Annotated in this window: 95 protein-coding genes (1 of these 95 only partly in view); 41 read left to right on the plus strand and 54 right to left on the minus strand. The window is 71.6% G+C overall.

The features are described from left to right. Window positions 1-28: 28 nt before the first annotated feature. Window positions 29-2,323 (plus strand): substrate-binding domain-containing protein, encoded by a 2,295-nt coding sequence (locus WME83_RS39405; RefSeq protein ID WP_437314849.1) that lies wholly within the window; start codon window positions 29-31, stop codon window positions 2,321-2,323. 45 nt (window positions 2,324-2,368) lie between these two features. On the opposite strand, the gene WME83_RS39410 is transcribed toward WME83_RS39405, so the two are convergent. The 3 genes from WME83_RS39410 to WME83_RS39420 all read right to left on the minus strand — a co-directional run bounded on the left by WME83_RS39410 (window position 2,369) and on the right by WME83_RS39420 (window position 6,296). Then, on the minus strand, window positions 2,369-2,554 hold the full coding sequence (locus tag WME83_RS39410; RefSeq protein ID WP_437314850.1) for a hypothetical protein: 186 nt from the start codon (window positions 2,552-2,554) through the stop codon (window positions 2,369-2,371). A gap of 238 nt (window positions 2,555-2,792) precedes the next feature. Then, entirely contained in the window at window positions 2,793-5,264 is a 2,472-nt protein-coding gene (locus WME83_RS39415) for a hypothetical protein (RefSeq protein WP_437314851.1), read from the minus strand. A gap of 648 nt (window positions 5,265-5,912) precedes the next feature. Beyond that, window positions 5,913-6,296 carry an SgcJ/EcaC family oxidoreductase gene (locus WME83_RS39420; protein WP_437314852.1) on the minus strand — a complete coding sequence of 128 codons (384 nt, stop codon included), beginning with the start codon at window positions 6,294-6,296 and terminating at the stop codon, window positions 5,913-5,915. 223 nt (window positions 6,297-6,519) lie between these two features. On the opposite strand from WME83_RS39420, the gene WME83_RS39425 reads away from it, so the two are divergent. Beyond that, complete coding sequence (locus WME83_RS39425; protein ID WP_437314853.1) at window positions 6,520-8,046, plus strand: hypothetical protein; 1,527 nt, start codon at window positions 6,520-6,522, stop codon at window positions 8,044-8,046. Between the two features lie 132 nt (window positions 8,047-8,178). On the opposite strand, the gene WME83_RS39430 is transcribed toward WME83_RS39425, so the two are convergent. After that, a complete protein-coding gene (locus WME83_RS39430) occupies window positions 8,179-9,462 on the minus strand; it encodes a serine hydrolase domain-containing protein (protein ID WP_437314854.1) in 1,284 nt (427 codons plus the stop codon). 335 nt (window positions 9,463-9,797) lie between these two features. On the opposite strand from WME83_RS39430, the gene WME83_RS39435 reads away from it, so the two are divergent. Continuing rightward, the gene (locus tag WME83_RS39435; protein WP_437314855.1) at window positions 9,798-11,492 is read left to right on the plus strand and encodes a sigma 54-interacting transcriptional regulator; all 1,695 of its coding nucleotides are present in this window, start codon (window positions 9,798-9,800) and stop codon (window positions 11,490-11,492) included. 4 nt (window positions 11,493-11,496) lie between these two features. Here WME83_RS39435 and WME83_RS39440 read toward each other — a convergent pair whose 3' ends face one another. The 4 genes from WME83_RS39440 to WME83_RS39455 all read right to left on the minus strand — a co-directional run bounded on the left by WME83_RS39440 (window position 11,497) and on the right by WME83_RS39455 (window position 19,047). Beyond that, window positions 11,497-14,331, minus strand: coding sequence for a serine/threonine-protein kinase (locus WME83_RS39440; RefSeq protein WP_437314856.1), 2,835 nt, complete (start codon window positions 14,329-14,331; stop codon window positions 11,497-11,499). Between the two features lie 201 nt (window positions 14,332-14,532). Next, window positions 14,533-16,515: a galactose oxidase-like domain-containing protein gene (locus WME83_RS39445; RefSeq protein WP_437314857.1), complete on the minus strand. Its 1,983-nt coding sequence runs from the start codon at window positions 16,513-16,515 to the stop codon at window positions 14,533-14,535. 148 nt (window positions 16,516-16,663) lie between these two features. Continuing rightward, entirely contained in the window at window positions 16,664-17,698 is a 1,035-nt protein-coding gene (locus tag WME83_RS39450) for a DUF6268 family outer membrane beta-barrel protein (RefSeq protein WP_437314858.1), read from the minus strand. Further along, complete coding sequence (locus WME83_RS39455) at window positions 17,695-19,047, minus strand: alpha/beta hydrolase family protein (RefSeq protein WP_437314859.1); 1,353 nt, start codon at window positions 19,045-19,047, stop codon at window positions 17,695-17,697. Before WME83_RS39455 ends, WME83_RS39450 begins: the two co-directional genes overlap by 4 nt. Before the next feature lie 100 nt (window positions 19,048-19,147). On the opposite strand from WME83_RS39455, the gene WME83_RS39460 reads away from it, so the two are divergent. Next, the gene (locus WME83_RS39460; RefSeq protein WP_437314860.1) at window positions 19,148-19,795 is read left to right on the plus strand and encodes a TetR/AcrR family transcriptional regulator; all 648 of its coding nucleotides are present in this window, start codon (window positions 19,148-19,150) and stop codon (window positions 19,793-19,795) included. 88 nt (window positions 19,796-19,883) lie between these two features. On the opposite strand, the gene WME83_RS39465 is transcribed toward WME83_RS39460, so the two are convergent. The 5 genes from WME83_RS39465 to WME83_RS39485 form a co-directional block, all read right to left on the minus strand. Then, complete coding sequence (locus WME83_RS39465) at window positions 19,884-20,618, minus strand: ferritin-like domain-containing protein (RefSeq protein ID WP_437314861.1); 735 nt, start codon at window positions 20,616-20,618, stop codon at window positions 19,884-19,886. Next, window positions 20,615-21,256, minus strand: coding sequence for a hypothetical protein (locus tag WME83_RS39470; RefSeq protein WP_437314862.1), 642 nt, complete (start codon window positions 21,254-21,256; stop codon window positions 20,615-20,617). Before WME83_RS39470 ends, WME83_RS39465 begins: the two co-directional genes overlap by 4 nt. 494 nt (window positions 21,257-21,750) lie before the next feature. Further along, entirely contained in the window at window positions 21,751-22,401 is a 651-nt protein-coding gene (locus tag WME83_RS39475) for a TetR/AcrR family transcriptional regulator (RefSeq protein ID WP_437314863.1), read from the minus strand. A 417-nt stretch (window positions 22,402-22,818) separates the two neighbouring features. Beyond that, entirely contained in the window at window positions 22,819-23,739 is a 921-nt protein-coding gene (locus WME83_RS39480; protein WP_437314864.1) for a transposase, read from the minus strand. 370 nt (window positions 23,740-24,109) lie between these two features. Beyond that, window positions 24,110-25,042 carry an AraC family transcriptional regulator gene (locus WME83_RS39485; protein WP_437314865.1) on the minus strand — a complete coding sequence of 311 codons (933 nt, stop codon included), beginning with the start codon at window positions 25,040-25,042 and terminating at the stop codon, window positions 24,110-24,112. Between the two features lie 92 nt (window positions 25,043-25,134). On the opposite strand from WME83_RS39485, the gene WME83_RS39490 reads away from it, so the two are divergent. Beyond that, window positions 25,135-26,016 carry an NAD-dependent epimerase/dehydratase family protein gene (locus tag WME83_RS39490; RefSeq protein ID WP_437314866.1) on the plus strand — a complete coding sequence of 294 codons (882 nt, stop codon included), beginning with the start codon at window positions 25,135-25,137 and terminating at the stop codon, window positions 26,014-26,016. Window positions 26,017-26,088: 72 nt separating this feature from the next. On the opposite strand, the gene WME83_RS39495 is transcribed toward WME83_RS39490, so the two are convergent. From WME83_RS39495 to WME83_RS39545, 11 genes are all read right to left on the minus strand, one after another. After that, window positions 26,089-26,475: a VOC family protein gene (locus WME83_RS39495; protein WP_437314867.1), complete on the minus strand. Its 387-nt coding sequence runs from the start codon at window positions 26,473-26,475 to the stop codon at window positions 26,089-26,091. A gap of 54 nt (window positions 26,476-26,529) precedes the next feature. Beyond that, window positions 26,530-26,904 carry a helix-turn-helix transcriptional regulator gene (locus WME83_RS39500; protein ID WP_437314868.1) on the minus strand — a complete coding sequence of 125 codons (375 nt, stop codon included), beginning with the start codon at window positions 26,902-26,904 and terminating at the stop codon, window positions 26,530-26,532. 826 nt (window positions 26,905-27,730) lie between these two features. Further along, entirely contained in the window at window positions 27,731-28,543 is an 813-nt protein-coding gene (locus WME83_RS39505) for a DsbA family protein (RefSeq protein ID WP_437314869.1), read from the minus strand. Between the two features lie 143 nt (window positions 28,544-28,686). Then, window positions 28,687-29,343 (minus strand): zf-HC2 domain-containing protein, encoded by a 657-nt coding sequence (locus WME83_RS39510; RefSeq protein ID WP_437314870.1) that lies wholly within the window; start codon window positions 29,341-29,343, stop codon window positions 28,687-28,689. Next, window positions 29,340-29,963: an RNA polymerase sigma factor gene (locus WME83_RS39515; protein WP_437314871.1), complete on the minus strand. Its 624-nt coding sequence runs from the start codon at window positions 29,961-29,963 to the stop codon at window positions 29,340-29,342. Before WME83_RS39515 ends, WME83_RS39510 begins: the two co-directional genes overlap by 4 nt. A 369-nt stretch (window positions 29,964-30,332) precedes the next feature. Next, window positions 30,333-30,758: an STAS/SEC14 domain-containing protein gene (locus tag WME83_RS39520; RefSeq protein ID WP_437314872.1), complete on the minus strand. Its 426-nt coding sequence runs from the start codon at window positions 30,756-30,758 to the stop codon at window positions 30,333-30,335. Between the two features lie 272 nt (window positions 30,759-31,030). Beyond that, the gene (locus tag WME83_RS39525; protein WP_437314873.1) at window positions 31,031-31,921 is read right to left on the minus strand and encodes a putative glycoside hydrolase; all 891 of its coding nucleotides are present in this window, start codon (window positions 31,919-31,921) and stop codon (window positions 31,031-31,033) included. A gap of 269 nt (window positions 31,922-32,190) precedes the next feature. Then, on the minus strand, window positions 32,191-33,357 hold the full coding sequence (locus WME83_RS39530; protein WP_437314874.1) for an ABC transporter permease: 1,167 nt from the start codon (window positions 33,355-33,357) through the stop codon (window positions 32,191-32,193). Between the two features lie 52 nt (window positions 33,358-33,409). Beyond that, window positions 33,410-34,576 (minus strand): ABC transporter permease, encoded by a 1,167-nt coding sequence (locus tag WME83_RS39535; RefSeq protein ID WP_437314875.1) that lies wholly within the window; start codon window positions 34,574-34,576, stop codon window positions 33,410-33,412. Continuing rightward, window positions 34,573-35,271: an ABC transporter ATP-binding protein gene (locus WME83_RS39540; protein WP_437314876.1), complete on the minus strand. Its 699-nt coding sequence runs from the start codon at window positions 35,269-35,271 to the stop codon at window positions 34,573-34,575. Before WME83_RS39540 ends, WME83_RS39535 begins: the two co-directional genes overlap by 4 nt. Continuing rightward, a complete protein-coding gene (locus tag WME83_RS39545; protein WP_437314877.1) occupies window positions 35,268-36,497 on the minus strand; it encodes an efflux RND transporter periplasmic adaptor subunit in 1,230 nt (409 codons plus the stop codon). Before WME83_RS39545 ends, WME83_RS39540 begins: the two co-directional genes overlap by 4 nt. A 348-nt stretch (window positions 36,498-36,845) precedes the next feature. Between WME83_RS39545 and WME83_RS39550 the strand changes: the two genes are divergently transcribed. The 3 genes from WME83_RS39550 (at window position 36,846) to WME83_RS39560 (ending at window position 40,085) form a co-directional block, all read left to right on the plus strand. Then, window positions 36,846-37,655: a hypothetical protein gene (locus WME83_RS39550; RefSeq protein ID WP_437314878.1), complete on the plus strand. Its 810-nt coding sequence runs from the start codon at window positions 36,846-36,848 to the stop codon at window positions 37,653-37,655. A gap of 113 nt (window positions 37,656-37,768) precedes the next feature. Beyond that, window positions 37,769-38,998, plus strand: a complete 1,230-nt coding sequence (locus tag WME83_RS39555; protein ID WP_437314879.1) for a methyltransferase domain-containing protein — start codon at window positions 37,769-37,771, stop codon at window positions 38,996-38,998. 13 nt (window positions 38,999-39,011) lie between these two features. Further along, window positions 39,012-40,085 (plus strand): NAD-dependent epimerase/dehydratase family protein, encoded by a 1,074-nt coding sequence (locus tag WME83_RS39560; protein WP_437314880.1) that lies wholly within the window; start codon window positions 39,012-39,014, stop codon window positions 40,083-40,085. A 2-nt stretch (window positions 40,086-40,087) separates the two neighbouring features. Here the strand turns inward: WME83_RS39560 and WME83_RS39565 are convergent, their stop codons facing one another. Together WME83_RS39565 and WME83_RS39570 are read right to left on the minus strand one after the other, a co-directional pair. After that, entirely contained in the window at window positions 40,088-41,134 is a 1,047-nt protein-coding gene (locus WME83_RS39565; RefSeq protein ID WP_437314881.1) for a Kelch repeat-containing protein, read from the minus strand. Between the two features lie 51 nt (window positions 41,135-41,185). After that, window positions 41,186-41,848, minus strand: a complete 663-nt coding sequence (locus tag WME83_RS39570) for a hypothetical protein (protein ID WP_437314882.1) — start codon at window positions 41,846-41,848, stop codon at window positions 41,186-41,188. 341 nt (window positions 41,849-42,189) lie between these two features. Here WME83_RS39570 and WME83_RS39575 point away from each other — a divergent pair, with 341 nt between their 5' ends. Continuing rightward, window positions 42,190-42,924 (plus strand): TVP38/TMEM64 family protein, encoded by a 735-nt coding sequence (locus WME83_RS39575; RefSeq protein ID WP_437314883.1) that lies wholly within the window; start codon window positions 42,190-42,192, stop codon window positions 42,922-42,924. Window positions 42,925-43,222: 298 nt separating this feature from the next. Here WME83_RS39575 and WME83_RS39580 read toward each other — a convergent pair whose 3' ends face one another. Both WME83_RS39580 and WME83_RS39585 read right to left on the minus strand, forming a co-directional pair. Beyond that, entirely contained in the window at window positions 43,223-43,510 is a 288-nt protein-coding gene (locus tag WME83_RS39580) for a hypothetical protein (RefSeq protein ID WP_437314884.1), read from the minus strand. Window positions 43,511-43,542: 32 nt separating this feature from the next. After that, entirely contained in the window at window positions 43,543-43,887 is a 345-nt protein-coding gene (locus WME83_RS39585) for a DUF4288 domain-containing protein (RefSeq protein WP_437314885.1), read from the minus strand. 198 nt (window positions 43,888-44,085) lie between these two features. Here WME83_RS39585 and WME83_RS39590 point away from each other — a divergent pair, with 198 nt between their 5' ends. Continuing rightward, complete coding sequence (locus WME83_RS39590) at window positions 44,086-44,289, plus strand: hypothetical protein (protein WP_437314886.1); 204 nt, start codon at window positions 44,086-44,088, stop codon at window positions 44,287-44,289. Window positions 44,290-44,853: 564 nt separating this feature from the next. After that, window positions 44,854-46,719, plus strand: coding sequence for a hypothetical protein (locus tag WME83_RS39595; protein WP_437314887.1), 1,866 nt, complete (start codon window positions 44,854-44,856; stop codon window positions 46,717-46,719). A gap of 91 nt (window positions 46,720-46,810) precedes the next feature. Here WME83_RS39595 and WME83_RS39600 read toward each other — a convergent pair whose 3' ends face one another. From WME83_RS39600 to WME83_RS39610, 3 genes are all read right to left on the minus strand, one after another. After that, entirely contained in the window at window positions 46,811-48,103 is a 1,293-nt protein-coding gene (locus WME83_RS39600) for a hypothetical protein (RefSeq protein WP_437314888.1), read from the minus strand. Window positions 48,104-48,560: 457 nt separating this feature from the next. Continuing rightward, a complete protein-coding gene (locus WME83_RS39605; protein ID WP_437314889.1) occupies window positions 48,561-50,000 on the minus strand; it encodes a serine hydrolase domain-containing protein in 1,440 nt (479 codons plus the stop codon). A gap of 50 nt (window positions 50,001-50,050) precedes the next feature. Further along, on the minus strand, window positions 50,051-51,361 hold the full coding sequence (locus tag WME83_RS39610; RefSeq protein WP_437314890.1) for a hypothetical protein: 1,311 nt from the start codon (window positions 51,359-51,361) through the stop codon (window positions 50,051-50,053). A 24-nt stretch (window positions 51,362-51,385) separates the two neighbouring features. On the opposite strand from WME83_RS39610, the gene WME83_RS39615 reads away from it, so the two are divergent. Further along, on the plus strand, window positions 51,386-51,550 hold the full coding sequence (locus tag WME83_RS39615) for a hypothetical protein (protein WP_437314891.1): 165 nt from the start codon (window positions 51,386-51,388) through the stop codon (window positions 51,548-51,550). Here the strand turns inward: WME83_RS39615 and WME83_RS39620 are convergent. The 3 genes from WME83_RS39620 to WME83_RS39630 all read right to left on the minus strand — a co-directional run bounded on the left by WME83_RS39620 (window position 51,544) and on the right by WME83_RS39630 (window position 54,948). Continuing rightward, window positions 51,544-52,182, minus strand: a complete 639-nt coding sequence (locus WME83_RS39620) for a hypothetical protein (protein WP_437314892.1) — start codon at window positions 52,180-52,182, stop codon at window positions 51,544-51,546. The two genes, WME83_RS39615 and WME83_RS39620, sit on opposite strands and share 7 nt — an antisense overlap. After that, window positions 52,172-53,632, minus strand: coding sequence for a hypothetical protein (locus WME83_RS39625; RefSeq protein WP_437314893.1), 1,461 nt, complete (start codon window positions 53,630-53,632; stop codon window positions 52,172-52,174). The genes WME83_RS39620 and WME83_RS39625 overlap by 11 nt, the downstream gene beginning before the upstream one ends. Window positions 53,633-53,814: 182 nt before the next feature. After that, window positions 53,815-54,948, minus strand: a complete 1,134-nt coding sequence (locus WME83_RS39630) for an AraC family transcriptional regulator ligand-binding domain-containing protein (protein ID WP_437314894.1) — start codon at window positions 54,946-54,948, stop codon at window positions 53,815-53,817. 736 nt (window positions 54,949-55,684) lie between these two features. Here WME83_RS39630 and WME83_RS39635 point away from each other — a divergent pair. Next, the gene (locus tag WME83_RS39635; protein ID WP_437314895.1) at window positions 55,685-56,512 is read left to right on the plus strand and encodes a hypothetical protein; all 828 of its coding nucleotides are present in this window, start codon (window positions 55,685-55,687) and stop codon (window positions 56,510-56,512) included. 15 nt (window positions 56,513-56,527) lie between these two features. After that, entirely contained in the window at window positions 56,528-57,862 is a 1,335-nt protein-coding gene (locus WME83_RS39640) for a PAS domain-containing protein (protein ID WP_437314896.1), read from the plus strand. A 53-nt stretch (window positions 57,863-57,915) separates the two neighbouring features. Here the strand turns inward: WME83_RS39640 and WME83_RS39645 are convergent, their stop codons facing one another. Continuing rightward, window positions 57,916-58,869 (minus strand): matrixin family metalloprotease, encoded by a 954-nt coding sequence (locus WME83_RS39645; protein ID WP_437314897.1) that lies wholly within the window; start codon window positions 58,867-58,869, stop codon window positions 57,916-57,918. 121 nt (window positions 58,870-58,990) lie between these two features. Between WME83_RS39645 and WME83_RS39650 the strand changes: the two genes are divergently transcribed. Then, the gene (locus tag WME83_RS39650) at window positions 58,991-59,638 is read left to right on the plus strand and encodes a Mut7-C RNAse domain-containing protein (protein ID WP_437314898.1); all 648 of its coding nucleotides are present in this window, start codon (window positions 58,991-58,993) and stop codon (window positions 59,636-59,638) included. Window positions 59,639-59,835: 197 nt separating this feature from the next. Further along, window positions 59,836-60,261, plus strand: coding sequence for a hypothetical protein (locus tag WME83_RS39655; protein ID WP_437314899.1), 426 nt, complete (start codon window positions 59,836-59,838; stop codon window positions 60,259-60,261). Window positions 60,262-60,357: 96 nt separating this feature from the next. Here WME83_RS39655 and WME83_RS39660 read toward each other — a convergent pair whose 3' ends face one another. Then, window positions 60,358-60,783: a hypothetical protein gene (locus tag WME83_RS39660; protein ID WP_437314900.1), complete on the minus strand. Its 426-nt coding sequence runs from the start codon at window positions 60,781-60,783 to the stop codon at window positions 60,358-60,360. Between the two features lie 1,046 nt (window positions 60,784-61,829). Here WME83_RS39660 and WME83_RS39665 point away from each other — a divergent pair. From WME83_RS39665 to WME83_RS39675, 3 genes are all read left to right on the plus strand, one after another. Beyond that, complete coding sequence (locus tag WME83_RS39665; protein ID WP_437314901.1) at window positions 61,830-62,909, plus strand: STAS domain-containing protein; 1,080 nt, start codon at window positions 61,830-61,832, stop codon at window positions 62,907-62,909. Window positions 62,910-63,088: 179 nt separating this feature from the next. Continuing rightward, window positions 63,089-63,583: a cupin domain-containing protein gene (locus WME83_RS39670; RefSeq protein WP_437314902.1), complete on the plus strand. Its 495-nt coding sequence runs from the start codon at window positions 63,089-63,091 to the stop codon at window positions 63,581-63,583. Between the two features lie 191 nt (window positions 63,584-63,774). Next, window positions 63,775-64,365, plus strand: coding sequence for a hypothetical protein (locus WME83_RS39675; RefSeq protein ID WP_437314903.1), 591 nt, complete (start codon window positions 63,775-63,777; stop codon window positions 64,363-64,365). A 100-nt stretch (window positions 64,366-64,465) separates the two neighbouring features. Here the strand turns inward: WME83_RS39675 and WME83_RS39680 are convergent, their stop codons facing one another. From WME83_RS39680 to WME83_RS39690, 3 genes are all read right to left on the minus strand, one after another. Then, window positions 64,466-65,407 carry a hypothetical protein gene (locus WME83_RS39680; protein ID WP_437314904.1) on the minus strand — a complete coding sequence of 314 codons (942 nt, stop codon included), beginning with the start codon at window positions 65,405-65,407 and terminating at the stop codon, window positions 64,466-64,468. Window positions 65,408-65,720: 313 nt separating this feature from the next. Then, a complete protein-coding gene (locus WME83_RS39685; RefSeq protein WP_437314905.1) occupies window positions 65,721-66,647 on the minus strand; it encodes a hypothetical protein in 927 nt (308 codons plus the stop codon). 13 nt (window positions 66,648-66,660) lie between these two features. Then, window positions 66,661-67,122: a hypothetical protein gene (locus WME83_RS39690; RefSeq protein WP_437314906.1), complete on the minus strand. Its 462-nt coding sequence runs from the start codon at window positions 67,120-67,122 to the stop codon at window positions 66,661-66,663. Between the two features lie 404 nt (window positions 67,123-67,526). On the opposite strand from WME83_RS39690, the gene WME83_RS39695 reads away from it, so the two are divergent. Then, a complete protein-coding gene (locus WME83_RS39695; RefSeq protein ID WP_437314907.1) occupies window positions 67,527-69,053 on the plus strand; it encodes a protein kinase domain-containing protein in 1,527 nt (508 codons plus the stop codon). Window positions 69,054-69,082: 29 nt separating this feature from the next. Here the strand turns inward: WME83_RS39695 and WME83_RS39700 are convergent, their stop codons facing one another. From WME83_RS39700 to WME83_RS39715, 4 genes are all read right to left on the minus strand, one after another. After that, window positions 69,083-69,889: an ABC transporter permease gene (locus WME83_RS39700; RefSeq protein ID WP_437314908.1), complete on the minus strand. Its 807-nt coding sequence runs from the start codon at window positions 69,887-69,889 to the stop codon at window positions 69,083-69,085. 20 nt (window positions 69,890-69,909) lie between these two features. Then, the gene (locus tag WME83_RS39705; RefSeq protein ID WP_437314909.1) at window positions 69,910-70,719 is read right to left on the minus strand and encodes an ABC transporter permease; all 810 of its coding nucleotides are present in this window, start codon (window positions 70,717-70,719) and stop codon (window positions 69,910-69,912) included. Beyond that, window positions 70,716-71,705: an ABC transporter ATP-binding protein gene (locus tag WME83_RS39710; protein ID WP_437314910.1), complete on the minus strand. Its 990-nt coding sequence runs from the start codon at window positions 71,703-71,705 to the stop codon at window positions 70,716-70,718. Before WME83_RS39710 ends, WME83_RS39705 begins: the two co-directional genes overlap by 4 nt. 87 nt (window positions 71,706-71,792) lie before the next feature. Further along, window positions 71,793-73,166, minus strand: a complete 1,374-nt coding sequence (locus WME83_RS39715) for a trypsin-like serine peptidase (protein ID WP_437314911.1) — start codon at window positions 73,164-73,166, stop codon at window positions 71,793-71,795. 305 nt (window positions 73,167-73,471) lie between these two features. Here WME83_RS39715 and WME83_RS39720 point away from each other — a divergent pair, with 305 nt between their 5' ends. Together WME83_RS39720 and WME83_RS39725 are read left to right on the plus strand one after the other, a co-directional pair. Then, a complete protein-coding gene (locus tag WME83_RS39720) occupies window positions 73,472-74,470 on the plus strand; it encodes a phosphotransferase family protein (protein ID WP_437314912.1) in 999 nt (332 codons plus the stop codon). Window positions 74,471-74,923: 453 nt separating this feature from the next. Next, the gene (locus WME83_RS39725; RefSeq protein ID WP_437314913.1) at window positions 74,924-76,576 is read left to right on the plus strand and encodes a hypothetical protein; all 1,653 of its coding nucleotides are present in this window, start codon (window positions 74,924-74,926) and stop codon (window positions 76,574-76,576) included. Window positions 76,577-76,651: 75 nt separating this feature from the next. Here WME83_RS39725 and WME83_RS39730 read toward each other — a convergent pair whose 3' ends face one another. Both WME83_RS39730 and WME83_RS39735 read right to left on the minus strand, forming a co-directional pair. Then, complete coding sequence (locus WME83_RS39730; RefSeq protein ID WP_437314914.1) at window positions 76,652-79,594, minus strand: glycosyltransferase; 2,943 nt, start codon at window positions 79,592-79,594, stop codon at window positions 76,652-76,654. Between the two features lie 20 nt (window positions 79,595-79,614). Then, window positions 79,615-81,069 (minus strand): formylglycine-generating enzyme family protein, encoded by a 1,455-nt coding sequence (locus WME83_RS39735; protein WP_437314915.1) that lies wholly within the window; start codon window positions 81,067-81,069, stop codon window positions 79,615-79,617. 711 nt (window positions 81,070-81,780) lie between these two features. Between WME83_RS39735 and WME83_RS39740 the strand changes: the two genes are divergently transcribed. Both WME83_RS39740 and WME83_RS39745 read left to right on the plus strand, forming a co-directional pair. Then, window positions 81,781-82,302: a hypothetical protein gene (locus WME83_RS39740; RefSeq protein ID WP_437314916.1), complete on the plus strand. Its 522-nt coding sequence runs from the start codon at window positions 81,781-81,783 to the stop codon at window positions 82,300-82,302. A 151-nt stretch (window positions 82,303-82,453) separates the two neighbouring features. Next, window positions 82,454-83,716: a hypothetical protein gene (locus tag WME83_RS39745; RefSeq protein WP_437314917.1), complete on the plus strand. Its 1,263-nt coding sequence runs from the start codon at window positions 82,454-82,456 to the stop codon at window positions 83,714-83,716. 91 nt (window positions 83,717-83,807) lie between these two features. Here WME83_RS39745 and WME83_RS39750 read toward each other — a convergent pair whose 3' ends face one another. Next, window positions 83,808-84,632 carry a tetratricopeptide repeat protein gene (locus tag WME83_RS39750; protein ID WP_437314918.1) on the minus strand — a complete coding sequence of 275 codons (825 nt, stop codon included), beginning with the start codon at window positions 84,630-84,632 and terminating at the stop codon, window positions 83,808-83,810. Window positions 84,633-85,021: 389 nt separating this feature from the next. On the opposite strand from WME83_RS39750, the gene WME83_RS39755 reads away from it, so the two are divergent. The 3 genes from WME83_RS39755 (at window position 85,022) to WME83_RS39765 (ending at window position 89,935) form a co-directional block, all read left to right on the plus strand. Beyond that, window positions 85,022-86,344 carry an STAS domain-containing protein gene (locus WME83_RS39755; RefSeq protein ID WP_437314919.1) on the plus strand — a complete coding sequence of 441 codons (1,323 nt, stop codon included), beginning with the start codon at window positions 85,022-85,024 and terminating at the stop codon, window positions 86,342-86,344. A gap of 249 nt (window positions 86,345-86,593) precedes the next feature. Further along, entirely contained in the window at window positions 86,594-88,117 is a 1,524-nt protein-coding gene (locus WME83_RS39760) for a lamin tail domain-containing protein (protein ID WP_437314920.1), read from the plus strand. A gap of 246 nt (window positions 88,118-88,363) precedes the next feature. Next, a complete protein-coding gene (locus WME83_RS39765; RefSeq protein ID WP_437314921.1) occupies window positions 88,364-89,935 on the plus strand; it encodes a glycoside hydrolase family 30 protein in 1,572 nt (523 codons plus the stop codon). 39 nt (window positions 89,936-89,974) lie between these two features. Here the strand turns inward: WME83_RS39765 and WME83_RS39770 are convergent, their stop codons facing one another. Further along, entirely contained in the window at window positions 89,975-90,646 is a 672-nt protein-coding gene (locus tag WME83_RS39770) for a TlpA family protein disulfide reductase (RefSeq protein ID WP_437314922.1), read from the minus strand. A gap of 141 nt (window positions 90,647-90,787) precedes the next feature. Between WME83_RS39770 and WME83_RS39775 the strand changes: the two genes are divergently transcribed. After that, entirely contained in the window at window positions 90,788-94,735 is a 3,948-nt protein-coding gene (locus WME83_RS39775) for a serine/threonine-protein kinase (protein ID WP_437314923.1), read from the plus strand. A 94-nt stretch (window positions 94,736-94,829) separates the two neighbouring features. On the opposite strand, the gene pssA is transcribed toward WME83_RS39775, so the two are convergent. Both pssA and WME83_RS39785 read right to left on the minus strand, forming a co-directional pair. Further along, window positions 94,830-95,759 (minus strand): CDP-diacylglycerol--serine O-phosphatidyltransferase, encoded by a 930-nt coding sequence (gene pssA, locus WME83_RS39780; protein ID WP_437314924.1) that lies wholly within the window; start codon window positions 95,757-95,759, stop codon window positions 94,830-94,832. A 177-nt stretch (window positions 95,760-95,936) separates the two neighbouring features. After that, window positions 95,937-96,293 (minus strand): antibiotic biosynthesis monooxygenase family protein, encoded by a 357-nt coding sequence (locus tag WME83_RS39785; protein ID WP_061629153.1) that lies wholly within the window; start codon window positions 96,291-96,293, stop codon window positions 95,937-95,939. A gap of 251 nt (window positions 96,294-96,544) precedes the next feature. On the opposite strand from WME83_RS39785, the gene WME83_RS39790 reads away from it, so the two are divergent. The 10 genes from WME83_RS39790 to WME83_RS39835 all read left to right on the plus strand — a co-directional run bounded on the left by WME83_RS39790 (window position 96,545) and on the right by WME83_RS39835 (window position 108,175). Next, a complete protein-coding gene (locus WME83_RS39790) occupies window positions 96,545-97,111 on the plus strand; it encodes a DUF1003 domain-containing protein (RefSeq protein ID WP_437314925.1) in 567 nt (188 codons plus the stop codon). Between the two features lie 436 nt (window positions 97,112-97,547). Then, on the plus strand, window positions 97,548-98,666 hold the full coding sequence (locus WME83_RS39795) for an NAD-dependent epimerase/dehydratase family protein (protein WP_437314926.1): 1,119 nt from the start codon (window positions 97,548-97,550) through the stop codon (window positions 98,664-98,666). Further along, window positions 98,663-99,781, plus strand: coding sequence for an SDR family NAD(P)-dependent oxidoreductase (locus WME83_RS39800; RefSeq protein WP_437314927.1), 1,119 nt, complete (start codon window positions 98,663-98,665; stop codon window positions 99,779-99,781). The genes WME83_RS39795 and WME83_RS39800 overlap by 4 nt, the downstream gene beginning before the upstream one ends. Further along, window positions 99,778-101,079: a TIGR04295 family B12-binding domain-containing radical SAM protein gene (locus WME83_RS39805; RefSeq protein ID WP_437314928.1), complete on the plus strand. Its 1,302-nt coding sequence runs from the start codon at window positions 99,778-99,780 to the stop codon at window positions 101,077-101,079. Before WME83_RS39800 ends, WME83_RS39805 begins: the two co-directional genes overlap by 4 nt. Further along, window positions 101,072-102,250: a glycosyltransferase family 4 protein gene (locus WME83_RS39810; RefSeq protein WP_437314929.1), complete on the plus strand. Its 1,179-nt coding sequence runs from the start codon at window positions 101,072-101,074 to the stop codon at window positions 102,248-102,250. The genes WME83_RS39805 and WME83_RS39810 overlap by 8 nt, the downstream gene beginning before the upstream one ends. A 3-nt stretch (window positions 102,251-102,253) precedes the next feature. Next, window positions 102,254-103,390, plus strand: coding sequence for a CgeB family protein (locus WME83_RS39815; protein ID WP_437314930.1), 1,137 nt, complete (start codon window positions 102,254-102,256; stop codon window positions 103,388-103,390). Beyond that, entirely contained in the window at window positions 103,387-104,532 is a 1,146-nt protein-coding gene (locus WME83_RS39820; RefSeq protein WP_437314931.1) for a CgeB family protein, read from the plus strand. Before WME83_RS39815 ends, WME83_RS39820 begins: the two co-directional genes overlap by 4 nt. After that, window positions 104,529-105,638, plus strand: a complete 1,110-nt coding sequence (locus WME83_RS39825; protein ID WP_437314932.1) for a CgeB family protein — start codon at window positions 104,529-104,531, stop codon at window positions 105,636-105,638. The genes WME83_RS39820 and WME83_RS39825 overlap by 4 nt, the downstream gene beginning before the upstream one ends. Before the next feature lie 138 nt (window positions 105,639-105,776). After that, entirely contained in the window at window positions 105,777-106,787 is a 1,011-nt protein-coding gene (locus tag WME83_RS39830) for a UDP-glucuronic acid decarboxylase family protein (protein WP_437314933.1), read from the plus strand. A gap of 74 nt (window positions 106,788-106,861) precedes the next feature. Next, window positions 106,862-108,175, plus strand: coding sequence for an inositol-3-phosphate synthase (locus WME83_RS39835; protein WP_437314934.1), 1,314 nt, complete (start codon window positions 106,862-106,864; stop codon window positions 108,173-108,175). Window positions 108,176-108,275: 100 nt separating this feature from the next. Here WME83_RS39835 and WME83_RS39840 read toward each other — a convergent pair whose 3' ends face one another. Further along, window positions 108,276-108,743: a hypothetical protein gene (locus WME83_RS39840; RefSeq protein ID WP_437314935.1), complete on the minus strand. Its 468-nt coding sequence runs from the start codon at window positions 108,741-108,743 to the stop codon at window positions 108,276-108,278. 219 nt (window positions 108,744-108,962) lie between these two features. Then, window positions 108,963-109,568, minus strand: coding sequence for a hypothetical protein (locus WME83_RS39845; RefSeq protein ID WP_437314936.1), 606 nt, complete (start codon window positions 109,566-109,568; stop codon window positions 108,963-108,965). A gap of 562 nt (window positions 109,569-110,130) precedes the next feature. Here WME83_RS39845 and WME83_RS39850 point away from each other — a divergent pair. Beyond that, window positions 110,131-111,084: a bifunctional helix-turn-helix transcriptional regulator/GNAT family N-acetyltransferase gene (locus WME83_RS39850; protein ID WP_437314937.1), complete on the plus strand. Its 954-nt coding sequence runs from the start codon at window positions 110,131-110,133 to the stop codon at window positions 111,082-111,084. An 81-nt stretch (window positions 111,085-111,165) separates the two neighbouring features. On the opposite strand, the gene WME83_RS39855 is transcribed toward WME83_RS39850, so the two are convergent. After that, on the minus strand, window positions 111,166-111,777 hold the full coding sequence (locus WME83_RS39855; protein WP_437314938.1) for a GNAT family N-acetyltransferase: 612 nt from the start codon (window positions 111,775-111,777) through the stop codon (window positions 111,166-111,168). A 145-nt stretch (window positions 111,778-111,922) separates the two neighbouring features. Next, window positions 111,923-112,567 carry a YdeI/OmpD-associated family protein gene (locus tag WME83_RS39860; protein WP_437314939.1) on the minus strand — a complete coding sequence of 215 codons (645 nt, stop codon included), beginning with the start codon at window positions 112,565-112,567 and terminating at the stop codon, window positions 111,923-111,925. Between WME83_RS39860 and WME83_RS39865 the strand changes: the two genes are divergently transcribed. Further along, a complete protein-coding gene (locus tag WME83_RS39865; protein WP_437314940.1) occupies window positions 112,566-112,727 on the plus strand; it encodes a hypothetical protein in 162 nt (53 codons plus the stop codon). The two genes, WME83_RS39860 and WME83_RS39865, sit on opposite strands and share 2 nt — an antisense overlap. Before the next feature lie 129 nt (window positions 112,728-112,856). After that, window positions 112,857-113,873 (plus strand): formylglycine-generating enzyme family protein, encoded by a 1,017-nt coding sequence (locus WME83_RS39870; protein ID WP_437314941.1) that lies wholly within the window; start codon window positions 112,857-112,859, stop codon window positions 113,871-113,873. Window positions 113,874-114,033: 160 nt separating this feature from the next. Here the strand turns inward: WME83_RS39870 and WME83_RS39875 are convergent, their stop codons facing one another. After that, window positions 114,034-114,304 carry the 3' portion of an SIMPL domain-containing protein gene (locus WME83_RS39875; RefSeq protein ID WP_437314942.1) on the minus strand. Its footprint extends 425 nt past the window's final position, so 271 of the gene's 696 nt are visible here — the last part of the coding sequence; its start codon lies beyond the right edge, outside the window; its stop codon occupies window positions 114,034-114,036.

Genomic DNA, 114,304 nt, shown 5'->3' on the forward strand with positions numbered 1-114,304 from the left:
TGCGGCGGTGAGCAGGGAGAGCGGGGCGATGGTTCAAGCTAGCCGGAGCAGTGACGTCGAGTCGCCGGAGCCGTCGGGCAGCCAACCTGGCGGCTCGGACCAGGGAGACGGCGCGGCCGGACGACGGGCCATGGGAGACGAGGCCGGTCGCTCGATGCGCGATCCGGGCCGCCCCGCAGCGCCACCCCTCCGCGGAGCGGGTGTCCATGGAACGCGCCATGCATACACCATCGGCGTTATCACCCCCTATCTCGACGGCTCGTTCTGGAACCCTGTCCTGAAGGGCATCCACGAGGCAGCGCGGCAGCGCGGTTGTCGGACGCTGGTGTTGCGCGGCACGCCCGCCACGCTCCAGGCCCCGTCGCTCGCCAGAGAGCAGGTGGACGGGTGGATCGTCGTCATCGGGGTGAGCGGCATCGAGCAGCTCGCTGCCGAGCGGGTCCCGCTCGTCGTCGTCGGCACCCATGTCCACCAGGGCAACTGCCCGTCGGTGATCCCGGACAACCGCAGCGGGATCCGGAGCGCGGTGCGCCATCTGATCGAGCACGGGCACCGGCGCATCGCGTTCGTTGGCTGCTTCCACGAATCCGACGTGGTCGTTCGCTTCGAAGGCTACAGAGAGACGCTCGCGGAGGCGGGGATACCGTTCGATCCCGAGCTGGTCATCCGGAGCGACGACAACTGGTATACCGGCGGCGAGAACGCCGCTCCGGAGCTCCTAGCGAAGCGGCACGCGTGCACGGCGGCGGTCTTCGGGACGGACAAGAACGCGCTCGGGATGATGCCCTTGTTGAAGGCGGCGGGCGTCCGTATCCCGGAGGACATGGCGATCGTCGGCTTCGACGACGTGCCGGACGCGCAAGCGATGGACCCGCCGCTGACCACGGTGCGCCAGCGGTTCGAGATGATGGGGAGCGCCGCGTGCAATCTCGTCGTGTCGATGCTCGCCGGCCAGACCGCCCCGCCCGATATCGTGCTCACGCCGACCACCTTGATCCAGCGGCTCTCGTGCGGATGCAACGTGATCCAGAGCCTCCTCGACGAGGACGCGTCGTCCGGGGAGGACGAGGGCGGCGACCTGGACCGGCGGATGGTCGAGCTGCTCCTCGCGCCCCAGCGCCTCGCGCCCGATACGTCGCCCACCGCCGTATGGCCAGGGGTCGCCCTGGTGCTCGCGGGGTATTCCGCGGCGATCGACGGCACCGCGCCCCCGCCGGCGAAGGAGCTGGAGCGCGCTTACCAGCAGGCGATCGGCATCACCCCGGATATCGGCACCTTGATGGCGATCGTCCGCCTGCTCCGCCTGTCCTACGAGCGGCGCCGCGAGCGGCTGGGTGGAGACGCGGGGTCCGCGCAGCGGGTCGAAGCGTTCCTGGACAGCGTGCACCTCTCGATCGCCCGGGCTCGGCTCACGGTGGAGACGGACGCCGTCGCGCAGCTCGGGATGCTCGTGAGGTCCAATTACGAGGTGGGCCTGTCGCTGCTCAGCGGCTCTCAGCAGGAATCCCTCTCGCTCTCCTGGCTCGCGAAGACGCCCGCGATCTGGGGCTGCCTCGCGCTCCGGGAGGGCGCGACGACGCTCGCCGTCGCCGGCGCCTACAGCCGCGACGGCAGCGCGACGCCCCCGCTCGGCAGCCGCTATCGGCTGGAGGCGTTTCCGCCTGCGGAGCTGCTGCCCCCCTCGGCCGCGAGCGGCGCGCTCATGATGCTCCTCCTGCCGATCCGCACCGTCCAGCACGACTGGGGGATCCTGGCGCTCCTGGGGCCGACCCTCCGCGAGCTGACCGGCGACGAGGGCACGGTCGGGATCTGGGCGTCGCAGCTCGCCGCGGCCCTCGAGCGCAACGAGCTCGTCCAGTCGCTCTCGGCGAAGAACGAGGAGCTGCAGGCCGCCTACGCGACCGAGCGCACGCTCTCGGACGCGGTCCGCGAGCTCGGCTGCCCGCTCATCCCGCTCCTGCCCGGGGTGCTGCTCGTGCCGCTGGTCGGCGCGATCGACCGGGACCGCGCCCTTCAGGTGCTCACGGCCGTGACCGAGGGCGTGGGCCGGCACGAGGCGCGGTTCGTGCTGCTCGACATCACCGGCGTGCCGGCCGTGGACGCGCAGGTCGCCCACGCGCTCGGCCAGACGAGCCGCGCGGTCGCGCTGCTCGGCGCGCGCGTCATCCTGGTCGGCATGCGACCCGAGATCGCCAGGAGCCTCGTGGACGTGGAGCTCGGCGATCTATCGACGCACTCGTCCTTGGCGGGAGTCCTGCACGAGCTGACGACAGGCGGCCTCCGCCCGGCCGGCGCGCGGCGCCGCGCGGCGCGCATCGCCTGATCGCCGGGGCCAGGCGCGGCGAGGGCCCTCGGGCGGGCCTCGGGCTCAGGCGATGATCTTGCGGAGGAGCTCCACGTGGTAGAACTCACGGACGAGGCGGAGCTGGCGCTGCTCGCTGAATGCGAAGTTGCCGATCCCCTCGATGGCAACGTGCTCGCCCTTCGTGGTCCGCAGGTCCAGCGACCAGCGCACCGCGCTCTCGTCCCGGCAGGCCATGCTCGATCTGCGCATCACCAGGATCCCGGGCTCTGCGTCGCAGACGCGCTTCAGAGCGGCAGGTCGCGGCGGTCGGCCTCATCAGCAACGACACCGCCGATGCGAACGCTGTCCTCAGCCCGTGATTCAGATCGTGCTCGAGTGCGAGATGACTTCTCCTGCGACCCGCTGCGCGTGGCGATCCCGAGCCTCAGCTCAGGCTCCGCCGCGTGGATGCGCTCCCGGCAGCACCATCCGCAACGGGGCAACCGGGTTATTCTGGCCGCCGACGCACGTAGATCCGAACGGTCTGGTTCTCCTCACTTCCGCGTCCGGGCACCAAGGTCAGCTCCGGATCGACTTGCCACTTGTCCGATGGCTTCGAACCGGGATCTCGCCGCGAACAGGGCTTACCCGGCCCGCACAGCACGTTGCGTAGCTTTTCGGCGACCGTCCACGCGCGAAGCAGGGCGAGCGCTGCGTTCCCGTCGTTCGGCGCAGCGGCTCCGCATGCATCGCTGCCGCTGCCCGGCCATTTGATGTCTTGATCGTCAATGCGCAGCTGGCCGTTCGGTCCGAAGCAAGTTCGGCTGCCGGATGTGCAAGTGGGTACGGAGGCGATGCGGGCGGCATCCGCGAGAGCGGTGCAAGGGAGCTTCGCAGACGAGGCGAAGCCCTCCACGCGAACGGAAAAGCGTAGCTGCGGGCGCTCTTTTGCGACACGATCGAGGGCACTGGCAATATAATCAAGCACCCCGTTTAGATCGTCAACTTGATCCCTCTCACTACTAGGCGTACCCGAATCCGAAGACAGGCGGAACTTGCCGGTCGCAAACAGGCCGCGGTTCTTCGATGCGCCAGCAAGCTCAATGGCACCGATCGCATTGCCGATGGTCCGGTCCACGCACCATGCGCGGATGCCGCGCGCGCGGATCATCGGATTCTCATGCAGGACGCTGCACATTGCGTTCACGGTCTGCGCATCGAGGAACGTGCCCTGCGTGCGCTCGATTGCTTCTATAACGTCTTTATTGCTCTCGAGAATTGGCTTCTGCATCTCAGCGATGGCCTCGATCTGCCTCGCGAGTCCGGTGGTGTCGATCGACGCGGTGCTTCGTGCCTCAAGGCGAACCAACACGGCCATCGTCACTTCACTCGCGATGCGCATGTCGATAGCATGGGAATCGGCTCTCGACTTTGTGGCGCCTTCTCCGACCGTTTCGCCCGCATTGGAAGCCGGAGGATACTCGGGCTCGAGCGCGGCGCGCAGCAGGTCCGGGCGGCGAAGCAACTCCTCATAAAAGGCCATCTGTGCTTCTTCGGACAGCCGCATCGGCGGCGGATTGGCCTCGGCGCCGTGTGCCACCTGATGGGACAGCTCCATGGTCCACTCGGTCACGGCCGCGGCATGAAGCAGCCCGAGCTGAAATGGCGACGCGGGGGGAGATACGGGCTGTGAACGCGCCCCGTGCTCCGCGCCGGGTGCGGCGGTGTCGGCACGTACCTGCGCCGTCTGTGCGGTGTTCAGCGGCTTGGTCCCCGACGCCCGCTTGCCGAGTCCTTTCACGATCCCCGTGTAGAGGGCGTCCATCTGGAGGAGTCCCCGGTCCGGCACCGGATTGAGAAGCAGCGCGCTGCAAGCCTCCTGCAGAATCGACTCGGGCGAGATACGCAGCTTGCTCAGGAGATCGGCTCCGGCCTCGCCTGCCTTCGCGATGCCTTCCTCGAGCAAATCATTCACGGCGTTGCCGCCGAAGAGGCTGCCTACGGTGATGGCGCCATAAAGCTTGTCGTCGAGGCGATCGAGCCGGTAATTCAAGTCCGTGAGCGCGGAGCGGAGGCCGCGGAAGGCGAATCGCGCCGCCAGCCGCCCCTCGCGCTGCGCCAAGAGCTCGAGGAACTCGGTGCGCTTGCCCGCGCTCAGCATCTGTGCCGCGGCAGCGCCGTTCGCGAGGAACCTCACGTGCTGGCGGTAACGCCCAATCAGGGAGTCAAGGAGATGACCATCGGTAGGCGCCACGAAGGCGACCCGGGCATTCGAAGCTGCGGCCTCCAGCGCGCGCAGCTCGCCACGAGCCTGGCCCTCCAGGCGGGGGAGCTCGATAATCGCCGTAAAGCATCGGCCGGGGGTCCCGGTGGACCGAGGCGCCGCGCATGCTTCCAACTCCTTGAGCAAACGGTCGACGGCGCTCTTGTAATCCTTCTCGCGCGCGTCGCGGGACTCGAGCGAGATCGCGCCGTACGCGCCCACAGACTCCGCCACCGTCTTCGCCGCTGCAAACGACTTGACGAGCGTCTCTTTCAGACGAAGCGCGCGCAGCACGAGCCGTTGCCGCGCCAGAAGCGCGTCGTTCACTTTGCCCACGTCGGAGCCCCACGGGCATGCCGTTGGATCGTCAAGGCATTTAGCCGTCGGTTCCTTCTGAAGGAGCTCCTCCAGGCGCTCGGTGTAGCGCATCTCCACGAACTCCGGGGTCCACGATGCTCTGGGTCCGATCGCATCTCCGACGAGCGCAGCCATGTCCTCCTCCAAGTCGCTCTCGACCTTGACGAGCGCGGGGGTCGGATCGCCGAGCAGCATTCGCACCCGAGCGGAGACATCGTGCTCGACATCGAGCAGCGAGCCAGGGGCCGCGGTCCCGGCTCCTCCCTGTGAGCCGTCGGCCAGCACGCCGGGCAGATGCTCCGAGCAGAGTGCCACAGTTTGCGACGACCTCTCGAAGGCCTTCGCAGCAATGCCTGTCATTGAATGACATGCGGCTACAGCAGCGAGGACAAACAACAGGGCCGAGGACGCCGCTCCGTTACGCATGGCCGGGACAGCTCTCCGTTGAAATGGCTTAGAGGAGAAAAGAAAAACCCAATGCTTCGGATGCGTCAAGCCGTAACTGCACGACCTGCCCCGGGTCGGGAGACTGTTGCTAGCTGCGAGCAGACCGCCGAAAACCAACGTTATATCAGGAACTTGTCCACGCAGCGAACGGGCCGCCCTCACGCTACAGCCAGAGGGAGCTCGTCCGGAGCGGCCCGGCTTCGCCCCCGCGGGGCGATGCAGAAGCTTACCGGCGCGCGGCATGCCGGCGCACATCGTCCTTGGCGAGGCTGCGCTTCCGGCGCCGCCTCGCGGCCCAGGCACGGCGCCTTTGCACCTGAGCTCCGCCCGCCGACCGAGCCTTGCTCGTCCGCGATCCTCGCTCCCTCGCGTTCTGCCCCGCTCCCCCCTGCCCCAGGGCCGGTGTCGTGTCCGCCCGCTCCGCGAGGGCCGCTCCCGTACCAGATTGCCGGTACACCAGTCAGCTATGGCCTGTGCACCACGGCACGACGCGGCGCAGGTTGAGATCGCGCTGAACGTCGCGCCGGACGTGTCACCGAGGGCCCCCGGCAGGGCTCGGGATCAGGCGATGATCTTGCGGAGGAGCTCCACGTCGTAGAACTCGCGGACGAGGCGGAGCTGGCGCTGCTCGCTGAATGCGAAGTTGCCGATCCCCTCGATGGCGACGTGATCGCCCTTCCTCGTCCGCAGGTCCAGCGACCAGCGCACCGCGCTCTCGTCGCCGCAGGCCATGATCTCGCGGACGTGCACGCTCGCGCGCTCGATCTTCGGCTTGGCCGCGCGGAGGAAGGCAATGATGGCCTCCCGCCCACGGAGCGGCGGGGTGCCCACGGGATCCTCGAGGACCCCTTCGGGCGCGAAGAGGGCCGCGAAGGCCTCCTCGGTGTCGTTGAAGGCGGTGTGAAAATAACGCTCCACGAACTGACGAACCTCGGCCTCTGTCATCGGCTCAGGGTACCGAGCCGCGGCGCGCGCGCATAGGACCGCGGGACGCGAGCATGACGATGGCGCGCCTGTGTTTGTCTGCCCGAGGGCTTGCGGAAGCGGGGAGCGTCATCCATGAGCTTGCGCTGCGGGTCACCGCGCCCACAGCGCTCCTGTCTGCAGGGCGCGCGGGTTGAGGCCCGATCCCGTGTGAAGCGAATTTTCTTGTGGGGAGGTACAGCGCATGAACCAGCAAGCTCGACGCGCGTTCTCGGCATGGCTCGCGGCAGCCTCGGTGGGCCTGGCGGGGGCGGCCCATGCCGACGTGACGGTCTCGGGGGATGTGGTGCCTGCCGCTCCGAGCGACCCCTGGGACCTCGGGCCGAATCCGCTCGTGATCGGCGGCGCGAGCACCACCCCGGCGCCGACCTCGGGCGAGGTGATCGTCAGCCGCCGCGGGACGTTGATCAGCGCCGGCGCCACCGTGGCGGCGGCGGCCGGCTCGGGGGGGACGGTCCAGGTCGTCGGCTACGGATCGCGGTGGATCAACAACGGGCAACTCGTGCTCTCGCTCCGCACCGAGTCGCGCGGATCGCTCCTCGTGCAGCGGGGCGCGCAGGTGACCACCTACGATCTCACGCTCGGCGGGGGCGGCTACCTGGCCGAAGGATACGTGCTCGTCGAGGGATACGACGCCTCCCTCAAGTGCACGAGCGCGAACATCGGTCACGCGGAGGGGATCAGCCGCGTCGAGATCAAGCAGGGAGGGAGCTTCTTCTCGAACAACGCCTACATCGCGACGTGCCCGGTCTGCGAGGGCCAGGTGACCGTCACCGGCTCCGCGACGAGGTGGGTCAACACCGGGGTGTTCAACCTGGGCGCGAACGGCCACGGGATGCTGCTCGTCGAGCAGGGGGCCCAGGTCTTCACCGTGGGCGCGCGGATCGAGACCTACGCCTCCTCGCCGCTCTACGCGTCGAGCTCGGCGATCGTGAGGGGCTGGGGCGCCACCTGGACCAACGAGGGGCTCCTGCGCGTCGGGCGCGTGGGCTACGGCGAGCTCACGGTCGGCGCTTATGGGAGCCTCGTGACGGAAGACACGGAGATCCGCTCCGAGTTCGGCGGAGGGTTCGTCCGGGTGAACGAGCCCTACGCGTCCTGGCGCAACAGCGGCGACGTGACGATCTTCGCGTCGTGGGCGACGTCCCCGTCGCTCCTCATCGAGCGGCGGGGCCAGGTCAGCATCGGCGGCCTCCTCCGGACTGCGCCGCTCCGCGAGGGCGCTGAGCCCGGTCCGGGCCCCGTGGTGCGCCTCGTGCGCGGGGAGCTCGACGCGGGCGCCATCGAGGTCCAGGAGGGCGACTTCGACTTCGCCGGCGGCCGCCTGAGCACCGGCAGCTTCGTGGGCGATCTCGTCAACGCGCAGGCCGGCGAGCTCTCCGTGGGAGAGGCAACCCCGTCGACGGACGTGGCCGGCGATTACAGCCAGGGCCCGAGCGCCGCGCTGCGCATCGCCGTCGCGGGCCCGGGCGCTGCGCCGCTCCTGGAGGTGGACGGGGACGTGAGCCTCGGTGGCCTTTTGGAGGTCGTCCCGGCCGACGACGCCGTGTCGTTCCAGGCCGGCGACACGATCGCCCTGCTCGGCTGGAGCGGCGAGCTCACAGGCACCTTCGCGGAGGTGAGCATCGCTCTGCCGCTCGCGCCCGGGCTCGCCTGGGACACCTCTGCGCTGTACACGACCGGGGAGATCACCGCCGTGGCTGCGCCCTGAACCGGCGGCGCAGCCGACTCCACCCCATCGGCGACAGCGGCCCACACCGGGCGCGAGCGGCGCCGCTCCGCGCGTGAGCCGCCGCCCCGCCCGCCCCGTTCACGCCCTCACCGGGAGAGCCCGCGCCCCCCCTCACTCGTCGACGACCGCCTGGATCACCCCGTCGAAGAACTCCCCGGTCCCGACCGCGTCGAGCATCCGGCTCCACCCGGTCTCGTCGAACGGGTTCGGCAACCCGTGGTTGGTGAGCAGGATCCCGAACAGCTCGCGGCTGCGGTCGATCCACATGAAGGTCCCCGCGCCGCCCGCCTTCCCGTAAGAGCCCCTCGAGAGGCGCATCCCACCGCTGGAGAAGCGGCGCGTCGCCAGCTCCCAGCCATAGCCCTTGGGCGTCGACAGCAGGTTGGACAGCGGGGACACATCGGTCTCCGCCGCCGAGACCTCGGGCGTCTGGTTGCTCACCATCGCCGCGGCGACCTGGCGGCTCAGGATGCGGACGCCGCCGTACCTGCCGCCATTCAGGATCATCTGGCAGAAGACCGCCATGTCGATCGCCGTCGAGAAGGCGCCGTCGCAGCCGACGACGCCGCCGAGCGCATAATCCTGCTCGTCCTGCACCTCGCCGCGGACCACCCGGCCCCGGATCTCGGAATAGCCCGTGGCCGCGGTCCGCGGGATCAGCGCCGCCGGCGGGTTGAACGTCGTGTCGCGCATGCCGAGCGGGCCCCAGATGCGCTCCTTCGCGAAGGTGTCGAGATCCACGCCCGCGGCGACCTCGATCACCCGCCCGAGGAGCCGGTAGGTGAGATCGCTGTAGAGCACCTGCGTGCCGGGCAGGTACTCGAGCGGCGACTCGGCCATCCGCCGCCAGACGCTCTCGTCGTCCGGATCCTCCAGGAACGCGGCGTCCATCGGCAGGCCGGCCGCGTACCGCAGCATGTCCCGCACGGTGATGCGGCGCTTGCCGTTGGCCGCGAACCCCGGCACGAAGTCGGCGACCCGATCGTGCAGCCGCAGGACGCCGTCCTGCACGAGGAGCAGCGCCGACGTGGCCGTCGCCAGGACCTTCGTGATCGAGAGCAGGTCGAACAGCGTGTCGAGCGTGACCGGCTCGTGCGCGCCGCGGACCCGGGTGCCGAACGCCCGGTGCCCCACGATCCTCCCCTGCCGCGCGATCAGGGCGACCGCGCCCGGGAAGAGGCCGTCGTTCACGCGGCGCTGGATTCTCGCGAAGACGTCCTCGATGCGCTCCGAGCTCAGGCCCACGCTCTCGGGCCGCCCAGGGACGAGCCTGTCGTAGACCGGCGCATGCATCGGCGCGTGCGCCTCGGCCACCCGGGCCGACAGGACCGATGGCGCGAACGCAGCCACCGCCGCCGTGCGGCCCAGCCCCTGGAGAAGACGCCTGCGATTCAAAGATCCATGCTCAGTGCACATGATCGCTCCTGATCCGTAGGGTGGCGAACCGCGATCCGTGGGGGCCAAGCCGCGCCGCTGCAGAGGCCGCTCGGAGGCGCTCTGCGCGCTGTGGGATCGAGGTCGCCATCGCCGCTCGCAGCGGTCGCCAGGCGTGGAGCAGGACGCGTGCCGGACGGCGAACCCAGCAATTTGCGGCGGAGGCGTCCGTTCGCTCCGGCGACCGGCGCGCGGGTCGTGCATCCGCCTGCACGATCCGAACGATCTGCACGGGTTTGCATGATTCGTGCAGATCTTCGTGCAGACCGATGCGCGGCCCCGCGTAGGATGTGCTCGTGGACGAAGGCTTTCCCGGCGGCGATGCGCGGGGCTCCTGCACGACCCTCCGGCTCGCGATCGTGGCGGGCAGCACGATCGCCTTCGCCCCGCTGCCGCCCCGCGGCTGCGTCGTCCTCGGCCGCGACGAGGGGTGCGACGTGCGCATCGAGGACCGCTCGGTCTCGCGGCGGCACGCCGTCCTCCACGTGGGCCCCCCGCTCCGGATCGAGGATCTCGGGAGCGCCAACGGCACCTTCGTCGGCGAGCAGCAGCTCCCGGGGCTGACGGCGCGGACCCACCGGCTGCGGCGCCTGTCGCGGGACAGCGCCGAGATCGGCATCGGCGAGCGCTTCAACCTCGGCGCGACGACCATCGTCGTCGGCCGCGCGCCCGCGGAGGCCGCCGCGGCGCCCGACTGCTGCGCGCCCGCGGACGTCGTGGTGCGGGCCCCGGCCATGCTGGCGCTGTACGAGCAGGCCGCCCGCGCCGCGCGGAGCCTCATCAGCGTGCTCATCCTCGGCGAGACCGGGGTGGGCAAGGAGGTGCTCGCCCGGACCCTCCACGCGCGCTCGCCGCGGGCCAGCGGCCCCTACGTCGAGCTGAACTGCGCCGCGCTGCCGCCGTCGCTCCTCGAGAGCGAGCTCTTCGGCCACGAGAAGAGCGCCTTCACGGGCGCCAGCCAGGCGCGCCCGGGCCTCCTCGAGTCGGCCCACGGCGGAACGCTCTTCCTGGACGAGATCGGCGAGCTGCCGCTCGCCTTCCAGGCGAAGCTGCTCCGCGTGCTCGAGGACCGGAAGGTGCTCCGCATCGGAGGCCGCACGCCCCGGCGGATCGACCTCCGCTTCGTGGCGGCGACCAACCGCGATCTCGAGGCGGAGGTCGCGCGCGGCGCCTTCCGGCAGGACCTCTACTTCCGGCTGAACGGCATCTCGCTGGTCGTCCCGCCGCTGCGCGAGCGCGTCGCCGAGATCGGCCCGCTCGCCGACAGGTTCCTCGAGGAGGCGTGCCGGCAGCTGGAGCAGCGCAGCGCGCCCCGCCTCTCGCCGGAGGCGCTCGCCGTCCTCGAGGCGTACGCCTGGCCGGGGAACGTGCGCGAGCTGCGCAACGTGATCGAGCGCGCGGCGGTCCTGTGCGCGGGGGATTCGGTCCAGCCCGCCGATCTGCCGCCGCACCTGACGAGCGGCGGCGCGGGCCCGCTCAGCGGCTCCGCGCCCCCGCTGAGCGGACCGGCGCCGCTGAGCGGACCGGCGCCGCTGAGCGGACCGGCGCCGCTGAGCGGACCGGCGCCGCTGAGCGGACCGGCGCCGCTGAGCAGCGCCGCGCCGCCGTCGAGGGGCTCCACGCCGCCGCCGGCTCCCCCGGCGCCGCCGTCGAGGGGCTCCACGCCGCCGCCGAGGGGCTCCACGCCGCCGCCGGCTCCCCCGGCGCCGCCGGCCGGGGACGCCGCCCGGGCGCGCGGGGGGCCGCCGGGCGAGGGCGCCGACGCCGCCGGGCCTCCCGCGGAGCCTCCGACGCCGACGCCGCACTCCGAGGAGATGGAGAGGCTGCGGCTCGAGATGAGGGCCGTCGATCGCCAGCGCGTCCTGGAGGCGCTCGAGCAGTCCGCCGGCAACCAGACGCGCGCCGCGAAGCTCCTCGGCATCTCGCTGCGCACGCTGATCAACCGCATCGACGCGTACGGCATCCCGCGGCCGCGGAAGCGGTCGCCCTGAGCGCTCACGAGCTGGACGAGAGGGCGGCGCCGCCCTTGCGGAGCGTGCTCGTCGCCCCCTCGCGGATCCCGCGGAGCGCCGCCTCGACGTCCCGCTCGGCGCCCAGCGCGAGCCCCCGCTCCGCCAGCGCGCTCGCCGCGGCCGAGTCGCTCCCGGCGAGCGCCTGCTCGGCCGCGTGCAGGTAGAACTCCACGGCGAGCCGCGGCTCGCCGCCCCGCTCGAAGTGCTCGGCGAGCACCTTGGCGTCGTGCTCCCCCGCCTGGAGGAGCCACTCGGCCGCGAGCCGGTGGCCGAGCGCGCGATCGTGGTCCGGGAGCATCGCGTAGCAGCCGTCGCGGATGAGCGCGTGCCGGAACGCGTACTCCTCCTGGTCCGAGAAGCGGCTCTGCTCGCGCCGCTCGAGGAGCTCGCGCTGGAGCATCCAGGGGAGCCAGTCCACCGCGAGGGTCGAGCCGCCGGCGTCGCCCAGGAGGGCGAGCGCCCCCTGCTTCCAGAACGTCTCGCCGAAGACGCTCGCCGCCCGGAGCAGCCGCCTCGCCTCCGGGGGGATCGCCTCGAGCCGCGCCTCCACCATGCCCAGGATCGTCTCCGGCAGCCGGTCCGCGCGCCCCTCCGCGACCGCCCGGATGAGCTCCTCGAGATAGAAGGCGTTGCCGCTCGCGCGCTCGACGAGGCGCGCGACCTCCGCGGGCGGGAGGCCGTCGCCGAGCATCTGCCGCACGAGCTCCTCGGCGGCGCGGCGCGGGAGCGCGCCGAGCGTCATCTCGTGGACCTCGCTGCCCTCCCAGAGGATGGGGAAGACCTTGCGCACCTCGACGCGCGCCAGGTAGAGCACCGCGAACGGGCGGTCGCGGAGCTCCCGGAGCACCCGCGCGATGAGCTTGAGCGACGCCGCGTCGCCCCACTGGATGTCCTCGAGCACGAGCAGGTACGGCCCCGCCGCGCACGCCGCCTCCATGAAGTCGAGGTAGGCGAGCGGGATCTGGTCGGCCATCAGGGCCGGGCTCAGCCGCGCCTCCTGGAACCTCGGGTCGGCCTCGCTCGGGAACGGCGTGCCCACGATCTCGCCGAGGAAGGCGGCGATCCGCGTCCTGTCGCTCGGCCCGAGCGCCGGGGCGCGCGCGACCAGCGAGAGGAGCCGCTCGCGCTGCGCCGGCGCGGGCTCGCCCCCGGTGATCCCGGCCGCGCCCCGGAGCGCGGAGCCGAGCAGCGAGAACGGCGACCCCGCGCTCAGCGAGTCGCCGCGGCCGACCGCGATGGTGATCTCGGGGTGCCGCTCCCGCACGGCCTCGATGAGCTCGTAGCGCAGGCGGGATTTGCCGATCCCGGGCGGCCCGGTGATCAGGATGGCGCGGGGCTCGGGCCCGCTGAAGCTGTCCTCCAGGAGCTCGCGCAGGTTCCGGAGCTCCCGGTCGCGGCCGACGTAGGGGCTCGGCTTGCCGAGGAGCGTCCGCGCCGACCGGCCGACCTCCCGCTCCTGCAGCAGGAAGAACGTGCCGGACCGCTCCGCCTCGATCTCGAAGCGCGCGTCGAGCAGCGCCCGGGTGACGTCGTCGATCCGCACGGGATCGGGCTTCCGTTCCGGACGCGCCCGCGCCTCGAGCTCGGCGAGGGCGAGGAGCGCGGCCGCGCGGTCCATGACGGGCCCGACCGGGAGGCTGCCGGTGTGCTCGGCGCGGCCGGTCGCGAGCACGACCGAGGCGTCGGGCAAGATCTGTCCGAGCTTCAGGGCGCACCGGGCCGCGCGCGCGGCCTGCTCGACCGCGTCGCCCACGCCGGTGATCGAGAGCACGATCGTCCCGTCGGCGAGCGCGTCCACGCGCGCGCCGAACGGCTGGGCGCTCGTGTGGAGCTTGCGCGTGAGGTCTCCCGGCATGGCGGCGACGAGGGTGCTGGCCGAGCCGTCGCACGAGGCCGGGTGCAGCTCCTTCGCGGCCACCATCGAGAGCAGCCGGAGCTCGCCCGTGGTGATCGCCTCGTACAGCACGGGCGGCGCGGCCAGGCCGCTGCTCGGGTCGCGCTCGAGGGCGTCGAGCGCCTCGAGCACGGCCGAGCCGTCGCGCGGCCGCTGCTCCGGGTCCTTCGCGAGCATGCGGGCGACGAAGTCGTCGAGCTCCTGCGGCAGCTCGGGGCGGAGGTGCCGCACGCGCGGCGGGTCTTCCATGAGGAGCTTGGCGAGGAGGGCCATCACGTGCTGGCCCTGGAACGCCGGCCTGCCCGTGAGGCACTCGAAGACCACGGCGCCGAGCGAGAAGATGTCGGCCCGCGCGTCGAGGCGGTCGCGGTCGCCGGTGGCCTGCTCGGGGGCCATGTAGCCCGGCGTTCCCATGACCGAGCCGGTGCGCGTCAGCGCGCCGAGGGTGCGCTTCGTCCGGGCGATGCCGAAGTCGAGCACCTTGAGGCCGGCGACCTCGCCGCCGACGAGCAGGAGGTTGCCCGGCTTGATGTCGCGGTGGACGATGCCCCGCGCGTGCGCCGCCCCGAGCGCCTCGGCGGTCGCGCGGAGCACCGCGAGGCTCTCCTCGAGGTCGAGCTTCTGCCGGGCGAGGCGCTGCGCGAGGCTCTCGCCGTCGAGCCACTCCATGGCGAGGTACGGCACCTCGTCGGGGGTGATGCCGTGGGCCACGTGGCGGACGATCCTCGGGTGATCGAGCTCGGCGAGGATGCGGGCCTCGTGCTCGAAGCGATGGGCGGCGCTCCGGTCGGGCTGGCCGAGGAGCTTCAGCGCGACCGGCGCCCCCGTTGTTCGATCGACGGCGCGGTAGATCGTCCCCATCCCGCCGGAGGCCGCGACGCGCTCGATCTCGAAGCGGCTGTCGATGACCTCTCCCGGGCGCATGAGGCGGAGGATGCACCGGGGTCGAGCCGCCATCAACGGTCCGGCGCCGGGGGCGCCTGGTGTGCGCCTCGCCCCCACGCCGCAGCGTCGCGAGGAGAGGAGAGGAACCACAGCGGACCGAGATCTTCTGTGTTCTCTCTCGCCCGCGCCCCGGCGCGGCTCCGGCGCGCTCGCGGCGGATGAGCCCGCGCGGCGCGGGGCTCACTCCCCGACGCGGACGCGCTTCGCCTCGCTGGGCACGCCGCGATCGTCGAGCACGAACAGGAGGTAGTTGCCTCCGGGCGCCGTGGCGCCGCTCGCCGGCGCGTGGACCTTGAGGTTGCACCTGCTGGTCCTGTCGAACGACAGCTTCACGTACCGGTTGCCCCACGACCAGTTGTGCGTGACCGGATCGGTGCGAAGGATCGCCACCGAGCCCGCGCTCCTGCACGGCGCGTCGAGCTTGACCTCGAAGCTCCTCCGGTAGGAGATCTCCTCGGGGGCCCGCTCGATGACCGGCCTCGAGCCCATGAACATGTAGGCCGGCTTGTAGACCTGCAGGACGGGGACGCCCAGCGTGTCGTCCTCCGGCGCCAGATCCACGCGGTTGCCGCCCATGGAGTAGACGCTGCCGTCCGGCGCGAGCTGCAAGGTCGAGTGATCGTGCCTCGGGACGGTGGTCCTGGCGACCGTCTCGATGTGACCCGAGTCCGGGTCGAAGAGCTGGTATTCGAGCGTGCTGACCCGCTCGCCGCCGGGGGGGCCGCCGCGGCCGCCGACGATGAGCACCCGGCCGTTCGGCAGGACGACCGCGTTGTTCTGCGTGGCCGGCCGGACGAGCTCGCCCTGCCGCCTCCACCTGGGGCGCCGCTCGGAGAAGTCGATCATCTCCACGGCCGCGACGTCGTCTCCGTTCCCGGCGTCGCCGCCGAAGAGCGCGATACGCTGCGACAGGGGCTGTCCGTCATCGTCGAGCTCGAACATCGCCGCGCTGGCGCCGCTCTCGTGGGCGAAGTCGGCCCTGTCGACGAGCCGCCAGTGCCGCTCTCCGGGCTCGCCGCGGCGCCGGTCGGCGAGCGCCGCGCGCACGTCGAGGAAGTAGGTGTTGCCGTTGTACTGGAACGGATCGTACGGCCGGAGGTCCGTCGGGAGCGGCGGCTGGACCTCGGCGACGACGGCCACCTTCCAGTCATGCTTGTGCCGGCCCGTCTGCACGACGAAGGAGCGCGGGTACATCGGCAGGAGCTTCCTCGCGTTCTCGAGCGCGACGGTCCTGTCCGTCAAGGGATCGTAGATCTCCGGGACGACCTGCCGCACCTTGGTCGCGGGCGCCTCGTCGGGCCCGACGCTGCTATCCTGATCGGAGCCGGACAGGAGGAGGACCTTGCCGTCGGGGAGCGTCACGGCGGTCGGATACCAGCGCTGGTACCGCATGTCGGACGGCGCGGGAGGGTCGGTGTTCCGCTCATCGAGGGCGTTTGGATGGAGCTCCGGGAAGCGGAAGTTCGGGTCGACGTCGTAAGCCGCCTTCACCGGCGCGGGCGTCCTGTGGACCCACGTCTCGGTGAGCGGATCGAAGATGTTGAGCTTGCGGGTCCCCTGGTTGCCCGATTTATCGTGGCCGCCCACGACGAGCCAGCGCCCGTCCGTCAGCGTCGTGTTCCCCCCGCAGAAGAGGTTGTAGCCGAGCCCGGCCGACGATCCGCGGTCGTAGAACGCGCCGGCGTTCATGGCGAAATCGGCGTCGTCGAGCTCGCGGACGTCGTACTTGCCCCGGTTGGCGAACGCGTCCGGATGCGTGAGGTCGAAGACGAGGGTGTTCTCGCGGGCGATGTCGTCCTTGATGCGGCTCAGGACGCTGCGTTCCAGGGTGTCGCTGAAGCGAAACCCGCCATAGACGATCTGCCGGAACGACTCCTTGAGCTCCCCGATGGGCTCGACGGTCGGGTCCGCCAGGTCGGTCCCCCTGTACTCGGACGGACGCATCCAGAACAGGATCTTGGGACGGCCCAGCGGGTCCCAGAAGAAGCCGGCGTGGACAGCGTCCTTGTGAAACGGGATGAGCGGGCCGAGCGCGCCGGCCTCGGAGGACGCGCCGGCCTCGGAGGGCGCCTCCTGGACGTCCTCGAGCCCGTCCACGCCCGCGCAGCCGCTCCCGACGCTCAACAGGACACAAAGCAACGGACCTTGTTTCGACGAGGTCATGAGTCTCCCCCTTGAAGCGCACGATGGATAGCCGCGCGCGCTGGTACAAAGAGGAATCGTGATGCGAAGAATCGGAGCTGCAACGCAAATGTGGTTTCCCGGGAGGCGGGCTCCGGGACAGAGGCGATCGTCGGTGACGGGCCGCGCCTCAGCTCTTCGGGATACGCCACGTCGCGCCGGCGCGGAAGAAGAGCACGTCCGGGATGCTCTGCCCCTCTCCGGGGATGCCGTCGTCGTCGGCGTTCATCGGCTCGAAGCGACGGAATAGGCTGTGGCCCGCCTGGGCGGTCAGCCACACCGTCCCGAAGGCGCGCACGCCGAGCGTCACGCCCGCGGTCGCGACCGAGTAGGCGATGTGATCGACGCACCGCTCGGGCCGCGCCACCCGCTCATCCGGCTCGGTCGCCGGGTCGTCGGCCGGCTGGGCGGCGCAGGGCCACGCGCCCGCGACGCGCGCGTCGCGCACCGCGTAGGCGTTCCCCGCCAGGTCCGCGCGCAGGCCGAGCTCGACGCGATCCGAGAACAGGAGCTTCGCCGTCGCGAAGCCAGGGAGGAAGGCCTCGAGGCGGAAGTACGGCGTCGGTGTCCAGTCGACGTAGGCGGCTGGCAGCGGGAGGAACGTGCCGAAGCTGAACGACGCGAGCGCGCCGCCCCCGAGCACGAGCTGCTCCGAGAGCGTGCGGGTCACGAGCCCGAGCGCGCTGATGCGGGCGAGCCCGCCGTCGAAGCCCTCGAAATCGCCCGCGAGCCCCGGCGCGACGCGCAGCGAGAGCGACCAGTCGCTTGGGAGGAGCTGGACGAACAGCACGGAGACATCGACGGAGTGAAAGGCCCGGAGCTGGTCGAAGCCGGGCAAGGCGTCGGCGTAGGAGACCGCTTCGACGTGGTAGACCGCCCCCGGGATCAGGAACGTCTTCTCCCCGAGGGGGAGGGGCACGTTGACGCTCGCCTCGTACGACGTGACCTGCGCCCGCGTCGGGCGTGGGTCCTCGAGCGCGACGCCCGGCATGTACTGCGCGCTCAGGTCCGCGAGATCGGGGAGCTGGGCCCACGCAGCGCCCGGCGCGAGGACCCAGAGGAGCGCCGCGAAGGCGAGGAGCCGCGCGGTCCGCGTGATCCGGCGGGAGGCGCCTCCCTGAGGCTGCGCCGCGGAGCGCGCGGCGGCACGATGGGCGGGCCTCATCGCGTCACCCGCTCGTCGAGCCAGTCGAAGAGCCGCGCCTGGGCCAGGAGCTGGTTGCCGCCCTGGCAATGCACCTGCGACGCCGTGCTCGCGTCGAACATCATCATGTGCTTCGGGCACGTGAGCGCGCCGTAGAGGCGCTCCGACTCGCCCGGAGATGCGTCCTCGGCGCTGCCCTCCATGATCAGCGTCTCGCAGCGAATGTTGGCGACGCCGACGCTGTTGTCGTACTTGCCGAGCTCGTCGAGCGCCTGGTGCGGCGTCGAGACACCGTGCTTCCATGTCACGTCGTTGAAATACCAGCGCGCGTCAGGCAGCGCGAGCGACGCGGCGTCGATGGCGCGGTCGAAGGCCGCGGGCCCGCGCCTGTGCAGCTCGAGCAGGCCGGGGATCGAGGCGAAGTGGCGCATCATCGCGTCGCGCCAGCTGACGACGCCCGGATTGGCGACGAGGGCGCGCAGGCGGCGCTCGCGCGAGGCCGCGCGAGGCGCGAGGTAGCCGCCGAACGAGAGGCCCATCAGCACGAGGTTCCCCGCGTCGAGCCGCTCGTCGCGCTCGGCGAAGTCGAGCACGCGGCCCACGGGGACCTCCCAGTCGGGTCGGAACGGGTGCCCGTGGAGGCGCAGCGAGGCGCCCTGGCCCGGGCCGTGGAACGAGAGGACGTGGTAGCCCCGCTGGAGCGCGCCGTCGATGACCCACATCGTATCCTCGGGCCAGGCGTGGAGGCCCTGCTGCAGCACGATGGCGGGCGCGCGCGCGACGCCGGGCGCGTAATGGACGCGCCCGTAGAGCACCCCGCCCTCGTAGGGGATGTCGACTTGCCGCGAGTCGTAGCCCCGCATGCGGAGCGCCCGCCCGTGCAGGTCGAGCCCCGCGACCGTCGCCTCGACGAGGCGAGGATCGGCGCGATCCGCGTAGCGCATCAGCCCCGCCCGGTAGTACGCGCCCGCGCGGAGGAAATGCGACGCCGCGCTCCGCGTATGGCCGCGGGCCTCCGCCTCCTCGCCGTAGGCTCGCACGCGCTTCGCGGTGGCGAGCCACTGCTCGAACCACGAGCGCTCGTCGCCCGGGCGGATGCGCGTCGCCGTGTCGAGCACCTCGCCGACGTCGGTCAGGCCCATCGACGAGAGGCCGAGCCAGAACACGACCTGCGCGTCCATCACCGGCTGGCCGATGAACTTGTAGCGGTGCCAGACGCCCGCCGCCTGGCCCTGCCCGAGCACGTCGTCGCCGTGGAACCGGGCGGACGCGACCTCCTTGTCGAGCCCACGGCGGCCCGACGCGTAGCCGAGCGCGGCCGCGCTGCCCGCGACCGCCGTGTGGGTGAGGAACCTCCGCCGGTCGATCATCGATGCATCTCCGGCTCCTTACAAAACAAACGATTGAAACACATGTTTAAATCATTGACATCCGCGCGGAGCGTTGTCAAGGTGTGTTTCAAACAAGCGTATGAGCGACCGAGACCCCCCTGCCCACGCGGACGATCCACGCCAGCGGCTCGTGGTCGCCGCGATCGACCAGATCGAGAAGCACGGCGTCGGGCAGGCGACGGTGCGGAGGATCGCGGCGGCGGCGGAGGTGAACATCGCCGCGGTGAACTACTACTTCCGGTCGAAGGAGGCGCTGCTCGCGACGGCGCTCGAGGTGTCGATTCGCAACATGCTCGAGCACACCGAGGAGTTCCTCGGCCGGATGCCCGACGAGCCGATGGAGGCGCTCAGCGGGCTGCTCGGCTACCTCCTCGAGGGCTGCCTGCGCTTCCCGAACCTGAGCCGGGCCCACCTGCACGACGCGTTTCACGCCGACGACTACGGCGGTCCTTTCCCGACGCTCTTCGCGCCGGTGGTCGTGCGCTTGCGCGATCTCGTCCGGGCGGCGGTGCCTGGGCTGGAGGAGCGGGCGGCGGCGCGCCGCGTGGTGGCCGCGCTCTCGGCGGTGCTGTTCCCGGGGTTCTTCGCGGGGCTCTACGAGGGGCTGAGCGCGCTCGGCTCGCCGGCCGACCGCCTCACCTACGCGCGCGAGCTGGCGCGGCAGACCCTGGCGCCCGCGGAGACCGAGGCGCCCGCGGCCCGCGGCAAGCGGCCGAAGCGCGGGTGATCCGGCGAGGGTCACCCGAGCGGCCCGGCGGGCCGGGTCCCGGCGACGAGGGAGAGCGTTCCGGCGGCGCGCGCGAGCGCGGGGCAGATCAGCAATCGAAGTAGCGACGGAGCCCGGGGCGGATGACCTCCTCGATGGTCTCGTCGAGCAACACGCGCGCGTTCAGGCCGCTGCACAGCCCGAGCTGCTCGCCTCGCGGCGGAGCGTCGTGAGGTGGCAAGTGCGCGTGCTCGTGCTGCACGAGGTGCCGGAACGCGACGGGGAAGTAGCGCTCGACCGCGGCCCGCTCCGCCGCGGAGAGCTCCGGCGCGACCTGCTCGAGCAGGCGCCAGCCGAAGCGGGCGTGCCCGACCTCGTCGGCATAGATGCGCGTCAGCAGCTCGAGCAGCGGCCCAGGCGGCATCTCCAGCCGCTCGGCGCCGATCAGGGCCACGGCCACGGTCTCGCTCATGCAGCAAATGTGGATCACGTTGCGGAGCACGGCGGCGCGGGGGGGCGCGTCGCGGTGCAGGGGGAACTCCGGGCGCTCCGGGACGCTCGCGGTCGCGGCCCCGCCGAGGGCCTCCACCACGGCGCCGCAGAGGATCCCGTGGCGGCGCTCCTCGGCGGCGAAGCCCCGGCACGCGGCGGTGAGCTCCGGCGGGAAACCCGCCTCGGCGAGCTGACGCGCGAGCGCCTCGAACACCGCCGACGACGCGTGCTCGTTCACCATCCGCGCGCGCCAGGTGCGGATCGCCGAGGGGAACAGCGCCGCCGGATACCCGCTCACGTCGAAGGCCCGCGCGCGCGCCTCGCCGCGGAGATCGAGCTGCGAGGCGTTCATGCGACCTCCAGCGGGGCGTCGGCGTCGAGCGCCGGCGGGACCGGGGGGCCCCACGGCGTGCAGAACGCCTGGGAATAGAGCTCCTGCTCGGGCGCGACCACGTTGCCGAAGCAGCAGACGCCGCGGACCGGCTCGGCCTCCCCGTACGAGATGGCGCCGGCGCCGACGCCCACGATCAACGCCGTGCAGCAGTTCACGAAGGAGGCGTCCTCCGCGAGGGCGGCCAGCTCCTGCTCGGAGAGGACCGCCCCGCGGTCGGGCGCGCGCTCTGCCGTGTAGCCGAGGCAGCAATCGAGCTCCGCGCGAGGGCGGGCCTCCGCGTCGTCGAGGCTCGCCGGCTCGGCGCACGCGAGCTCGGGGGGCTCCGGTTGGGCGGCCTCGGAGCAGTCCGGATCGCCTTCCGCGGGCGTGCAGCCGGGCGCGGGCTCCTCCGCCGTCGGCGCTGCCCCGCCGTCGCCGGCGTCCTCTCCGGCCGGAGCCGCGTCGTCGGGCGCGTCCGGCGACTCCGGTGCTTCCGGCGCGAGGTGCTCGTCGGGATCCAGATCCGATGATTGCCCGCCGGCGGTGACATGCCCGCCGCAGCCGACCGAGGCGCCATAGGCCAGCGCTCCCAGCGCGACCCTCGCCGCTGCACGCAATGCTGCCCGTCTCGTCTCCTCACGCATACAGTTCGCCTCCACGAAAGGTGGTACGCGCAGCGGAGTGCCTCCGCTGCGGTACGAGCCGCTCGCGCGGCCCGCGTGGATCAGCGTATGTGCGCGGGACAGCGAAGAGAATCTGTATTTTTGACACAGGATTGAATCGGGAATCCGAACAATGGAGCCGCGATCCCTGCCGGCGCGGCGCGCACGAGGGCGCGGGCATCGCCGCGCGGCTGCCGGCGTGAACGCGACGGCCGCTGATGCTCGGAGGGGTGTTCTCGCGCGCTTCGAGCGTCATCGCGGCGCCGGGATGGCGGCGTGGAGCTCCCTCCGGGGGCGCCTCGCCGAGGACGGACACGTCGCCGTCGTTTAGCCGGTGAGCACCTTTGGCGCGAGCAGGGGCGCTGGCCTGCTCTGCGGTGCTTCGCGAGGCGCACGATACGCGTGCATCGAACCCTCGCGTTCCTGGTCCGTCGAGCCAGCGCCGTGGATCACGTCGTGGGGGTGAACGGGGCCCGCCACAGCCCGACGAGGGCGTCCACCAGCCCGACCGCGGCGGCCTCCCACGTCGCTCGCGGCGTGGCGGTGCCCGCTTGCAGCGCCCGCTCGCGCTCGGCGCACATGTGCACGATGAGCTGCCGGCTCATGTCGCCGCGCTCCGCGCGCACCTCCTCCGGGAGGACCGGCATGAGCCGGATCAGCCCTTCGATGGTCTCCTGCATCGACGTCGAGGCGACCGTCTCGTCGATCACGATGCGGCGGAAGGCGGGGTCGGTCGTCGCCTGGGCGATGAAGCGCGCATACCAGCTCGGGCTGCCCAGCGAGGCGAGGTGCTCGGTGAGCGGCCGCACCAGGCACCCGATCCAGTCGCGCAGGTCGGACGAGCCCTTGATCGACGCCAGCATCTCCGCGCGCCGTCGCTCGATGGCCGGGGCATGGCGGCGGACGATGGCGAGCACGAGGTCGGCCTTGGTGCCGAAGTGATAGCCGACCGCAAAGTTGTTCGCCTGCCCTGCGGCCTCGCTCACCTGACGGTTCGAGACCGCCGCTACCCCCTGCTCGGCGAAGAGCCGCTCCGCGGTGGCGACGATGAGCTCGCGGGTTTCGTTCCCGTGCGCTTGCCTGACCCTCGAGCTGGACATGATCGCCAGCATACCAGAAGGCGGGACCGACCCGACCCGGGTTGACCCGCGACCCGCGGGATCGACCCGACCCGGGTTGACCCGCGCATCAGCGGGACCGACCCGCGTTGACCCGACCCGGGTTGGCCAATCGACCCGACCCGGGTTGGCCATCAAATCGACTCAGGTCGGCGAATCGGGGGCGGCCCGGATCACGGCGCAACGTGGCCCGACCGGGGTTGACCCGTGCAATGTGACCCGACCCGGGTTGACGATCGCGGCGCTGGTCCAACGCAGGTTGCGGCGACCTGTGGCCGGTCGTCCGAGCCGGGTTGCCAGTCGCGCCGCGACACGGCGACGACTCGCGTCGCCACACGACCATGCTGGGCGGCCCAATCCAGGTTGCGGCAGCTCCCCGCGCGCGCACGCGCACCGCGTCTATGCCGAGAGCACGAGGTCCTGCACCATGACACCGTGAAACACGCGCATCCACCACGTCCCCGCCGGGAATGCGACGCTGCGCATACCGGCGCGCCAGCGTTCGAGCGCCGCGCGGTACGACGCGCGAAACGCCCGCACAGCAGCGCCAGCACTTCGCCAAGCATCGCCCTGCTCGCGGCCGACCGCAAACGTAGGATTGCATTCGCGCAGCGCCTCAAAGCTCGTAGCACGCGCGTAGGGGGAGACCTCACTGACTCGCTCGGCGCCCAGGAAGCGACGCCCCTGCCGCAGCAGCTCCGCGTGAGCCTGTGCTTCCTGTCGCTCGATCTCGGCGGCGACCTCTTGGCGGAAGGCCTCCGCGCCGTCCTGTTCAATGGCCGGCGGCAGCGGGAGCGAGAGCGTAATTTCCTCAGGCCACTGAGGGTTTTCCGGGTCGAGATACGCAGAGGGGCGCGCGGCGCGCAGCACGCCGCTACCGAGCGCATCCATATCCACCTTGGCGCCCGGCCACTCACGCGCATGTCGGACGAGGCCAGCAGCCACGGGATTTGCCAGTATATACGCGATCTTCTCCACTACGGCCGCACGCGTGAGCAGCCGTACCACGCTCGGGGCCTCATGGTCCCACACCGGTCCTTCCCATGTGCGGAGCACCTTCGTGCCGAGCGCTACGATGCGATGGAAGAACTGCAGGAAGCGCGGCAAGACGCCCGCCACGTCGGTCACGATCAAGTGCAGATGTGTCGACATCGCGCAGAGCGCGTGGACCTGAAGGCCATAGCGCCGCGCGGATACCGCCAGGGCGTAAATCAGGAGCTGAGTGATCGCCGCGTCGGGGCGGAAGAGCAGATGTCGACGCAGGACGCGACGGGTGATCATGTACGTGGCGCCGGGAGTGATCTCGCGGGGCTGGCTCATGGTGAGCGTGCACTAACAAACACTATACCAATGGTTCCCGCGAGTGATTTCAAGGAGTTATCTCAGCCCCGTGGGTGGCGGCGCCATGGTGCCGTCCGTGTCCGCCATCCTGATTGATCCTGGCTGCGACTATCTCTGCCGTGCTTGCTACTTCAACCTGGGCCGGATCCAACCTGGGTCCCGGGCCGGGTCCAACCCGGGTCGGGTTGCTGGCTCTCGGGCCGGGTCCAACCCGGGTCGGATTGCCCGATTGCCCCGCGGGCCGGGTCCAACCCGGGTCGGGTTGCTGGCTCTCGGGCCGGGTCCAACCTGGGTCGGGTCATCGCTCAACCCGGGCCGGGTCCAACCCGGGTCGGGTTGCTGGGTCGGATTATTGCTGTGCGGATCCGATTGCCCGATAGGCTCCCGGGGGAACCCCGACCTCTCGACGAAACGCGACGCTGAAGGCCGCCTGGTCCCGGTAGCCCACGGACGACGCCACCTCGGCGAGGGCGAGCTCGGGTTGCTCCCGCAGCTTCTCCTTCGCAAGCTCCATGCGCCAGCGCATCAGGTGCCGGAGAGGGCTCTCCCCCACCTGCTCGCGAAATGCATGAGCGAAACCGGAGCGGCTCATGCCTGCCTGCCGCGCGAGCGACGCCACGGTCCACATGCGCTCCGGGGCCAGGTAGAGCGCGTCCAGAGCACGGGCGACGCGCTCGTCCGCGAGCGCGGCGCGAAAGGAGCCAGGAGGCGCGGGGCGCTCGAGCTCCGCGCGAATCGCCTGCAGCAGGAGCAGCTCCGCGAAGCGCGCGGCCATCACCGGTGCGCCAGGTCGCCGGACGTGCACCTCGTCGCGGATGCCGTCCAGGAGCCGGCCGAGACCGGGCACCGGCTCCCGGGCGCCGCCGTCGAGGAGCACCACCGAGGGCAGCGCGCGCAGCAGCAGCGACCTTCCGGCGCCGACGAGGCTCATGGCGGCGCAGAGCACCACCGTCGTCGCGCCGTCGCCGCCGAGCCGGCGCCGCACCGTCTGCACACCCGGCGCAGGAGGCGCGAGCCAGCGCCCCTCGTCCTCGACCGGTGCCCCGGGTCGGTGCCGGAGGCAGTGGGGAACGCCGTGCGGCAAGAGCAGCAGGTCGCCCCGACCCACGTGAATCTCTCGGCCATCCAGCTCCAGCCACATCTCGCCTTCGAGCAGGTGGTGGAGCAAGACGAGCTCTCGCCGGCCGACGCGGGCCCCCCAGGGGGCTCCGAGCTCGACGCGGCCGAAGAGGCTGGCCTCGATGCGCACGTGGCGGAGCAGCGCGGTGAGGACATCCGGCATTGGACGATCGCAAAAGGGACGTGGACTCTACCACATGGATGACCCGCGGGGCGTCCGCCAGGCTTCGACCACCAACCCCCAAGGAGCCAGACATGGACATCTTCATCACGGGCGCGAGCGGATTCATCGGTTCGGCGGTCGCCCGCGCCCTGGTCACGCGCGGACATCGCGTTCGCGGGCTGGCGCGCAGCGACGCGTCGGCGGCGAGGGTCCGCGCCTGCGGAGCGGATCCGGTGCGGGGCGATCTCTACCAGCTGGACCTGCTCGCGCGCGAGGCGGCGGCCGGCGACGGCGTGGTGCACACCGCGGCCACGGCCGGAGAGGATCGCGCCGCCACGGACGCTGCGGCGGTCACCGCGATGCTTGCGGCCATGAGCGGCGGCGTCTTCGTCACGACCACCGGGGCGCCGATGGCTCGATCCTCGCGGGTGCCCGTGCCGGAGGACGATACGGTCAACCCCGGTGGGCCGCTCGAGTGGCTGGTGGCGGCCGAGTCGCGCGTGCTCGGCGCGGCGGGGCTCCGCGGTCTCGTCGTGCGGCCTCCGATGGTCTACGGCGATGGCGCAGGCCCGGTGGCGGGCCTGGTGAACGCCGCGCGCGCAGCGGGGGTGGCGCGCTACATCGACGACGGCACGAACCGCTGGTCCACCGTCCATGTGCGGGATCTGGCGGTGGCCTACGCCATGCTGCTGGAGTCGGACGCGACGGGCGTGTTCCATGCCGCCGACGCGTCGCCCGAGCCGATGGCGACCCTCTTCTCGGCGATCGGCGATGTCGCCAGGGTGCCTGTGGGCTCGTGGAGCCTCGCCGAGGCCCGGGCCGCGCACGGGCTCATGGCAGGCTTCCTGGCCATGGACGCCGCCCTCGATGCGGCGAAGCTGCGCCGCCTCGGCTGGACGCCGCGGGTGGGAGAGGCGCTCGGAGGGATCTGCGGCGCGCTGCGCAACCCGGCGCAGGGGTACGGAGCCTCGTGAACCGCGCTCCAGGGCAGCGGCGGCGGACCGCGAGCTCTGCTGCTGGAGCGCCCGCAGAGCGGCGCTCGCTCGCTAGAGCGGCTGATAGAGCTGGATCAGGTTCCCGCAAGTGTCCGAGAACACCGCGATCATGACTGGGCCCATCGGGGTGGGCTCCTGCGTGAACGCGACCTGGCGCTCCTTGAGGCGCGCGAACTCGGCTCGGAGGTCGGTCACCTCGAACGCGGTGAGCGGGATGCCCTGCGCGAACATCGCCTGCTGGAACGTCTTCGCCGCCGGGTTGGCGTTCGGCTCCAGCACGAGCTCGACGTCGTCGGGGCCCTCCGGCGAGACCACGGTGATCCATCGATACTCCCCGACAGGGAAGTCGTTCTTCTTCTTGAAGCCGAGCACCTCGGTGTAGAACTTCAGCGCTCGGTCCTGGTCCTCGACCATGATGCTGTTGAGCTTGATCTTCATCGTTTGCCTCGCTGAGCTGACGGTTCTGGGCCGACTTTGCCAGGGCCGCCGGGCTCAGGCTTCTCGAAAACTGCGAAACGCCTCCGGCGGCAGGCGGCCCATCAGGCTGAGGCACCCCGGGACGAGCTCCCACGGGAGCTTCCCCGGCACCTGGACCATCGCGCGCAGCCGCCGCTGGTACGCCGAAGGCGGCATGCCGATGCGCTGCGCGAACAGAGCGCTGAAGCTGCCGAGGCTGGAGAATCCTACCTCCATGCACACGTCGGTCACGGAGTGCCGCCCGGCGGCCAGGAGCTGCTTGGCCAGGTCGAGGCGCTGCCGGATGCGATACTGGTGCGGGGTCACGCCGAACACGGCCTCGAACTGCCGGATGAAGTGATAAGGAGAGATCGCCACCTCGCGGGCCACGTCCTCGACCGACAGCTTCACGTCGTGCACCTCGGAAAGCAGGTCGCGTGCCCGACAGAGATTCCTCAGTGCGTCGTGTCCCAGCAGCATCGCCAGCGTCCACGATAGGCTGCGGTGGCGGCGGGCACAAGCGGTGCAGCCCGACCTGGGCTGGCGCAGGCGAGACCTGCCCTGTGCGAGAACCACCCTGGGTCGGCCCATGCCACCTGAATCGGGTCGCCACGCCACAGAGTCGCACGCTCTGTAGGTGGCGGAGTGGCGGGGGAGGTGGCGACCGCCAGGTGTCCGCCGCGTCCGCTGTTGTGGTTGTTATCTTGGTTACTTCGGCCGAGGTTGCTTGCCAATTCAACCCGCGGCCACCTGGCCATCTCAACCCTGGCCACCTCAACCCGGGTCGGGTGGCGCTGCCTCAACCCGGGTCGGGTGGCGATGCCTCAACCCGGGTCGGGTGGCGCTGCCTCAACCCGGGTCGGGTGGCGCTGCCTCAACCCGGGTCGGGCCGCTCGCCGCCTCAACCCGGGTCAGGTCGCTGCCTGGTCAGGTCGCTGCCTGGTCAGGTCGCTCCGCCTCAACCCGGGTCAGGTCGCTCCGCCCAGCGCCCGCTCCTCGGTCAGCCACAGCGACGCCGGCAGACATCGCTTGAGGGGGCGGACGTCGATTGCGCGGCGGACGGAGGTACGCGTCTCGCGGCTGCTGCGCGAGATCAACTGCGGCGCCGGTGGCGCCCCGGCGGCGGGCGGCGCGCGTGGCTGAGAATGGTGCTACATCGCCGGAATCATTCGAAGATATGCCGAGACACATGGCGCTTCGCACCGTCGGCGCTTCGGTCGCCGGTCGCGCGCTCTCCTCAGCGCGCGGCGAGGGCCTGGTCGATCGCATCGCGGAGGACCTCCGCGGGCTGCGCGCCGATGATGCGGCGCCCGTTCACGAAGATCGTCGGTGTGCCCCGGAGACCGAGCCGGGTCGCCTCCGCGTCGTCGGCCGCGACGGCGGCGTCGAGCGCGCTGGAGCGCACATCGCGCTGGAAGCGGGCGAGGTCGAGGCCGAGCCTGGACGCGACGCGCTCCAGCGAGACGTCGTCGAGCGCGCCGTGTGACGCGAAGAGCGCGTCGTGGAACTCCCAGAACCTGCCTTGCTCGTGGGCGGCGAGCGACGCCCTCGCTGCCGCGCGCGCCCGCGCGTGAATCGGCAGCGGACGGTGCTTGTAGGCGACACGGAGCTTGCCCTGGTACTCGGCCTCGAGCTCTCTGAGGGTCCGCGACGCCTTTGCGCAGAAGAGACATTCGAAGTCCGAGAAGATCACGACCGTCACCGGTGCGTCCTCCGGGCCGCGCGCGGGCGCGGCGCCGATTGCCACCGCCTCGACCGGCAGCTGCTCCGGGGGCTCCGCGCCGGCGCTGTGCGCGTCGCAGTCGCAGGACCGGCCCGGGTCGTCGCAGCCCGCGGCCGCGGGGGCGCGCTCCTCCGCAGCGGGCGCGGGGGCGCGCTCCTCCGCAGCGGGCGCGGGGGCGCGCTCCTCCGCAGCGGGCGCGGGGGCGCGCGCCGCCGGGGCACGCTCGCCTCGAGGGAGCGGTTGGCTCTCGGTGTCCCCGCGCGCCTCGGCGCACGCAGGCGCGGAGACGACTGCGGCAAGGAGCGCGAGCACAGCGACACGGGACATCTGGATGGACAGGCATCGAATCGAGCGGATCATCGTGGTTCCTCCTCGGCCGCGCGGCACGGCGCTGCCGGCGCCGCGGCGCGGCGCCCGCTCCCCCGCGGGCCTCACCAGCGCTGTGGCCCGCCAACGTCGCGAGTTACGTGCTACGGCGCGCTGCCCGCCTCGCCGCCCGGAGCCGCGCGATCAGGGGCGACGCGCTCGGCCGCGGCCTCCTCCATCGACGATAGGGCGGGCACACACCCGTCGCAGACGCTCTCGTCGCAGAGGGGCGAGTTTGCGATCACATCGTCCTCGAGCGGCTCCGCGGCGCGCGCTTCAGACGCGCGCACGGCCTCGTCGGTCCGCGCCGGCGGGGGGTCAGCCACCGCCTCGACGGGCGGCGGCCCGGCAGGGCGCGGCTGCGCCGCGACGGCGGCGAGCGCCAGCGCGACGGCCGCGGCCATCGCACGCATCCCCCATGGGGCCGATGCCGACACCGCCCGGCGCCCGCCGGGGCCGTGGCGGACCGGCGGGCCGCGGCGGGCCGGCACGCCGGCGTCCGCGTTCGCCCACGGCGCCGCGTCCTCGACCGCGCGCGCGGGCGTGCCCTCGGCGGCGCGCGCGAGCACCGCGTCGAGCAAGGGCGGCCCGGGGAGCGCCGCCGCGCGCGCTGTGAACAGCCGTTGCTCGGCGCGGAGCCAGCGGAGCTCGGCCGCGCAGCGGCGGCACGCTTCGATGTGCGCGGCGACGCGCTGCGCCTCGGCCGGGTCGAGCGTGCCGTCGGCGTACGCCTCCACCGCCTCGATCGGGCACGCGTTCATCGCTGGCCTCCTTCGTAACGCGCCAGCGCCGCGCGCAGCACCTGCCGGGCGCGGTGGATCTCGACCTTGGTCTTGGGCACGCTCCACTCCATCAGGCGCGCGATGTCCTCGTAGCAGAGGCCGTGGTCGAGCCGGAGCAGCAGCGCCGCGCGGCGGTCCTCGGTGAGCTGCGCGAGCGCGCCTTGCACCACGCCGATGGCTTCCCGGCCGAGCAGATCGTCCTCGGGCGACGGCAGGGCGCTGCCGCCCTCGCCGCGCACTTCCCACGGCTCGAGCGGCGCGTCGTCCACGACCCGCCGCCGGCGCACGCGCGCCCTGCGGAACTCCAGGGACACGTGCCGGGCGATGCCGAAGAGCCACGGCGCTGGGCGTTCGACGGCCTGCAGCGTGTGCAGACGCCGGTAGGCGCGGACGAAGGTCTCCTGCGTCGCGTCCGCCGCGGCGGCGCTGTCCCCGAGGAGGTCGCAGAGGAACCGGTGCACGCCCCGAGCGTGCGCGGCGTAGAGCTCCGCGAGCGTGCGCCGGGTCGCGGCGCAGGCGCGCAGCTCCGTGAGCTGGTCGGCCGGAGCGCTGCGCTCGTCGAGCGCAAGCGCCGTCGCGGCGGGCCACACGTCAGGCATGGATGCCACGCAGCCACTGTGGCCGGGTCTGGCCGGAGGTTACAACAGGCCCTCGACGAAGATGGGGCGCGGGGGCGCGGGGGCGCGGGGGCGCCGTGCTGACCCGACCCGGGTTGACCCCGCGGTCTGCGCCGTGCCCCGACCCGGCTGACCCGACCGACCCGGGTTGACCGCGCGGTCTGCCCCGACCCGGGGTGCTGACCCGACCGACCCGGGTTGACCCCGCGAACCGCTCCGCCGCTCAACCTGAGCCAAGTCGCTGGATCAACCTGGGTCGGATCACTCCGGCCGGGTTGCCGTTTACCGCAACCCGGGTCCGGTTGCCGCGGCTCCGGCGTGGGAGGTCGCGCGGCCAGGCCGGGGGCCGCGTCAGACGGCCGGACGGCGCTTGCCTCGGAGCGCGTCGCGCTGCGCGAGCAGCCACGCGCGCGCCTCGCTCTCCGAGTCGAAGAACTCCAGCGGATAGGGCCGCCCCGTCAGGAGCTGTACGCCCTTCGTGACGAGCGTCACGACGACGCGCACGGAGAAGCTCGCTCCGACGGCCGCGGCCGCATCGAGGCGCGCGGTCCGCATCTCTTCCGCAGCCATCTTGCGGGCCAGCGCCGGGATGACGCCGGCGCGGCGGAGATCGCCGAGAACCAAGACCTCACGACCGCCCTCCACCGTGCGCCGTAATGCGGCCATCATCGCCCGCATCATGTCTTCCGACATATCGCCATGGAGCGCGATGTACAGGATGCCGTCAGGCCCCTCGTGGAGATCGAGGCGTGCTCCCTTGGCGTCGACGTCGCTCATCACCCGCATCTTAGCTCGTCTGGCATCTGACCCGACCCGGGTTGACCCCGCGCGCGGCTCAACCCGGGTCGGGCTGCCCCTCGCCTCAACCCGGGTCGGGCTGCCCCCCGCCTCAACCCGGGTCGGGTTGCCTCCCCTCGCCTCAACCCGGGTCGGGCTGCCCCCCGCCTCAACCCGGGTCGGGTTGCCGCGACCCGGGTCCGGCTGCCCCCGGCTCAACCCGGGTCGGGCTGCCCCCCCTCGGCTCAACCCGGGTCGGGCTGCCTCCCGCCTCAACCCGGGTCGGGCTGCTCCCCTGGCAGGAACGCGCTCTCCTCATACTCGCTGCGGGCATTCCACGCCGCGTAGCCAGCGCAGCCGGCGTCCTCGATCGCCCGGATCTGCTCCCGGACATGCCACGGCGTATATTTGTACCGCCGCATCGGACGCGAGCTGTCCAGGTCGAACGCCTGCACCCAGCTGCGCAGCAGCGCGATCCGCCCCGGCAGATCGGCCACCCTGCGCCAGCCGGCCGACAGCGACGCGTGGACGGTCTCGTACGGGTGATGGGCAGGGTTCGCGAGCCCGAAGCTGCCGGGCCCCCAGTGCGACGGGTACGGCATCGGCATCACGTAATCGAAGAGCTCCACCGCATCCTCCAGCCGCTGGCCCACGCCGTCCTGCGGCCCGAGGAGCGTGATCCCGAACAGATCCGCCGAGATCGGCCGCGACGCCGCGTCGCCGACCTCCGCGCGAAGGAACTCGAAGAAAGCGCGGATCGTCGGCGCCCTCTCCTCGACCGGCGTCCGCGACCGCGGCTCGCGCGCCGCGCCATAGCGCACGTAATCGTAATTGACCTCGTCGAAACCGACCTCGAACGCACGGAGCGAGATCTCCGCGATCTCTCGCCATCGCTCCTCCGAACCTGGATCGTACCAGCCCCGCGGACCTCCCTTGAACGCGACGAGCCGGGCGATGAGGTAGATCCCGGCGTCGCGAAGGGCTCCCAGCCTGGCCCTGGTGGCCTCGTCGCGATCCAGGAGGAGCGCTCCTCCATCCGACCGGACATCGATGACCAGGGAGTTCAGCTCCGTCCGCTGTACCAGGGAGGAGAGCCGATTCATCCGGTCCGCGCTCCTCCCTGCCGCGAAGCTCACGTAAATCGCCTTGGTGACCGTGGGCATGCCGTTCCCCCCGGGCGAACGTAGAGCACGCCGCCGGCCACCCGCACACGAGCCCCCTCGCCCAAGTCACCGTTCCCGGCCGACACACATCGCCCTCGCCGCCCCCTTCGGCCCTCTCCCGCTCTCCCCTCCCCTCCTCGCAACGCAGCCACGCGTCGCCGCGCTCAGGTCGCCAGGAAAGAATGCTCCTGCACCTACGCCAGGATCGTCTCGCGGCCTGGAATCCCGGCCACTCCCCGAGCCCTCCCGCCGCCCGGGTCGCGCCCGAGCTACCCCCGCATGGCCTGGATCGGGCTGATCCGCGCCGCGCGCAGCGCCGGGAAGAAGCCGCCGAGAACGCCCATGATCACGGCGAGCAGCACCGACGCGATCAGGATCCCCGGCGTCGGCTCGAACGTGAACACGATCTCCGAGAAGCTCGCGAAATTGATCGTCGAGAACCGCACGAACCTCATCCCGAGCGCGGCGAGCACGCCGAGCGCCCCGCCGACCAGCGCAAGGAGCACCGACTCGATCAGGAACGACGTGAGGATGCTCAGCCGCGAGAAGCCGAGCGCCCGCAGCGTGCCTATCTCGCGCTGCCGGTTGGCGATCGACGCGTGCATCGTGATCATCGCGCCGATCATCGCGCCGATCGAGAAGAACACCGCGATGAGCACGCCCATCCCCTTGATGAACATGCTCGTCCCCTCGGACTGCTTCTCGTAATACTCGCTCTCGCGCATCACCTCGAGCCCGAGGTTCCGGTTCTGCTCGATCGACGCCTCGAACGCGTCGAACTTGCTCTCCGAGGCGAGCCGCGCGCGCACCGACGACACGCTCCCCTCCCGGCCGAACGCCGCGCGCGCCGTGTGCAGATCGGCCCAGACCTCGGACTCCGACGAGGAGCCGCCGTCCGAGAACACCCCCACCACCTTCACCGGCCGGTTCTTGCGGAGATCGAACGACTCGCCGATCGACAGGCCCTTGAAGCGGCGGTAGATCGCCTGCCCCACGATCACCTCGTCCGTGCCCGGCTGCGCCGGCCGGCCCTCGATGATCTTCACCTGCGAGCGGAACGCGAGCACGTCGTCGGGCACGCCGCGCACCTGGACGTTCGAGACGCCGTCCGTGCCGAGCTTGTCGAGGAGGATCACCGCCACGACCTCCGCCGCCCCGTCCGGCTTGCCGTCCTGCCGCTTCGCCACCTCGGCGCTCGCCAGGATCAAGCCGATCTGCTGCTCCTCGACGCTGCTCGCCATCTCGACGTCCGACCCCTTCCGGATCACGATCGCGACGTCGCTCCGCGCCGTGCGCCCGAGCGTGCGCTCCACGCTGTTCGCGAGCATGAGCACCGAGGCGAACACGAACACCACGAGGCCGAGCCCCGCCGCCGTCGCGACGGTCGTCGTCTTGCGCACCACCAGATTCCGAACGTTGTAAGCGACGGGGATCATCAGCGCTCTCTCCCGCTTTCAGGTGTCCTGGACAGGCTCCGACGTCGATCGCTCACGCCACGCGCCGGAGCGCGTCGGTGACCGAGAGCTTCGAGGCTTGGTGCGCCGGCAGGAGCGACGCGATCAGCGACAGCCCCATCGAGAGCAGCACCGCCATCACCATCGTCAAAGGCTCGATCCGGAAATAAGGGAACATGCCGCCCATGTTCTCCTCCAGCCACCGGCCCATCCCGAGCTCGATGATCGGATAGGCGATCGCGAGCCCCACGAGCCCCGCCAGCAGCCCGATGGTCGCCGCCTCCCCGATGATGAAGATCCGCACGTGCTTCGGCTCGAACCCGAGCGCCCGCAGCACGCCGTACTCGCGCGTCCGCTCCCGCACGCCCATCGCGATCGTGTTGCCGAGGATCATCATCATGATGAGGAGGATGATGACGGACACCACGTTCAGCGCCGTCAGCACGGCCGACATCATCGCCATGAACGACAGGTTCATCGCCCGCTCGCTCATCGTCGCCGTCTGGACGTCCTTCTCATCGAAGATCTTGTCGATCGCCGCGCTGATCTCCGCGCTCCGCGACGGATCCGCGATCCGCGCGGCCATCCAGCCGATCTGGTCGCGATCCCGCTCGGGGATCGACTCGTTCAGGTAATCGTAATGGAAGATGAACTGCGACCGGTCGATCGACTTGCGCGTCGCCGTGTAGATCCCCGACACGTTGAACTGCCACGGGCCGGGGTAGATCGACCCCTCCAGCGTCACCGTGTCGCCCACCTTCACGCCGAGCCGCGTGGCGAGGACGTCGCCCACGATGGCGCCCTTGCGATCGGCCTGCCATCGCTCCATGTCCGCCGGCGAGACCACCATCTCGTCGTAGACCTTGAAGAAGGTCGCCGACTCGACCGCCATCGAGCCGAAAAAATTGGTCGCGTCGCGCGGGTCCTTGCCGCCGAACCAGTTCATGAACGTCCCCTCCGTCACGCCGGGGACCTCGCGGAGCGTGGTCATGTAGCGCTTCGGCAGCGGGAGGATGAACGAGATCTTGTGCCGCGTCGCGATCCGGTCCTTCGCGGCGTAGTCGGCGGCGACGGTCCACGCCGTCAGCACCGTCCGGAGGAGCACGAACGCGAGCACCGCCACCGCCGCGCCGATCACGGTCAGCAGCGTCCTGAACTTGTTCCGGAGGACGTTCCTGGCGGCGACGGAGACGAGGTTCATGACAGGTTCCCCTTGTCGAGCCGGCGCGTCACCGTGGCGCGCTCGGCGGCCTGCGGATCGTGCGTGACCATCAGGATCGTCTTCTTGAACTCCTTGTTGAGCTTCTCCAGGAGCGTCAGGATCTCGTCGGCGCTCTTCCGATCGAGATCGCCGGTCGGCTCGTCCGCCACGATGATCGTCGGGTCGTTCACGATCGCCCGCGCGATCGCCACCCGCTGCTCCTGGCCGCCGGAGAGCTGCCGCGGATAATGGCCCATCCGCTCCTCCAGCCCGACCACGCGCAGCGCCGTCTGCGCGCGCTTCCGCCGCTCGGACGCCGAGAGATCCGTGAGCAGGAGCGGCAGCTCGACGTTCTCGACCGCAGTGAGGACCGGCATCAGGTTGTACGCCTGGAAGATGAACCCCATCGTCCTCGACCGGAAGCGCGCCAGCTCGCCGTCGCTCATCCGCGTGAGCTCCTGCCCCGCCACGCGCGCCGTGCCGCGCGTCGGGCGATCGAGCCCGGCGATGAGGTTCAGGAGCGTCGACTTGCCCGAGCCCGAGGGACCCATCAGCGCCTCGTACGACCCCTCCGGGATATCGAGCGTGATGTCGTCGAGCACCACGATCGGCTCCTTGTCGCGGAAATAGGTCTTGCCGACCCCTTGCAGCTCGACAATGGGCTTCGGCTTCCCGTCGCGATACCCCTCGGTCATTCGCTCCCCTTTCCCTTCTCCTTGATCTTCTGGCCGTCCGCGAGGTCGGCGGGCGGCCTGACCACGAGGCGCGTCCCCGGGGCCGGGCCGTCGAGCAGCTCCAGCCCCCCCGGCGCCGGCCCACCCACCCGGATCGGCGCCATCCTCGTCTGGCCCTGGTCGACAACGAACACCACCTTGGCGCCGGCCCGCTCGACCACCGCGGCCTCCGGGACGACCCGCTTCGGCGGCTCCTTCATCGCCTCCTCGGACAGCGCCTCCGCGAGGAAGCTCACCCGCGCGCTCATCTCCGGCAGCGCCTCCTTCGCCTCCCCGACGAACTTCACCTTGACCGGGATGGTCGCCTTGGCGCGGTTCACCCGCTTGCCGATCTCCAGCGTCGTGCACCGGTGGCGCTTCGACGGATAAGCGTCGAGGACGACCTCGCACGGCTTGCCGGGCTCGATGAGGTAAAGGCGCGTCTCCGGGACGTCGGTCTCGACGACGAGCGACGTGAAGTCGGCGATCTCGACGAGGCGCGGCAGCTCGAGGCCGACGACCTCCCCGACCTCCGGCGGCTTCGTCATGATCGTGCCGCTGATCGGCGCGACGATCTTCCGCTCGGCCAGCGTGACCCGGAGGCTCTCGACGTCGGCCGCGGCGGCCTTGACCTCGGCGTCGGCCGCCGCCGCCGACTGCGCGAGGGCGTTCATGCGCGCGGTCAGGTCCTCCATCGAGGCGCGGCCGGTCACCTGGCGCTCGACCAGCGCCCGCTCCCGAGCGACCTGCTGCTCCACCTCGGCGATGCTCGCCCGGGAAGCGGCGGCGCGCGCCCGCGCCGCGGCGACCTTGGCCTGGGCCGCGGCGACGAGGCTCTTCTGGTCGGCGTCCTCGAGCTCCACGAGCGGATCGCCCGCCTTCACCACGTCGCCTTCCTTCACGAACACCCGGGCGATGCGGCCCGGGATCCTGACCCCGACCCGGGAGACGACCTGCGGGACCACATACCCGGTCGACGTCACCGAGATCGAGGCCTGCGCGGGCGAGACCAGCGCGACCTCGGTGGTGGCGACCTCGGTCTTGAAGATCGCGCTCTGCGCCCTCGGCGCGACGAACAGGGCGGCGCCGGCGACCGCCGCGAGCGCGAGCACGGCGACGAGGGCGGTGCGGAGCGGGCTCCGCCGATCGGGATCGACGTCCCGCCGGATCCGGAGCGATGCGAGATCCGAGCTGAGCTGGTCGGACACGGCGCCTCCTTATCACGCTTCGGGCGTGGCGTTTATATTCTAACGTTAATTCCTGACGGGCGGCGCCAGCCGCTCCCGACACGCGCCCGCAGCGCCACGCCGCGGCCGGCTCGGCGCCTCCCTTGCGGGCCGGCGCCCTGCGCCGTGGCAATCTGCACGTCCCGACTACAATGCATCGCGCGGCGCCCGACGCGAGGGGGCGCGCGAGGTAGGATCGCGGCATGACGATCGCCGGCAGGAGCGAGTGCGCGGACAGGACGGAGTGCCGGTGGGGAGCGCCGGCCCGGGCCGGCCTCGAGGAGCGGCGCCGCCGCGGCCGTCCGGTGCGGCGCCGGGAGGAGGACTCGAGTGGTCGATGACGCGGGCTGCGCGGCCCTGCTGGAGGAGCCGAGGGAGCAGCTCGCCGAGATGCTGCTCCTCGCGGCGCACGTGCTCACCGAGGCGATGGAGACCCCGCGGGTGTGTGAGGCGCTCTACGTCATGGCCCACGTCCCCGCGACCGAGGACCCGCTCCTCCGCGGGGCGGTCGCGCTCTGGGAGAGGCTCGCCCGCGCGCCGAAGATCGTCGTCTGCGCGGACGGCCCCGCGTCCGGCTTCACCGGCGGCGCGGCGTGGCGCCGCAAGCTCCGCGATGTGATGGGCGTCCCGAGCAGCGCCGTCGTCCTCGTCGGTGGAGCGCAGTACCAGAGCGCGGACGGAAAGCCGGCGCTCAACTCGGCCACCGAGGCGCCCCCGGTGGTCCGGTGGTGTCGCGAGAACGGCGTGGCACACCTCACGGTCGTCGCCCACCACTTCCATATCCTCCGCTCGTACCTCGGCTTCATCACGGCCGCGCGCGAGACGCCGGGCCTGCAGGTCTCCCCCTACGCCGTCGCGGCCCTCTCCCGCGACGCGCGACACACGCACTCCCAGGGGACGCTCACCAGCACCTTGCCCGAGCTCGTCGAGAGCGAGATCGCGAAGTGCTTCGCGTACAGGAACCTCGTCCGGCCCGGCGAGGCGCGGGCGATCACGATGGCCCGTTACGCCGAATGCGCCGAAGAGCGCGCCAACCGAGGGGCTGAAGAGCGCGCTGAGCCAGGCGCTGAAGAGCTCGCGGAACGAGGGGCTGAAGAGCGCGCTGAGCCAGGCGCTGAAAGGCGCTCTGCGGTTGAATGAGCGCGGCTGTCCCCGGCGCCGTCAAGACGCCGCCGGACGCCGTGCGCGCCGGTGCGCCGCAACGCTCGTTAGTATGGCTACCTAACTATCGACCGTGGTACCATGAAGGGCTCATGTTGACGGAAAAGCACGGCTGTCGCCTCTGCAAGGGCGCTCACCTGGAGCCGTTCCTCGATCTCGGCGAGCAGCCGCCGGCGAACGCGTTCCTCCGCGAGGAGGCGTTCGCCGCCGAGCGCCGCTTCCCGCTCACGGTCGCGCGCTGCGCCGACTGCGGGTTCGTGCAGCTCCGGCACGCGGTGGATCCGGACCTCCTCTTCCGGGACTACGTCTACGTCTCCTCCACCTCGCCGTCGTTCGTGCGCCACTTCGAGCGGTACGCCCGGGCGATGGACGAGCGGCTCGGGCTCTCCGGCGCCGTCACGCTCGACATCGGCAGCAACGACGGTGTCCTCGTGAAGCCGCTCCGCGCCCTCGGCGCCGAGGCGTACGGGGTGGATCCGGCCGCCGCCATCGCCGGCCGGGCGACCGAGCACGGCGCGCCGACCGCCGTCGGGTACTTCACCGAGGCGTTCGCGAGGGAGTTCGCCGACGAGCGAGGGAAGGCGAAGCTCATCACGGCCAACAACGTCTTCGCGCACATCGACGATCTCGACGACGTCGCGCGCGGCGTGAAGGCGCTCCTCCGGGACGACGGCCTCTTCGTCGTCGAGGCGCCGTACCTCGTCGACTTCCTCGAGCAGCGGCTCTTCGACACCGTCTACCACGAGCACCTGTCGTATCTCTCGGTCGCGCCGCTCGTCCCGTTCTTCGCGCGGTTCGGGCTCGCGCTCGTGGACGTCGGGCACGAGCCGGTCCACGGCGGGTCGCTCCGCCTCTTCGTCGCCCACGCCGGCGCGCGCGCCGTGGGGGCCGCCGTCGCCGAGCGCGTCGCGCGCGAGCAGGCCGCTGGCCTGCACGAGATGGCGACGTTCCGGCGGTTCGCCGGCGAGGTCGAGGAGAACCGGCGCGCGCTGGTCGAGCTGCTCTCCTCGCTCCGCCGGGCGGGCAAGCGCGTCGCCGGGTACGGCGCGCCGGCCAAGGGCAATACGCTCCTCAACCACTTCGGCATCGGCCCGGAGACGCTCGAGTACATCGTCGACGACAACCCGCTCAAGCAAGGCCTCTACACGCCGGGGATGCACATCCCCGTGGTCTCCGCCCGCGAGATCGAGCGGCGGCGGCCGGACTATCTCCTCCTCCTCGCCTGGAACTTCGCGCGGCCGGTGATGGAAGGCCAGCGCGCGTTCGCGGAAAGCGGGGGCAAGTACATCGTGCCGGTTCCAACTCCGACCGTCATCGGGTAAGGGAACGAGCGACATGGATCGGCTCATCGAGGACGAGCTGCGGAGCCTCTCGGGCATGCTCGGCGACGTCGCGCTCCGGTTCGAGGGGAAGACGGTGCTCATCACCGGCGCGGCCGGGTTCATCGGGGGCTACATCGTCGGCGTCCTCCAGGAGCTCAACCGCGGCCGGTTCCGCCGGCCCGCGCAGATCGTCGCGCTCGACAACCTCATCACCGGGACGAAGGAGAGCGGCTTCTTCGACCTCGGCGACCCGAACCTCGTCTTCGAGACGCACGACGTGACGAAGCCGTACCTGCGCGACATCAGGCCCGACTTCATCCTGCACGGCGCCGGCATCGCGTCTCCGGTGTACTACGCCAGGTACCCGCTCGAGACCATCACCGTGGCGGTCGACGGCATCCGCAACGTCCTCGATCTCGCGCGCCGCACGCGCCCCGAGGCGGTGCTGTATTTCAGCTCGAGCGAGATCTACGGCGATCCGGATCCCGCGTTCATCCCCACGCCGGAGGACTACCCCGGGCGCGTCTCGCCCACGGGGCTCCGCGCCTGCTACGACGAGTCGAAGCGCCTCGGCGAGACCCTCGCGATGGTCTATCACCGCCAGTTCGGCGTCCCCGTCACGGTCGTTCGCCCCTTCAACGTCTACGGCCCGGGGATGCGGCGCGACGACTCCCGCGTGCTGCCGAGCTTCCTGAACGCCGCGCTCGACCGGCGGCCCATCGAGATCCACCGCGGCGGGGCGCAGACGCGCACGTTCTGCTACGCGACCGACGCGGTGAACGGCTTCCTGCGGGTGCTGCTGCTCGGCCGCCCCGGCGAGGTCTACAACATCGGCTCCGACGCCGAGGAGATCACCATGCGCGATCTGGCGAAGAGGGTCGAGCGAGCCGCCGGCGAGCCGCTCGACATCGCGCTCGCGGGCTACCCGGAGGGGTATCCGGTGGGCGACCCGAACCGCCGCTGCCCGGACATCACCAAGGCGTCGAGGGAGCTCGGGTATGCGCCGACGATCTCGCTCGATCAGGGCCTGCCCCGGATGCTCGCCTGGTACCGGCTCCTCCGGAGCGCCGAGCGACCGAGCGGCTGAGGTCACCGCGCGACGTCGACGGACTCGACGGAGGCCGTGAGCGCGTTGTCCGCCGCGGAGCGCCCGCCGACGACGATCACCTCGCCGTCGCCCGGGCAGATCAGGGGGCTGAAGTATCGGGTGAACGCGAGCTGCCCCGCGGGCTCCCAGCCGTCGCCGGCGTCGTTGAGCCGGAAGAGGCCGTCGGCGTAGTTGACGTAGAGGTCTTCTTCATCGTTGCACGCGGTCGCGCCGAACCCCTTGATCGGGATCTCCGAGGGGAGCTCGGGGCCTTCCGCCCACGTCTCGGTCTTCGTGTCGAACGAATAGACCGCGCCCGAGAACGACTGCCCCTCGCCGACGCCTCCCACGGCGTAGATCACGTCGCCGCGCCTCGCGACGCCCAGCGAGCGGAGCTTGAACGGCGGCTCCGGCATGGGGACCCACGTTGCGCCCGGCGTGGCCAGATCGATCATGAACCCTCCGGTCAGGAACTCTCCCGCCCCCTTGAGCTCCCAGCCCGCCACGACATAGAGGCGATCGCCCACGACCACGGCCCCGTGCCCCGAGCGCCCCTCGGGCATGTCCGGCAGCGCCTCCCACGTCCCGGCCTCCGGATCGTAGCGCTCCACGGTCGCCACCGAGGTGAGCGCGTCCGGCTCGCCGGCGGCGTTGTCGGCGCGGAGCCCGCCGACCCGGATCACGCGACCGTCGACCGCCGCGAGCGCCGTGCTCTCCAGGTGCTCGACGGTCCCGAGGTCCTCCCACGCGCCGCCGGGCAGGAGCGAGAGGCGCCGAAACGCGCTCGACTGGTTCTCGGCCGCGAAGTCTCCGTCGCCGAGCTTTCCCCCGTAGGTATACAGCGTCTTGTCGACGAGGACGGCGCCGAACGAGCTGACCGCCTCGACGAGATCGGGGTAATCGCGCGCCGTCTTCACCTCCGGCGTCTCGGGCTCCTCCTTCACATCGACCGGCTGCACCCCCTCGTCGCCGCAGCCCAGGGCCATCAGCGCGCTCGCCGCGGCGAGCGCCAGGTACGTGAAACGCAGCGATCGATTCCTGTGCGACATCGTGACGGATCTCCTTCGGTCAAGAACGATTCGATGGATGACGGCATCCCCTCACTCGATCGCGGCTCCGTGCGCGATCCAGCGGCGGATGGTGTCTCTCTCGCCGGCGGAGAGCGGCTTGAGCGTCGGCGGCATGGCGAGGCCGCAGGTCTCGCGGCACGAGAGGATCTCGCACGCGAGCGTGCCGTCGATCTTGTGCATGAGGAAGCTGTGCTCCGGATCTCCCGGCGCCACGCGCTTCATCCCGAGGGCGCCGCCGGCGTCGGCGTTCACGTTCTGTTCCCGGAGGGCGGCGAGCTCTGCGTCGCCGACCTGGTCGGGCGGCGTGTCCGCGGTCGGACCCAGGTAGGGCTGCAAGGACGAGCCGTTCTTGCTCGCGTGGCACGCGGCGCCGGTCGCGCACGAGCGCTGCAGCAGCGGCAGCACCTCCGCCCTGAAGTCGACCGGCGCCCCCGGCTCGAACGCCTCGTAGTCGTAACAGGACCCACCGCCCTGCCCTCCTCCCCCCGCGCTCCCGCCCTGCCCTCCTCCCCCTGCGCTCCCGCCTTCTCCTCCGTCACCGCCGCCCGGGACACCGGGAGCGCCGCGCTCGCCGCAGGCGGAGGCGAGCGCGACAGTCAGCGCGAGGAGACGGCCGAGCCGGGCGCCCCGTGACGGATGGCCGGCCGCGGCGCGCGGATCGTGCTTGAGGGCTTTCGAGCGGGCGAGCTGCATACGGAGGGTCGCCGGGGTGGCTCCGGCGATCGCTGCATACCAGAGCTCGAGGTGGACCGCGTCACCGCCGTCGAGACGGAAAACGGCTCTCCCACGAGCGTTGCGTCCCACCGCGGCCAGGGAATGCTTCGGGCGCCAGCGGGGGCCTGGGCTCCCGTCACGCCAGGCTCCTCCTGCTCTGGCGAGATCGCGCGAACGAAGCGCGATCGCCCGGCGCCGGGGAGAGCCCCGGCCCGCGGGCGTCATGGATGCTGATGCCGCTCGGGTCCGGAGGCCTATACTCGGTCGCCGGCCGGCCAGCCCCTCGCGGCGTGTCGACCCCTCACCGGACTCGAGCCCGCATGCCAGCTTCCCCTGCATCGACCCCGCCTCCCGGGAGCTCCCACCTCCCCGGCGCTCCGGCGCGCTCGCGGCGCTCCTGGCCGGGGTGGGCCGGCTTCTCCTGCGTGCTCCTCCTGGCCATCCTCGTCCCCTTCTTCCTCTTCGCGGACCGCATCGAGGCGGCGGCTCGAGCGCTCCTCGCGTCGCCGCCCTCCGGCGTCGCCGCGGCGCTGGTGCTCGGGGGGCTCCTGGCGAGCGATGTGGTCTTGCCGGTGCCGTCCAGCTTCGTGAGCACGGCCGCGGGCGGCCTGCTCGGGTTCTGGCGCGGAACGGCCGTGTCGTGGGCGGGCATGATGGCGGGCGCGGGGCTCGGCTACCTGCTCGGCGCGCGGGCCGGGGCGCCGGCCTTGCAGCGGATGGTCGGGGCGTCGGAGCTCGCGCGGCTCACGCGCGCCGCCGAGCGGCACGGCCCCTGGTTCCTGCTCCTGTTCCGCGGCGTGCCGGTGCTCTCGGAGGCGTCGGTCGTCTTCGCGGGCGCGGGCCGCATGCCGCTCCGCGCGTTCTTCAGCGTGACGGCCCTGGCCAACCTGGGCATCTCGGCCACCTACGCGGCCGTGGGGGCGTCCGCCGCGCGGCTCACGTCGGTGCTGCTGCTCTTCGCGGGGATCGTGCTGCTCCCGGGGATCGCGCTCTTGGTCGTCCGCTTGCCGGAGTGGCGGCGGAGGGCGGCGCAGAGGCGCGGCGCGTCCGGGTAGTTGGTGCGGGACAAATCCCGCCAGCATTTGTGACACGCGAAGCCAGGATGGCGTGGACAAAGCACCCAGCGTTCCGACAGCGTGGAGGGCGGCATTCGCTTGCAGCCAAGGGAGTCACGTACCGCCACAGCGTAACGACCAAGCGCCGCTCGCCAGGACCAGCCTGCACCGCTGCGGCCTAGGTGGCCGAGGCGCGCGTCGCGCGACATTGGAACCTCGAGCGCGGCGCTGCGGGTTTCAGCACGCGGGATGTTCGCCAGCCAGCTGGCTGGCGAACACCTCCCGCGGTCGGCTCAAGCTACTTCTTGAAACGGTTGTCGTTCAGCAGCTTCCAAGCTTTCTTGTAGTCATACGTTTTCCCTTTTCGGATATCCTCAAGCCTCGTGCTCAACAAATGCGACGGAAACACGCGAAGAATCGAACCTTTACAACATCGACCAATGAACGACATGGCCGTTTCTTGAGGGTTTCTTCGCGCATTGCAGCCTTGAGCCAGCGCGAGCGCCGGACCAGCGAAGGGCGCAACCGGCGTCAGTATCCCAAACAAGCTTGAGATCACGATGCCGACAATGACGACCGTGCGCATCTTCCTTCCTCCCCCCACGCGCCAACGATTGGTCAGTCGAGAGCACCGCCGAGCAACGGCTCAAACGCATGATACGCGTCATAGTTCGTGAAGTGCCGCGCGTATAGCTCCGCGCCGTCGTCCATCGTATCCGACAGAAGACGGCTCACGTCCACGATTCGCTTCAGCTTCCAGCGAACCTCCTGTCCTGCGACGTTGTCGTAGCACGTTTCTTTGTCTTTGCTGCGCTGCTCAGCGCGCGCGAGGGCCTGCTCATCGCTATCGGCGCGTATGAGCACAAAACACTCCTCAAACATGGGTTTGAAGGACGGGTCGGACGACGATGACTCGTAGAGTATGATGGCAACGTAGAGTTCGCCGTTTGCACTGGATTCCATGATTGGCCTCGATTCCATGAGCAGCTTCGTTCCTGCCCGTGCTTCGTCCGAAGGGTGTAGCGTCTGGACGGACCGGTTCTACTTGTGGCTGCCTCGTCAGAAGGATGCACGGCCCGCCGCTTTGGGGTCGGTACGATTCGACGCTGGCGACCTCGGGCTCCCCTCAGCGGGGCGAGACGGCGGCCGTCGGGGGGCGCCGTGGGCGAGCAAACCGTCGAGCCGGTGCGCGGCCGGCTGAACCTCGACACGACCTTCGTCCCGGCGAGCCGCGACGGCGTGCCCGTCTACGTGTCCGAGGTCCGCCCGGGCGACACCATCTACATCGCCGGCTCGGTGCGCAGCGAGATCGACTTGCCGGAGTGGCGGCGGAGGGCGGCGCAGAGGCGCGGCGCGTCCGGGTAGCGTGACGCACGGCTTCGACAGCTCGCGGTGCGCCCCGGAGAAGTCGATCGGCACGCGCGCGGGCGGCTCGAATTTGGACGCTCCGGCGTGCCCGCTCGGTGAGCGCACGGCGCTCGTCGCGCCCCGAGGCAGCGCATCGGCGAGGGCGACCTTGACGCTCGCGGCGCCGGAGCGCTGACGAGCCGCAGCGGCCGCGCGGTCGTGCCTCCTGCCGCGATCCGCTTGGCCCGCTTGGCCAACCCGAACCCGATCCACGCGGCCCACAGGGCCACGATCGCGCAGCCGCGTGAGAGGGTCGCGAAACCGACCAGGACGCAACGCGTAGCACCATCGAACGACGCGCCACGGGCCATCGCAGGCCGAGGCGGCCGCCATGCGGCCGCCATGCGGCCGCCATGCGGCCGCTCCGGTCTCCGTGGCGCGTCGGAGCAACGATCGCTGCCACGCGGCTTGCGCCGCGGCTCAGCGAGGGGCTGTCCGGCTCGCCGTCTCCAGAGATGGCGGAGGCGAGCGGCGGTCCGTCAATGCCACGAAGGAGATCATTTCATGCGACGTGTAAGCTTCATGATAACGACCTCTTGCGCCCTCGCGCTCGGCGCCTGCGCGCAAGCGCCCGACGCGGATGAGCAGCTGTTCGATCAGGTGGGGCAGGCCCTCACGACCCCGGCGTCGGTGTTCGGGTTCGAGAGCGCCGCCGACTGGACGGTGACCGGCGCCACGAAGAGCGCGAGCGCCGACAGCTCGCAGGGCGCCTCCGCGCTCGCGCTGCGGAGCTTCAACTTCGCGGAGCTCCGGTCCGCGCCGCTCTCGACCGTGTCGGGCGTGACATCGACCCTCGCCTTCGACCTGAAGCCGCCGGTCTCGCCCGCCTTCGGCACCGCGCAGCTCTATGTCGATATCCCGTCCCGCGGCGTCCACAGCGTCTACCTGGGCCAGGTGAGCCTCGCCGGGCTCGCCGCGGGCGCGTACGCGCCGGTTTCGTTCAGCGTACCGGCGAGCATCGTCACCGCCCTGCAACAGACCTACAGCGATCTGACGTTCAAGATCGCCTTGAACGTCCCGCACACGACCGCCGACTACCTGATCGACAACCTGCGCTTCGTGGGCGGCACGTCTGGCGTTCCCTCGAAGGTGGAGCTGCGCCTCTCGGACGCCGACGATCGGGTCGCCGTCTCGGTCGGCGGCATCCAGCGGAGGATGTTCCACTTCGGCGAGGCGGACCTCGGCCAGCGCATCGACGTGAGCGACTGGTTCGGGAGCGGCGCCAACGATCTCCGCGTTCAGCTGCTCAACAATGGAGGCCCGGCGAGCGCCGGCGTCGAGCTCTGGGTGGACGACGCGCTCGTCGTGAGCGAGTCGTGCCCGGCGACGCTGTGCAACGGGTCGGACGTGTGGCGGGGGATCGTGTGGGATCGGACGTTCTCCGTGAGCACCCCGAACCGGCCCGCGCTCCAGCCCGTCACCGTGACGGCCCAAGGCGCGACGCCAGGCAAGGTGTACGTGAACGACGTCTTCACCGGTCGGACCACGCCCACCACCCTCTCGCTCCCGCCGGGCGATTACACGATCGGCGTCGGGATTGGCACCGAGCTGCCGCCGGCCGACTACACCGGCTCGTTCTACGAGCAGGACGTGACCGTCGGCTCCTCGCCCGTGAACGTCAACGCCACGGCGAGCGCGCCGCTCGGGATCCAGGAGGTGACGCGCATCGCGATCCTGCCCATCCGGAACAGCATCAACTACGTCCCCTCGCTGGGCAGGCCGGACGCGTCGAACACGGGCGTGCTCTTCGAGGAGGACGTCGATGACCTCCTGGCGCAGGCCGAGGCCACCAACGATCTGTGGTTCCGGCCGCTGTCCTACGGGCTCGCGACCTGGGAGTTCGAGGTGCTGCCCACCATCGAAAACGTGCCGATCTACGAGCAGACACACGACGGGTGGGACACCACGCGCTTCCTGGCGGAGGCCGGGACCGCGCACCTGGCCAGCCAGTACGACATGATCGTGTATTTCTTCTCGCAGCACCGGGCCGACGGCTCCTCGGTCGATGACGTGTCCAACATCGTGTGGGCGTTCGACGGCACGAACGTCGGGTTCTCGACCAGCTACACCGCAGGGAAGCCGGACCTCCTGAACGCCGAGTTCCTTCACGAGGTGATGCACAACTACGAGGATTACAACGAAAACGCGCTGCGCCTCTACAACGGCATCGACGGCCTGCACGGCGGCCATCAGCACGGCTATTACGACAACTCCAACGGCGAGGTGAATTTCGTGCACTTCTATCGCCACCTCCTGCGCGGCCAGGTCGACGAGCTCGGCGGCATGCGGATCGACCTCCAGTGGCCGGCCATCGGGGCGGTATCGCCGAGCTCGGACCTCTACCTCGGCTTCTTCCCCGTCCTGCGCCACGGCTTCCGCGTGCCGTGACGCTGCCGGCGGCTCCGCGCCCCGACGCGGCGCGGAGCCGCCGCGAGCCGCTCCGCCTCGAAGAGGGTAGCTCCTCCCGCCTCCGCTCCCGTCAGGGCATCGGGTACACGAGCGAGAGCCCGGCGACGCACATCTCGTCGAACGTGCTCCCCTCGCCGTAGGCCACGTCGATCGTCGAGATCATGTTCGCCTCCTTGAGCGCCTTGACCACGTACGGGTTCTCCGTCGAGTTGTTGTACGTGCACCGGATCTGGAGCACATCGCCCGGCTCGAGCGTCGGGAGCGTCTCGATGGGCGCGTCGTACGAATACGAGCGCTGCCAGCCGAACTCCCACTTCGGGGCGTGCGCCAGGCACTCCTCCTTGGGTTGATCGGGTGAGCCGTTCGCCCGCGTGACCGTCACCTTCTCGTCGAAGCCCAGGTAGTGCATGTGCAGAAATTCGCCATAGATGCGCGTGCCCGGCGGGAACGGCATCTGTTGCGCTTCGGGCAAGTCCGGGGGCGGGACCGTGAACTGCTGCGTCTCCACGTGATCCTTGCTGTCCGCGGGGATCAGGAACTCGACGCCGTCCTTGTCGCCCGGCCCGGGGAGCAGCCCGAAGCCAAACTCGTTGACCGGATCGTCGAAGTTGCCGATCAGGTAGTACAGGAAGCCGTACTTCGGCTTCTCTTTGGTGAGCCTGAGCTGGATGCGCGTCAGGTCCGGGTCGGCCGTCGTGCCGGCGGGGTGGTAGTGGATCTGCATCACGAGGAGCGACCCCTTCGGGATCAGCTGACCCACCCCCTCGGGCAGATCGACCGGGTCGGTGCCGGGAGCCCAGGCTGTGAGCATCTGGAGCGAGTCCACATCCATGCCCATCGGGACATCGCCGGCGCCACACGGAAAGCTCCCGTCGGGGCCGGCCAGGCTCGCGGACGTACCCTCCGGATCGATGGAGATGATCCCATGGTGAACGACCTTGTGGTTGCCGGGCACCATCTGTACACCATTGAGGTACTGGTCCTCGGTGAGCCCGGGATCGATGACGAAGCAGCGGAACTCGTCCAGCTCACCGGAGGTGACGTAGGGCTCGTTCGGATGAACCTCGAGGGTCATGCCCGGCATGTCGGGGCTCTTCGGCACGAACGAGGGAGGAGCGTCCTTCGGATCGCCCTCGGGGGCGCCGGCCTTGCTCCAGGCCTCCAGCGTGCTGATCTCCTCGTCGGACAGGCGGATGTCGCCCTTCCACGCGTGACGGGTCGAGCACTCGTCCGTGTCGCGCACGGCGAAGGGCGGCATCGTGCCCGCCTTGGTCGACTGGACCATGAGCGCCGCGACAGCCTTGGCGTCGTCGTACGCGGTAAGGCTGAAGGGCGCGATGTTGCCCTCGGAGTGGCAGCCCATGCAGCTCCGCTGCAGGATGGGCTCGACGTCTTTGTGGAACGTCGGGCTGCTCCCGGCAGCCTGGGGCTCCGTGGGCTCGTCGCCCCCGGAGCAGCCCGTGAACGAGGCGACGGCTGGCAGGGCGAGGGCGAGGGTCAGGGCGGACCGCGAGACTCGGGCGACGGAACGCGAACGTGTTGAAGCAGGCATGAGACCTCCGGGCAGCCGGGTCCTTCAAGAGCGGAGGGGCCGGGCGCTTGGTAAGGAGCCACGTCTTGTTCGACTGCGTTTGATATATGTGTACTATGCATATAGTTGCCCCGCCCGAACGTCAAGAGAATTTGTGCAAAATACACGCATCACAAAAAAGAAGCTCCGCGAGCTCCACAGGAGCTCGAGCCCATCGCTACGGAGGTCTGGTTCTTGAACCGTGACCGGTGTTCGATCCGCTTCGACAGCGGCCGCAGCCGGCTCCGTCCTAGGCGACGTCGGGCCGTGTCATCAGCGGCGAGCGCAGGTGCAGCTCCAGGTCGGAGGTGGTCAGGGGCAGCGTGACCCAGGTGGCCGTCGCGGTCCCCGCGTCGGCGTCGACCGCCACCCGGACCCGGTGCGGGCTGGTGATGACGTGGAGCTCGGCGACGAACGTCCCGCCCTGCCAGGCGCCAGACGCGACGACGGGCCGGCCGAGCGGCGCGCTCTCCCGCCAGGCACCGTGGCCCACCTCGAGGTCGAGGAGCGACCCGAGTCGCAGGCGCCACCCGGCGTCGGTCGGATCGACGACCACCGTGGTTCCATCGGGCAGGGCCGAGCTCTCGGCGGAGGCGTCGAGCCTCGCCGTGACGGAACGCTGCGGGCCGGCCGAACCCCGCACCTGCGCGAGGGACAGCCCTCCCAGCCGGTCGGCGAGGAGCTCGTCGTCGCGCGAGCCGTCCGGATGGCCGACGCCGGGGAGCAGGCACGCCCATACGGCGTCGAGCACGTCCTGAGCGTGCTGGACCTCCTGCTGGGCGCCGGTCACGGCGACCACCAGGTCGTGCGACGGGACGACCACGCAGTGCTGGCCGAACGCGCCCTTACCGTGATAGCCGTGGCGCGACATCCAGAACTGGTAGCCGTAGCCGCAGAGGAAGTCGGGGCCGTCGTCTCCCTCCGCCTGGTGCCGGCCGTCGATCTGCCGGCGGGTCGCGAGCTCCACCCACGCGCGTGGGACGAGCTGCTGCCCGTTCCAGAGACCGTCGCGCAGCAGCAGCTCGCCGAAGGCGGCGACGGCTTCGGTCCGCAGGTGCAATCCGTGGAACCCGAAGGCGACACCGCTCGCGACGCGGTCCCACTCGGCGTCCTCGATGCCCATCGGCTTGAAGAGGCGCTCGTCGAGCAGCTCCGGGAGGCCGACGCCGGTGACCCGCTCCACCATCCGGGCCAGGATATAGGTGGTGGCGTTGTCGTAGGTGTGCCGCGTTCCCTCGGGTGCGTCGAACGGCACGCGCAAGAAGCCCTTCACGAGGTCGTGGGGTTCCAGCCCCCAGGCCTTGGTGAGGCTGTCCGTGTCGTGCCCGGTCGTCATGGACAGCAGGTGGTGAACGGTGATGCGGCGCCCCTGCTCGGAGACATCGGAGGGGACGTGGTCGGGCAGGACGTCCACCACCCGGTCGCCCAGGGCGAGCAGCCCGTCGGCGATCGCGAGCCCCACGGCGATCGACGTGAACGACTTGGTCAGCGAGTAGAGAAGGTGCGGGCGCTCGGCCGAGTACGGCGCCCACCACCCTTCGGCGACGACGTGCCCGCGGTGCACGACCATGACGGAGTGGCACTCGACGGAACGGTCCTCGAGGCGGTCCAGCATCGCGGCGATCGAACGGGACGACACTCCCGAGGCGGCCGGGGTCGAACGCGGCAGCAGCGCACGCTGAGACGACATCCCGGCACCATAGCGCAGGTGGGCGCCACGCGCTGCGGCATGACGCGAGCTCAACCTCGCAACGCGGTCACCGCAGGCAGCCCGCTGCCAGAGGTGTCGACGCGCATCACATCGAGGATCCCGCTGAAGATCTCCGCCTCGCTGGTCTGCCGCCCCTTGTCCGGCGCGCCCGTCGTCGGATCGAACCCATAGGTCAGGCCCGTATCCGGGTCGACGCCGCCGAGGACGCGGTTCCCCTTGAGCATCGGCGACACCAGCAGAACGCCGTTGTTCAGATCGTGCGAGCTACCGAAATCCTCCTGCCCCCCGACCCTGGCCCTCGTGCGCCCGAACTCGGTGGCGACGTAGATCAGCGTGCGGTCCCACAGCGATGCGCCGCTGTCGTCGGCCGGCGTCTGCTTGAGCAGCCCGATGAGCGCGTCGGTCACCTTCAGGATCCGGCTCCACATCACGGCCTGCATCGAACGATGGTAATTGTGAGCGTAATCGAAGGCGACCGGCGCATTGACGAGGGTGTTGGAGCTCTTATCGATGAGGACGCGGGTGGTCGGCCAGATGGTCGCCGTCACGCAGACCTGGTTCTTGAACAATAGATAGGCCAAGGCCGCCTGCGCCTCCAAAGGATCGGCGTCGAGCAACGGGAAGGTCTCTCGCAGCATCGCCGCTTCAGGAGATGATTCGACGTTGTAGTCCGAAAGGGGGTAGTCTTTCGAATCCTGCAAGAGGCACAGCTTCTCGAGCAGGGCGCGCGCTTCAAGGTTCGTCCGCGCTTTCGCGCGCTGCTCGGCCCACAGCCGGAGCGGCTCGGCCTGGCCAAACGCCTGGAGGAACGGGCTCTGCGGCTCGATCTGCTCGTCGCGCAGCCGCCGCGCCTCGTCGAGCAGCGCCGACGGCGGAGCCGCCTTGATGCCCTTGCGCGCGTCGAGGCCGAGGGACCAGGTCGAGGGTTGGGCGATCAGCTCCGAGAAGCAGCGCGACGGCAGCGTCTCATCGTGGCCCCGATCCGCGAAGCCTCCAGAGGTCATGTTGATGTTTGGGATGGAGAAGTCATCGCCGTACTCCTTCGCCACGCACTCCTGCAGGGTGCGCCCACGCCACGCCTCGTTGCCCGTGATCGAGCGGCGCTGACCGACGAAGTGATTGACGCTCGACCCCGTCAGCGTCGCCACGAGCATCTGCTCGCGGTGGGCCCGTACGAACGACGACTGCTTCGCACGCAGCGGAAAGGGGAACGGCCCCGCCGTCGGGCGCTCGATGTCGACCGCGCGCAGCGGCGAGCCGTCGAAACCCTTCACCTCGTCGTCCGGGAACGAGTTGATCGTCTCCCAGCGCGCCGACTCGCTGTGGCGCACGGCGAGCATGCTGTCGACGATGGAGGCGCCGCCATGAGCGCCTATGACGAGCAGATAGCGCGGCGGTATGCCCGCCGCGCGACCGCGGGAGGAGACGAGGCTGGAGACGCCGAGCGCCCCGCCTGCCGCGACACCCCACTGGAGGAGCTGTCGCCGCCCGATCTTGGATTGAGCTGGTTTCATAACGTTCCTCAGTAGAAAAGAAACTCGGTGCTCGTCACGACGGCGAGGCAGGACAGCGTCGCCCAGCCCGTCTCCGCCTCGGCGACGTCGGGCCCCTCCGCCAGGGCCTGCGCATGAAGCGACTCGAAGCCGTCGCGCTCACGCGGCGACGGCGGCCGCCCGAGCGCGGAGGCATAGAGCGCATCGAGGCTCGCCGCGCGGCCCCGAGAGGTCGCCACGTCGCGCCAGATCAGAGGATTTACCTCGCCGCCGGCCAGATCCCGCTCCGCGCGTCGACGGCAGGCTTGAAGGGCGAGGCGCTCGACGATGAGCGTCGTGCTCAGCCCGGTCGTGGGGGACGATTCGAAGATCTGGTTCCGATAGGGGTCGAGGCCGCCGAGCGCCACCGTGTGCACGCTCTCCGAGCAGGACATCGTGCCGAATTCATTGCACACCTCTTCCGGGTCGAGCTGGAGCGACTGCGCTAGGTCGTTGCGCAGGCGCGTCCCGCCTTTGAAGTGCACGCGGGCGTGCCGTGAAGCGTGTTGCGTCGCGGGAGCCGGCTCGCGCTCGGGGTCGTCGCCGGCGCACGACGCGGCAGAGACGGCCAGGACGAGCGAGAGCGGCTGCGCCGCGGCGAGGAGGAGCGTCGAAAGATTACGGTACACCGAAGGCCTCCGTGCGAACGAGGTCGCGCAACATGGGTTCGATCGCGAACGCGTGCTCGGTCCGGAATGCCTGGACCAGCGTGTCGAACGTGGCGAGCTCCGCGCCGGACGGCTCGGCGTGGAAGAACACCTGCCAGTAGTCAGAGACGCGGGAGCTCGCGAACTCCTGGCTGCTCGTCGCGACTTCGGCCCACTCGGTCAGCGAGCTCACGGGCTCCCCGAGCAGCATCCCTGCCTCTGGCATCGCGCTGACGCCCGGGAGCGAGGCTTCATAGGAGTCCTCGAGTCGGGTCGGCAGGTAACGGCCTTTTTCGTCCAAATTGGTGACGGTCACGCCGTCGTAGCGGCTGAACGGATAGCTGAGCGGATCGAGGGTCGAGTGGCAGCCGGCGCAGGTCGGGGCGGCGACGCCCTTGTAGTCGTAGTCGGCGGGCTCGCCGGGGACGGGTCGGAGGCCTTCGCCCAGCGCGATATCGAGGCCGAGGTAGGCTCGGTAGGCCTGGGCGGCGGCCGTGCGCGGCAGCGCCGTGAACATGTTGTTGAACAGCAGAAACCAACGTGTGGTCAGCATGCCGGCGCGGCGCTCGGTCGGCATTTTCTGCCTGCCCGGGAGCTCGTCGACCGGCTTGTACACCGAGCGCCCGTCGACGATCAAACGCTGGACATAGTAACGAGCATTCAGCAGATCGCGGCTATCGTGGCCATCGATCTGGGTATAGACGAAGAGGGCATAATCGGGGAAGTAGTCGAAGTCCTCTTCGCCGGTGTAGCGGCCGTCGGTGTTCTCTTCTGGCTCAGCGACGAAGATGGTGGGCCGGATCTTGGCGTGCGCGATGTTCCATACCACGCCGTCGCGCCCTCGCCAGAACTCGCTTTGCATGCAGGTGGTCAGCGCGTCGGCGACGGCATCCGGCTGCAGCTCGGGCGGGGTGTCGGCCATGGCCGCGAGCTCCGCTGGCGTCGGCGACCGACCGCACGCCTCGAGCGTGACCTTGCGCAGCGCATACCGACCGTCATAGCGGCACACGTCATAGGTCGCAGAGAACTCCGCGGGTCCGCAGGCCGCCTCGCTCGCCGGGGCGCTGGTCGCGTCTCCCGGGGACGTACCCGACGTGATCTCGTCGCTGTTGGATGCGCCGTCCTTGTCCGAGTCGCGATCCCCCACGGCAGCGAGCGCCTCGGGCAATGCGGCCGCGAACGTCTCGTCCGATGTCGACGGCTTCGAGAAGGCCGACCGCACATCGTCGCCATAAGCGTTCCAGGCGACAGGCGATTCGGTGCGGGTATGGCACAAGGAGCAATCGACACGGCTGGCCGCGCAGAGCCGGGCGTCAGGATAGCTCTCGCAGAATAGTTGAATCGCTGGAGGCCGGGCGGACGCGTCACCGACGCTGAGCAGCGCGGTGAGCACGACCGCCGTGGCGACCAAGCTCGGATGGCTAGGTCTCATGCGCTGAACGTTGGCTCGCCGGGGACACCGTGCCAGGACGCCAGACGTCAAAATGCGGACCGAATGCGCCAGTCGGTCCGGGAGCCGCCGACGCGCGCTGGCCTCGAGGCGCTACGATCCAGCGCTTGGCACGGAACGCAGCCTGCACGCCCGAAGCGCGCGGGCGGCGACGGGAGCGGCGCTCACGAGCCGGTGTCCTCGCGACCGTGCCGCAGGAGCTCCGAGGGCGTCCGGCCGGTTCGCCGCTTGAGCGCGCGGCGGAGAGAGCGCACGTCCGCGAAGCCGACGCGCTCGGCGACGTCCTTGAGGCAGCCGTCGGGGCGCTGGAGGAGCGCGATGGCCCACTCGCAGCGGACCTGATCGAGGAGTGTGGTGAACTGGACGCCAGCCTCGGCGAGGCGCCGCTGCAACGTGCGGCTCGTCGTCTTGAAGCCGCGCGCCACGTGGCCGATCGACGGCTTGGCGCCCTGCACGAGCGCGTCGCGCAGGCATCGCCGGACCGCGCCGGCGAGATCGACTCCTCCCATCGCCTCGAGCTGCGCATCCACCTGGCTGCGCATGTACGCCGCCAGGGCTGGATCCGCGTTGCAGTGCGCGAGATCGAGCGCGTACGCCGGGAGGACGAGCTCGGTCGTCGGCGCTCGGAAGCGCAGGTCGGTCGTCCCGAAGAGCGCTGCGTGCTCGGTGACGTCGACGGGCGCCGCGTGGCGGAAGCTCACCCAGCGGGCCCTGATCTGCGCGCCCGTGAAGCGGCGCAGCGTCAGGAGGCCGCCAGTGACGATCGTCTCGGCGAAATGGCGTAGCCACGCCGGCTCCGGCGGCTCGGGGCCGATACGGATGTGGAGCAGGCCGCTCTCGTCCACGTAAAACCTGGTCGTCGACCGCTTCGGGTTGAAGCGGTGAAGATAGTCGGTGCAGATCTCGAGCGCCTCGCGGACGTTCGTGAGGCTCATGCCGAGGACGCCGAGGATGCCAACGCTGGAGTTCGCCTCGAGCGCGAGGTGGAGGCCGAGGTTGTCGTCGTCGCTGGCGGCGCAGATCTCCTCGACGAGCGCGAGGGCGCCGTCGTGCGGGACGCGGGCCGTGATGCTGTCGACCGCGGCGCGACTGACGCCGTGGCGCGTGCACAGGTCGACGAGCGCGTCCTCGGACCAGCCGGTGCGCAAGGCGTGCCGCACGAAGGGGGAGAGTCGGATCGCGTTGATGGACCCCTCGGGGTGCAGCGGGGCGCCGCGCTTCGCTGCCCGTGCAGGGACGTCGATGGACGTCGCGCGGGCTCTCGGAGCCAAATCGCTCGACCCGTGCGGTCTCTCCATGGGCTTTCGGACGGCGTGTCGCAAGCTGTTCGACGAATGGCGCATCCAGGCCATCGAGGGTGCCACAGGGCTGTCCAGGAAGCAAGGTGCCGCACATTCCTGTCAATCGATCTCGAGATCTCGAGCCACGCAGGTCGAGGCCCTCTGTGCCAACGTCGGGTGAGACGAGCTCCCCGTCGAAGCTGGCCGCTCGCTGCGATAGCCATCAATCCGCTAGTATGTCCGGGGACGCGCCCCGCGAGCGCAGCAGCGAGTACGAATTGGGGCTCCACGGATCGAGGGGCAGGGACATGAATACGCGTCGCAAAGGCGACGCGAAACGGTACGCGAAGTACTGCTGCTTCAGCCTTCTGAACTCAGCCTCGGCTCGTGAGCTCGGATAGAACGTGCGCGTTCGAGTCGACGGATCTGCCTCGGAGTCAGCGAGCACGACCTCAGCCCATGGAAACAGGGCGAGCACGCCCTCGGCGAGGCCGCGAGACGCACAACCGGCTCTCATCTCCTCGAATGATATGCACCGCGGACGTTGGGATCAGGCGTGGGCCGTCAGGGTGGACGGATCCCAGAGCTTCGCGGCTCGTGGCAAGACCTCGAGGCCACTCCGCACCGCAGTGAGGCCACGGCCGGCGGAGCTCGCTCCAGCGAGCAGCCCGTCTCGGCAATCCGCCCCGGCGCCCGCCCGGCGCAGCGAACAGCCCGCCTCGACGCCCTCGGGCCGCGCGTCTACTCTCACGCAATGGGGTTCGTCGCCAGTCTCCTCATCGTCTACGGCGTCGCCGGGGTGGCGCTGGGCGCCGCGGTCGCGATCGCGATCGGGCGCTGCCTGCACCACCAGCGCCGCTCGCAGATCGCCGCGTATGCGCGGAGCCCTTCGGCCCCGCCCGAGGCGATGCGCGAGGGGTTCGCCCTGCTCCGCGGCGAGGTCGCCGCCGAGGACGCCGCGCCGGACGACGCGGTGATCGCGGTCGAGATCGCGCCGGGCGCGTGGCGCACCCAGGCGCGCGCGTTCTCGCTCCGGCTCCCCTCGGGCGCCGCGGTGCGCGTCGAGCCGGTGCGCGGCCGGCTGAACCTCGACACGACCTTCGTCCCGGCGAGCCGCGACGGCGTGCCCGTCTACGTGTCCGAGGTCCGCCCGGGCGACACCATCTACATCGCCGGCTCGGTGCGCCGCGAGATCGACCCGAGCGCCGCCGGCAAGGGGTACCGCGACGCCGCGAAGGCCTGGGTGCTCCGGGCGCCCACGTACGGCAACCTCTCCGTCTCCTCGGAGACGGTCATCGGCCACCACGCGCGGCGCGCGCGCTTCCACCGCGCCTGGGCGCTCGCGCTCGGCGCGGCGCTCGCGGCGCTGCACCTCGGCCTCTTCCGGGCGTTCCACGCGAGCGTCCTCCGCGACCTCGGCCTCGCCGGCGGCATCGGCGTCGACCCCGCCGGCGGCATCGGCGTCGGCCCGGCGGCGCTCGCGCTGTTCTTCGTCGGCGCCGCCGCGCTCGCCTACCGCACCCTGGCCGAGCAGACCTCTCCCTGGACCGAGCTCCGCGTCGAGCGCCCCAGGGCAGCGTAGAGCAAGGAGCCAACCATGATCACGCAGAGGGGCGACGAGGACGTGAGGGCCGAGAACGCGCGCCTGCGCGCCCGCATCGAGGAGCTGGAGCGCCGGCTCGGCGCCGCGGCGCCGTCGCTCGACGCGCAGGCCTCCGCGAGCGGGCCCCGCGTGCCGTTCGAGGCGCTCTTCGATCTGCTGCCGATGCCGATCTTCGTCTACCGCGCCGACGGGCTGCTGGCCGCGGTCAACGAGGCCTGCTGTACGTGGTTCAAAGCCAGGCGGGAGCACGTCGTCGGCAGGTTCAACCTCCTCCAGGACCCCGAGGCCGTGACGCAGGGGTTCACCGGGCCATTCCTGCGCGCGGTCGCCGGCGAGGTGGCCACGCTCCCGGCCACCCCGTACGAGATCCCCGGGAGCGGCGCGGCGGGGAAGGTTCGCCGCTGCTGGCTCGAGGTGACGTACCTGCCGCTCCGGGACGAGGCCGGGGCCAGGTACGTCGTCTCGCTGACGCGCGACGTCACGGCGCACAAGGAGGCCGAGGCGCAGCAGCGCCGGAGCGCCGCGCTGCTGGAGGCCATCATCGACAACGCCCCCCTGCTCATCTACGCGCGCGACACCGAGGGCCGCTACATGGTCGCGAACCGCCAGCTCGAGGCGGCGCTCGGCAGGCCACGGAGCGCGATCCTGGGCGTCGGCCCGCACGAGTTCCTGCCCACGGAGGTCGCGGATCGGTTCGACGCGCAGGACCGTGAGGCGCTCGTCGCCAGCGCGCCCATCACCCACGAGGACCGGCTGGACCTGCCCGACGGGGCGCACGTGTACTACACGACGAAGTTCGCGCTCCGCGACGAGGACGGCAAGGCCACGGGCACCTGCGGCATCTCGGCGGACATCACCGAGCGGGTGCGGGCCGAGCAGCAGAACCTGATGCTCCAGGAGCAGATGTTCCGCGTCCGCGAGGAGACGCTCCAGTCCATCGCCACGCCGCTCCTGCCCATCGCCGCCGGCGTGCTCGTCATGCCGCTCGTCGGCACGATGACCCGCGAGCGGGCCGATCGGGTGATCGAGGTGCTCCTCCACGGGATCTCGGCCCAGCAGGCCAGGATCGCGCTCCTCGACGTCACCGGCATGCCCGAGGCGGGGGCGGAGGTGATCGACGCGCTGGTCCGCGCCGCCCGGAGCGTGCGGCTCCTGGGCGCCGAGATCGTGATCACCGGGATCCGGCCGAGCGTGGCCCAGGCGCTCGTCGACGCCGCGACGGATCTCGGGGGCATCGTCACGAAGGGGACGCTGGAGCGGGGCGTCGCCTACGCGCTCTCCCGCCGCAGCGCCGGCGGCCGTCGCAGCGCCGGCGGCGCGTCGGGCTAGCGCCGCGCGCCGGAGCGCTCGTCCGCCGCGCCGCGCTCGCCGGCGGCGGGGCGCTATCGCCGGGGCCGCTCGCGCCGGCCGCGCACGCCGGCGCGGAGCCAGGCGGCGGCGCCGAGCGCCGCGGCGGCGAGCGGGACGCTCCACCCCGAGCCGCCGGCGCCGGGCGGCGCCACGCCGCAGGCGACCAGCTGTTCGTCCGCGCACTCCGGCGAGAACCCGTGAGGAGGGATGGGGTTGCACTCCTCCGTGGAGAGATCCCGAGGGGGGTAGATCTGGCAGATGCCCGCGATATCGTCCGCGTGCAGCGTCCGGAAGTTCATCGGATCCGACCTGTCGTACCGGTCGTGCATGGTCGCCTCCGGGCCGGCCAGGGTGTGATCGAGGCCCAGGAAATGGCCGGCCTCGTGCGTGACGACGGCGAGGAGATCCTCCCTCGGCGCCGCGGAGTCGTCCCCGACGGTGAAGTCGTAGAGATCGGTGTTGATCTCCATGTCGGCGCCCCAGAGATCACCGGTGTTCTTGTCGAACTGCACCGTCGTGAGCGCGAGCATCTCGGACCTGTGCCCGGCGGTCGCGAGCCAGTCCATATCGCGGAAGACGACCACGTTGGCGTTGCCCGGCACGAGGCCGTCGACGATCCTCGTCTTGCCGTCCCGCGCGTTCAGCTCCACCGCTCCGCAGCTCACGGGCCCGAGGTTCTGCACGCGGATGCCGGGGGACCTCCCCCCGTCGCAGGGCGCTTCCTGCCATGTCTTGAACGCGGCATCGAGCACGTCGGAGATCTCCTGGTAGGAGATCTCGCCCGACGCGTCCTCCTGGACGTTGAATCCGATGCAGCTGCTCGTCCAGCGGAGCGGCCTGCAATAGCCGACCGGCAGATCGTCCTGCAGACAGAGCTCCGAGACCTTGCAGGTGTTCGAGCGGCAGTAGGCCGAGGCCTGCTGCGCGGTCGCCAGCGCGGCGAGCGCGGCAGCCGCGCCGAGGCACCTCGCACTCTTCGTCGACATCGACTCCTCCACGATCCCTTGACCGTACCGCGACGGTACCAGCGCGCGAGGGGGGCGTGGGGATTTCGCGGCCGGCGCCCTTGCCGGCCGCGGGCCCGGCGCCATCCTGAGCACATGGGGCGTGCTCGTGGGTGAGGCGGGCGGCGGGGCGGACGCGGCCCCGGAGGGCGCGGCGCCGGCGCCGGGCGGGGCGGATGCGGCCCCGGGCGGGGCGGCGGCGCCGACCTTCCTGTGCGACGCGATGCTCGGCGGCCTGTCGCGCTGGCTGCGCGGCGCGGGGTACGACGCGACGTTCGAGCACGGAATCGACGACGGCGATCTCGTGCGGCTCGCGCAGCAGACCGGCCGGGTGCTGCTGAGCTCCGACGCGGGGGTGTTCGAGCGGCGCCCCCTGCGCACCGCGGCCGTGCGCGGGCTCTACGTGCCCCGCGGGCTGCGGCCGATGGAGCAGGCGGGCTTCGTGCTGCGCGAGCTCGGGCTGCCCGTGCGGGATCCGCGGTGCATGGCGTGCGGCGGCGCGCTCGCGGCCGCGCCGAAGGACACGGTGCGCGGCGCGGTGCCCGGGGTGGTGGCGGATCGCTACGACGAGTTCTGGCGCTGCGAGCGCTGCGGCAAGGTCCTGTGGAAGGGCAGCCACTGGGAGGGCATCGCCGCCGGCGTCGCGAGGGCCGCAGCCGGCGCGGGCGGCGAGGCAGGCGCGGGGAACGAGGCGGGCGCGGGGAACGAGGCCCGTGCCGCGCCGCCGGGAGGCCGCAAGCCCACGCCGTGACCGGAGCCGGCCGGCTGCGGCAACGTCGACGTCCCGAGCACCGCGAGCAGCCATCGCAGGCGGGTCTCCGCGCCGTCCGCTCGGGTATTGGCAAGCGCTGCTCCTGTGCTGTAAAATTTGAAATGCGGGCGGGGATGGGTGAGGGCGCGCCCGCGAGGTGCCGTGGTTCGGATCACAGGCAGCAAGGAGAAGTTCGCATGAGAGAGGTTCGCTCGATACCGTTCGTGCTGGCCGCTGCGTTGCTCGCGAGCGCCGCGCTCGCGGGCTGCGGCGGCGCGATGCGCTATGTGTCCCCGGGGACGTCGATGGCTCCCGACGCGAACGCGCTCATCGTGGCCGACGTCGATCGCAGCACGTCGACGACGCAGCTCAACCTGAAGGTCGAGCGTCTCCCCCCGCCCGATCGGTTCGGGGGCACGTCGTTCGTGGCCTGGGCGAAGCCCGAGGGCGACGACTGGCGGCGCGTCGGCGAGCTGAGCTACGACGCTGTGATGCAGCGGGGCGAGCTCTTCGGCGCGAGCATCTCGAAGACGGACTTCGATCTGGTCATCAGCGCCGAGGGGGACGAGTACACGATGGAGCCCTCGCCGGTCGTCGTCATCAGCCAGGACATCTCGGATTAGCCACACCGGCGCCGGGCGCCGCGGCGGCCTCGCTCCCCGCCAGCGGCCCGGCGGCCTCGCTCCCCGCCAGCGGCCCGGCGGCCCGACCGGCGCACGCTACAGGCACGTGTTGTCGACGACCACGCCGGTCGCCTGGATGCGCTCGGTCGCGGGCTCCCCGCCGAGCGTGACGGTGATATCCATGTCGATGACGCACGGGATGCCGGTGTTCGGCTCCGGCTCCCACGACAGGGTGCCAGCGGCGCCGGTCACGGGATAACGCCCCTCCGCGCTCGGCGTGCGCGGCTCCGTGCAATCGCGCATCTCGCCGGTGAGCGCCACGTCCAAGGCCCAGAGCTCCGGGAGCTCGACCCCGGCATAGCGTGGATCGCTCTCGGTCGGCCAGGTGAGGTAGAGCGTCAGGCACCGGTTCGCGGCCAGGTCGGCGTGGTGCACATAAACACGATCGCGCGCGCCGATCTCGTCATCCCCGCTGGCGCACGACGTGTCCTCCGACACGTTCATCCCGGCCGCGTGCGCCATGCACGCATTGCAATAAACGCGCTGTTCGCACCCGCAGACACCCGTGCATTCCTCGGGGCAGTCCCAGACGCTCGGCCGGGGGGCGCACACGCCCTGCGCCTCTCCGGGGCACGCATCGTCGGGCGAACGGAAACATTCCACGACAACGGACAGCGGCGTGTCGGGGGGCTGCGCACAACGCCGCTCCGTCGGCGCTCTCCGCGTGAGGCGCGATTCGACCCGGGTTGGGGTCCCCGCGCGCCGACCCGGGTTGCGGCCGCGGCCCCGCCGGCCTGACCCGGGTTGCGGTCCCCCGGCCTGACCTGGGTTGCGGTCCCCCGGCCTGACCTGGGTTGCGCCATCCCGACCCAGGTTGAGGTCCCGCGCGCGGCCCGACCCACGTCGCGGCCCGACCCAGGTTGAGGTCCCGCGGAGGTCCCGCGGCCCGACCCAGGTTGGGATCCCGCGGCCCGACCCAGGTTGCGCTCGGCCCGACCCGGGTTGTGGTCCCGCGCGCGGCCCGACCCAGGTTGCGCTCGGCCCGACCCGGGTCGTGGTCCCGCGCGCGGCCCGACCCAGGTTGGGGTCCCGCGGCCCGACCCACGACCCAGGTTGGGGTCCCGCGGCCCGACCCAGGTTGCGCTCGGCCCGACCCGGGTTGGGGTCCCCACCCGGCTCGACCCGGGTTGCGGTCCCCGCCTCGACCCGGGTTGCGGTCCCCAGCCCCGACCCAGGTTGCGGTCCCTCGGCCCGACCCAGGTTGGGGTTCCCGCCCAGCCCGACCCAGGTTGGGGTTCCCGGGGTTCCCGCCCAGCCCGACCCAGGTTGGGGTCCCCGGTTTCCGATCCCCCGGTTCGCGCAACCCAACCCAGGTTGGGGTTCCCCAGCCCGCCCCAGGTTGAGGTCCCGCACCGACTCCCCAACCCAGGTTGAGGTCCCGCGACGCGATGCGCGGTTGCGCTCGGGCTTGCCGCTCCGGCGCGCGTGAGGCAAGGAGCACCCGCGGGGTGGGGTCGCAGCGCACGCGGCGCCTCGGCTCCGCGCCCAATCACGCTGACCGCGAGCCTATGACAACCCCCCGAATCACGATCGCCGGCTTCGACATCGAATGGAACCTGAACGACGGCATCAACCTGTGGGCTGGAATGCCTACCCTGAGCATGTGGATCCCGAGCTCGGTGGCCGGCCTGATGTCGGGCATGGTGGCGATGGTGGGGGTCGAGCGCTTCAATCTGTGTCTCCAGCTCGGCGGACGGCAGAGCGTCGATGGCGACTGGTCCATCATCAACACGCAATCGACGTTCGAGGAGGGCTTCGGTCGGCTCAGCGAGATCTGCAGCCCGGCCGGCTGGGGGCGATGGGAGCTCGTCGCGGTCGACCGCGAGCGCCGTGAGGCCCGGTATCGCACCTTCAACAACTGGGAGTCGATCTACCAGCGCGCGCTCGGGGTCGTCTGGGGGAGCTCGATGACGGCCGGCAAGCTGGCCGGCATCACCGAGCGCCTGTTCGGGGTCCCTTGCTGGGCCGAGCAGACCGCGTTCGTGACGCAGGGCGCGCAGTACGACGAGTTCGTCGTCCGTCCGACCGACGAGACCGTCGAGGCCCGCCTGGCCGCGCTCCTCGAGACCGATCGGGCCACGAGCTCGGATCTCGCGGTCGCGCTGGCCACGCTCAAGAAGGAGGTCGCCGAGCGGGAGCGGACCGAGCTCGCGCTCCGCGAGAAGCTCCAGCTCATCCAGCAGCAGGAGACGGCGCTCTCCACGATGGTCGCGCCGATCATCCAGGTGTGGGACGGCGTGCTCACCGTGCCCGTCATGGGGGGTCTCGACAGCCAGCGCGCGTCCGCGCTGATGGAGCGCCTGCTCGGCGCGATCGTCGACAGCCAGACGCGCCACGTCATCCTGGACCTGACCGCGGTCGACGCGGTGGATACGGGCACCGCCGATCACCTGATCCGCATCGTGCGCGCGGTGGAGCTCCTCGGCGCCCGCGTGGTGGTGACCGGCATCCGCCCCGCGGTGGCGCAGACCGTCGTCTCGCTCGGCATGGACCTCGAGCGGATCGTCACGCTGCGCAACCTGCAGGAGGGCCTCAAGGCGTGCATGGCCCCAGGAAACGGCGCCTCCCCCGGCCCGAGCGCCCCGTGAAGCGCCGCTCGTCTCGCGGGACGGGCGCTCCCTCGCGCGACCTGACCATCTCCTGAACGAGCCACTTCCTGCCGACACCGGCCCTCGGAGCGGCCCCCATCACGCCACAGCCCGCTGGAGCGCTCCGCGCGTCTTCTTTCCAGGTGAACGCCCCCTCCCCGGGTGCTTCACTGGACGGCATGTCGATCATCCAGCGTGGCTTCGATCGGTCGGTCGTCGTCCGTGGCGCCGACGCCGAGGTCGTCGGCGCCCCCACCGCGCGGGTCCAGCTCCTCGCGGACAGCAGCGCGACGGGCGGAGCCCTCTCCACCGTACGTGTGACGCTCGCGAAGGACGCCGACGGCGCGCGGCCACACCGCCACGACGGCTCGGCCGAGATGTTCTACGTGCTCGACGGCGCCGTGCAGGTCCTCTCGGGGAGCGACATCGTGACGGCCGAGAAGGGCGACCTCCTCGTGGTCCCGCCCCGCGTCGCCCACGCGTTCGCCGCCGCCCGCGGCAAGAGCGCTGAGCTCTTGATCGTCATCACCCCAGGCGTCGAGCGCTTCGAGTACTTCCGCAAGCTCACGCGCATCTCCCGTGGCGAGGAGCCGCCCGAGACCCTGCGCGACGTGCAGGAGCTCTACGATACGTATTTTCTGAGCAGCCCCGAATGGGACACGGCGCGCCGATGACCGCGCCGCCCAATTAATCGATATGTCCCTGGGCGACTCGGTCGTCTGGCCATCGTCGAGCTCGGCAGCGACGGCGGCCAGCCGGCCGCGGCGCATTGACCGGCGTGGGTGGAGCTGGTAGCCCCGTTGGCAGGGCCGCGCGCCCGCGCTGCGCGCCGCCGCGGCGCCGACACGCCCTCGGAGGTCCACGCATGTTCCGCAAGACGCTCGCCGCTGCTCTCCCGCTCGCGCTCGCGCTCTCCGCCGCCCCCCGCGACGGCGCCGCCTCCAACTACCCGCCGAGCTACGATTATTGCGGGCCCACCGCGACGGTGCACACCGGCCCCTTCGAGCTCATCCAGGATCCGGTGCGGACCGACGCCGCCAAGCTGACGGTGGCCTACCGCGGCTACCTGCGCGCCTATTATCCCGATCACGAGATCAACCTCTATGTCCGGCTGAACGGCAGCGACGCCTTCCTCCCGGCGAGCGCGGGCGCGCACGGCGACGCCTACGTCCTCGTCAGCAACGCGCCCCGCGACTGCGCGTGGTGCTCGCCGCCGCCCGACGGCGCGGGCCAGCGCCTCTGCGGCGGCGCGCCGCTCCCGCCCTCGTCGAGCGGCACCTGGGTCTGCAACGAGCCGACCGCCGTCGAGGAGGACCTCTTCTTCTGGGCCTACGATTCGTACGGCCGCATGAACGCCTGGGACATCGAGGTGGCCGCCGAGTCCCACGGCCTCTGGGACAGCAACCTCGGAGCGAACTACGCCGCGCGCTTCGAGGCCCGATCGAGCTGTTTCTGAGCGCGGCGAGTCGATTCGAGTCGAGGCACGAACATGGCAGGATCGTTGAAGCTCGTCCCGGCGGCCGGGGCGGGCTGAGCCCTCCGCGCTCCCGCAGGCCTCAGGCGACGCTGCGCGCGGGCCCGGACGCGGGCGCGGCGCCGTACCCGTAGGCGGCGCGGTAGCGCTCGTACCGGTCGAGGAGCTCGCTCGTGGTCTTGGGCATCGGCACGCGGGCGCGCGTGATGTACGAGATCACGTTCTTGCCGCGGACGATCAGCTCGGCGCCGCGGGCCGCTTGCTCCCGCTCGGCGGGCGAGGCGTCCGCGCCGAGCACCGGCTGGAAGGCGGCGAGCCTCTCCGCCGACACGACGAACGACGTCCAGACCTCGAAGATCTCGGCGTCGGTGCGCAGCGTCTCGCACTTGACCTTGGCCGCGTGCGCGAGCTCGCAGGCCAGGCGGTCCAGCCCGGCGAACATCGGCTGGCCCCCGAAGGTGTCGATCATCGCGTCGCGGATGCCGTCGATGGCCTTCATGCTCTGCGCGATCTTCACGTACCGGCTGTTGTAGAACGCCTCGACCGGGAACGAGAACGCCTTGAACGGCTCGCCCCACAGCTCGTCGAGCCCCTCCTCCCCGCTGCGGTGGAGCACCATCTTTCCGAGCGTCAGCGCCTCGAGGAGGTGCTCTCCACACTCGCGCATGAGGGCGTTGTCGGGCTCGATGGTGACGCCGAGCTCCTGGATCTCGACCAGCTTGGTGAAGATGTCCGCCGCGCGATTGAAGATCGCGCCGGCGAGCATGGCGCCTTTGACGCGCTTGCGCTGCGGGTCGGTCTCGGACTCGAAGGCGCGCCGCGCCTCGTCCAGCCGCTTTCCCGGCACGTTGATGCCGTGCTCGACATGGTTGAACAGCCGCCGCGTCAGCGCCTCGATGAGGCGCTTCTTCGCGAGCAGCGTGTCGGCCGGCGCCTCGTACGCCTTGATCCAGTAGCCGTAATAGTAGACCCGCAGCTGGCCGTCGATGATCTGCTTCTTCCCGAGCGGTATCGCGCTGTCCATGGCCCGCCTCCGATCGGCTGCCAGGCGTCGCCCCTGCGCCGGAAGCGCGGGGATGCGTGCCCGTGCGAGATGCGCGTAGCATGGGCGCGCGGCCGCCCGCAAGGCGCGAGCGACGCGATCCAACAGCGTCGTCCGCCGGAAACCGGGACTTCACCGACAGGAAAGACAGAGGTTCGCGAGGTGATCGCCGCCGCCGAGCGCCGCCCTTTTGGCGGCTCGGCGGCCCGGCGCGACGGCCCGGCGCGAGGGGCTCACGACAGCGCGGCTCACCGTCGCCGGCCGGCGGCGCGCGCCCGCGCGCGAGGCCCGGGCGTCACTGGGCGCACCCCTCGAGCTCGGCCATCATGCGCCAGAAGGCCATCGCCTTGATCTCGCAGCTGTCCTGCGTCGTGTGGGTGTGCTCGTACTCCGCGTTGCCGGACGCCTCCACGTCGAAACGCGGGTGCTGCATCGGGATCTCGACGCCGTCCACCACCGCGGTGTGCCGCTCGCCGCCGAAGTGGACGTCGAGGTCCTCGAAGTCATAAAGGATCTTCCCGCGCTCCCGGCAGAAGTCGCGGATCTGCTGGTTGCGCTTCGCGCGGTTCACGCCGTTGTACTCCGCGTCGGCGGGCCCGGTCATGTAGATGAAGGTCACCTTCGGGAACTCCTGCCCGAGCGCGTCGAGCACGTCGAGGTAGCGCTGCACGTCCTGCTCGGTCTGCTCGGCGATCTCCGAGGACCACGCCCACATCGAATACCGGATCTCCGGGTGCTCGCCGAGGATGGCGCGCACCTCGCCGACGCCCGCCTCGCTCGCCCAGTACTGCTCGCCCACGACGAGGTTGTTGTCGATCATCCCGTCCCACATCCGGAAGACGCCGGTCTCCGCCGGGACGCCGCAATACTCCGTCTCGAAGCCGTAGACGGGAGAGTTCGCCTCGATGCTCTCGGCGCCCACGATGATCTGCGAGCCGTGCGAGCGATGGGCGTAATGGAAGACGAAGTCGCCGGACTTGAGCGCGTCGATACAGCTCGCCGGGATGCCGTCCAGCGCCGCGTGCCGGTGGTCGAACGTCCGCGCGTCCGCCGGGTCGGGATCGGGATCGCCGCCCGACGCCGTGCTCGCCCCGCCGCCGCCCGCACCGCTGTCGCCCGCGGCGCGATCGCCCGCACCGTCGCCGCCCCCGCAAGCCGCTATGCCGAGCGCGAGGGTGAGCCCAACGACGATCAGATTTAAATGATGAAAGAATTTTATCATGGCATTGTGGATTCTAGACGTCGTCCAGGGGAGCGCAACAGCCATCGAAGGCGTTCTCGTGCTGTCGCGCCGGGCTCGGACGCCGCGATCTCCACGGCGGCGACGGCGCACCGGCGAGCGCGCCCGCCGTGCTGCGCTGCGCCAGGGCGGCCCTCCGCGCGACAGCCGCCTGGGCCTGCGCGGCCGCCTCGGGGCGGCGGGCCCGCTCAAGGAACCGCGACGAGGCGCGCACGTCCGCAAAGGAAGCGGGCGGCGCCCGGTCGAGGTGCGGCCTCCGCCAGGTGACGAGATCGTCGCAACGACCCGCCGCGTAGACGCCGCCCGCCCTGTTGGGGGCGAGGCCGTACATCGTGCCGCTCGGCTCCGGCGTGATCACCCACGCGGCGGTCCCGCTCTCGGTGGGCTTCACGACGAACCGCGGCCCCTCGATGTCCGCGTCCACCGTCGTCCCGAGCACATCGCTCTCGCCGCTCAAGGAGACCCAGAGTGAGCCAGACGATGATCCTCATCCACACAGCGTAGGCGACCGACCCCCGCGCTCGCGGGACAATCGCGCTCCGGCGCTCGACAGAGCACGTTTGCTGCGCCAGATATTGCTGAATTTCAACAGCAAGGATGGACCGTTAGGGACTGACGCGCGCCAGATCTCGATCCAGGCCTGTTGCGGGGGTGCGTGCCGACGAGACAGCCGCCTCGGGCGGCCCGGGCGGGAGCTCCGGCGATCGCCGGCCACCCACGGCGATGGGAAGCGCGGTGTCGCCCGGAACGTGGCGCGCGCAAGCACGATCGTTCCACCATCTCCCGGCCCATCGTGGCCGGTACCTTTCCTATCCTGTAGGCTCATCTCACCTCCCTCGGCAGCCAGGAGGACGCCATCGCATGCATTACGCCCCAGATTCCGTCGTAGGTGGGAAGTACCGTCTTGAGCGACCGCTCTCGGCCGGCGGGATGGGCTCGGTGTGGGCGGCGCGTCACATCAACTTGGGATCTCCCGTCGCGGTCAAGTTCATGGCACCGACGTTTGCGACGTCGTCCACGTTCCTGGCCCGCTTCGAGCGCGAGGCCAGGATCGCCGCGAGCCTGAAGAGCCCGCACGTGGTCTATGTCCAGGACTACGGCGTCGACGACGACACTCCATACCTCGTGATGGAGCTGCTCCAGGGCGAGGACCTCGGCACGCGGCTCGAGCGCGTCGGCCGGCTCTCCCTCGCGGACGCCACGCTCATCCTGATGCAGGCCGGCAAGGCGATCCGCCGCGCGCACGAGGCCGGCCTCGTTCACCGCGATCTCAAGCCGGCCAACCTGTTCCTCGCGCGCGCGGAGGAGGAGCAGGAAGAGATCGTGAAGGTCCTCGACTTCGGCATCGTCAAGGAGACCGGCGTTCACCTCACGGAGGAGGTGACGCGCACCGGCGAGCTGCTCGGCTCCCCTCACTACATGAGCCCGGAGCAAGTCCGGGGCGAAAAGGACGTGGACCAGCGCAGCGATCTCTGGTCGCTCGGGGTCATCCTCTTCTGCGCCGTCACGGGCGAGCTGCCGTTCCAGGGGGATCAGCTCGGCGCCGTGATCGCCAACATCCTTGTCGCGCCCGTGCCGAGCGCCTCGACGCTCGCGCCCGACCTGCCGCCGGCGATGGACGCCTTCTTCGCGCGGGCGCTGGCCCGCGAGCGGGCGCAGCGCTTCCAGTCGATCGGAGAGATGATCGGCGAGCTCCGCCGGCTCGCGGGCATGGCGTCGCCGTCGATCCCGGATCTGCAGCCGCCATGCTCCGGCATGCCGACCTCGTCTCAGCCGAGGAGGAGCGGGACGATACCGCTGCGGCCGGCGGAGCTCCGCGTCCCGCCGTCGGCGCCCCGGGCGGCGACGCCCGGGACCCTGACCGGCGCGGGTGCGACGGCGCAAGAGGCGAGGCCGCAGAAGCCCACGCGCGCGATGCTGGCGCTCAGCGTCGCGACGACGCTCCTCGGCGTCGGCATCACGGTCGCCCTGAGAGACGGCAGCTCCCACGGCAGGGGCGAGGCGGGCGCGGAGGTCTCCTCGGCGGCCGCGCCGGCGCCGGAGCGGAGCGCCGCCTGGACGCCGGCGAAACCGCCGACGTCGCCCGAGCCGCCGCCGAGCGTGTTCCCCGGAGCGCCGCCGTCGCCCGACACGCTGAAGACCCCTGACGAGGCCCCCTCCGCCCCGGCGACGGGCGTTCCCGGAGGCACGACGGCGCGGCCTGCGACGCCGCCGTCGACCGCGGGTGCACGCCGGCCGTCATCGACGGCCAGGCCCAAAGCACCGCCCACGGCTGCGCCCAATCCCGCCCAGAAGCCTCCCGCGCCACAGCCGACAGCGCCGGAGCCGGCTCACGCCCCGCCAGCGCCGGAGCCGGATCGCGCTCCGATGCCGATACCGCCCTTTTGACGGGGTGCTCTCCCGCGCACCGCTCCAGCCTACGAGCCGGTGGACTGATACCGCCGCTCGCCGAAGCGCCAGATGCGCAGCGACACGAGCAGGAACACCACGCCGACGAGCGGCGACGCCCAGCGCGCGGCCTCGGGCAGCGCCGGCACCGTGGGGCGCTCGAGCAGCGCGCCCGCGGGGATGTAGCTGACGAAGGCCAGCGGCACGACGAACGTGAAGAAGCGCCGGAACCAGTCGCGGTACAGGGTCAATGGGTACTGCGCCGCCTCCGTGCCGCCGTAGGTCAACGTGTTCATGATCTCGAGCGACTCGACCGTCCAGAAGCACAGCGTCGCCTGGAGCACGAGGAGCCCGTAAAACACGCAGGCGCCGCCGGCGATCGCGCCGGCGAGCAGCCCGACCTTGGCCGCCGTCCACCCGACGTCGAGCGCGGCGCCGGCCCACAGGAGCATCACGAGGCCGACGGCGAGCCGCCCGGCGCGCAGGAACTGAAAATCGCTCGTCGCCACCTGGAACGCGGTGGAGCGCGGGCGCAGGAGCATCCGGTCGAAATCGCCGGACCGCACCACCGTCGAGAAGGTGTCGAACCCTCGGCCGAAGGACTCGGCGAGCGCGAAGGAGACGTTGACCAGCCCGAACAGGAGCGCCACGTCCGCGAAGCGCCAGCCCCGGACCGCGCCGAACCGGTCGAACAGCGCCCACACGCCGAGCAATTCGATGCCCACCACGATGAACTGGCCCACCGACCACATCGCGAACGAGGCGCGATACTGCATCTGCGCCCGCAGCGACGCGGCGGCGAGCCGGAGGTAAAGCGTCGTCGCGTCCCGCCACATCTCGCCCGCTCCTCGCCCCCTCAGCCGCCCTGCACCACGAGCCGCCGCAGGCCGCGCGCCACCATCGCGCGGCCGAGCGCCACGAACGCCGCGGTCCACAGCGCCTGGTGCAGCAAGACGCCCGGGAGCGCCCCGGCCGGCAGGTGGCCGAGGTAGAGCCGGAACGGGGCGTCGACCATGCCGCGGAACGGCAGCGCGTCGAGCCAGGGCTGCATCCACGCCGGGAACAGCGGCAGCGGCACGACCATGCCCGAGGCGATGAGGACGAGCGAGGGCACGATCCGCGCGATGCCGTCGCCGGACGTGGTCCACAGCATCGTCGACGTCACCGCCGTCGCGAACGCCGCGACGAGCGCCGCCGCGAAGACCATGGCCGCCGCCCACGCGCCCGCGGCCGCGAGCGACGGCGGCAGCGACATGCCGAGCAGCGGCACCGCGACCGCGAACATCGGGACCGCGCGCAAGACCGTCGGCGCGACGCGCGCGGCGAGCGCGCGGGCGAGCCAGAGGGTGTGGAGGTCGAGCGGGCGCGAGAGCTCGTAGCCGACCGCGCCGGTGCGGATCAGCTCGCGCACCTCGGGGTCGGGGTTCGTCGAGAACGGCATCAGCTGGAAGAACGCCTGCCCGAGCCAGGTGTACGTGATGGCCTGCCCGAGGGCCATCGGCGGGCGCGCGCCCGGCGCGTTCGCGTAGAACGCCTCGAGCACCATCACCTTGATGAGCCCCCAGAACAGCTGCGTGCCGAACCCGGCCGCGGCCGCGGCGCGGTACTGCAAGAGCGCGCGGAAGCGCGCGCGAAACACGGCCCCGTAGGCGAGGAGCGCGCTCACGGCCGGCCGCCGGCCTCGCCGTAGAGCCGCGCCACGATCTCGTCGATGGGCGGGTTCTGCACCAGGAGATCGCGCACGGGGTAGCGGGCCGTCACGCGCCCGACGAGCTCCGCGGTCGAGATCGCCGCGGGATCGAAGCGCAGCGTCACGCGGTCGCCCTCGCGGCGGATCACCTCGGCGTGCGGCTCGGCGATCTCGGCGGCGGGGTCGGTCAGGTCGACGATGAGCCAGCGCTCGGCGGTGACCTTCGCGCGGAGCGCCTCGAGCGAGCCGTCCGAGAGCACCCGGCCGCCGGCGATGAGCACGACGCGCGAGCACAGGGCCTCGATGTCGTCCATGTCGTGCGTCGTCAGGATCACGGTGACGCCGCGCTCGCGGTTCAGCCGCTGGACGAAGCGCCGCACCGCGAGCTTCGAGACGGCGTCGAGGCCGATCGTGGGCTCGTCAAGGAAGAGCAGCTCGGGCGCGTGGAGCAGGGCGGCCGCGAGATCGCAGCGCATGCGCTGGCCGAGGCTGAGCTGCCGCACCGGCGTGTCGAGCAGCGGCGCGAGATCGAGCATCGCGACGAGCTCGTCGCGCGCGCGGGCATGATCGGCCGCGCCGACGCGGTAGATGTCCCGGAGGAGCTCGAACGAGTCGATCACCGGCAGGTCCCAGAGGAGCTGGGTGCGCTGGCCGAACACGACGCCGAGCCGCCGCACGTGCGCGACGCGCTCGCGCCACGGGACGCGGCCGTCCACCTCGCATCGCCCCGCGTCCGGCACGAGGATGCCGGCGAGGATCTTCACCGTGGTGGACTTGCCGGCGCCGTTCGGCCCGATGTACCCGACGAGCTCGCCCCGCTCGATCGCGAACGAGACGCCCGCGAGCGCGTCGACGGCGCGGTAGCGCGGGCGCACGAGCCCGGCGAGCGCGCCCCACGCGCCCGCGCGGCGCTCGGCCACCCGGTACGCCTTGCGCAGGTCCTCGACGACGATCAGCGGCATGGCGGCGGCGAGGCTCCCACGGGCGGCGCGGGAGCATACAGGACGTCGCTCGGATGGCCAGCGCCGCGGCGAGGCGCGCGGCCGCCGTCACCGCGCTCCGCCTCGGCGGCTGCGGCGCGCGGAGAGCGCGGCGAGGAGCGCGAGCAGCGCGCCCGCGAGCGCGGCGGCGCGCGACCCGCGCTGCGGGCCCGACAGCGAGCACCCGCCGGCGTCGCGCGGCGGGGGTGCGGGCGTCTCGGGCTCGCCGGGCTCGCCCTCGGCCGGGGCGCACTCGCTCCGGAGGCAGTCGGGATCGGGCGCCCCGCACGCGCAGTCGCACCGATCCCCCTCTCCGTACCACGCCGGCGGGCACGTCCAGTGGCCGGGCGCCGTGGGCGGGCAATCCATGCTGCACGCGCGCCACTCCCCCCCTTCGCAGCGCCCGTCGCCGCACGCGGCCGCGCGGCAATCGTCAGGACAGCTGGCCTCGTCCTCGCCGAGCGCGCAGATCCCGTCCCCGCACCGGCCGGAAGCGCCGCACAGCCGCTCGCTCGGCCACCCTCCCTCGCAGAGCGCCTGGACGACCGGCTGCGCGAGGAGGATCCCCTCCCCCGCTACGCCCGACGCCGGCTCCCGCCGGACCGTGAGACACCCCTGCTCGCTCAGCTCGTGATCTTGCCGCCCCGACACCACGATGCCGGCGAGCTCGAGCCGCGCGTCGAAGACCCCGCCGCCCGACGAGCCCGCGAACGTGTCGATCTGGGCCTCGGCGCAAGCGCCGCCGGCGGCGCAGGGGCCGAGCCACCGCCCCTCGGCGTCGATCTTCCCCGGCAGCCCCTCGCCGTAGCCGATGGCCGTCACCGGCTCGCCCGGGAGCGGCGCGCGCGCCGCGAGCACCGCCGGGGCGAGCTCCGGGCCCACGGGGCGATCCAGCTGGACGAAGGCGACGTCGAGCGCCTCGGCGCCGCCCTCGCTGCCCGGCGGGAGGGCGGCGATGCGGCGGCACGCGAAGACGTCCTCCGGGCGGAGGGGGTGCAGCGCGCCGGGCGCGTCGTGGTAGTACCCGGCGACGAACAGGAGGTCCTCGCACGAGCGCTCGTCCTCGACGCAGTGCCCGGCGAGGAGGACGAGATCGTCGTCGACGAGCACGCTCGAGCACACCGCCGCGGCGGGCTGCTCGACGAAGCGCTCGCCCTCGCAGAGGCCGCGCGCCTCGCCGAGGCTCGGCGCGACGACGCGCACGCCGTCCGGACCGGCGCCGTCGAGGGACGAGCGCCGGAGCACGGCCAGGCTGGACGCGCTGGCGAGGCGGCGCAGCGCCTCCGACGGCGCCTCGAAGAACTCGAGCCGCGTGTCCGCGCCGTACACCACCGGCGCCTGCGAGGCGTCGAGCGCCGGCGCGTCGCCCTCGTCGCCGCGCGCGCAGCCCGCGACGAACAGCGCGACCAGCGCGGGCCCTGCGATGAGCTCAGGTCTCCTCATGGATCATCCCTTCGTCGACGAAGGCCCAGGTGTGCGCGGGATTCATGGCGGGACGATCCTCTCACGAGTGGGGTGGAGTCGAACAACGATGTTTCCGGCCAAGGATGCTCCGGCGCTCCCGGCCCCGCCACGCGATCTCCTTGCTTCCCGGGAGCCGCGAGGCCGAATCGCCGCCGCCCGGGAGGCGAGCGGCTCGCCGCCCCGCGCCGGAAACCTGCGGCGCCGGCCCTGATCGCCGGAGGCCGCAGGGGTCGAATCCGCGATGGCGGCCCCGGCGCGCACGGGTTACGGTGCCCGCCGCGCCGATGCCACCCGACCCCGTTGCGCCCCCGGGCGATCGCGCCCTGTTTCCACCGTTCGACGACGCTGCCGGCTTCGACCGGATCCGCGCCGATCTCGACGCCTTCCTCCCGGCGATCCGCGCGGTGTGCGAGCGCCACGGCCTCGCGGCGAGCGGCCTCGCGGCGTTCGAGCGCGGGACCAACGTCGTTGTTTCCAACGACGCTGGCCAGATCATCAAGCTGTTCCCGCCGTTCCTGAGGCACCAGTTCGAGGCCGAGCGCCTCGCGCTCGGGCGGCTCCACGGGAACGTCCCCGTGGCCACGCCGGAGATCCTGCGAGAAGGGGAGCTCGACGGGTGGCCGTATCTCGTGATGTCGCGCCTCCCGGGGCGCACCCTGGAAGAGGTCTGGCCCGCGCTCGGCGGGGCGGAGCGCGCCGAGGCGCTCGCCCGCATCGGCGAGATCATGACGGCCGCCCACGCGCTGCCCACCGGCGGGCTGGAGTGCCTCGATCTCGGCTGGGAAACCTTCGTGGAGCGCCAGATCGCCGGATGCGAGGGCCGCCACCGGCGAATGCGATTGCCCGAGCGCCTGGTCGCTCAGATCCCGGCGTACCTGGCCTCGGCCCGCCCTCTCCTGCCGACGTCCGTGGTCCCGGTCCTCCTGACAGGAGAATACACGCCCGAGAATCTCCTCGTGACCCGGACGGGCGGGGCGTGGCGCGTCACCGGCATGATCGACTTCGCGGACGCGTGCCTCGGGCCGCCCGAATACGACCTCCTGGGCCCGTGCCTCTTCCTCGCCGCCGGCAGCGCGGAGCTCCAGCGCGCCTTTCTTGTCGCCTGCGGAACCCGGATCGCCGACGCCGACCTGACCCCGGCGCTGAGCCGCAAGCTCATGGCGCTCGCGCTCCTGCACCGGTACAGCAACCTCGGCTACCAGCTCAGGATCGAAGGCTGGGAGTCCCAGGCCTCCTCGCTCTCCGCGCTGGAACAGCTGATCTGGCCGTTTCCGGTCCGCTGATCTCGGGGCGAGCCGTCGCGACGATCGGTCGCGAGCCGAATCACGCAAGGAGCACGCGTGCCGGCGAAGCGTCGGAAAGGTGCCATTTGCGTGTCCGTCGGAGGGCGCGCAGCGCGATGGCAATCCTTGCCATGCCTGGGTCTTTCATGGACGGCAATCTTTGCCATGACGGCAAGGCTTGCCACGCGCGAGCTGGACCTGCGGGCGAGCTCGATGAAGCGGCGGCCGCTCCTGCGCCGGTGCTCGGCGCGTCGCGCCGCCCGATCTCGTCGGAGGGGCCGTCGCGCCGCGGGGCGGCATACCGGTTGCGATAGCGCGCTCCCAGCCGGGCCGTCGCGGCCGGGGCATTCCCCGACGAGGCACGCCGAGCAGGTACAGCGCGAGGCGGAGCAGGCGCAGGAGCGCGAGCCGCTTCGGAGCGACCCGGGTCCGCCTTACTCCACAGGAGCGATCATGCATCTTCGTTATGTCTCCAAGTTCCCCTTCATCGCAGCGGTCATGGGCGCCGCGGCGTCGGTCTCCCTGGGCGCCTGCGGCGGCGCCGGTCCGGTGGACGACGTCGCCGCCGGCGAGGCCCAGGAGCTCACGACGGAGGGCGCAGAGGCGCTGACGTGCCCCGCGTCCGTGCCGGTCATCGACATGCGGAAGTCCCTCATCGTCACGAAGGAGACCGACCCGAACATCCTTGCCGAGTTCCCGCTCGGCTTCGTCCTCCAGCGGCTCCTCACCAGCGTCGGCTCCAGCCAGGATCCCGAGGTGTTCTACAAGCGCTGGTGGGACACGCAGAACGCTTCCTCCAATGCCGCCTTCACGGACGCCGACGCCATCCACTGCGACGACGAGACCGACAGCAACGGCAATCCAACGCTCAACGGCTATCCGTACACGTGCCCCAGGAACGAGGGCGCGCTCGCCCGGACCGACCCGCTGAATCCCACCCTGAACAGCCCGTTCAATCCCGAGGGGCCGAATTTCATGGAGCCGGTCGCGCTCGTGAACCGGTTCGACCTCGCGCCGAAGGAGGGCGGCTCGCATTGCGGCGAGTACCGGATCATCTACGCCAAGAAGTCGTCCAGCGTCGTCGACCGCAACTTCATCATCTTCGAGGCCCAGCTCCCGAACCCGCACCCCGAGTGCGGCGTCGCCGCCTGCCTCCCGGTCGCCGAGTTCTGGGCGAACCTCTCGGACCCGAACATGACCGCGACCCAGCGCCAGAACGCGCTCGAGGGGTTCTATTTCTACGGCCGGCCCGAGCTGCCCGGCTTCGAGCCGGTCATCAAGGCGGCCCATTTCATGGCCGGCACCGGCCAGATCCGCACGAACCAGTTCATGGCGTCGAGCGGAGGATTCCAGCCCTGGGTGCTCCGCGAGTTCAAGCTCGAGCTGGACAACGACAGCTCGCCCAGGCTCTTCGTCAAGCCGGTCACGGTGAAGGAGAACCCGTTCCCCGGCCTGTTCAACGCCAGCTTCGCGAGCGACCCCCGCGGGGCCGCGTTCCAGAGCAGCTTCCTCGACGCCCTCGACGGGCTCGTGCCGTCCGGCAGCGACGAGAACGACATCTCGCTCCGCACGCTGCCCAACCAGGGGCTCTTCAACTCGGGCGAGAGCATCATGGACCCCGGGAATCCGCCCCACCCCAACAACAACAACTATCGGGCGCGCATGCAGGGGAACACCGCGTTTGCCGCCAACATCGACGCGGCGCTCGGGCCGATCCTCGCGAGCCGCAGCCTCCCGCCTGGCATGGTCACGGCGGACAACGCCGCCGATCGCGCCACCACCCAGTCGTGCGCCGGGTGCCACGAGCTGAGCAGCCGCGACGACGAGAACGTCGGCGGCGTGCACGTGTGGCCGGCGCATGCCCCGACCACCGCGCCGGGCACGTTCGTCCACGTCAACGAGGACGGCGAGATCTCGGACCCTCTCCGGTGGACGTTCCTCCCCCACCGCGCGCAGGTCCTCACGTCCTTCATCGAGGCCAAAGCGTGCGCGGCAGCCTGCTCCTCGGAGGCGGCCAGCGCCGCTTCGTTCGCGGCCAGCGCCGATGAGGTTCTCCTGGACGGCGCGGAGCAGGTCCCCACGCTCGGCGGCTCGACGACGCACTGAGGGCGCGCCGGGGAGCTTGATTCCCCCAGCCAGACGTCTGGGCGCGCACCGCCAGACGTCTGGCTGTGGCCGCTCTCACCCGGCCCCCACCCCGCTCCCCTCGCCTCCCCGCCCCTCCCGCCCGCCCAGGCACACGCGCGCGTAGTCGGCGACCATCCGCTCCAGCGAGAACCGCTCCCGCGCGCGCTCCCACCCCGCCGCCCCCATGCGCGCCCGCCGCGCCGGATCCTCGGCCAGCTCCACCAGCGCCCCCGCGAGCGCCTCGGCGTCGCCCGGCGGCACCAGCCGGCCCGTCACGCCGTCGACGACCTGCTCGGCCATGCCGCCGACCGCCGTGGCCACCACCGGCAGCCCCTCGGCCATCGCCTCCAGCGACGCGTTCGGGCACCCCGCGGGCTCGGCGATCAGCGCGAACATGTCGAGATCGCTCAGGAAAGCGCGCGTGTCGGCGAGCTCGCCGACCCACTCGACCGAGAGCCCCGCCGCCATCCGCCGCAGCGCCTCGGCGTGCGCCTCGGCGCCGCGCTCGACGCCGCCCGCGATGCGCAGCACGTGCGGCGGCAGCCGCGGCGCCGCGAGGCGCAGCGCGGCGAGGAGCTCGTCGAGCTTCTTGTGCGGGTGCACGCGCGCCGCCGTCCCGATCGCGAGCCGCGCGCGCCCGTCGCGCGCCGCGCGCTCGCCGCCGCCCGGCGCGCGCTGCGGCGACGCCGGCGGGCGCGGGCCGAGCGCGACGCCGTTCGGCACCACGTGCGCCGGCGCCCCGAGCACCTCGGCGGCGAGCGCCGCCTCGGCCCCGTACTTGACGATCACCCCGGCGAGGCGGGCGCCGTAGGCGCGCGGCGCGCGGTACGGCAACCCGCGGCGCGGCGACGCGAAATAACGGCGCAGCGAGGCGAAGTACATCTCGCCCGGGCTCACGTCGAAGAGCGGCACGTCGAGCAGCCCGTCGGCGAGCAGCACCTTGTGCTCCGCGATCACGTTCCACATCAGCACGGCCTCGGGCGGGTCCTCCTCGATCGCGCGGAGCAGGCGCTCCACCGCCTCGGCCGGCTCGATGTCGGCCGGCGGCGGCACCGCCAGCACCGGGATGCCCGCGGCGACGAGCGCCCGCCGGCCCGGCGTCGGGTACTCCGGCTGCTCCTCGATCACGGCCGCCCGGCCGCGCACGCCGGCCGCGGCGAGGCCGAGCAAGAGCCGCCGCGCGCTCGACTGGGCGCCGCCGGTCGAGAAGTTGTTCGTCACGAGCAGCAGCCCGTCCCCCCGGCGCAGGCCGCGGTTCCGGGCGATCGCCCGCGGGTAGAGCCGCGCGTACCCCTCGGCCATGCGCGCGACGCCGAAGTGCCGCGCCACGACCTCCCGACCGCCCGGCGGCGCGCCGCGCGCCGCCGCCGCGATCGCCTCGGCGAAGCGCTCCGGCGCGGCGTCGAGCGGCAGGTGGACGAGCGCCGGGGTCTCGGCCGCGATCTCCGCCGTGCCGCCGGCGCCGGTCGCGACGACCGGGAGGCCCGCGGCGAGCGCCTCGAGGTGCGCGAGGCTCAGCCCCTCGTGGGCGCTCGGCGACACGAGCACGTCCGCCGCCGCGAGCAGGCCGGCCACGTCGGCGACCGCGCCGGCGAAGCGCACGTCGGCGCGCAGGCCGAGCCGATCGACCTCGCGCCGGATCTCCGCCTCCGCGGCGAGCGCCGGCTCGCTGCCCGGCGAGGCGCTCCCGGCGATCACGAGCCGCGCCGGCCGCGGATCGCCGGCCGCGGCGAGCGCGGACCGCGTGGCCGCGAGGATCGCGGGCAGGAGGTGCAGCCGCTTCTGCGGCCGCGGGTTCGCCACGGCGAGCAGGACGACATCGCCCGGCGCGATCTCGAGGCGCCGCCGCCACGCGTCGGCCGCCGCCAACCGCGCGCCGCCGGGCTCCGCCGGCCCCACGTCGATCCCGTTCCACACCGTGCGCCGCGGGACCGGCAGCCCGCGCGCGGCGAGCTCCGCCTCGACCGCGCGCGCGCACGCCACGAGCAGCGCCGCGCCGTCCGGACCGAGGCGATCGAGCCCCGCCGGCCAGCCCGCGGCCACGTTGTGCACCGTCACGAGCGGCCGGTACCCGCGCGCGGAGAGCCGGCCGAGGTCCTCGGCGTCGAGCAGGTGCGCGTGCGCGAGATCCGCGCCCCACGCGGCGAGCCCGCGGGCGAGCGCGTCGAAGCGCGCCTCGCGATCGCCGCGCGCCTCGGACAGGTCGAGCGTCCCCGGCGGCGCGCCGAACGTGGGGCGGGTCGGCCGGTACACCGCGCAGACGCGCGAGCGCACGCCGCGGCGCGGCAGCTCGGTCGCGAGGTCGATCGCGATCCGCTCGGCGCCGCCCCGCTGCAGGCTGGTCACGACCTGCGCGACCCGCAGCGCCGCGTCGTCGCACACGTCGAGCGGCGCGTGCCGCACCACGCGCGCCCGCCGCGCCCCGAGCTCGCCCTGGAGCGCGGCGTCGAGCGGCTCGCCCGCGCGGAGGCGCGCCGCGACGCCCCCGGCGAGCGGCGCGTCGAGGTACACGCTCGCCGCGCGGGGCAACCCCGGCGCGCGGCGCCCCGGCGCGCGGCGCGCGGCCCGGCTCAGCTCGCCGCCCGTCGCCCGCAGCAGCTCGGCCCACGCCGCGGCGTCGGACGCCGGCGACGCGGCCGCGGAGGGCGCCGCGCGGGAGGGCGCCGAGCGCGCGGGCGGCGCCCAGGCCGCGGACGGCGCCGGCGCCGCGGCGAGGTCGAGCGGCGCGAGCACGGCGCCGAGCGCGCAGACCGGCAGCCCGGTGTCGCTCGGCGGCGGGAACGGGTCCGGATCGAGCGCCGCGGACGGCGCGGGCCAGGCGCCCCCGCGCACGAGCCACACCGGCCCCGCGGCGATCGCGTCCGCCGCGGCCGCGAGCGGCGCGGGCGTGAGGTCGAGCGGCGCGAGCCCGGCGAGCCGGAGCGCGCGCAGCGTGCGGCCGGCGCGGGCGCGGTGCTCGGGCGCTTCGGCGAAGACGGCGCAGATCGGCGGGCGCATGCGGGCGCGAGCGGCGCGGCTCAGTAGGCCGAGGGGTAGCCGCGGAAGGGCGCGACGACGGCGACGTCCGGCGCGCTGGAGATGCGCTCCCGCGAGCGATGGCCGCCCCAGGCGGCGCGCGGCGCGGGCGGCGGGGCAGCGTGCGCGGCGGAGGGCGCCGCGGCCCACGCTGCCGCGCCGATCTGCTCCGCCTCCACCGCCGACGGGACGCCGCCCGTGTAGACGAACTGCCCGCGCGGGCTCGCCTCGATCGGGACCGACGTGCGCCGCACCGCGCCCTTCACGAGGCAGCGGTAGTGGAGCACCGACCCGTGCAGGTGCGGGGGCGCGTGCAGCCAGAAGCCGTCGCCCTGCACCCGGAACGTCACGCCGGGCGGCGCCCCGGGCATGGGCTTGCGGCGGGTCGCGCGGTGCACGAGCACGCCGATGAGGCCGACGACGGCGCTCGCCAGGACGAGGCCGCCGCCGACGAACGCCACCGTCGCCGCGGCCGACCCCGCGCTCGAGCGCGGCGCGCGCGCGGACCCCGCCGGCGCGGCCGGCGAAGGCGCGGCGGCCGCGGGGGCGCTCGCCTCCAGCGCGGCGACCACGCGGAAGCCGTTGTCCGCGTTGCGGCTGCCGGGGTCGTTGCGGTACCGCGCCGCGGCGCGCAGGTGCCTCGCGTCCTTGAGCCACGAGCCGCCGCGCAGCACGCGCCGGGGCTTGTCGCCGCCCGGCGCCGAGGTCTGCTCGGGGTCGACCGCGGGGCCGGGCGCGTAGGGACCGTACAAGTCGCGACACCACTCGTAGACATTGCCGCTCATGTCGTGCAGGCCAAAGGCGTTCGGCTGCTTCTGCCCGACGGGCCGGGTGCCGCTCCCGGCGTTGCCCTTGAACCACCCGATGGCGGCGGCGGCCGCGTCGTCGTCCCCCGCGTAGAACCGCGTCTGGGTCCCCGCGCGGTGGGCGTACTCCCACTGCGCCTCCGTCGGCAGATCGAAGGCGCGGCCGGTCCTCTGCGTCAGCCACCGGGCGAACTCGCCCGCGTCCTTGAACGTCACCAGCGTCACCGGGTGCTGGTCGGTCTGCGGGAAGCCGGGAGCCCTCCAGGTGAACTCCTTGCGCTGCGACAGGCCCTTGCCGTCGAAGCCGAACCCGCCGGAGGCGCCGACCTCGGCCTCGGTGCGGTAGCCGGTCTGGTCGACGAAGCGCTTGAACTGCCCGACCGTGACCGGGAACTTGCCCAGGTAGAAGCCGCGGCTCAGGGTCACCTCCCGGAGCGCCTCGTCGTCGCCGCGGCCCGCCTCCGCCGGCGGCGAGCCCTGGCGGAAGCGGCCCTCCTTCACCAGCACGAGGTCGAGCTGCGCCCCCCCGAGGTCGATCGCGAGGGCGGGCGCCGGGTCCGCCGCCCGCGCCGCGGCCGGCGCGAGGAGCGCGACGGCCGCCGCGAGGGCGATGACAGGAGGGAGGTCGCGGGAGCGGGAGCGGAGCTGCACCGGCCCAGGGTACCAGAGCGCGCGACCAGGGCGAGCGCGACGAAGCCGCGTGAGCCGAGGGCCCGAGAGGCGCGCTCTCCTCGGTCGGGAAGTGCAACAAACATTCCGCCGCCGCCGACTGACCTCTTCGCGCGGCGCCGACGACACCACCCTCATCAAGACATCTTTGCAGTTCTTTACTCGACAGATCGAGCGTGCAATTCCTCGAACACCTGGCCTGTGACGAGACGACGCATGGAGCATCGACGTCGTGCTCGACGCTCGACAGACGCTCCTCCGCGTGGCATCAAGTTGGCCGCTCGCCGAGCGCCGCGCCGTCGCGACGCGCGGCGGAGCCGCCCCGGAACAGCGAAAGGACGTACGCGCTGTCGGACGAGGCGTTCGACGTCCTCTTACGCGCGTTACGCGCGTTACGCGCGGATTGCGCGCGAACGGACAGACGCGGCTCGGCGATCTCCTTTCCGGCTCCTTTCCGGGGAACTCCGGCGGGAGGCGGTGGTCGCAGCGCTCGTCGAGCTCTTGTCGCAGCGGTGGTGCGGCTGACGACCGGCTGAAGGAAGGACCCCTTCGTGCAACAGGACCCTGCGATGGCAGAACAGCGCGGCGCCGCCATCGAATTCGACCCGTACGTCCCCGGGTTCGACGAGGACCCCCCACCCGTGTTCGCGCGCCTCCGGGAGAAAGCCCGTCTTCTACGGGGAGCGGGGGCGCGTGTGGCTCGTCTTCCGGCACGAGGACGTCGTATCCTTGCTGCGCGCCTCGACGTTCGAGGCCCCGGAACGACACGACGCGTCATTCCCCCGCTTCACGGACGCGATTCACCGCCTGTCCGTGGCGGCGCGGCGCTCGCTCGAAAAAATTGGGAAGCTCGAGGTGGCGCTCGACGTAGGGATCGCGGTGGCGAGCGATGCCGTCGAGGAGCGCCGGAGCGGACCTCTGGACAACGACGTTCCGACGCTGCTGATCCAGGCCGAGGAGCAGGGCGAGGCGGTCTATCCCCGCGCCTCGTCGCTCGATCTGCGGCGAGGCGCCGACGCGGGAGTTGCCTTCGGGGGCGGCGATCACTATTGCATCGGGGCGACGCTGGCTCGCCTCGAGGGGCGGACCGCCATCGAGACGCTCGTCAGCCGCTTCCCCGAGATGGAGCTCGCGGGGCCGGCGGTGTTCGCACGGCACCCCTCACTCCGGAAGATGACCTCGTTACCCGTCCGCTTCCGCCCCGCCCGTGCATGAGGGCGAACGCGGACACTCCGGCGCCGGCCAGCCGGCGTCGACCGATTTCCCTGGGCGAGCGCGACGCGGCCGCGCGACCCCGGGAACGATGCGCGCGCTCGATCACCTGCGCGCGCAAGATGTGAGACCAACACACAGCAGGTATCGATTCATGCGCACAACCACCTCGCTCATCGCTCTCCTCGGCGCCGTCGCGCTCTTCGGCTGTTCCTCCTCGGAGCCCGGCCCCGGGCCGGGGACCCCGGCAGACCAGGGGCTGGAGCCGCCGGCCGAAGGCGCCGGCGTGCAGTATCGAATGGTCTCCACGATCGAGCCGGGGCAGGAGGTCGAGCGCTGCCAGCTCTTCGTCGCGCCGCCGGAGGGGCTCAACGTCAACAAGGAGGTGGTGCGGTTCTCGCGCGGGAGCCACCACGTCCTCCTCTACGCAACGCCGTACACCGAGATCCCGAGCGAGACGCGCGGCGGTGACCCCATCGATGGGTCCCAGGTCCACGACTGCAGCCAGGGTCCCCAGGCCTACTGGGACGTCAACGGCGTGGTCGCGGGCTCCCAGTCCCCCGACGGCAACTCCTTCCTCGGCGAGCTCCCGGAGGGCGTGGCGCTCAAGGTCGCCCCGGGCACGGTGCTCCTCATGAACACCCACTACCTGAACGCCTCGAGCGCGCCCCTCGAGACCGACGCGCGCATCAACCTCTACACGATCGCGGACGACGAGGTGGAGGTCGAGGCGGGCATGCTCTTCCACTACAACCCGTTCATCAGCGTGCCGCCGCACGGGGAGTCGTCGGCGCGGATGCGCTGCACCACCGATGAGGACATCTCGGTCGTGAGGATCCAGTCGCACATGCACCGCCGCGGCGTCGGCTACGTCGCCAACAAGGTCGACCTCGACGGCAAGATGACGGAGCTGTACGCCCACGACAAATGGGAGGGGGTCCCGTCGCAGGAGTTCTCGCCGTTCCTCGAGGTCAAGGCGGGAGAGGCCCTGGACTACCGCTGCGATTTCAAGAACACCGAGGATCGCGACATCGCGCAGGGCCTGACCACGAAGGACGAGATGTGCATGCTCATCGGGCCGTACTTCCCGCGGTCCAGGGCCTACGAGAACTGCCGGAACAGCGAGGGCTTCGACGCCTCGACGTGGTTCGGCTCCGGGAAGACCACGTGCGCCGAGGCGTTCTCGTGCATCAACAGCGTCACCCCCGGCGACGATGCCGCGTTCTATGGCTGCATTGTGAACACCTGCGAGAAGGTCGGGCCTCAGCTCTCGGAGACGCTCAATTGCCAGACCAGCGGGGCCTTCGGCGCGTGCGACGAGGATTGCCGCGGCCAGGACCTGGAGACGTGCAGCGCGTGCATCCTCGCGGCGTGCGCCCCCGAGATGGAGGCCTGCGAGGTCGCCACGTGCGACTGACCTGAACGGGCGCGGCGCCGCGGGGCGGCTCTCGGCCGCCGCGCGGCGCTGCCCTGCGGCGCGGCGCCGCCCTGCGCGGCGGCGCTGCCCATCAGAACGTTCCCTGGATCTCGATCCGCCCGAGGCCCACCCCGGCGCGCCAGACCACGCCGCGCTTCGCTTGCGGCGCCGCGCCCGCGGCTTCAGGCGCCGCGTCGCCGCCGGGCCGGACCACGAGCAGCACGACCCCGGTCGCGGCCGAGGCGGCGCCCACGATGAAGCTCACCGTGGACACATGGCCCAGCGTGGTCGCGGCGTCGGCGTCGCCCTTCAGCTCGGGCGGGCAGCGCTTGCCGTCGCAGCGCGACTCGATGTCGGACACCTTCGAGAGCGACACGAGGCCGGTCGCGGCGCCGACGCCGATGCCCACCGCCCCGAGCCCGAACGCGAGCCCCGCCGGCAGCAGCGAGCCGCGTCCCCCCTCCGCGCCCCCCGGGGCGGGCGCGGTCGGCGCCGGCGCCGGAGCCGCGGGCGCCTCCTGCGCCGCGCGCACGGCCGCGAGCTCGGTCTCCGCGTCCCTCCGCGCGTCGAGGAACGCCGCCGGCGGGTCGTCCGGGAGCGGCTCGGCGAGGACCTGCTCGTACAGGCCGCGCGCCTCCTCCAGCCGGCCGAGCTTGCGCTGGCACCGCGCCATGTAGAGCACGAGCGTCGGCGCGTGATAGAGCCCGTCCGCCTCCTTGAAGACCTCGAACGCCTCCTGCCAGCGGTCCGCGCCGTAGAGCTTGAGCCCCTCGTGCGCCTTGGTCCGGGCGAGCTGCTGCGCCTCCGCCGAGGCGGCCTCCGGCGGCTTCGCCGCGAGCGCCGGCGCCGCGGCCAGCAACGTCACCGCGAACGCGCACCGGCGAAGACAGGTCGAGAGCATCGTCGTTCGTTTCATCGGAATTCGTCGGAAGCAGACGTGAACGCCCCGAAGGTCGCCCGCGGCACGGCCCTGCGCCCGCACCGAAACCTCGCGGGGGCGGCGGACACATTAAGGGGAACCGCGCACCATCGTCCAGCGATGACATGGACGGCCGGGCCGCGATCGTCTCGGATCCCCGGCGCGCCGGGGGTCCGGCCCGGCGAGGTCACCGCGGCGTGGCGGCGCCGTGACGCGGCGGTCAGGACCGGCGCGCCGACCGCGCGGCGGCTCGGCGCACCCCCTCCGAGATCGCCTCGATGCGGAAACCGATTGGATACATTCGGCGTGGTACTCCTTCAATCATGACCGGTCTCATCAAACGGTCGGAGGAGACCTCGACGAGAGCTCGATGGAGGCTCGACACCGTGTTGACCGATGAGCGCTCGCTCGTGGAGCTGCTCCGGGTGGTCACCGTCGACGTGCACGAGGCGGCGAGCGTCGAGGAGGCGCTGCATCGCACCATCGCGCACATCTGCGATCACCTGAGCTGGCCGGTCGGGCACGCGTACGTGCCGGCGGCGGACGATCCCTCGCTGCTCCTGCCCACGGCGCTCTGGTACCTCAACGACGAGGTGAAGTTCGCGACCTTCAAGGCGGTCACGGAGGCGACGCAGTTCACCCCGGGGGTCGGGCTACCCGGGCGGGTGCTCGCCGGCAAGCAGCCGGTCTGGGTGCGCAACGTGACGGAAGACGCCAACTTCCCGCGCGCCCGGCTCGCGAAGAACCTCGGCGTCAAGGCGGGGTTCGCGTTCCCCGTGGTGGTCGGGGCCGAGGTGGTGGCCGTGCTGGAGTTCTTCTCCGACGCCGAGTACGCGGACGACGGGAAGTTCACCGCGACCATCGGCCGCATCGCGCGGCAGCTCGGCCGCCTGTTCGAGCGCAAGCACGCGCAGGAGATGCTGAGCCGGGAGCGGGACTTCATGGCCGGCGTCATGGATCTCGTCGACGGCCTCATCGTGGTGCTCGACGCGCGCGGGCGCATCGTGCGCATGAACAGCGCCGCCGAGCGGGCGCTGGGCAGCGGGCGCGGGCGCCTGGAGCCGCGCTATCTCTGGGAGCTCACGCCCGATCCGGGGGCGTCGGCGCAGCTCCAGGGGCTCTTCGAGGAGCTCGGCGCCGGCGCGCCGCGGAAGCAGGTGGAGGTCCCGTGGACGGCGAGGGACGGCGCTCGCCGGGTGACGGCCTGGTCGGGCGCGGTCCTGCGCGGCAAGGACGAGGGGTTCCGGTTCGTCATCATGACCGGCATCGACCTGACGGAGCGCAAGCGCGCCGAGCAGGAGCGCGCGCGGCTGCAGGAAGAGGTGATTCAGGCCCAGGAGGCGGCGCTGGCGAAGCTCTCCATGCCGCTCATCCCCATCGGCGACGACGTGGTGGTCTTGCCGCTCATCGGCCCGCTCGAGGCCGGGCGCCTGCGCCGCGTGGCCGAGGCGCTGTCGCGCGGCGTCGCGGAGCGCCGCACGCGCACCGCGATCCTCGATCTGACCGGCGTGGACGAGCTCGATCCGGCGGCGATCGAGGCGCTGCTCGAGGTGGTGCGGGTCGTGGGCCTGCTCGGCGCGCGGGCGGTGCTCACGGGGATCCGCCCCGACGTCGCCCAGCGCCTCGCGGAGAGCGGCGTGGACCTCGGTCGGCTCGCCGTGAAGAGCTCCCTGCAGAGCGGGATCGCGTTCGCCATGAGGGGCCGCTGAGCCGCGGAGTCGGGCGCGGCGGGTCGCTGGATCGAGCGTAATCGAGCGTAGACGAGCGTAGACGAGCGCGGCCGCCCAGAACGCCCCGGCGGCCTCCGGGAGCCGCGGCCCGAGCCCGATGTCGTTCGTTCTCAACCGGAACCGCATCATCCCAGCATGGGACAGGGGCGAGCATGACGCCCGCTTTGCCCTGGTTCGTGCTGTAATGCGACGATCCCGAGAAAGGTCCGGTGCAGCGATATGCGATCGATGTCTTCGATGGTGGCGCGGTTCGTGTGGTTTCGGGTGCCGTTGCTCGTGTCGGCGCTGGCCGCGGCCGCGTGCGCGGCCGAGCCGCCGCTCGACGGGGAGGTTGGCCCGGAGACGGCCCTCCTGGGCGAGCACGGCGACGCGCTCTCGACGCGCGTCCGGCTCATGGCCGCGAACCTCACGAGCGGCACGAACCAGAGCTACGATCTGGGGCACGGCCAGCGCATCCTGCAGGGGGTCGATCCCGATATCGTCCTGCTGCAAGAGTTCAACTACGGCAGCAACTCCCCGTCCGCCATTCGCACCTTCGTGGACGACACGTTCGGCACCGGGTTCAGTTACTACCGCGAGAGCGGGGCGCAGATCCCGAACGGGATCGTGAGCCGGTGGCCGATCATCGCGTCTGGCGAGTGGGACGACGCGTCGGTCGGCAACCGGGATTTCGCCTGGGCGCAGATCGACATCCCCGGCTCCGCCGACCTCTGGGCGGTCAGCGTCCATTTCCTGACGTCGGGCTCGGGGGCGCGCAACACGGAGGCGCAGCAGCTCGTCTCGTTCATCCAGGCGCACGTCGACCCTGACGATTACCTGGTGATCGGCGGCGACTTCAACACCGGGGGCCGGGACGAGGCGTGTGTCACGACCCTCTCGAGCGTCGTCGTCAAGCCCGGGAGCTATCCCGCCGACAAGAACGGGAACGACAAGACCAACGCCAGCCGGTCCAAGCCCTACGACTGGGTGCTCGTCGACAGCGATCTCGAGCCGCTCGAGACCGCCGTCGTCATCGGCGGGAGCAGCTTCGCGAACGGCCTCGTGGTGGACACGCGCGTCTATTCTCCGCTCTCGGAGATCAGCCCCGCGCTCTCGTCCGACAGCGGCGCCCCGAGCATGCAGCACATGGGCGTCGTGCGCGATTTCATGATCCCCGACGGCAGCGGCGGCAGCGTCAGCAGCAGCAGCGTCAGCAGCAGCAGCAGCAGCAGCGGCGGCGCCGGCGGAAGCGGCGGCAGCGGCGGCGCCGGCGGCAGCGGCGGCGGTGGCGGCAGCGGCGGCGGCACCGCCAACGTGATCATCAATGAGGTCCTCGCGAACGAGCCGGGCAGCGATCCGGACGGCGAGTTCGTCGAGATCATCAATGTCGGCACGGCGACCGCCTCGATCGGCGGGTGGAAGCTCTCCGACAGCACGGGGACGCGGCACACTTTCCCTGCCGGAGCGTCGCTCGCGCCCTCCACCGCCGTCGTGGTGTACGGCAACGTCTCGGCGGCGCCCCTCGGCGTGATCGGAGCGGTTGGCGCCTCCACGGGAGCCCTGGGCCTCAACAACAGCAGCGATACGGTCACGCTGCGAAACGCCGCGAACGCGACCGTGACCAGCGTCACGTACACGTCCGCGCTCTCGGATCAGGACGGTGTCTCGATGAACCGCAGCATCGATCTCGACGGGAGCACATCGTTCGTCCTCCACACCACCCTCGGCGGGAACGCTTCGCCCGGCACGCGCGCGGACGGCACGGCGTTCTAGCCTGGGACAGCGGACGGGTTGTAACGTCGACGCGTTCGCCGCCGGCGGGCCGCGGGGCCCGCGCGAATGACGCCCTCGGAAACCGCGGCGCCGTTCAGATCACCGCAAGGCCCCTCGGGCATATAGTCTGACGACGATCGGCCGTGTGCTTCGGGCACCGCCGCGGGTTTGCACCCAGGAGCGAGGATTCTAGTGATGAACAGGGCACGAGGTTCGACCACCGCCGTTTTGCTCGCATTTTTCTCCATGGCTTGCGGTCCTTCGACCAGCGCGACGGAGCCCGAGGGCTCGGGCGGCTCGGGATCGGGGTCGGGCGGCTCGGGGTCGGTGGCGAGCAGCTCGACGAGCACCGGCGGCTCGACCGGGTCGGGCGGAACCGACGCGAGCGGCTCGACCGGGTCGGGCGGCGCCGGCGGCGACCCGACCGGAGACGGCGGCGCTGGCGGCTCGTCCACCGGCGGCGGGCCCCCCGTGGTCGAGCCCACGCTGATCACGTCCGGTCCGAACGATTACTGGAAGACAGGAACGCCGACGGAGGTGACGAGCGGCAATGCCGACGTGACCGTCGACGACGCGACGACGCACCAGCGATGGGACGGGTTCGGCGGCACCTTCAACGAGGTGGGCTGGAACGTGCTCTCGATGCTCGGCGAGGCGGAGAGGGCGCGAGCCATCGAGCTCCTCTTCGACAAGCACGAGGGCGCGGCGTTCGTCTACGGGCGCATCCCCATCGGGGCCAGCGACTACGCGATGGACCGCTACACGCTCAACGAGACGCCGAACGACACCGCGATGGCGAGCTTCTCCATCGATCGGGACAAGGAGAGGCTGATCCCGTACATCAAGGCGGCGCTCGCCGTGAGGCCCGGCCTCCACCTCTGGGCCAGCCCCTGGACGCCCCCCACCTGGATGAAGAGCAACGGCGCCTTCGATGGCGGCAGCATGAAGGACGACGCGAGCACCTTGCAGGCGTATGCCCTGTACCTCGCGAAGTTCGTGGAGGCGTACGCCGAAGAGGGCATCACCATCGAGGCGGTTCACCCTCAGAACGAGCCGAACTACGAGACGAGGTACCCGAGCTGCCTCTGGACGGGGCCGCTCATGGCCAAGTTCATCGGCGCGCATCTGGGGCCGACGTTCGCGGACCGGGGGCTCACGGCGCAGATCTACCTCGGCACGATGTCCAACAACGAGAGCGGGAAAGACGGGGCGATCATCAGCGCCGTGACCGGCGACGCCACCGCGATGGGATACGTCAAGGGCTTCGGGCTGCAGTGGAACATGATGAGCAGCGCCTCCGGCTTGAGATCGCGCAATTTGCCGATCGTGCAGACGGAGCACAAGTGCGGTAACTACCCCTGGAACCCCGCGGGCTCGCCGCCGTTCGACGCGCAGAAGGCGCCGAACGATCACGCGTACGCGGAGGAGAGCTGGGGGTTGATCCGCGACTGGATCAAGGCAGGGGTGACCTCGTACAGCGCCTGGAACATGGTGCTGGACACGGCGGGGAAGAACCTGGATTCGCAGCGGCCGTGGCCCCAGAACGCGCTGCTCACCGTGGACACGGCGGCGAAGACGCTGAACGTGACCCCCGTCTACCACGTCTTTCGCCATGTCTCCGAGTACGTCGATCCCGGGGCGATGCGCGTCGCCACGACCGGCGGCGACGCGCTGGCGTTCAAGAACCCCGACGGGACCATCGTCACGATCCTGTACAACTCCGGCAATGCGGCGAAGATGACCGTCCTCGACGTGGCCGGAAAGAAGCTCCAGTTCAGCATCCCTGCCCACGGGTGGGCCACCGTCAACTGGACGTGAGGCCGGCGAGGGGGGGTCGAAGCGATGCTGGGCGCGGTGTCACCGCGCCGGCTCGTCGAGCAGCGCGCGGACGCGCCCCTCGACGGTGGCGAACTCGGGGGTACCGGGCGCAAGCTGGCCCCCGAGGTGCACGTGCCGCACCAGCCCCGCGCGATCGAGGAGGAAGCTGACGCTCGTGTATTGGCGCTTCGGGTGGCCGTCGATCCACCAGCGCTTGAGCGTGCGCCAGTCCGGGTCGATCGCGACCGGGAAGCTGTACCCGAAGTGCGACAGGTAGCCTTTGACCGCCGCGGGATCGAGCGGCTCTTCGTCCTTGTGGTGATACATCCCGACGACGACCAGCCCTCGTGACCGATAGCGCTCGTCCAGCGCCTTGAGCGCCGGGGCGGTGGCGCTGCAAAGCGGGCAGTTCGGCGACATGAACCAGCGGACGAGCACGACCTTGCCCCGCAGGTCCGCCGGCGTGAGCGGCGGTGAGTTGTACCAGGGCCCCACGTCCCAGGCCGGCGGAGGCGCCCCGACGACGCCCGACACATCGTGGTCGAAGCCCGGGTCGCCGCCCGACGTGGGCGGGGCGCTCTCCGGAGACGGCGCAGGCGCAGCGGGCTCCGCGGGCGCGGGCCCCAGGGGCGCGGACGCGGGCACGGGCTCCGGGGAGGCGCACGCGAGGGCGAGCGCGGCGAGCGGCAGCAAACGCAAGCGAGCGAGCATGGCGATATCCCCGCGCGCGACGGTGGCAGCCCGGCGCGGGCGCGTCAATCCGGGCGGGACGGCGTCCCACCGCCCGTGCCGGGTCCTCCCCGCTTCATGGCGGTTGAGCTCCACCGTCGCGTGGGCGCATCCTGCCGAGCCATGCGAGCAGGGGAGCTTGTCGCCGACCGATTCGCGCTCGAGGCGCAGGTCGGCGCTGGCGGGATGGGCACGGTGTGGCGGGCGCTGGACCGCGCGACGGGCGAGGCGGTGGCGCTGAAGTTCCTGCGCGATCCGGTGGGCGGCGACGCCGCGCGCTTCGCGCACGAGGCACGCATCCTCGCGGCGATCGAGCACCGTCACGTGGTGCGCTACGTGGGGCACGGCCTCGCGCCGGCGAGGGAGCCCTACCTCGCGATGGAGTGGCTGGAGGGCGAGGACCTCGCCGCGCGCCTCTCGCGCGGAGGCCTCACGCTGGAGGACACCTTGAACCTCGTCCAGCGCGCCGCCGGCGCGCTCGGCGCGGCGCACGCGCGGGGGATCGTCCACCGCGATGTGAAGCCGACCAATCTGTTCCTGGTGGGCGGCGACGCGGCGCGCGTGAAGCTGCTCGATTTCGGGATCGCGCGGCAACCGGGCGTGCTCGCGACCTTGACGCAGTCAGGCGCGATCCTGGGGACGCCCGGATACCTGGCGCCGGAGCAGGCGCAGGGCGAGCGTGAGGTGGGGCCGCAGGCGGACGTCTTCGCGCTCGGTGCGGTGCTGTTCGAGTGCGTGACGGGGAGAGCCGCGTTCCGAGGAATGCAGGTGATGGCGCTCCTGGCCAAGCTCCTCCTGGAAGAGCCGCCGCGGCTCATCGAGGTCTGCGCGGACGTGCCGCGCGAGCTGTCGGAGCTCTGCCACCGGATGCTCGCGAAGGATCCCGGGGCGCGGCCTGCCCACGGCGCCGCCGTGGCGGAGGCGCTCGCCCGGATCCCGAGGGGGGCCGCTCTGCGCGCGGCTCCTCGGCAGGACGCGGCTCGCGCTCCGATCGGCACGACGGAGCGGCGGCTGGTCTCGATCCTGGCGATCGCGCCCCCGCAGGACGAGCCGGCGGGCCAGGACGACGCGACGGCGCCCGTCGCAGGGGCCTCGTGGAAGATCGCGCGGGACGCGGTGCAGCCGCTCGGGGCCACCGTCGACGTGCTCGCGGACGGGACGATGCTCGTCGTGCTGGCGGGCGCGGGCAACGCGACGGATCAGGCGGCGCGCGCGGCCCGTTGCGCGCTCCGTGTCCACGCGGGCCTGCCGCGCGCGGGGATGGCCCTCGTGACCGGGCGCGGGGATACGACGGAGCGGCAGCAGGTGGGTGAGATCGTCGATCGAGCCGCGACGCTGCTCGAGCGGATGCGCGCTCACGGGAGCGCCGGAGGACCCATCATGGTCCTCGACGAGGTCACGCGGGCGCTCCTCGACACGCGCTTCGAGGTGACGGAGAGCGGAGAGCTCTGGGTGCTCGTTCGCGAGCGCATGCTGGGTGAGCAGCCGCGGCTGCTGCTCGGCAGACCCAGCCCGTTCGTGGGCCGGGACCGGGAAATGCAGCGCCTGCTCGGCTCCCTGGAGGACGCGTTCGAGGATCGGAGGGCGGTCGCGATCAAGGTGACCGCGCCGGCGGGAATGGGCAAGTCGCGGCTGCGGCTGGAGCTCATGGGGAGGTTGAGCGACCGCATACCGAATCTGGCCATCGTCATCGGAAGAGGCGATTCCCTGGGCGCCAAAGGAGGGCTCGGGCTGCTCGGCTCCGGGCTTCGAGGGGCGCTGGGCATCGAGGCAGGTGAGCGGCCCTCGGCGCAGCAGGAGAAGATCCTCTCGGCGGTGAAGAGGACTGTCGCCGGCGACGCGGCCGAGCGCGTGGCGGAGTTCCTCGGAGAGCTCGTGGGAGCGCCGTTCCCGGACGAGAAGAGCCCGCGGCTCCGGGCGGCGCGCAACAACGCGCAGCTCATGGCCGAGCAGGTGGAGTCGGCGTGCCTGGATTTCATGCGGGCGGTGACGCGGAGAGGGCCGCTGCTCTGGGTGCTGGAGGATCTGCACTGGGGTGATCCGGCCAGCGTGAAGCTCTGCGATGTGGCGCTGCGCGAGCTCAAGGACGAGCCGTTCGGTGTGCTCGCGTTCGCGCGGCCCGAGCTGCACGAGATCTTTCCCCGGCTGTGGGCGGAGCGGAACGCACACGAGGTCCGCCTGGGTCCGCTGTCGAAGCGGGCTGCGGAAGCGATGGTATCCGCCGCGCTGCGCGATCCGGCCGCCGCGCGACAGATAGCGTCGCTCGTGGAGCGGGCGGAGGGAAATGCCTTCTTCATCGAGGAGCTGATCCGGGCGGCGGTGGACGGACGCAGCGATACGCTGCCGGAGACGGTGCTGGGGATGGTGGAGGCGAGGCTGTCGGCGCTCCCGCTGGAAGCCCGGCGCCTCCTGCGCGCGGCGAGCGTCTTCGGGGATCGCTTCTGGAAGAGCGGCGTGCTGGCGCTCCTGGGCGAGGAGGCGGCGCGTTCGGACGAGCTGCTCGCGGATCTCATCGAGCGCGAGATCGTGGCGCGGCGGCGCGAGCGTCGCTTCGCGGGGGAGGAGGAATACGCGTTTCGGCACGCGCTGGTCCGACAGGCAGCCTACGCGATGCTCCTGGATCGCGACCGTCAGGTCGGCCACGGGCTCGCGGGGGCCTGGCTGGAGCGCGCGGGTGAGCCGGATCCCGTCGTGCTCGCCGAGCATTTCGAGCGGGGAGCGGTCGGGGGGAAGGCGGCTCTCTGGCACTCGAGGGCGGCGGAGCGCGCGCTGCGAAGCCTGGATCTGGCGCCGGCGCTCTCCTCTGCGCGGCGCGGGCTCGCGCTCGCGCCGGAGGGGGAACGCTTGCCGGAGCTGTGGATGCACGTGACGGAAGCCGCCGCGTACACGGGGGACCACCTGGAGGCGATGAGGGCCGCGGAAGAGGTGATGGCGCGGGCGACCGGCGGCTCGTCGACGTATTGCCGCGCGCTGGGGCTCGCCGTCCTCTTGGCGTTGATGCGGCGTCGTCCCGAGGCGCTCTCCACCCTCACGGAGCGGCTGCTCAGGGTGCAGCCGGCCGCCGACGCCATCATCGCGCTGGCGCACGCGCTCTCCACGGCGGTGTTCGTGCTGCTGATCGGGGGGCAGCGGGACGCAGCCGCGCTCTTCCTGGGGCGGCTGCGCGCGATCGCCGCGCCCGTCGTGGACGAGGACCCCTCCGTCACGGCCTACGTCGACGAGGCGTCGGCCTTCTGGGAGTCCTATGTGGAGCGGAACCCGTGGGCCGCGATGCGGCTTCACGCCGCCGCCGGGCAGCGGCTCGCGATCGCCGAGGACCTGCTGAGCATGCCCCACTCCATCGCCTTCATGGGCTGGGACTGCGCGCTGCTCGGGGCGTTCGAGGAAGCGGAGCGCTGCGTGGAGCGCTCGCTGTCCGTCGCTCGCTCGGCGCGCGCCAACGAGCCGCTCTCGCGGCTCGTCCTCGCGAACGTCCGCCTCGGCGAGCGCAGGCTGGACGAGACCGTCGCGGCCGCGGAGGCCGCGCTGGGAGAGGCGCGCTCGCAGGGCGAAGGGGTGGTCATCATGGCGGCGCAGCTCGCGCTCGCCGAGGCGCGGCTCTCGCGCGGGGAGGTCGACGCCGCCGCGGAGGTGCTCGACGGCTCCGACGCGGGGACATCGGGGCTCGTGACGGTCGACGCCATGGCGCGCGGGCTCCGGGCGAAGCTCCTCCTCGCCCGCGGTCGCGCCGAGGAGGCCGCGCGGGAGGCGGAGCAGGTGGTCGCGCTCGTCCGCGGCGCAGGCGTCTACGACGCGCGCCACGCGTCCCTCCTGCTCACGCGCGCGGAGGCGCTCGACGCCGCCGGCGAGGCCGAGGCGGCGCGCGCGGCCATCCGCGAGGCGCGCGAGGACCTGCTCACCCGGGCCGCGCGGATCGAGGATCCGGCCTACCGGCAGAGCTTCCTCGAGCGCGTCCCCGAGCACGCCCGCACGCTCCTCGTGGCGCGCGCGTGGCTGGGGGAGGGCACGTGCCCTGGGAGCGCCGGCCCTTGGAATCATGCTCTCGGACGAACAGCCGAGCCACGTGAATGACGTCAATGCCGCGACAAGACATCGCGCGCTCGCTCAGACACCCCTCGTGAGAGAAAAAGCTGCGCTGCCGCCAGATGGAGCCTGACACGCGGAGCTAAATCCGCTCCTCCCCGCCCCGGGGACACGCCTCGAGGGCGGCGGCGGGCTCGCCCGGCGCGCCGCGGCGCCGCGCCGGAGGGCGCCAGAGCGACTCGACCACCCCGAGCAGGACGTAGGCGCCGATCAGCCACACGAGGACGAACCCCGGCGCCCAGCGGGCCGAGATGATCGCGCTCGAGCCGAGGACGAGCGCGATCGACAGCGCGGCGCGGGCGTCGAGGCGGACGTCCTTGAACGAGCGGAACCGCAGGGTCGACACCATCAGGAGCGAGAGGAGCAGCGTCGTCGCGAGGACCGCCGGCGCGGCGCCGGCCCCGGCGAGCTGCCCGTCCGCGACGCCGTGGGTCATGACGATCGCGACGAGGGTCCCGGCCGCGCCGGTGACGGGGAGGCCGACGACGTACCGCGGCGGCGCCGGCGAACAGGGCGCCTCGGCGAGGGAGAGGACGTTGAAGCGAGCGAGCCGGATCGCGCCGCACGCCGCGAACACGAACCCGCCGAGCACGCCGGCCAGGCCGAGGCGGTGCAGCGCCCACTGGTGCACGAGCACGGCCGGGGCCACGCCGAACGAGACGAGATCGGCCAGCGCGTCGAGCTCCCGCCCGAACGCGCTGTCGGTCCTGGTCGCCCGCGCGACGCGGCCGTCGAGCGCGTCGAGGAGCATCGCGAGGAGGATGAGGCTCGCGGCGCGCCGGAAATCGTCGTCCGACCGCGCGGCGGCCGAGCGCCGTACCGCGTCGAGGCCGCAGAAGATGGATGACAGCGTGATCAGGTTGGGGAGGAGAAACAGCGCCTTCCCCGGGGCCCGCGGCGGTCGCCTCCGCGCCGCCTCGACGCGCGGCCGCTCGGGCCCCGCGCCTCGGCCTGGCCGGGGGCGCCAGCGCGCGACGCCGGCGTCCCGTCTTCCTGGAGTGAGTGCTGACATGATGGGCGAGGTCTTCCAGGCCCCGCCTGGCCGCGCGGCCCCTGGCCCGCGGCCCGACGGGCCCGCTCGCCCGGCCTCGTAGTACACGAGGCCACGCGCCTTCAAGCCGGGAGCGCGCGCCTCGCGCGCACGGCGCCCCCGCGCGCGGAAGGCGCCCCCGGCCCGCGCCGAGGAGCGCTAGCCCTGCAGATCGGTGCTGAGGAACACCTCGTGGATATCGAGCTTGCTCGGGCCCGCGAACATCTCCTTCGGCGCGCGGTTCCGGTGCGCCTCCGCGAACGCGGGGCTCCTCGTCCAGGCGATGAAGTCGTCCATCGACCGCCACCAGGTCTTGACCTCGTAGAACCCCTGCGCGTCCGGGTCCGGGCTCCACGCGCCGGTCGCGTGGTCCAGCTTCATCGGCTTGGGGCGGTGCACCTCGTTCCGGATGAAGCCGGGCGCGCGGTCGACCAGGTGCACCCGGTTCTTGAAGCGGTCCTCGAACTCGGCCTCGTGGCCCTCGGCGACGGGAATGCGGTTGGTGACGACGATCATGGCTCCTCCTTCACTGACTGGTACCCGGGACCCGCCCCGACGCGGGCGACGGCGAGCTTAGCAGCGTGCCCGTCCCTCCGGGACCGGCGCCCCGCACGTTGCCCCCGCTCGCTGCAAATAATCGTGGAAATTCTGAGAGCTCATCGTAATGCAGTCCATGACACACGACCGGTCACGTCCGGTGCGGCAGCTCCGACGAAAACGGATTGACAAGTCCGCCTTTCGGAGCCCTCATCCCAGGAGGTCCGTTCATGAACGATTCCGAGACGGCTCGCGGCGCCAAATCAGCAGCGGGGCTCGATCGCTCCGAGATGGAGGGCGTGGTGCGCCGGAACATCCAGGCGCTCCTGCAGGTCCGGAAGGAGAGCGAGCGCAACAAGGGCTTCCAGGAGGCCCTCGCCGACACGATCACCAAGTTCACGGGGAGCATGACGTTCGTCTTCCTCCACGCCACCGTCTTCGGGGGCTGGATCGTGGTGAACACGGGCGTCATCCCCGGCCTCAAGCCGTTCGACCCGTTTCCGTTCGTGATGCTCGCGATGATCGCCTCGGTCGAGGCGATCTTCCTCTCGACCTTCGTGCTCATCAGCCAGAACCGCATGCAGGCGCTCGCCGACAAACGCGCCGATCTCGACCTCCAGATCAACCTCCTGGCAGAGCACGAGGTCACCCGGCTCATCGAGCTCGTCGACGGCATCTCCAGGCACCTCAAGGTGCCCCGGACCAGCGACCCGCACCTCGAGGAGCTCAAGAAAGATGTCCACCCCGAGGTGGTGCTGGAGGAGATCGAGCGCGCGCAGCGGGATATAACGAAGTAGTCAATACGGACTCTCCCTAGAGGAGCACCGGGCTCGCCTGATCCCACGGTGAGGTGGCGTATCGCATGCTCCGTCGTTCACAGACGGCGCGCCCACGCGCCGGAGCGCCATGGCCCGAGCCCGAGGATTGTCCGTGAAATCACGGAGGGTTCCGACGGGATTCGAGTACTCGCCAGCGCGACTCGAAGATCGCACTGCGGGTGATATTGTCAAATCTCTCACGAACCGCTCTTGCAGGGTCGTGAGTTACATGTTACTCGGATGGCGTCCCGGGCGTCGATTGTACGATGTCCGCGCTGAACAGAATCGGACACGGCGGCGCACTGAGCTGTGCCGAGCGCGGCGTCGCGCGCGAGGGCGCCCTCTTCTATAGCCTAGCCTCATCCGCTCAGGCTCGTGGCGTTTTGCCACGCATTGACCATCGACCCAGAGGAATATGGCCAGTCACGTCCTCATCACCGGTGGAGCGGGCTTCATCGGCTCGCACGTCGCCGACGAGCTCCTGCGCCAAGGGCACCGCGTCCGGGCGCTCGACAGCCTCATCCCGCAGGTGCACGGGCCCGAGCGCCGGCGCCCGGCTTACCTCAACCCGGAAGTCGAGCTCATCGTGGGTGACGTCCGGGACCGGGACGCGGTGAAGTCGGCATTACGTGGAGTGGACGTCGTTTACCACTTCGCGGCCATGGTCGGGGTCGGACAGAGCATGTACAAGATCGAGGAGTACACCTCGGTCAACAACCTCGGCACCGCCGTGCTCCTGGAAGAGCTCGCCGAGAGGCCGGTGTCGAGGCTGATCGTCGCCTCCAGCATGAGCGTGTACGGTGAGGGGCTCTACCGGACCGCCTCGGGCGCCGTGGTCCCCGGCGCGAGCCGCCCGCTCGATCAGCTGAAGCGCGGCGACTGGGAGGTCCGGAGCGAGGCGGGCGAGGCGCTCGTGCCGATCCCGACCCCCGAGTCCAAGACGCCGGCGCTCGAGTCGGTCTACGCGCTCTCGAAGTACGACCAGGAGCGGCTCTGCCTGACCATCGGGCGCGCCTACAACATCCCGACCGTCGCCCTCCGCTTCTTCAACGTGTACGGCCGCCGTCAGGCCCTCTCCAACCCGTACACCGGCGTCCTCGCCATCTTCGCCTCCCGGCTCCTCAACGATCGTCCGCCCCTCATCTTCGAGGACGGCCTGCAGCGGCGCGACTTCGTGAGCGTCGCCGACATCTCCCGCGCCTGCGTCCGGGTCCTCAGCGCCGACTCCGCGGTGGGCCAGGTGCTCAACATCGGCAGCGGGCGGTCGTACACCGTGCGCGAGGTCGCCGAGCACGTCCGCAAGGTGATGGGGAAGGACCGGATCGAGCCCGAGATCACCGGGAAATCGCGGCTGGGCGACATCCGGCACTGCTTCGCGGACATCGGCGCGGCGCAGCGCAAGATCGGGTATGAGCCCCAGGTCACCCTCGAGGAGGGGCTCCGCGATCTCGCCGGCTGGCTCGAGGGCCAGGTGGCGAAGGACGCTGTCGCCCAGGCCCGCGCCGAGCTGGAGTCCCGGGGGTTGACGGTATGAGCGCCGCGGATCTCGATTCCCGCGGCGCGGCCGGGGAGCCGGGGCGACCGGCGCTGATCACCGGCGGCGCCGGCTTCATCGGGTCCAACGTGGCCCACCGCCTGCTCCAGGCGGGAGAGTCGGTGATCCTCTTCGACAACCTCTCGCGGCCCTCCGTGGCGCGCAACGTGGACTGGCTGAAGCGCGTCCACGGCGACCGCGTCACGCTGGTCACCGGCGACGTGCGGGACGCCGGCGCGGTCGCCGATGTGGTCCGGCGCGCCTCCAGCGTCTTTCATTTCGCCGCCCAGGTCGCGGTGACCACCAGCCTGGTCCGGCCCGTGGAGGACTTCGAGATCAACGCCCGGGGGACGCTCAATATCCTCGAGGCGATCCGCGCCCAGAGCGCCCCGCCGCCGCTCCTCTTCACGTCCACCAACAAGGTGTACGGCGGCCTGCCCGACGTCCCGCTCCAGTGCAGGGATCGGCAGTACGCGCCCGAGGACCCGAAGCTCCGCGCCGCCGGCATCTCGGAGGCCCGGCCGCTCGACTTCCACAGCCCCTACGGGTGCTCGAAGGGCGCGGCGGATCAGTACGTGATCGACTATGCCCGCACCTTCGGGCTCCCCGCGGCGGTGTTCCGGATGAGCTGTATCTACGGGCCTCGCCAGTTCGGAACGGAGGACCAGGGGTGGGTGGCTCATTTCCTCCTCCAGGCGCTCCGGCGCGAGCCGATCACCCTCTACGGCGACGGCATGCAGGTCCGGGACGTGCTGTTCATCGACGATCTCGTCGACGCCTTCCTCCTCGCCCGCGAGAACATCCGGCAGATCTCCGCGACGGCGTTCAACATCGGCGGCGGCCCGGAGAACACCGTCAGCCTGCTCGAGCTGCTCGACCTCATCGAGGAGCTCGACGGCAAGCGCCCCGCGACCGGCTTCGAGGCGTGGCGCCCCGGCGATCAGCGCTACTACGTCTCCGATTGCCGCCGGTTCAACGCGGCGACGGGGTGGTGGCCGCGCGTCCGGTTCCGCGACGGCGTGCGCAAGCTGCACGGCTGGCTGCGCGAGATGACCGGCGCCGGCAAGGCGGCCGGCCAGGCGGCCGAGGAGCTCTGCATGGAGGGCGCCGAGTGAGGTTCGCGCTCGTCAACCCGCCCTGGAGCTTCGAGGGGAGCATCTATTTCGGCTGCCGCGAGCCCCACCTGCCGCTCGAGTACGGCTACGCCAGGGCGCTGCTCGAGGCCGCGGGGCACGAGGCGGCGATCGTCGACGCCCAGGCCCGGGACCTCTCCCAGGAGACGCTCCGCGACGAGGTGGCCGCGCTCCGCCCCGACGCCATCGTGGTGACCACCGCGCCGAGCTACCTCTTCTGGCGCTGCGCCCCGCCCGAGCTCCGGGTCCCGCAGCAGACGCTCCACGCCCTGCGCGACCTGCCGGGCCTCCGGTTCGCGGTCGGCCCCCACGCCTCCACCACCCCCCGCGCCACCCTGCGCAAGCTCGGGGTCGACGCGGTGGTGATGGGCGAGTGCGAGGAAGTCCTGGTCCAGCTCGCGGAGCTCCCGCGCGCGCGCTGGGGCGAGATCGCCTCGATCGCCTATGCGGAAGGCGATGAGGCGCGCGTCCAGGGCGGGCCGCACGCGTCCGACATGGCCCGGCTCCCGGCCCTCCGCTGGGACGAGGCGACGGTCGCGCGCCACGCCCACCACCACCACCGCTTCGACGCCGCGCCGGTCGGCCCGGGCGCCGAGATCGAGGCGTCCCGCGGGTGCCCGTACCACTGCACCTTCTGCGCGAAGGACAACTTCCGCGATCGCTACCGCAAGCGGCCGCTCCCCGTGCTCCTCGACGAGCTCGACGGGCTCGTCGCGCAGGGCGTCCGCTACGTCTACTTCATCGACGAGATCTTCCTCCCGGACCGCCCGCTGCTCGAGGCGCTCGTGGATCGGCCGGTGTCGTTCGGCGTCCAGATGCGCATCGACAACTGGAGCCGCGAGACGCTCGACCTGCTCGGGAAGGCGGGGTGCGTCTCGATCGAGGCCGGGGTGGAGAGCATCACCAAGGAGGGCAGGAGCCTCCTGGCCAAGCACTGCAAGCTCTCGACCGAGCAGCTCAGCGACCTCCTGATCCACGCCAAGAAGAGCGTCCCCTTCGTCCAGGCGAACCTGATCCAGTCGCAGACCGACGATCCCGCGGACGTCGCCGCCTTCCGGGACCGGCTCCGGCAGCACGGCGTGTGGGCGAACGAGCCGGTGCCGATGTTCCCCTACCCCGGCTCGCCCGACTACACGATGCGCTGGGGCCTGCCGGACGATCAGGCGTGGGAGCGCTCGGTCGCGCACTACCTCGGCCAGTTCGATCACTTCAGCGACATCCAGGAGAGCCGCCCGCTCCCGCTCTCCGAGCTCGAGGTCGCGGCGCCCGGCCATGGTTGACGCCCTGCCCTCCCCCGGCTCCGTCCTGATGACCGCCGACACGGTGGGCGGCGTCTTCTCCTACGCGATCGAGCTCGCGCGCGCGCTCGCGGCGCGCGGGGTCCGGACGTCGCTCGCCACCATGGGCGGGCCGCTCTCGGCGCCCCAGCGCGAGGCCGCGGGCCGCGTGCCCGGGCTCGCCGTCTTCGAGAGCTCCTTCCGGCTCGAGTGGATGGACGACCCCTGGGACGACGTCGCGCGCGCCGGCGACTGGCTCCTCGAGCTCGAGGAGCGCGTCCGCCCGGACGTGGTCCACCTGAACGGCTACGCGCACGGCGCCCTCGGCTTCCGCGCCCCGAAGCTCGTGGTGGCCCACTCGTGCGTGCTCTCCTGGTGGACCGCCGTCCTCGGCGGGGAGGCGCCGCCTCGGTACGATCGCTACCGGCGCGAGGTGGCCCGCGGGCTCGCCGCCGCCTCCGCGGTGGTGGCGCCGACCCGGGCGATGCTCGACGCCCTCGTGCGCCACCACGGGGCGCTCGCGCCCCTCCGGGGCGCGCGGGCGGTGGTGATCCCCAACGCGGCCGACCCGGACCGGTTCGCCCCGGGCCCGAAGGACGAGGTCATCGTCGCGGTCGGGCGGCTCTGGGACCAGGCCAAGAACATCGCGGCCCTCGGCGAGGTGGCCCCTCGCCTGCCCTGGCCGATCCAGGTGGCCGGGAGCGACGTCCACCCCGGCGGGGGCAGCCGGCCCCTCCCGTCGCTCGAGCACCTCGGCGTGCTCTCGCCGGCCGGCGTCGCCGCCGCGCTCGCCCGCGCGTCGATCTGCGCGCACCCCGCCCGCTACGAGCCGTTCGGCCTGTCGGTCCTGGAGGCCGCGCTCTCCGGCTGCGCCCTCGTCCTCGGCGACATCCCCAGCCTGCGTGAGGTCTGGGGGGACGCGGCCCTCTACGTCGATCCCGGCGACGCCGAGGCCCTCCGCCGCGCGCTCCAGGCGCTCGTCGACGCTCCCGGAAGGCGGCAGGAGATGGCGTCGCGCGCCCGCGCCCGCGCCTCCGCGTTCTCGCCGCGGCGGATGGCCCGGGGCTACCTGCACCTCTACGGCGAGCTCTTCGAGGGCAGCTCGCGCGCGAAGCGCTCGCCGGCGCGCGAGGCGCCGCGCGCCGCCGCCGCGGCCGCCGTGGGAGGCGAGTGAGCCATGCGCATCGTCCTGTTCTGCCACTCGCTCCTGTCCGACTGGAACCACGGCAACGCGCACTTCCTCCGGGGCGTGGTCACCGAGCTCGCCGAGCGCGGGCACGAGGTCCGCGTCTTCGAGCCGCGCGACGCGTGGAGCCTCCAGAACCTCGTCGCCGACCACGGCGAGGCCCCGCTGCGCGAGGTGCGCGAGGTCTACCCGCACGTCGACCCGATCCGCTACGACCTCGCCGCGCTCGACCTGGACGAGGCGCTCGAGGGCGCCGCGCTGGTCATCGTCCACGAGTGGAGCGAGCCGGAGCTGGTCGCCCGCGTCGGCGCCCACCGGGCCGGCGCGTCGTACCGGCTGCTCTTCCACGACACGCACCACCGGTCGGTCACCGATCCCGGGGCCATGGCCCGCTACGACCTCACCCACTACGACGGCGTCCTCGCCTTCGGCCGGGTGATCCGCGACCTCTACCTCGAGCGCCGCTGGGCCCGCCGGGCGTTCGTCTGGCACGAGGCCGCCGACGCGCGGGTCTTCCGCCCGCGCCGCGAGATCCAGCCCGAGCGCGAGCTCGTGTGGGTCGGCAACTGGGGCGACGAGGAGCGCACCCGCGAGCTCGACGAGTTCCTCATCGGCCCGGCGCGCGATCTCGGCCTCTCCGCCCGCGTGCACGGGGTGCGCTACCCCGAGCACGCCCGCGCCGCGCTCGAGGCGGCCGGGATCGAGTACCGCGGCTGGCTCCCCAACCACCGCGCGCCCGACGCGTTCGCGCGGGCGCGGGTGACCGTCCACGTGCCGAGGCGGCCCTATGTCGCGTCGCTCCCGGGCATCCCGACCATCCGGCCGTTCGAGGCCATGGCCTGCGCCATCCCGCTCGTCTGCTCGCCGTGGAGCGACGCGGAGGGGCTGTTCTCGCCCGGGCTCGACTACCTCGTCGCCCGCGACGGCGAGGAGATGAAGAAGCACCTGCGCGCGCTCCTCGCCGAGCCCGCCATGGCCGCCGAGCTGGCGGAGCGGGGGCGCAAGACGGTCCTCGCCCGCCACACCTGCGCCCACCGCGTCAACGAGCTCCTCTGCATCTCGGCCGACCTCGGCATCGAGGTCGACCGCCCGGCGCCCGCCGCCACCACCCAGCGAGCCACCGCATGAACCGACGCCCGACCTCGAGCCGACCGCTCAACATCGCCTTCTTCGGATCGAGCCTCGTCTCCGCCTACTGGAACGGAGCGGCCACCTACTACCGCGGCATCATCCGCGCCCTCGCCGCGCGGGGGCACCGCGTCACGTTCTACGAGCCGGACGCGTACGACCGGCAGAAGCACCGCGACATCGACGATCCGCCGTGGGCCCGCGTGGTCGTCTACTCCGGCACCGACGCCGACGAGCCGCGGCGGCTCGTCCAGCAGGCGCGGGGCGCCGACGTCGTCGTCAAGGCGAGCGGCGTCGGCGTCTTCGACGAGCTCCTCGAGGCCGAGGTCGCCGCGCTCGATCGGCCGGGGCTCACCACCATCTTCTGGGACGTCGACGCCCCGGCCACGCTCGAGCGGGTCCGCACCACCCCGTCGGACCCGTTCCGCGCGCAGATCCCGCGCTACAACCTGGTCTTCACCTACGGCGGCGGCGACCCCGTGGTGCGCGGCTACGAGGCGCTCGGCGCCCGGCGCTGCGTGCCGATCTACAACGCGCTCGACCCCGAGACCCACTTCGAGGTCGCGCCGGATCCGCGGTTCGACTGCGATTTCGCGCTCCTCGCCAACCGCCTCCCGGACCGGGAGCGGCGCGTGGAGGAGTTCTTCCTGCGGCCCGCGGCCGCGCTCCCCGAGCTCCGGTTCCTGCTCGGCGGGAACGGCTGGCAGGACAAGGCGATGCCCCCGAACGTCCGGTACGTCGGGCACGTCTACACCGCGGATCACAACGCCTTCAACGCGAGCGCCCGCGCGGTGCTGAACGTGGCCCGCGACAGCATGGCGTCGGTCGGCTTCTCCCCGGCGACCCGGGTCTTCGAGGCCGCGGGCGCGGCCGCGTGCCTCATCACCGACGCGTGGGAGGGGATCGAGCTCTTCCTCGAGCCCGAGCGCGAGGTGCTCGTCGCCAGCAACGGCGACGAGGTCGCGGCGATCCTCCGGGCGCTCACGCCCGAGCGGGCCCGCGCCATCGGCGAGGCGGCGAAGCAGCGCGTGCTCGCCGAGCACACCTACGCGGAGCGGGCGAAGCAGGTCGAGGCGCTGCTCGGCCGCCCCGAAGGCGCCGCCGACGCCGCCGACGCAACCCTCACCGCGATCGCGCCGTGAAGACCCTCTCCTTCGTTTTCCTGGGCCTGTCGATCACCTCGTCGTGGGGCAACGGCCACGCGACCACGTACCGCGGGCTCCTCAAGCGGCTCGCCCAGCGCGGGCACCGCGTGCTGTTCCTCGAGCGGGACCTCTGGTTCTACGCGGAGAACCGCGACCTGCCGGCCCCGCCGTACGGCCGGACCGAGCTCTATCAGGGGCTCGACGACCTCCGCGCGCGCTTCGGGGACGCGGTGCGCGACGCGGACATGGTGGTCGTCGGGTCCTACGTGCCCGACGGGGTCGAGGTCGGCGCCTGGGTGACGGAGACGGCGCGCGGGAAGACCGCGTTTTACGACATCGACACGCCGGTGACGCTCAAGAAGCTCGAGCGGGGCGACACCGAGTACCTGTCGGCGGCGCTGATCCCGCGCTACGACCTCTACCTCTCGTTCACCGGCGGCCCCACGCTCGACCTGCTCGAGCGCCGTTACGGGGCGAAGCGGGCGCGCCCGCTCTACTGCTCGGTGGATCCGGACGCGTATTTCCCCGAGCGCATCTCGCCCCGGTGGGATCTCGGCTACCTCGGCACCTACAGCCCCGATCGCCAGCCCACGCTGGATCGCCTCCTGGTCGAGCCGGCGCGCCGCTGGGCAGAGGGGCGCTTCGCGGTCGCGGGGCCGCAGTACCCGGCGGACATCGACTGGCCGGCGAACGTCGACCGGACGGATCACATCCCGCCGGGCGAGCACCGCGCCTTTTACGGCGCGCAGCGCTTCACGCTCAACGTCACCCGGCGCGACATGATCGAGGCGGGGTATTCGCCGAGCGTGCGCCTGTTCGAGGCGGCGGCCTGCGGCGTGCCGGTGATCAGCGACGACTGGCCCGGGCTCGACGAGCTCTTCGAGCCGGGCAAGGAGATCCTCGTGGCCCGCTCCTCGGAGGAGGCGCTCCGCCTGCTCCGCGAGTTCCCGGAGCGGGAGCGGGTCGCGATCGGGCAGCGGGCGCGGGAGCGCGTGCTCGCCCGGCACACCGCGGCGCACCGCGCCGAGGCGCTGGAGAGATACGCCCGGGAGCTGCTCGCCGAGCAGGACGAGCGGGAGCTCCCAGGGGACCGGAGATCGTGAACGTGTGGTGTCGGCTCGAAACAGCGTGCTGCCAATGAAGGATGACGAAGCGACCGTGGCGGGGAGGACCCCCATCGCGCCCACCCGTGCCGGGGCGGTCGTTCGGTCGTCGTCGCCTGGAGAGGAGGTCAGAGAGACATGAGCGCTGCGCTGCGCATCCTGGTGACCGGAGGCGCCGGCTTCGTCGGCTCCCACCTGTGTGATCGGCTGATCCGCGACGGCCACGAGGTCATCGCGCTCGACGATTTCTCGACCGGCGCCCGGGGCAACGTCGCCCACCTCCTCCACCATCGCCGCTTCCGGCTGGTGGAGCACGACGTCACCCAGCCGTACGATCTCCAGGTCGATCGCATCTACAACCTCGCCTCGCCGGCGAGCCCGCCGCATTACCAGCGCGATCCGGTGCGGACCACGCTGATCAACGTGGTCGGCACGTTCCACGCGCTGAAGCTCGCCGAGGGCTGCGGGGCGCGGGTGTTCCAGGCGTCGACGAGCGAGGTCTACGGCGATCCCGAGGTCCACCCGCAGCCGGAGAGCTACCGGGGCTCGGTGAACACGATCGGGATCCGCTCCTGTTACGACGAGGGGAAGCGCTGCGCCGAGTCGCTGGTGATGGACTTCCACCGTCGCCGCGGCGTCGAGGTCCGGATGGCGCGGATCTTCAACACCTACGGTCCGCGGATGGCGCTCGACGACGGGCGCGTGGTGTCGAACTTCATCATCCAGGCGCTCCAGGGCGAGGAGCTGACGGTCTACGGCGCCGGCTCGCAGACGCGGAGCTTCTGCTACGTGGACGATCTCGTCGAGGGGATCGTGCGGCTGATGGAGCACCCGACCGAGACGGGCCCGGTGAACCTGGGCAATCCGGAGGAGTTCACGGTGCTGGAGCTCGCCGAGGAGGTGATTCGCCTGACCGGGAGCCGGAGCCGGATCGCGTTCCGCCCGCTGCCGCAGGACGATCCGCGGCAGCGGCAGCCGGTCATCGATCACGCGAAGCGGGTGCTCGGGTTCGAGCCGAAGGTGCCGCTGCGGGTGGGGCTGCGCCGGACGATCGAGGGTTTCCGGAGCGTGCTCGGGCTGGGCCGGCACGCGCCTGCGCTGGCGGCGTCGGAGGGCGACGCGCCGCTGCCTCAGGCCGCGAACGGCTGAGCCGCGCCGCGCGCCGAGCGTTCGTCGAGACAAGCCGTGAGCGGCCGAGCTGGTCGCGTGTGAGGAGAGATCTGATGAAGCAGCCGCAGAAGCTGGCGAAGCCCGAGGGGAAGCTGGCCGTGCTCCTCCCGGGGCTCGGGGCGGTGTCGACGACGACGATCGCGGGCGTGATGCTCGCGCGGCGGGGCGTCGCCGCGCCGGTGGGGGCGTTGACGCAGCTCGGGACCATCCGGCTGGGGAAGCGGACGGAGAACCGCTCTCCGAGGATCAAGGACTTCGTCCCGCTGGCGTCGCTCGATGATCTCGAGTTCGGCGGCTGGGACATCTTCCCCGACAACGCGCACGAGGCGGCGGTGGAGGCGAAGGTGCTCGAGGCGGCGCACCTCGACGCCGTCCGCGAGGAGCTCGCGGCGGTCACGCCGATGAAGGCGGTGTTCTACCCGGACTACGTGCGCCGGCTGCACGGCCCGCACGTGAAGACGGGCCGCAGCAAGGCCGACATGGTGGAGCAGGTGCGGGACGACATCCGCGGCTTCGTGCGCTCGCGCGGGGCGAGCCGGGCGGTGGCGGTGTGGTGCGGCTCGACGGAGATCTTCATCGCGCCGTCGGAGGTGCACCGGTCGGCGGCCGCGTTCGAGGCGGGGCTCCTCTCGAACCACCCGGCCATCTCGAACTCGCAGATCTACGCCTGGGCGTGCATCAAGGAGGGGGTCCCGTTCGCCAACGGGGCGCCGAACCTGACCGTGGATTTCCCCGCCGCGTGGGAGCTCGCGCGCAGCCACGGCGTGCCGATCGCGGGCAAGGACTTCAAGACGGGGCAGACGCTGATGAAGACCGTGATCGCGCCGGCGCTCAAGGCGCGGATGCTCGGCATCTCGGGGTGGTTCTCGACGAACATCCTCGGCAACCGCGACGGCGTGGTGCTGGACGATCCGGACTCGTTCAAGACGAAGGAGGCCTCGAAGCTGAGCGTGCTCGAGCAGATCCTCCAGCCGGAGCGCTACAGGGAGCTGTATTCGAAGCTCTACCACAAGGTGCGGATCGAGCATTATCCGCCGCGCGGGGACGCGAAGGAGGGGTGGGACAACATCGATCTGTTCGGGTGGCTCGGCTATCCGATGCAGATGAAGGTGAACTTCCTCTGCCGGGACTCGATCCTTGCGGCGCCGATCGTGCTCGATCTGGCGCTGTTCCTGGACCTCGCGGCGCGGGCGGGGTTCAGCGGGACGCAGGAGTGGCTGAGCTTCTACTTCAAGAGCCCGATGACGGCGCCGGAGCTCTACCCGGAGCACGACCTGTTCATCCAGTCGATGAAGCTCAAGAACACGCTGCGCTGGATGATGGGGGAAGAGCTCATCACGCACCTCGGGAACGAGTATTACGACTGAGGCGACGGCGCCGCATGCCGGGGCCCCAGCGCGCGGGTACCGGCTCGCGAGGTCTCAGAGACCGCGCTGGCGCGCGCATACCCGGGCCGAGGCGCTCGGCCTACGGCGTTCGAGCCTCCGTGCAGTCGAAGATGACCTGCGATTGATACCGAGCCTCCGGCTGCTCGGGAGGAGGATTGAAGAACTCGACACCGCAGTTCGGCTCGTAGACGTGGTGGAGGACCTGGGAGGACGCGGCGCGCGTCTTGTCGTAATCTGCCCAATCGAGCGTCGCCACGCAAAGCGTGGTCTTACAGTCGACGCTCACCACGTCGAAGGGTGCTGCGTCGCCGCGCACCGCCCGCAGCCCCTCCTGGATCGATCGCGCGGATTGCGCCGACCACGCGGAATCGGTGGGCTCGATCCGGTGCGCCTCCAGCCGCGATCGATGCCACTCCGCCTTGCGCGCCAGGACCTCTTCGCGCGTCTCGACGCGCGGCTCGGAGCCCTCCGAGGGCGTCGCCTCCTCGCTGTCGGAGCGCTCTGCTTTCTCCTCCAGCTGCGAGAGCCGCCGCTCGAGATCCGTCACGGCGGCAGAGTCCGGCGCGGCGGACGCCCGCTGCCGTTGGGGCTTGCCGGCGCTGTGGCGCTCCGGGCTGGCACGTACGATCTGCGGCGTCGATGCAGCAGCGTCTTGCCGTCCTGAGAGCCAGAGCGAACCTGCCATACCTGCCCCTGCTCCCAGGAGCGTGGGCAAGAGGATGCTGAACACCGCCCGCGCCGAACTCCGTCCGTTCATGTCAGCGCCTCAGTTGGAGTAGTAGATGCCGGCCACGCGGGAGATGTACGATCCGCCGGCGCTCGCGGGGATGTGGACGAAAACGTACCCGAAATCCGCGGCGTTCCCGACGGTCCAGTACGAGCGAGACGGCGTCAGCGTGAAGGTGCCGGTGAACGCGGCCGTAGAGCCGCTGTTGGAGGCGGTGCCGCAAGCTCCAGAAGAACCGGCATACGTGTCGAGGATGCATGCCTTTGCCCACGCCTGACCCGTGGTGGTGAGGTCATCGCCCGTCACCTTGAGCGTGGTCACGTCGTGCTTCGACAGAGCGGAGTCCTCGATGATCGGGCAGTAGTAGTCGCGGTACACTTCGGGCGCGGCGATCGCGTCTGACCAGATGTAAGGGCCTGGCTCGGCAGCCTGACAGGCGTGGGCAGGGTACTGCTTCGAAACCGCGCTGGCTGTCTCGGGCAACGAAACGGCCGCGGCGATCGCCGCGGAGGCAGCAAACAAGATGATGGGGCGGATGTTCATCGAGATGTTCTCCTGATCGTCAAGTCCGTACTTCTTGATGCGTGCACAGCGGCGCGTCTGCGGCGCTGTGATGACGCCCGCGACATTCCTGTACGCAGGCATGACGGCGATCGCCTGCAGCGCTGCCGTGTCTCGGCGGGTTCCCTGATTCCAGAGGACGCGTCAGGCTGAGCCGCGCGCTTCGCGCCGCGTGGCCCGTTCAAGCATGGCTTCTGCCCGTCCCTTCGCGTCGTCCGGGGCGCTGCCAGAGCAACGAGTATGCCGTCCGACGCTGTCCCGCCCCCTGGCGGGTGCCCGGCGCACGAGCGCGGCATTCACGAGGCGAGATCGGCGCGGCCGCTGCAGGAAAGCAGGCTTCGACGGCGACAGCGCTCTATTGCCACGTTAGGGCGGGTGGGTGGGGCAGGGGCACGCTCCAGCCGTGTAATGTTACGCTCCAGCCGTGTCATGTCACGCTCCAGCCGCGACATGTCACGCTCCAGCCGCGGCATGTCACGTGACATGTCACGCTCAGCCGCGACAGGTCACGCCGTCGCGGGGCGTATCCGTCTCCTCAGCGCGTCGGAGGGAAGCGACGCGCGCCCGCAGCCCGTTCCCTCGCCGACTACTTGACTCAGTCAAGTATCTCTGGGATGCTCCTTCCACGACGGCGAAGGAGGGTGGCATGGGCGAGCTGCGTCCCGTGGACGAGCGCATCGACGCGATGCGAGAGTTCAACCGCTTCTACACGCAGAAGATCGGCGTGCTGGGCGGAGGTCTGCTCGACAGCGAGTACACGCTCACCGAGGTGCGCGTCCTGTACGAGATCGCGAACCGCGAGGGCCCGCTCGCGAGCGATCTGGCGCGCGATCTCGGGCTCGACGCCGGCTACCTCAGCCGCATCCTCGCCGCTTTTCAGCGGCGCGGCTGGATCGAGCGCGAGCGCTCGGAGGCCGACGCGCGCAAGTCGCACCTGCGGCTCACGGCGAAGGGCGCCAAGGTGTTCGGCTCGCTCGATGGTCGGGCGCGCGATCAGATCCGCGAGCTGCTCGGGCCCCTGTCGTCCGAGCAGCAGCGAGAGCTCCAGGAGCACCTGCGGAGCGTGCAGGCGTTGCTCGGCCACGCCCGGGCCAGGGCCGCCGAGGTCACGCTTCGCGAGCACGGCCCGGGCGACATGGGCTGGATCATCCAGCGGCACGGCGCGCTGTACGCGCGCGGGCACGGGTGGAATCAGGATTTCGAGGCGCTGGTCGCGGAGATCTGCGCGGGCTTCCTCCGCAACTTCGATCCGAGCGGCGAGCGCTGCTGGATCGCCGAGCGCGGCGGCGCTCCGGTCGGGTGCGTCATGCTGGTGCGCCACTCGCGCGCGGTCGCGAAGCTGCGCTTGCTGCTCGTCGAGCCGAGCGAGCGGGGATCGGGGATCGGGCGGAAGCTCGTGGCCGAATGCGTCGACTTCGCGCGTCGCGCGGGCTACCGCACGGTGACCCTGTGGACGCAGAGCATGCTCACCGCCGCGCGCCGCATTTACGAGGGCGCCGGTTTTCGCCTGGTCAAATCCGAGCCGCACACGAGCTTCGGGGCCGAGCTCGTCGGCGAGACGTGGGAGCTGTCGCTGCGAGAGACGAAGAGCGGGGGCTAGCAGCTGGCCAGAGCAGCTCGATGCTCGTGTCGGTCGGCGAGGGAGATCCTCGCGCGGCCTGGGCTCTACGACGCCGAGGTCTCAGCGCGCGGGCGCCGGCTCGCGGAGCTTCGAGAGCTGATGATTGAGGTGACTGCGCACCGTGGGCCACTCCGGGGCGATGATGCTGTAGACGCACGTGTCGCGCAGCGTGCCGTCGGACGCGCGACGATGGTTGCGCAAGACGCCGTCGAGCTTCGCGCCCAGGCGCTCGATGGCGCGCCGGCTCTGGTGGTTGAAGAAATGCGTCCGGAACTCCACCGCGATGCACTCCAGCGCCTCGAACGCGTGTTGCAGCAGCAGCAGCTTGCATTCGGTGTTGATCGCGGTGCGCTGCACGCTCTTGCGGTACCACGTCGAGCCGATCTCCACGCGCCGATTGGCGGCGTCGATGTCCATGTACGTGGTCATGCCGACCGCGCGTCCGCTGCGCGCGTCGATCACGACGAACGGCAGCATCGAGCCCGAGCGCTGGAGGGACAACCGACGCTCGATTTCATCGCGCATGCCTTCGGGGCGCGGGATGTAGGTGTACCAGAGATCCCACAGCTCACCGTCGCGCACCGCATCGGCGAGATCATCATGGTAGGCGTGGGTCAGCGGCTCGAGCGCGGCATGGCGCCCGCGCAAGGTGACGGGTTCCGGCCAGGGCATGCAAATTCCTTATTGGGTGGGGGAATTACATTTCACGCAGTGGGGTTGCTTGTCAATCGGTTCCGGCCGAGGCTCGGCCGCGCGAGCTCGCGGCGTGGCCCGACGCGGGCCCGACCGGCCGCCTTCGGCGGCTTCGAGGTCCGCCTCAACGGGGCTTCTTGGGGGGCCGGGTCGCCTTCGGCTCTTTACGCCGTTCCGGCACGATGGTCTCCCCGCGCGCCAGCATCGCCACCAGGTCGGCGATCTTCTTTGCGCGGCCGGCGGGCGTCTTCATGTTGCTCATGCGGAACGCCAGCGCGAACAGGTTCTGACGCCCCAGCCCCCGGAGCGCCTCGCGCGCCCGCGGGTTCGCCTCGATCGCGGCGCGGAGGTCGTCGGGGAGGGTGGCCTCGGTCGCGCTGCGCATCGGCGCGTACGCCGCGTCCCAGCGGCCATCGGCCTTGGCCGCGTCCACCTGCCGCTGCCCGTGGGGCGTCATGCGACCCGCGGCGATCAAGCGGGCGATGTGGTCGCGGTTGATCTGGCTCCAGACGCTCCTCGGCTTGCGCGGTGTGTACCGCTGCAAGAACGAGCTCTCATCCAGGGCTTTTCGGATGCCGTCGATCCATCCCCAGCAGAGCGCCACGTCGAGCGCCTGCGCCTGGGTCACCGTCGGCACGCCGGAGCCCTTCTTGTAGATCCTCAGCCACAGCTCCGTCTCCTGCGCGTGGTTCGCGGCCATCCACGCCTCGAGCTCGGCCTCGGTATCGAAGCTCTTGATCTTCTTCTTGTCGGGGATGATCGGCGCCATGCAGTCTGCCTCGCAGCGTGTCCATCCTACCGCGATCTTCCGTGGCTTCGGCGCTGGCGTGGCCGACGCGCACCTTCGTGGGGCGCCCGGCGTGGTGGGCGCCCCCACGACGGTGAAGCTCGAGAGCCCCATGGCGATCCGGTGGGTGGAGGCGGTGTGAGCGCCGAGGCGTCCGAGCCTCTAACCCTGGAGCCGCGCTGCGTCAATGCGGTCCGGTGGCGAGCGCCGCCGGTCGTCCAGCGGCCGTTCTGTTGATCCCCCACCCTCGCCTCGGTAACAGACGAGGAGCATGAGACAACGATCTGGGCGATGGCTGTGGGCGGCGCTGTGCCTGCCGTGCGTCGGGTGCACGACGGTCGTCGGGTTGGACAAGCCCTATCATCCGATGGAGGACCACGGCGGCGGCGGCGGCGGTGGCGGTGGCGGTGGCGGCGGCGTGGAGACAGGCAGTCGCTGCGCCGGGCTGCCTGCGACGTGCGGGCCCACGGAAGACGAGAGCTGCTGCGCGAGCGAGCTGGTCGTGGGTGGTACGTTCAACCGGAGCAACGACGCGGCCTTCCCCGCCACGGTGAGCGACTTCCAGCTGGACCGGTTCGAGGTCACGCTGGGGCGGTTCCGGGCGTTCGTGGACGCCTATCCCGGGAGCCGGCCGGCAGCGGGCGCCGGCGCGCACCCGCTCATCGCGGGGAGCGGGTGGGATGCGGAGTGGGAAGATCGGCTGCCGCCGGACCGGGCGGAGCTCCTGAAAGGGCTGTTCTGCGATTCGGAGGAGACCGCGTGGGCGTGGACGGATGAGCCCGGCGCAAACGAGCGCCTGCCGATGAACTGCCTGAGCTGGTACATGGCGTTCGCGTTCTGCGCGTGGGACGGCGGCCGACTGCCGACCGAGGCGGAGCTGGGGTACGCGGCGGCCGGCGGCGCCGAGCAGCGTCCGTATCCGTGGTCCACCTCGGCGGACGATGAGACGCTCGATCGGGACCACGCGGTGTATGGATGCAATGGCAGCGACGCGGCGGGGTGCGTGATCGAGGACCTCCTGCCGGTCGGGTCGAAGTCACCGCAGGGAGACGGGCTGTTCAAGCAAGCGGATCTGGCGGGGGGCATGTGGGAGTGGACGCTGGACTATCATGGAGATTACCCGCCCGAGTGCGTGGACTGCGCCGTCACGACGGGCGGCACGGAGCGCGCGATGCGCGGCGGCGGCTGGCGCAGCGCCGCGGAGGCGCTGCACCTCTCCACCCGCGACCACCGCACCCCGACGACCCGCGCGGCCGGCATCGGGGCCCGGTGCGCGCGGGAGCCGTGAGCGCCGCGCGACCGGGCGGCCCTCGGCGCCGCCGTGGCGGCGGCGAGGGTTGAAGCGCCGGGAGGGATCGCCTGAGGTCCTCGGCCGTGTTGGGTCCCACGCGGCGCGGTGAACGGGATCGCGGCGCGCCTGGCGCGACGCGCGCGCCCCGTCGGCGGCTCTACCGCTTCGAGAAGCGGAAGCGGGCCCTCACCGTGGCTGTCACCTCGATCTCTTCGGGCTCGATCGGGAACGTGGTCGAACGCGAGCCGCCGATGCGACTGGCCGCCATCTGCATCTGCCAGGCGCGCCCGCGGTCCTCCCCGCCCGGGGTCGACACGGATCGCCACCCGACGAGCTTGATCTTGGCCGCCTGGGCGATCGCGCCGGCGTTGCGCTCGGCGTCCGCGATCGAGGCCTTGAGCGCCGCTCGGTAGGCCTCCTGCGGCGCG

The sequence above is a fragment of the Sorangium sp. So ce385 genome, from assembly GCF_051474135.1.
In the GTDB taxonomy this organism is placed as follows: domain Bacteria; phylum Myxococcota_A; class Polyangia; order Polyangiales; family Polyangiaceae; genus Sorangium; species Sorangium cellulosum_D.

What these genes read in the sequence shown, in the direction of transcription:
- WME83_RS39405 (WP_437314849.1), top strand. Translation starts at nt 29, where the DNA reads ATGGTTCAAGCTAGCCGGAGCAGTGACGTCGAGTCGCCGGAGCCGTCG.
- WME83_RS39410 (WP_437314850.1), bottom strand. Translation starts at nt 2,554, where the DNA reads ATGCGCAGATCGAGCATGGCCTGCCGGGACGAGAGCGCGGTGCGCTGG.
- WME83_RS39415 (WP_437314851.1), bottom strand. Translation starts at nt 5,264, where the DNA reads ATGACAGGCATTGCTGCGAAGGCCTTCGAGAGGTCGTCGCAAACTGTG.
- WME83_RS39420 (WP_437314852.1), bottom strand. Translation starts at nt 6,296, where the DNA reads ATGACAGAGGCCGAGGTTCGTCAGTTCGTGGAGCGTTATTTTCACACC.
- WME83_RS39425 (WP_437314853.1), top strand. Translation starts at nt 6,520, where the DNA reads ATGAACCAGCAAGCTCGACGCGCGTTCTCGGCATGGCTCGCGGCAGCC.
- WME83_RS39440 (WP_437314856.1), bottom strand. Translation starts at nt 14,331, where the DNA reads ATGCGCCCGGGAGAGGTCATCGACAGCCGCTTCGAGATCGAGCGCGTC.
- WME83_RS39445 (WP_437314857.1), bottom strand. Translation starts at nt 16,515, where the DNA reads ATGACCTCGTCGAAACAAGGTCCGTTGCTTTGTGTCCTGTTGAGCGTC.
- WME83_RS39450 (WP_437314858.1), bottom strand. Translation starts at nt 17,698, where the DNA reads ATGAGGCCCGCCCATCGTGCCGCCGCGCGCTCCGCGGCGCAGCCTCAG.
- WME83_RS39455 (WP_437314859.1), bottom strand. Translation starts at nt 19,047, where the DNA reads ATGATCGACCGGCGGAGGTTCCTCACCCACACGGCGGTCGCGGGCAGC.
- WME83_RS39460 (WP_437314860.1), top strand. Translation starts at nt 19,148, where the DNA reads ATGAGCGACCGAGACCCCCCTGCCCACGCGGACGATCCACGCCAGCGG.
- WME83_RS39465 (WP_437314861.1), bottom strand. Translation starts at nt 20,618, where the DNA reads ATGAACGCCTCGCAGCTCGATCTCCGCGGCGAGGCGCGCGCGCGGGCC.
- WME83_RS39475 (WP_437314863.1), bottom strand. Translation starts at nt 22,401, where the DNA reads ATGTCCAGCTCGAGGGTCAGGCAAGCGCACGGGAACGAAACCCGCGAG.
- WME83_RS39480 (WP_437314864.1), bottom strand. Translation starts at nt 23,739, where the DNA reads ATGAGCCAGCCCCGCGAGATCACTCCCGGCGCCACGTACATGATCACC.
- WME83_RS39485 (WP_437314865.1), bottom strand. Translation starts at nt 25,042, where the DNA reads ATGCCGGATGTCCTCACCGCGCTGCTCCGCCACGTGCGCATCGAGGCC.
- WME83_RS39490 (WP_437314866.1), top strand. Translation starts at nt 25,135, where the DNA reads ATGGACATCTTCATCACGGGCGCGAGCGGATTCATCGGTTCGGCGGTC.
- WME83_RS39495 (WP_437314867.1), bottom strand. Translation starts at nt 26,475, where the DNA reads ATGAAGATCAAGCTCAACAGCATCATGGTCGAGGACCAGGACCGAGCG.
- WME83_RS39505 (WP_437314869.1), bottom strand. Translation starts at nt 28,543, where the DNA reads ATGTCCCGTGTCGCTGTGCTCGCGCTCCTTGCCGCAGTCGTCTCCGCG.
- WME83_RS39510 (WP_437314870.1), bottom strand. Translation starts at nt 29,343, where the DNA reads ATGAACGCGTGCCCGATCGAGGCGGTGGAGGCGTACGCCGACGGCACG.
- WME83_RS39515 (WP_437314871.1), bottom strand. Translation starts at nt 29,963, where the DNA reads ATGCCTGACGTGTGGCCCGCCGCGACGGCGCTTGCGCTCGACGAGCGC.
- WME83_RS39520 (WP_437314872.1), bottom strand. Translation starts at nt 30,758, where the DNA reads ATGAGCGACGTCGACGCCAAGGGAGCACGCCTCGATCTCCACGAGGGG.
- WME83_RS39525 (WP_437314873.1), bottom strand. Translation starts at nt 31,921, where the DNA reads ATGCCCACGGTCACCAAGGCGATTTACGTGAGCTTCGCGGCAGGGAGG.
- WME83_RS39530 (WP_437314874.1), bottom strand. Translation starts at nt 33,357, where the DNA reads ATGATCCCCGTCGCTTACAACGTTCGGAATCTGGTGGTGCGCAAGACG.
- WME83_RS39535 (WP_437314875.1), bottom strand. Translation starts at nt 34,576, where the DNA reads ATGAACCTCGTCTCCGTCGCCGCCAGGAACGTCCTCCGGAACAAGTTC.
- WME83_RS39540 (WP_437314876.1), bottom strand. Translation starts at nt 35,271, where the DNA reads ATGACCGAGGGGTATCGCGACGGGAAGCCGAAGCCCATTGTCGAGCTG.
- WME83_RS39555 (WP_437314879.1), top strand. Translation starts at nt 37,769, where the DNA reads ATGTTGACGGAAAAGCACGGCTGTCGCCTCTGCAAGGGCGCTCACCTG.
- WME83_RS39560 (WP_437314880.1), top strand. Translation starts at nt 39,012, where the DNA reads ATGGATCGGCTCATCGAGGACGAGCTGCGGAGCCTCTCGGGCATGCTC.
- WME83_RS39565 (WP_437314881.1), bottom strand. Translation starts at nt 41,134, where the DNA reads ATGTCGCACAGGAATCGATCGCTGCGTTTCACGTACCTGGCGCTCGCC.
- WME83_RS39570 (WP_437314882.1), bottom strand. Translation starts at nt 41,848, where the DNA reads ATGCAGCTCGCCCGCTCGAAAGCCCTCAAGCACGATCCGCGCGCCGCG.
- WME83_RS39575 (WP_437314883.1), top strand. Translation starts at nt 42,190, where the DNA reads ATGCCAGCTTCCCCTGCATCGACCCCGCCTCCCGGGAGCTCCCACCTC.
- WME83_RS39580 (WP_437314884.1), bottom strand. Translation starts at nt 43,510, where the DNA reads ATGCGCACGGTCGTCATTGTCGGCATCGTGATCTCAAGCTTGTTTGGG.
- WME83_RS39585 (WP_437314885.1), bottom strand. Translation starts at nt 43,887, where the DNA reads ATGGAATCCAGTGCAAACGGCGAACTCTACGTTGCCATCATACTCTAC.
- WME83_RS39595 (WP_437314887.1), top strand. Translation starts at nt 44,854, where the DNA reads ATGATAACGACCTCTTGCGCCCTCGCGCTCGGCGCCTGCGCGCAAGCG.
- WME83_RS39600 (WP_437314888.1), bottom strand. Translation starts at nt 48,103, where the DNA reads ATGGGCTGCCACTCCGAGGGCAACATCGCGCCCTTCAGCCTTACCGCG.
- WME83_RS39605 (WP_437314889.1), bottom strand. Translation starts at nt 50,000, where the DNA reads ATGTCGTCTCAGCGTGCGCTGCTGCCGCGTTCGACCCCGGCCGCCTCG.
- WME83_RS39610 (WP_437314890.1), bottom strand. Translation starts at nt 51,361, where the DNA reads ATGCTCGCCGTGCGCCACAGCGAGTCGGCGCGCTGGGAGACGATCAAC.
- WME83_RS39615 (WP_437314891.1), top strand. Translation starts at nt 51,386, where the DNA reads ATGAGCGCCTATGACGAGCAGATAGCGCGGCGGTATGCCCGCCGCGCG.
- WME83_RS39625 (WP_437314893.1), bottom strand. Translation starts at nt 53,632, where the DNA reads ATGAGACCTAGCCATCCGAGCTTGGTCGCCACGGCGGTCGTGCTCACC.
- WME83_RS39630 (WP_437314894.1), bottom strand. Translation starts at nt 54,948, where the DNA reads ATGGAGAGACCGCACGGGTCGAGCGATTTGGCTCCGAGAGCCCGCGCG.
- WME83_RS39635 (WP_437314895.1), top strand. Translation starts at nt 55,685, where the DNA reads ATGGGGTTCGTCGCCAGTCTCCTCATCGTCTACGGCGTCGCCGGGGTG.
- WME83_RS39640 (WP_437314896.1), top strand. Translation starts at nt 56,528, where the DNA reads ATGATCACGCAGAGGGGCGACGAGGACGTGAGGGCCGAGAACGCGCGC.
- WME83_RS39645 (WP_437314897.1), bottom strand. Translation starts at nt 58,869, where the DNA reads ATGTCGACGAAGAGTGCGAGGTGCCTCGGCGCGGCTGCCGCGCTCGCC.
- WME83_RS39655 (WP_437314899.1), top strand. Translation starts at nt 59,836, where the DNA reads ATGAGAGAGGTTCGCTCGATACCGTTCGTGCTGGCCGCTGCGTTGCTC.
- WME83_RS39660 (WP_437314900.1), bottom strand. Translation starts at nt 60,783, where the DNA reads ATGGCGCACGCGGCCGGGATGAACGTGTCGGAGGACACGTCGTGCGCC.
- WME83_RS39665 (WP_437314901.1), top strand. Translation starts at nt 61,830, where the DNA reads ATGACAACCCCCCGAATCACGATCGCCGGCTTCGACATCGAATGGAAC.
- WME83_RS39670 (WP_437314902.1), top strand. Translation starts at nt 63,089, where the DNA reads ATGTCGATCATCCAGCGTGGCTTCGATCGGTCGGTCGTCGTCCGTGGC.
- WME83_RS39675 (WP_437314903.1), top strand. Translation starts at nt 63,775, where the DNA reads ATGTTCCGCAAGACGCTCGCCGCTGCTCTCCCGCTCGCGCTCGCGCTC.
- WME83_RS39680 (WP_437314904.1), bottom strand. Translation starts at nt 65,407, where the DNA reads ATGGACAGCGCGATACCGCTCGGGAAGAAGCAGATCATCGACGGCCAG.
- WME83_RS39685 (WP_437314905.1), bottom strand. Translation starts at nt 66,647, where the DNA reads ATGATAAAATTCTTTCATCATTTAAATCTGATCGTCGTTGGGCTCACC.
- WME83_RS39695 (WP_437314907.1), top strand. Translation starts at nt 67,527, where the DNA reads ATGCATTACGCCCCAGATTCCGTCGTAGGTGGGAAGTACCGTCTTGAG.
- WME83_RS39700 (WP_437314908.1), bottom strand. Translation starts at nt 69,889, where the DNA reads ATGTGGCGGGACGCGACGACGCTTTACCTCCGGCTCGCCGCCGCGTCG.
- WME83_RS39710 (WP_437314910.1), bottom strand. Translation starts at nt 71,705, where the DNA reads ATGCCGCTGATCGTCGTCGAGGACCTGCGCAAGGCGTACCGGGTGGCC.
- WME83_RS39715 (WP_437314911.1), bottom strand. Translation starts at nt 73,166, where the DNA reads ATGAGGAGACCTGAGCTCATCGCAGGGCCCGCGCTGGTCGCGCTGTTC.
- WME83_RS39720 (WP_437314912.1), top strand. Translation starts at nt 73,472, where the DNA reads ATGCCACCCGACCCCGTTGCGCCCCCGGGCGATCGCGCCCTGTTTCCA.
- WME83_RS39725 (WP_437314913.1), top strand. Translation starts at nt 74,924, where the DNA reads ATGCATCTTCGTTATGTCTCCAAGTTCCCCTTCATCGCAGCGGTCATG.
- WME83_RS39730 (WP_437314914.1), bottom strand. Translation starts at nt 79,594, where the DNA reads ATGCGCCCGCCGATCTGCGCCGTCTTCGCCGAAGCGCCCGAGCACCGC.
- WME83_RS39745 (WP_437314917.1), top strand. Translation starts at nt 82,454, where the DNA reads ATGCGCACAACCACCTCGCTCATCGCTCTCCTCGGCGCCGTCGCGCTC.
- WME83_RS39750 (WP_437314918.1), bottom strand. Translation starts at nt 84,632, where the DNA reads ATGAAACGAACGACGATGCTCTCGACCTGTCTTCGCCGGTGCGCGTTC.
- WME83_RS39760 (WP_437314920.1), top strand. Translation starts at nt 86,594, where the DNA reads ATGTCTTCGATGGTGGCGCGGTTCGTGTGGTTTCGGGTGCCGTTGCTC.
- WME83_RS39765 (WP_437314921.1), top strand. Translation starts at nt 88,364, where the DNA reads ATGGCTTGCGGTCCTTCGACCAGCGCGACGGAGCCCGAGGGCTCGGGC.
- WME83_RS39770 (WP_437314922.1), bottom strand. Translation starts at nt 90,646, where the DNA reads ATGCTCGCTCGCTTGCGTTTGCTGCCGCTCGCCGCGCTCGCCCTCGCG.
- WME83_RS39775 (WP_437314923.1), top strand. Translation starts at nt 90,788, where the DNA reads ATGCGAGCAGGGGAGCTTGTCGCCGACCGATTCGCGCTCGAGGCGCAG.
- pssA (WP_437314924.1), bottom strand. Translation starts at nt 95,759, where the DNA reads ATGTCAGCACTCACTCCAGGAAGACGGGACGCCGGCGTCGCGCGCTGG.
- WME83_RS39785 (WP_061629153.1), bottom strand. Translation starts at nt 96,293, where the DNA reads ATGATCGTCGTCACCAACCGCATTCCCGTCGCCGAGGGCCACGAGGCC.
- WME83_RS39790 (WP_437314925.1), top strand. Translation starts at nt 96,545, where the DNA reads ATGAACGATTCCGAGACGGCTCGCGGCGCCAAATCAGCAGCGGGGCTC.
- WME83_RS39795 (WP_437314926.1), top strand. Translation starts at nt 97,548, where the DNA reads ATGGCCAGTCACGTCCTCATCACCGGTGGAGCGGGCTTCATCGGCTCG.
- WME83_RS39800 (WP_437314927.1), top strand. Translation starts at nt 98,663, where the DNA reads ATGAGCGCCGCGGATCTCGATTCCCGCGGCGCGGCCGGGGAGCCGGGG.
- WME83_RS39810 (WP_437314929.1), top strand. Translation starts at nt 101,072, where the DNA reads ATGGTTGACGCCCTGCCCTCCCCCGGCTCCGTCCTGATGACCGCCGAC.
- WME83_RS39815 (WP_437314930.1), top strand. Translation starts at nt 102,254, where the DNA reads ATGCGCATCGTCCTGTTCTGCCACTCGCTCCTGTCCGACTGGAACCAC.
- WME83_RS39820 (WP_437314931.1), top strand. Translation starts at nt 103,387, where the DNA reads ATGAACCGACGCCCGACCTCGAGCCGACCGCTCAACATCGCCTTCTTC.
- WME83_RS39830 (WP_437314933.1), top strand. Translation starts at nt 105,777, where the DNA reads ATGAGCGCTGCGCTGCGCATCCTGGTGACCGGAGGCGCCGGCTTCGTC.
- WME83_RS39835 (WP_437314934.1), top strand. Translation starts at nt 106,862, where the DNA reads ATGAAGCAGCCGCAGAAGCTGGCGAAGCCCGAGGGGAAGCTGGCCGTG.
- WME83_RS39845 (WP_437314936.1), bottom strand. Translation starts at nt 109,568, where the DNA reads ATGCCTGCGTACAGGAATGTCGCGGGCGTCATCACAGCGCCGCAGACG.
- WME83_RS39850 (WP_437314937.1), top strand. Translation starts at nt 110,131, where the DNA reads ATGGGCGAGCTGCGTCCCGTGGACGAGCGCATCGACGCGATGCGAGAG.
- WME83_RS39855 (WP_437314938.1), bottom strand. Translation starts at nt 111,777, where the DNA reads ATGCCCTGGCCGGAACCCGTCACCTTGCGCGGGCGCCATGCCGCGCTC.
- WME83_RS39865 (WP_437314940.1), top strand. Translation starts at nt 112,566, where the DNA reads ATGCAGTCTGCCTCGCAGCGTGTCCATCCTACCGCGATCTTCCGTGGC.
- WME83_RS39860 (WP_437314939.1), bottom strand. Translation starts at nt 112,567, where the DNA reads ATGGCGCCGATCATCCCCGACAAGAAGAAGATCAAGAGCTTCGATACC.
- WME83_RS39870 (WP_437314941.1), top strand. Translation starts at nt 112,857, where the DNA reads ATGAGACAACGATCTGGGCGATGGCTGTGGGCGGCGCTGTGCCTGCCG.